83 protein-coding genes, 1 tRNA gene and 2 pseudogenes (1 of these 86 cut by a window edge) are annotated in these 83892 nt (G+C 67.6%); 66 read left to right on the top strand and 20 right to left on the bottom strand.

What is annotated here, in order from left to right:
- The first annotated feature begins 418 nt into the window (after positions 1-418).
- Together ACZ4WS_RS39640 and ACZ4WS_RS39635 are read left to right on the top strand one after the other, a co-directional pair.
- Positions 419-658: a hypothetical protein gene (locus ACZ4WS_RS39640; RefSeq protein ID WP_467987966.1), complete on the top strand. Its 240-nt coding sequence runs from the start codon at positions 419-421 to the stop codon at positions 656-658.
- A 216-nt stretch (positions 659-874) separates the two neighbouring features.
- Positions 875-1549 carry a P-loop nucleotide/nucleoside kinase family protein gene (locus ACZ4WS_RS39635; RefSeq protein WP_467987964.1) on the top strand — a complete coding sequence of 225 codons (675 nt, stop codon included), beginning with the start codon at positions 875-877 and terminating at the stop codon, positions 1547-1549.
- Between the two features lie 157 nt (positions 1550-1706).
- Here ACZ4WS_RS39635 and ACZ4WS_RS39630 read toward each other — a convergent pair whose 3' ends face one another.
- From ACZ4WS_RS39630 to ACZ4WS_RS39610, 5 genes and pseudogenes are all read right to left on the bottom strand, one after another.
- Complete coding sequence (locus ACZ4WS_RS39630) at positions 1707-1982, bottom strand: DUF7660 family protein (RefSeq protein ID WP_467987963.1); 276 nt, start codon at positions 1980-1982, stop codon at positions 1707-1709.
- The gene (locus ACZ4WS_RS39625) at positions 1954-2283 is read right to left on the bottom strand and encodes a hypothetical protein (protein ID WP_467987962.1); all 330 of its coding nucleotides are present in this window, start codon (positions 2281-2283) and stop codon (positions 1954-1956) included. Before ACZ4WS_RS39625 ends, ACZ4WS_RS39630 begins: the two co-directional genes overlap by 29 nt.
- Before the next feature lie 46 nt (positions 2284-2329).
- Entirely contained in the window at positions 2330-2536 is a 207-nt protein-coding gene (locus ACZ4WS_RS39620; RefSeq protein ID WP_467987960.1) for an Imm32 family immunity protein, read from the bottom strand.
- Between the two features lie 60 nt (positions 2537-2596).
- A pseudogene (locus ACZ4WS_RS39615) lies at positions 2597-2878 on the bottom strand (IS110 family transposase); the annotation flags it as partial.
- A gap of 88 nt (positions 2879-2966) precedes the next feature.
- A complete protein-coding gene (locus ACZ4WS_RS39610; RefSeq protein ID WP_467987959.1) occupies positions 2967-3536 on the bottom strand; it encodes a hypothetical protein in 570 nt (189 codons plus the stop codon).
- 456 nt (positions 3537-3992) lie between these two features.
- Here ACZ4WS_RS39610 and ACZ4WS_RS39605 point away from each other — a divergent pair, with 456 nt between their 5' ends.
- Positions 3993-4922 (top strand): aminoglycoside phosphotransferase family protein, encoded by a 930-nt coding sequence (locus ACZ4WS_RS39605; protein ID WP_467987958.1) that lies wholly within the window; start codon positions 3993-3995, stop codon positions 4920-4922.
- Between the two features lie 18 nt (positions 4923-4940).
- On the opposite strand, the gene ACZ4WS_RS39600 is transcribed toward ACZ4WS_RS39605, so the two are convergent.
- Positions 4941-6314 carry a hypothetical protein gene (locus ACZ4WS_RS39600; RefSeq protein ID WP_467987957.1) on the bottom strand — a complete coding sequence of 458 codons (1374 nt, stop codon included), beginning with the start codon at positions 6312-6314 and terminating at the stop codon, positions 4941-4943.
- 287 nt (positions 6315-6601) lie between these two features.
- Here ACZ4WS_RS39600 and ACZ4WS_RS39595 point away from each other — a divergent pair, with 287 nt between their 5' ends.
- The 6 genes from ACZ4WS_RS39595 (at position 6602) to ACZ4WS_RS39570 (ending at position 11296) form a co-directional block, all read left to right on the top strand.
- Complete coding sequence (locus tag ACZ4WS_RS39595; protein WP_467987956.1) at positions 6602-7153, top strand: bifunctional DNA primase/polymerase; 552 nt, start codon at positions 6602-6604, stop codon at positions 7151-7153.
- On the top strand, positions 7143-7454 hold the full coding sequence (locus tag ACZ4WS_RS39590; RefSeq protein ID WP_467987954.1) for a hypothetical protein: 312 nt from the start codon (positions 7143-7145) through the stop codon (positions 7452-7454). Before ACZ4WS_RS39595 ends, ACZ4WS_RS39590 begins: the two co-directional genes overlap by 11 nt.
- 4 nt (positions 7455-7458) lie before the next feature.
- Complete coding sequence (locus tag ACZ4WS_RS39585; RefSeq protein ID WP_467987953.1) at positions 7459-7791, top strand: hypothetical protein; 333 nt, start codon at positions 7459-7461, stop codon at positions 7789-7791.
- 509 nt (positions 7792-8300) lie between these two features.
- A complete protein-coding gene (locus ACZ4WS_RS39580; protein ID WP_467987976.1) occupies positions 8301-8978 on the top strand; it encodes an SAV_6107 family HEPN domain-containing protein in 678 nt (225 codons plus the stop codon).
- Complete coding sequence (locus ACZ4WS_RS39575; protein WP_467987952.1) at positions 8975-9427, top strand: hypothetical protein; 453 nt, start codon at positions 8975-8977, stop codon at positions 9425-9427. Before ACZ4WS_RS39580 ends, ACZ4WS_RS39575 begins: the two co-directional genes overlap by 4 nt.
- Before the next feature lie 570 nt (positions 9428-9997).
- A complete protein-coding gene (locus tag ACZ4WS_RS39570; RefSeq protein WP_467987950.1) occupies positions 9998-11296 on the top strand; it encodes an AlbA family DNA-binding domain-containing protein in 1299 nt (432 codons plus the stop codon).
- A 91-nt stretch (positions 11297-11387) separates the two neighbouring features.
- On the opposite strand, the gene ACZ4WS_RS39565 is transcribed toward ACZ4WS_RS39570, so the two are convergent.
- The 3 genes from ACZ4WS_RS39565 to ACZ4WS_RS39555 form a co-directional block, all read right to left on the bottom strand.
- Positions 11388-12452 carry an IS110 family RNA-guided transposase gene (locus tag ACZ4WS_RS39565; protein ID WP_467987949.1) on the bottom strand — a complete coding sequence of 355 codons (1065 nt, stop codon included), beginning with the start codon at positions 12450-12452 and terminating at the stop codon, positions 11388-11390.
- A gap of 492 nt (positions 12453-12944) precedes the next feature.
- Positions 12945-15911 (bottom strand): tetratricopeptide repeat protein, encoded by a 2967-nt coding sequence (locus ACZ4WS_RS39560; RefSeq protein WP_467987947.1) that lies wholly within the window; start codon positions 15909-15911, stop codon positions 12945-12947.
- Between the two features lie 354 nt (positions 15912-16265).
- Positions 16266-16799, bottom strand: a complete 534-nt coding sequence (locus tag ACZ4WS_RS39555) for a hypothetical protein (RefSeq protein ID WP_467987946.1) — start codon at positions 16797-16799, stop codon at positions 16266-16268.
- Between the two features lie 120 nt (positions 16800-16919).
- Here ACZ4WS_RS39555 and ACZ4WS_RS39550 point away from each other — a divergent pair, with 120 nt between their 5' ends.
- Positions 16920-17909: a toll/interleukin-1 receptor domain-containing protein gene (locus ACZ4WS_RS39550; RefSeq protein ID WP_467987945.1), complete on the top strand. Its 990-nt coding sequence runs from the start codon at positions 16920-16922 to the stop codon at positions 17907-17909.
- A 289-nt stretch (positions 17910-18198) separates the two neighbouring features.
- Here ACZ4WS_RS39550 and ACZ4WS_RS39545 read toward each other — a convergent pair whose 3' ends face one another.
- Positions 18199-18939 (bottom strand): GntR family transcriptional regulator, encoded by a 741-nt coding sequence (locus tag ACZ4WS_RS39545; protein WP_467987944.1) that lies wholly within the window; start codon positions 18937-18939, stop codon positions 18199-18201.
- A 182-nt stretch (positions 18940-19121) separates the two neighbouring features.
- Between ACZ4WS_RS39545 and ACZ4WS_RS39540 the strand changes: the two genes are divergently transcribed.
- The 7 genes from ACZ4WS_RS39540 to ACZ4WS_RS39510 all read left to right on the top strand — a co-directional run bounded on the left by ACZ4WS_RS39540 (position 19122) and on the right by ACZ4WS_RS39510 (position 24329).
- Positions 19122-19472, top strand: a complete 351-nt coding sequence (locus ACZ4WS_RS39540) for an SCO3933 family regulatory protein (RefSeq protein ID WP_467987943.1) — start codon at positions 19122-19124, stop codon at positions 19470-19472.
- Positions 19469-20785 carry an FtsK/SpoIIIE domain-containing protein gene (locus ACZ4WS_RS39535; protein ID WP_467987941.1) on the top strand — a complete coding sequence of 439 codons (1317 nt, stop codon included), beginning with the start codon at positions 19469-19471 and terminating at the stop codon, positions 20783-20785. Before ACZ4WS_RS39540 ends, ACZ4WS_RS39535 begins: the two co-directional genes overlap by 4 nt.
- 12 nt (positions 20786-20797) lie before the next feature.
- Positions 20798-20992, top strand: a complete 195-nt coding sequence (locus tag ACZ4WS_RS39530; protein ID WP_467987940.1) for a hypothetical protein — start codon at positions 20798-20800, stop codon at positions 20990-20992.
- Positions 20993-21123: 131 nt separating this feature from the next.
- Complete coding sequence (locus ACZ4WS_RS39525; protein ID WP_369484117.1) at positions 21124-21375, top strand: hypothetical protein; 252 nt, start codon at positions 21124-21126, stop codon at positions 21373-21375.
- A complete protein-coding gene (locus ACZ4WS_RS39520) occupies positions 21372-22742 on the top strand; it encodes a replication initiator (RefSeq protein WP_467987939.1) in 1371 nt (456 codons plus the stop codon). The genes ACZ4WS_RS39525 and ACZ4WS_RS39520 overlap by 4 nt, the downstream gene beginning before the upstream one ends.
- Complete coding sequence (locus ACZ4WS_RS39515) at positions 22732-22944, top strand: helix-turn-helix transcriptional regulator (RefSeq protein ID WP_356052680.1); 213 nt, start codon at positions 22732-22734, stop codon at positions 22942-22944. The genes ACZ4WS_RS39520 and ACZ4WS_RS39515 overlap by 11 nt, the downstream gene beginning before the upstream one ends.
- Entirely contained in the window at positions 22941-24329 is a 1389-nt protein-coding gene (locus ACZ4WS_RS39510) for a tyrosine-type recombinase/integrase (RefSeq protein ID WP_467987938.1), read from the top strand. Before ACZ4WS_RS39515 ends, ACZ4WS_RS39510 begins: the two co-directional genes overlap by 4 nt.
- A gap of 697 nt (positions 24330-25026) precedes the next feature.
- Here ACZ4WS_RS39510 and ACZ4WS_RS39505 read toward each other — a convergent pair.
- A complete protein-coding gene (locus tag ACZ4WS_RS39505; RefSeq protein WP_467987937.1) occupies positions 25027-26517 on the bottom strand; it encodes an MFS transporter in 1491 nt (496 codons plus the stop codon).
- 168 nt (positions 26518-26685) lie between these two features.
- On the opposite strand from ACZ4WS_RS39505, the gene ACZ4WS_RS39500 reads away from it, so the two are divergent.
- From ACZ4WS_RS39500 to ACZ4WS_RS39475, 6 genes are all read left to right on the top strand, one after another.
- A complete protein-coding gene (locus ACZ4WS_RS39500; RefSeq protein WP_467710611.1) occupies positions 26686-27588 on the top strand; it encodes a LysR family transcriptional regulator in 903 nt (300 codons plus the stop codon).
- 276 nt (positions 27589-27864) lie between these two features.
- The gene (locus ACZ4WS_RS39495) at positions 27865-28761 is read left to right on the top strand and encodes an alpha/beta fold hydrolase (RefSeq protein WP_227291706.1); all 897 of its coding nucleotides are present in this window, start codon (positions 27865-27867) and stop codon (positions 28759-28761) included.
- A gap of 444 nt (positions 28762-29205) precedes the next feature.
- Complete coding sequence (locus ACZ4WS_RS39490; protein WP_467987936.1) at positions 29206-29970, top strand: IS5 family transposase; 765 nt, start codon at positions 29206-29208, stop codon at positions 29968-29970.
- Positions 29971-30083: 113 nt separating this feature from the next.
- A complete protein-coding gene (locus tag ACZ4WS_RS39485) occupies positions 30084-32681 on the top strand; it encodes a tetratricopeptide repeat protein (protein ID WP_467987934.1) in 2598 nt (865 codons plus the stop codon).
- A gap of 99 nt (positions 32682-32780) precedes the next feature.
- Complete coding sequence (locus ACZ4WS_RS39480; RefSeq protein ID WP_467987933.1) at positions 32781-33227, top strand: GntR family transcriptional regulator; 447 nt, start codon at positions 32781-32783, stop codon at positions 33225-33227.
- An 11-nt stretch (positions 33228-33238) separates the two neighbouring features.
- Complete coding sequence (locus ACZ4WS_RS39475) at positions 33239-33808, top strand: HD domain-containing protein (RefSeq protein WP_467987931.1); 570 nt, start codon at positions 33239-33241, stop codon at positions 33806-33808.
- On the opposite strand, the gene ACZ4WS_RS39470 is transcribed toward ACZ4WS_RS39475, so the two are convergent.
- Positions 33796-34269 (bottom strand): NUDIX domain-containing protein, encoded by a 474-nt coding sequence (locus ACZ4WS_RS39470; protein WP_467987930.1) that lies wholly within the window; start codon positions 34267-34269, stop codon positions 33796-33798. The two genes, ACZ4WS_RS39475 and ACZ4WS_RS39470, sit on opposite strands and share 13 nt — an antisense overlap.
- Positions 34269-35036, bottom strand: a complete 768-nt coding sequence (locus tag ACZ4WS_RS39465; RefSeq protein WP_467987929.1) for a helix-turn-helix domain-containing protein — start codon at positions 35034-35036, stop codon at positions 34269-34271. Before ACZ4WS_RS39465 ends, ACZ4WS_RS39470 begins: the two co-directional genes overlap by 1 nt.
- Before the next feature lie 505 nt (positions 35037-35541).
- Here ACZ4WS_RS39465 and ACZ4WS_RS39460 point away from each other — a divergent pair.
- The 16 genes and pseudogenes from ACZ4WS_RS39460 (at position 35542) to ACZ4WS_RS39385 (ending at position 48702) form a co-directional block, all read left to right on the top strand.
- The gene (locus tag ACZ4WS_RS39460; protein WP_467987927.1) at positions 35542-35925 is read left to right on the top strand and encodes a RapZ C-terminal domain-containing protein; all 384 of its coding nucleotides are present in this window, start codon (positions 35542-35544) and stop codon (positions 35923-35925) included.
- Between the two features lie 178 nt (positions 35926-36103).
- On the top strand, positions 36104-36877 hold the full coding sequence (locus tag ACZ4WS_RS39455; RefSeq protein ID WP_467987926.1) for a DUF4097 family beta strand repeat-containing protein: 774 nt from the start codon (positions 36104-36106) through the stop codon (positions 36875-36877).
- 41 nt (positions 36878-36918) lie between these two features.
- A pseudogene (locus ACZ4WS_RS39450) lies at positions 36919-37367 on the top strand (transcriptional regulator).
- A gap of 114 nt (positions 37368-37481) precedes the next feature.
- Positions 37482-37799 (top strand): hypothetical protein, encoded by a 318-nt coding sequence (locus ACZ4WS_RS39445; RefSeq protein ID WP_467987925.1) that lies wholly within the window; start codon positions 37482-37484, stop codon positions 37797-37799.
- A complete protein-coding gene (locus ACZ4WS_RS39440) occupies positions 37796-38890 on the top strand; it encodes a conjugal transfer protein (RefSeq protein ID WP_467987924.1) in 1095 nt (364 codons plus the stop codon). Before ACZ4WS_RS39445 ends, ACZ4WS_RS39440 begins: the two co-directional genes overlap by 4 nt.
- Positions 38890-39270, top strand: coding sequence for an RRQRL motif-containing zinc-binding protein (locus ACZ4WS_RS39435; RefSeq protein ID WP_467987923.1), 381 nt, complete (start codon positions 38890-38892; stop codon positions 39268-39270). The genes ACZ4WS_RS39440 and ACZ4WS_RS39435 overlap by 1 nt, the downstream gene beginning before the upstream one ends.
- An 81-nt stretch (positions 39271-39351) precedes the next feature.
- Positions 39352-41577 (top strand): cell division protein FtsK, encoded by a 2226-nt coding sequence (locus ACZ4WS_RS39430; RefSeq protein WP_467987922.1) that lies wholly within the window; start codon positions 39352-39354, stop codon positions 41575-41577.
- Positions 41578-41719: 142 nt separating this feature from the next.
- Positions 41720-41971: a hypothetical protein gene (locus ACZ4WS_RS39425; protein WP_467987920.1), complete on the top strand. Its 252-nt coding sequence runs from the start codon at positions 41720-41722 to the stop codon at positions 41969-41971.
- Positions 41972-41988: 17 nt separating this feature from the next.
- Positions 41989-42183: a hypothetical protein gene (locus tag ACZ4WS_RS39420; RefSeq protein WP_467987919.1), complete on the top strand. Its 195-nt coding sequence runs from the start codon at positions 41989-41991 to the stop codon at positions 42181-42183.
- 15 nt (positions 42184-42198) lie between these two features.
- Positions 42199-42678, top strand: a complete 480-nt coding sequence (locus tag ACZ4WS_RS39415) for a hypothetical protein (protein ID WP_467987918.1) — start codon at positions 42199-42201, stop codon at positions 42676-42678.
- Positions 42679-42762: 84 nt separating this feature from the next.
- The gene (locus ACZ4WS_RS39410) at positions 42763-43446 is read left to right on the top strand and encodes an SAM-dependent methyltransferase (RefSeq protein ID WP_467987917.1); all 684 of its coding nucleotides are present in this window, start codon (positions 42763-42765) and stop codon (positions 43444-43446) included.
- A complete protein-coding gene (locus ACZ4WS_RS39405) occupies positions 43443-44321 on the top strand; it encodes a bifunctional DNA primase/polymerase (RefSeq protein ID WP_467987915.1) in 879 nt (292 codons plus the stop codon). Before ACZ4WS_RS39410 ends, ACZ4WS_RS39405 begins: the two co-directional genes overlap by 4 nt.
- 157 nt (positions 44322-44478) lie before the next feature.
- A complete protein-coding gene (locus ACZ4WS_RS39400; protein ID WP_467987914.1) occupies positions 44479-46023 on the top strand; it encodes a YfjI family protein in 1545 nt (514 codons plus the stop codon).
- Between the two features lie 316 nt (positions 46024-46339).
- Positions 46340-46531, top strand: coding sequence for a helix-turn-helix transcriptional regulator (locus tag ACZ4WS_RS39395; protein ID WP_101400676.1), 192 nt, complete (start codon positions 46340-46342; stop codon positions 46529-46531).
- A complete protein-coding gene (locus ACZ4WS_RS39390; protein WP_467987913.1) occupies positions 46528-47979 on the top strand; it encodes a tyrosine-type recombinase/integrase in 1452 nt (483 codons plus the stop codon). Before ACZ4WS_RS39395 ends, ACZ4WS_RS39390 begins: the two co-directional genes overlap by 4 nt.
- Positions 47980-48252: 273 nt before the next feature.
- On the top strand, positions 48253-48702 hold the full coding sequence (locus tag ACZ4WS_RS39385) for a hypothetical protein (protein ID WP_467987912.1): 450 nt from the start codon (positions 48253-48255) through the stop codon (positions 48700-48702).
- Positions 48703-48844: 142 nt separating this feature from the next.
- On the opposite strand, the gene ACZ4WS_RS39380 is transcribed toward ACZ4WS_RS39385, so the two are convergent.
- Positions 48845-48916: transfer RNA gene (locus tag ACZ4WS_RS39380), tRNA-Arg, on the bottom strand.
- A 240-nt stretch (positions 48917-49156) separates the two neighbouring features.
- On the opposite strand from ACZ4WS_RS39380, the gene ACZ4WS_RS39375 reads away from it, so the two are divergent.
- The 26 genes from ACZ4WS_RS39375 (at position 49157) to ACZ4WS_RS39250 (ending at position 77363) form a co-directional block, all read left to right on the top strand.
- Positions 49157-49648 (top strand): response regulator, encoded by a 492-nt coding sequence (locus ACZ4WS_RS39375; RefSeq protein ID WP_467987975.1) that lies wholly within the window; start codon positions 49157-49159, stop codon positions 49646-49648.
- Between the two features lie 323 nt (positions 49649-49971).
- A complete protein-coding gene (gene nrtL, locus ACZ4WS_RS39370) occupies positions 49972-51015 on the top strand; it encodes an ArgS-related anticodon-binding protein NrtL (RefSeq protein ID WP_467987911.1) in 1044 nt (347 codons plus the stop codon).
- A gap of 7 nt (positions 51016-51022) precedes the next feature.
- Positions 51023-52414, top strand: coding sequence for a diaminopimelate decarboxylase (gene lysA / locus ACZ4WS_RS39365; protein WP_467987909.1), 1392 nt, complete (start codon positions 51023-51025; stop codon positions 52412-52414).
- Between the two features lie 208 nt (positions 52415-52622).
- Positions 52623-53912 carry a homoserine dehydrogenase gene (locus tag ACZ4WS_RS39360; RefSeq protein ID WP_467987973.1) on the top strand — a complete coding sequence of 430 codons (1290 nt, stop codon included), beginning with the start codon at positions 52623-52625 and terminating at the stop codon, positions 53910-53912.
- 6 nt (positions 53913-53918) lie between these two features.
- Positions 53919-54977 carry a threonine synthase gene (gene thrC / locus ACZ4WS_RS39355; protein WP_467987908.1) on the top strand — a complete coding sequence of 353 codons (1059 nt, stop codon included), beginning with the start codon at positions 53919-53921 and terminating at the stop codon, positions 54975-54977.
- Between the two features lie 290 nt (positions 54978-55267).
- Positions 55268-56197 carry a homoserine kinase gene (thrB, locus tag ACZ4WS_RS39350; protein ID WP_467987906.1) on the top strand — a complete coding sequence of 310 codons (930 nt, stop codon included), beginning with the start codon at positions 55268-55270 and terminating at the stop codon, positions 56195-56197.
- A gap of 388 nt (positions 56198-56585) precedes the next feature.
- On the top strand, positions 56586-58637 hold the full coding sequence (gene rho, locus ACZ4WS_RS39345) for a transcription termination factor Rho (protein ID WP_467987905.1): 2052 nt from the start codon (positions 56586-56588) through the stop codon (positions 58635-58637).
- A gap of 167 nt (positions 58638-58804) precedes the next feature.
- Positions 58805-60604: a trypsin-like serine protease gene (locus ACZ4WS_RS39340; protein WP_467987903.1), complete on the top strand. Its 1800-nt coding sequence runs from the start codon at positions 58805-58807 to the stop codon at positions 60602-60604.
- 207 nt (positions 60605-60811) lie between these two features.
- Positions 60812-61951 carry an LCP family protein gene (locus ACZ4WS_RS39335; RefSeq protein WP_467987902.1) on the top strand — a complete coding sequence of 380 codons (1140 nt, stop codon included), beginning with the start codon at positions 60812-60814 and terminating at the stop codon, positions 61949-61951.
- Between the two features lie 194 nt (positions 61952-62145).
- Positions 62146-62367: a 50S ribosomal protein L31 gene (gene rpmE, locus ACZ4WS_RS39330; RefSeq protein ID WP_030574381.1), complete on the top strand. Its 222-nt coding sequence runs from the start codon at positions 62146-62148 to the stop codon at positions 62365-62367.
- A gap of 135 nt (positions 62368-62502) precedes the next feature.
- Complete coding sequence (prfA, locus tag ACZ4WS_RS39325) at positions 62503-63579, top strand: peptide chain release factor 1 (RefSeq protein ID WP_467987901.1); 1077 nt, start codon at positions 62503-62505, stop codon at positions 63577-63579.
- 65 nt (positions 63580-63644) lie between these two features.
- Positions 63645-64490, top strand: coding sequence for a peptide chain release factor N(5)-glutamine methyltransferase (prmC, locus tag ACZ4WS_RS39320; protein WP_467987899.1), 846 nt, complete (start codon positions 63645-63647; stop codon positions 64488-64490).
- A 53-nt stretch (positions 64491-64543) separates the two neighbouring features.
- A complete protein-coding gene (locus ACZ4WS_RS39315) occupies positions 64544-65191 on the top strand; it encodes an L-threonylcarbamoyladenylate synthase (RefSeq protein ID WP_467987897.1) in 648 nt (215 codons plus the stop codon).
- On the top strand, positions 65188-65853 hold the full coding sequence (locus ACZ4WS_RS39310) for an arsenate reductase/protein-tyrosine-phosphatase family protein (protein WP_467987896.1): 666 nt from the start codon (positions 65188-65190) through the stop codon (positions 65851-65853). The genes ACZ4WS_RS39315 and ACZ4WS_RS39310 overlap by 4 nt, the downstream gene beginning before the upstream one ends.
- Positions 65854-65973: 120 nt before the next feature.
- Complete coding sequence (locus ACZ4WS_RS39305) at positions 65974-67212, top strand: serine hydroxymethyltransferase (RefSeq protein ID WP_467987895.1); 1239 nt, start codon at positions 65974-65976, stop codon at positions 67210-67212.
- A gap of 129 nt (positions 67213-67341) precedes the next feature.
- On the top strand, positions 67342-68709 hold the full coding sequence (locus ACZ4WS_RS39300) for an MraY family glycosyltransferase (protein WP_467987894.1): 1368 nt from the start codon (positions 67342-67344) through the stop codon (positions 68707-68709).
- Positions 68710-69002: 293 nt separating this feature from the next.
- Entirely contained in the window at positions 69003-69440 is a 438-nt protein-coding gene (locus ACZ4WS_RS39295; RefSeq protein WP_467987893.1) for a hypothetical protein, read from the top strand.
- A gap of 225 nt (positions 69441-69665) precedes the next feature.
- Positions 69666-70487: a F0F1 ATP synthase subunit A gene (atpB, locus tag ACZ4WS_RS39290; protein ID WP_467987892.1), complete on the top strand. Its 822-nt coding sequence runs from the start codon at positions 69666-69668 to the stop codon at positions 70485-70487.
- 74 nt (positions 70488-70561) lie between these two features.
- Positions 70562-70789 carry an ATP synthase F0 subunit C gene (gene atpE, locus ACZ4WS_RS39285; RefSeq protein WP_355844370.1) on the top strand — a complete coding sequence of 76 codons (228 nt, stop codon included), beginning with the start codon at positions 70562-70564 and terminating at the stop codon, positions 70787-70789.
- Between the two features lie 41 nt (positions 70790-70830).
- On the top strand, positions 70831-71373 hold the full coding sequence (locus ACZ4WS_RS39280) for a F0F1 ATP synthase subunit B (protein WP_467987891.1): 543 nt from the start codon (positions 70831-70833) through the stop codon (positions 71371-71373).
- A complete protein-coding gene (locus tag ACZ4WS_RS39275; protein WP_467987889.1) occupies positions 71370-72185 on the top strand; it encodes a F0F1 ATP synthase subunit delta in 816 nt (271 codons plus the stop codon). The genes ACZ4WS_RS39280 and ACZ4WS_RS39275 overlap by 4 nt, the downstream gene beginning before the upstream one ends.
- Before the next feature lie 130 nt (positions 72186-72315).
- On the top strand, positions 72316-73905 hold the full coding sequence (gene atpA, locus ACZ4WS_RS39270; protein ID WP_467987888.1) for a F0F1 ATP synthase subunit alpha: 1590 nt from the start codon (positions 72316-72318) through the stop codon (positions 73903-73905).
- Between the two features lie 21 nt (positions 73906-73926).
- On the top strand, positions 73927-74844 hold the full coding sequence (locus ACZ4WS_RS39265; RefSeq protein ID WP_467987886.1) for a F0F1 ATP synthase subunit gamma: 918 nt from the start codon (positions 73927-73929) through the stop codon (positions 74842-74844).
- Complete coding sequence (atpD, locus tag ACZ4WS_RS39260) at positions 74844-76280, top strand: F0F1 ATP synthase subunit beta (protein WP_467987885.1); 1437 nt, start codon at positions 74844-74846, stop codon at positions 76278-76280. Before ACZ4WS_RS39265 ends, atpD begins: the two co-directional genes overlap by 1 nt.
- Before the next feature lie 132 nt (positions 76281-76412).
- Entirely contained in the window at positions 76413-76787 is a 375-nt protein-coding gene (locus ACZ4WS_RS39255) for a F0F1 ATP synthase subunit epsilon (protein ID WP_467987884.1), read from the top strand.
- Between the two features lie 129 nt (positions 76788-76916).
- Positions 76917-77363 carry a DUF2550 domain-containing protein gene (locus ACZ4WS_RS39250; RefSeq protein WP_467987883.1) on the top strand — a complete coding sequence of 149 codons (447 nt, stop codon included), beginning with the start codon at positions 76917-76919 and terminating at the stop codon, positions 77361-77363.
- A 52-nt stretch (positions 77364-77415) separates the two neighbouring features.
- On the opposite strand, the gene ACZ4WS_RS39245 is transcribed toward ACZ4WS_RS39250, so the two are convergent.
- The 3 genes from ACZ4WS_RS39245 to ACZ4WS_RS39235 form a co-directional block, all read right to left on the bottom strand.
- Entirely contained in the window at positions 77416-79254 is a 1839-nt protein-coding gene (locus tag ACZ4WS_RS39245; RefSeq protein WP_467987882.1) for a glycosyl hydrolase family 18 protein, read from the bottom strand.
- 127 nt (positions 79255-79381) lie between these two features.
- Positions 79382-80023, bottom strand: a complete 642-nt coding sequence (locus ACZ4WS_RS39240; RefSeq protein WP_467987880.1) for a response regulator — start codon at positions 80021-80023, stop codon at positions 79382-79384.
- Positions 80020-81207, bottom strand: coding sequence for a sensor histidine kinase (locus ACZ4WS_RS39235; RefSeq protein WP_467987879.1), 1188 nt, complete (start codon positions 81205-81207; stop codon positions 80020-80022). The genes ACZ4WS_RS39240 and ACZ4WS_RS39235 overlap by 4 nt, the downstream gene beginning before the upstream one ends.
- Positions 81208-81359: 152 nt before the next feature.
- On the opposite strand from ACZ4WS_RS39235, the gene ACZ4WS_RS39230 reads away from it, so the two are divergent.
- Positions 81360-81929 carry a hypothetical protein gene (locus ACZ4WS_RS39230; protein ID WP_467987877.1) on the top strand — a complete coding sequence of 190 codons (570 nt, stop codon included), beginning with the start codon at positions 81360-81362 and terminating at the stop codon, positions 81927-81929.
- 166 nt (positions 81930-82095) lie between these two features.
- On the opposite strand, the gene ACZ4WS_RS39225 is transcribed toward ACZ4WS_RS39230, so the two are convergent.
- The 3 genes in view from ACZ4WS_RS39225 to ACZ4WS_RS39215 are tightly spaced (at most 13 nt apart) and all read right to left on the bottom strand, a layout consistent with a single transcriptional unit that may run on beyond the window.
- Positions 82096-82668 carry a cob(I)yrinic acid a,c-diamide adenosyltransferase gene (locus tag ACZ4WS_RS39225; RefSeq protein WP_467987876.1) on the bottom strand — a complete coding sequence of 191 codons (573 nt, stop codon included), beginning with the start codon at positions 82666-82668 and terminating at the stop codon, positions 82096-82098.
- 13 nt (positions 82669-82681) lie between these two features.
- A complete protein-coding gene (locus ACZ4WS_RS39220; protein ID WP_467987875.1) occupies positions 82682-83431 on the bottom strand; it encodes an ABC transporter permease in 750 nt (249 codons plus the stop codon).
- 13 nt (positions 83432-83444) lie between these two features.
- Positions 83445-83892: the 3' portion of an ABC transporter ATP-binding protein gene (locus tag ACZ4WS_RS39215; protein ID WP_467987874.1), read on the bottom strand. 335 nt of this gene lie beyond the right edge of the window; only the last 448 of its 783 coding nucleotides appear in the window; its start codon lies beyond the right edge, outside the window; its stop codon occupies positions 83445-83447.

Genomic DNA, 83892 nt, shown 5'->3' with positions numbered 1-83892 from the left:
GCTCCACACCTACAATCACCACCGCGGACACACCGCGCTCAAGGGCCAACCACCCGCCAGCCGCGTCCCCAACCTCACGGGTCAGTACACCTAGGCGCTCGGCACGACCGGCATCCCCGTCGTGATGTTCCCCCGAGTCAACGCAGCTCATGCAAGACATCCGGCATGGCAGGGGCACATCGAGACACTGCGGAAGGCGGACGTAGATCTTGTCTACGGCCCTGACGTCTGGCCACTGTACGAACCTCGCGAGGGCCCAGAAGTTCGAGAGCTGCCCTGGCCCACGATCATGAAGTCCATCCAGAAGGTAGCGACCGATGCTTCTCGCCGGTTTGCCTTGTGATCGTGCCGTGCAGGTACGGCGAGCGCTTGCCAGGGCCTGCTGAGCAGTCGAAGCCGGTGAAGACAGAAGGTACTGATGGTTATCGCGCTCGTTCTATGGCTACTGCTGCCCGTCGCCTGGGCCGCGCTGCCCTGGCTGCCTCCGAACCAGACGTTCGGCTGCTTCGTGGCAGCGGTGCAGCTGATGCTGTCCGTAGCGGCCCTCTCCGTCGGGATGCCAGCGGAGAATCTGCCGCCATGGTTCCTCATTCCAGGGCTGGTCTCCTCTGTGGCGCGACTGGCGTCCGTGCCCTTGATGCGCCCGAGGAAAGGATGAGAGACGCCGTCAGGCGGTGATCTCGACCGGGGAGAAACCGAACTGCGACCCCCGCTTTAGGAGCGAGGTTGGGCGATCACGCGCGTGACCTGCGGATTCCGTACCGTGGGCAGAGTCCGGCCGAGCTCACCCCTGGGGACCCCGGTTCCCCGTGAGTCCCCATCCGTTCTGGCACGAGAGTGACACGGCCACAGGACCGTTCCTTGGGCTCCCGCGATGCGAACTGCGGGCGGTGCGGTCGCTGAGGGCTACTCGGCTGACCATGATCGGCTCGTAGACAGCACGGTCAAGATTCGGCAGGATCGGCGGATGTTGAGGTGGGAACGGCCGGTGGTGGTCGCCGTATGCGGGTCCCCGGGGGCCGGGAAGACCACCGTTGCCTGCGCAACGGCGCGTCGCCTCGGTGTGCCGTTCCTGACCCGGGATGAGATCAAGGTCGGGCTCGGGCTGTCCTCGGCTTCCGTCGGCAAGGGCGGCGGTGTTCAGCTCAACCCGGACTTCCACATCGCCGGTGGTCCTTTGAGCCTCCGCGCTGAGGCCGTGATGGTCAACGCAGCCCGGCTCCTCGCCTCCTCAGGGGTGAGCTTCGTCGTGGAGTCCTCCGTGTTGTCGCACAAGCTGCTAGATGCGCTACTCGCATCTGACGCCCGAGTGCTCGCTGTTCACGTCGTCGCCCAGGAATCGGTCATCGGCGAGCGCCTCCGCGCCCGAGCGGCCGAAGGCGGGGCAGCCGACCGACAGCTCTCATCTCAGTTCCAGCGAGGCGAGATGAAGCGGTCGATTTTCGATCCGCCGGGTGGAGTCGATGCCGTCGTTGAAGTCGACACCTCAGATGATGGTGATCCGGACATCGAACCCATCGAGGCAGCCGTCGTCGCCCTGATTCGGTGACCGAGCGCCGCTCAAAGGTCCCCAGTTTGGAAGATCGCGTACGTGTACCCGGCCTGATCAGGCGAGACGCTGACCTGCGGGTTCCCGGGACGCTCACCGGGACTCCCCGTTGTTCCCTGTTGGCCGCTCCCTCATCGGGCACACAGGGGGCACGAGATCACTCGTAGTTCCGTGCCGTGCTCAACGCCCTGGCGATGAACGTCCAATCGCCGTCGACCGGCAGCTCTTGCCCATGGTTCGCGGACCACCCCGGCGCATCCGACACCCAGGCTTCCAGAGCCTCTAGGAAGCCGTCCAGGGTCCGGTTCTCCCACCCTGCGCCGTTCTGTTCTCCTCGAAGTCGACCCGAAGGTGCCGCAGGAAGCCGCTCAGGGCTTCCCGGTCGCCAAGGTGATCGTTGGGTATCAGGAATGCGGCCATTCGTCTGTTTCACCCCACTCGCTGAGCCTGATCTTGACTTGGCAGTTGTGCTCCGCGTGCGCGACCACTCGTCCACTGATCTGAGACCTCAGAGGGGGAAGGATTGTCTCCGGCGGGGTGAAAAGGATCTCGGCCAAGCCGATCGCATCGGGCACGCCATCGATTCGAACAAAGATGCCGAAGGGCTGCCGACCGATGACCTTGCCGGTGACCGGAGTACCAATGGGAAGCGCGGACACTGTCACCGGCCAGGCGTGTCTGATGTCCCCTGGTGTCGGATCACCAACAGCTCCCGGCCACGTGTATTCCGTCATGAGCCGGATCCTGCCAGGTGTCGACCTGTCGAGGTCGGTGGAGTGACTACAGCTTGTCGTCTCGCTCCAGGATCAAGCTGATCGAGCCGTCCTCAAGGTTGATGCCGCCGTCAAGATGCTCGTGATACCCGTTCCGGAGCTCAGGATCAGCGAGACCGATCAGTCGCTCGGCGAGGTCCCGCAGCCCGGCCGCGTTGGCCGCAATGGTGATCTCGGCGCCTGAGCCGTACACCTTGATCCGAGGTTCATTCATGGCGGCACGCTATAGCGGAGGTCGGCGGAGTCTGATTCGAAAATCCAACCTTCCCGCAGATCACCCCGCTTCCGCTGATTGGAGGGTCACTTGATAACCGAGCATGTTGAGCTGGCTGACCAGGCGCCGTGTCTGCCGCGTCCTGCCGGTTCGCTGGAGGAAGTAGTCCGCTCCGAGGTCGGCGTACTGGGCGTCGTTGGTGAGCATGTGCCAGATCGAGGTCAGGATCGTGTGGCCGACCGCGACCAGGGCGCGCTTCTTCCCGCGGCGGATCGCGATCCGCTTGTAGCGGGACGCGAGGTAGGTGTCCTTGCTCCGGGCCGCGGCTGTGGCGGTAAGGCCGAACTCGACCGGCCGGAAGAGGGTCACAGCAGGAGGTAGCGAAAGGGGTCTGGAGCCGGTCTCGGGTTCAGACCCCTCTGGCACGCCGCTAAGACGCTGGCGCTGGAAGATGGAGACCGGGGCAGATGCCCGCCTTGTGCAGGCGGGAAACGAAGGGGTCTCCATAGCTGTCCTGGTTTCTGATCAATATGCGACAGACCAGCGAGCCGTCAGCAAAGTTGTCATTCAGGGCGTTACTCCAGGCTTTGAAAGAGTAAGAGTATTTACTGCCGGAAGTGGACTTGCCGATTTCCGGATATCCTGCGGCTGGGTATTGCTCGAAAATGTAATCGTAAAAGTCAATTATGTAGGTGACGAGCGCTTCGGCTTTCGCCTGTCGTGTGCTGTCGGCCTCCGTTATGTACTTGGTCTCCGGCTCGCCTTCCTGTGCTGTTACCGCTTTGTAGAGCTCCGGCTCCGTCAGCATCATCTGGTCAAATTCGAGAGTTTTTTGGAAGAGATCATGGTTGTCTGCCTGAGCGATGGTCGTCCTGAGTTCGTCATTCTGTTCGCTCATTTGGTGCGACTGAACCCAGAGAAAAATCAGCGCAATCACTGCAGCGGGGGCTGCGACGATTTCAACCCACTTTTTTGTGGTGTCCAAATCGAACGTCGGCACAATGAGCCCCCTATTCTACTGAAAGAGCGTGGGTCGCTATTGTGCCGATCGGTGAACGCAAGGTCTAGGGCGCACGGGAGCGAATCCGTGGTGCGCTCATGTCGTTTGGGCGCCCTCGCGCTGTCTGGGCACCTGTGAGACGCCCGGGCTGCCCTATCGCAGGTCTCGCGATCAACGCGCACCAACGACAAAGAGCGGGACCCAGTGAGACTGGTTCCCGCTCTTCATGCTTGGCATCTGCGCTGGTCAACCGCATGATCGTGCTGGTTGAGGCGAGGTGCCCCCGGCAGGATTCGAACCTGCGCACACGGCTCCGGAGGCCAGGTGAGACCGCAGGGCCTTTGCTGCCCTGACCTGCGGCGGAGGCTCCGATCGGGCGAGCGCCGAGCAAGGTCATCACGCCCCTATTACGCGGGTGGCCTGTCGGGCGGTCGGCGCGGGCCGTATCGTCGAAGCATGATCTCGGGCAGCGGCGAGGGAACGGGCAGCGGCGGCACGGAGTTCACGGCGGAGGGCCTGGAGCCTGTCCTCCGGGAGGCATGCGCGACCGCCGGACTGGACCGCCGCGGCGCCGAGTTGCTGCGACTTGGATCGAACGCGGTCTACCGCCTCACGTCGTTACCCGTCATCGTCCGCATCGCGCGTGATCCGGCGGTTCTTGCAGAGATGGAACGGGTTGTGGGTGTGGCCCGGTGGCTTGAGGAACAGGACTTCCCGGCCACGCGCGTGCCGGCATCGATCGCTCAACCGCTCGTCGCCAGCGGCTTGGTGGCCACCTTCTGGGAGAGCGTCCAGGACAACGAGGAGTACGCGACGGTCGGTGAGCTGGCCGACCTCCTGCGCCGCTTGCACTGGCTCGAAGAACCTGAGTTCCTGGGCCTGCCGTACTTCGATCCGCTGGCCAAGCTGGCGGCGTCGCTCGAAGGGCTGGACGGTATCTCGGGGGAGGACCGGACGTTCCTGGAGGAGCGAGCGGCGAGGCTCGCCAAGGATTACGACCGACTGGACTTCGTCCTTCCCTTCGGCCTGATCCACGGTGACGCCAGTATCGGGAACATCCTCCGCCATCGGGACGGGCACGCTGTGCTCATCGACCTGGACGGCTTCGCCCTCGCTCCACGTGAGTGGGACTTGGTTCAGACGGCGATGTTCTACGACAGGTACGGCTGGCACGCCAAGGCGGAGTACGCCGGGTTCGTGCACCGGTACGGCTTCGACCTGATGAACTGGCCGGGCTACGAAACGCTGGCTGACCTACGTGAGCTGATGATGGTTGCCTGGCTCGGCCACCAGGTCGCGACGAGTGAGCGGTCTGCCGCCGAATTCGCTCGGCGTGTGCGGTCTCTCCGCACGGGGGAGGGCCGAGACGAGTGGGGCCCGTTCTGAACGCGCGGCGACCTGCACTCAGCCATCGACATGATTGCCCGAGGCAATCCAAAGCCTGTGCTCTCTGACCTGCTCGGTGAACGTCTGTACGTCCGCACTGGCGCCGGTCGCTGCGAGGTTCTGCCGGAACTCGGCGAGGTAACTGACGCATCGTGCCGACTTGAGTTGCTCGCCCAGGTCAAGCGCATCGAGTGCCACGCGACAAGCCTCCTCGATGTCTCCGGCGTGTAGGTGGGCGTCGGCAAGAATCATGGTCGCGAAGAAGTCACTCCGTACGTGGCTGCCGCTCATGGCGTTCTCTGCATGCGCGACGGCCTGCCGGGCGCTGTTGACGTCGCGGAAGCAGTGGGCGGCCTCTGCGGCAAGCTCGGCTTCGTCGAAGTAGCTGATCCATTCGGGCTCGTCGTCGTTGTTCCGGCTCTCCAGCGCTTTAGTGGCGGCGCTCAAGGCGGCTTCGCAGGCCCGGACGTCTCCGGTCCGGGCAAGAGCGCGGGCCTCCATGGCGTGGAACTGAGCGCGAAGCGTGGGTGTGGCCACCGGAGAGATACCCATGAGAGCCGCGCGGGCGAGCGTCGCAGCCTGGGTGTAGCGGCCGAGGAACGTCGCCTGATGGCTCATGGCCGACAGGATGCTTCCGGCGAGCCGACGGTCGTTGGCGTCCTGAGCCAGTCGGAGAGCCTGGAGGAAATACCTCTGTGCCAAGCCGTGTCGGCAGGCGTCGTATGACATCCAACCGGCAAGGAGTGTTGCTTCCGCGGTGGTGGAGAGCAGCGCTCGGCCGACCTGCTCGGTGTACTGACCGCGCAGGAGTGGCGTGACTTCGGTGCTGAGGTACTGGATCGCCGCGTGACGTGCGTGGTCACCGCCGAACCGGTCGTCCAATTCGGCGAACATGTCCGCCGTGGTCTTGATGGCGGCTACGTCTCCGAGACCGACGCGGATTCCATCCCGGCGCTGCCGGGGAACGGCCGGCTCGGGCGCCACCAGCCAACGAAGGGACGCTTCGTTCCAAGCGGGCTCGGACGGCTCAGCCTGTAACAGGGGCTCGTACCGATTGAGATCCGCACGCCACAGTTGGCCGACTGCTTCGATCGCGTCGTCGGGGCTCGCTGGATAACTGACGTCCAGGAGCGACGCATCCTGTCCGCTCTCGTGGTTCAGCCCGAGTTCGGCCGCGCTCAGATCGTACGCATCGCAGAGAAGCGGCCCATAGAAGTCGTCCGGAACGCTGTGGCCGTTCTCCCAACTGGCGATACGCCGCTTGACGCTGGCGTCTGCCGGGAGCTGATGGCCACGGCGCGCCGCAGCGTGACGCAGCTCGCGCACCAATCGCGGCTGACTCCACCCGCGATCCGTACGGGCCTGCCGTAAGCGAACGCTGGTCGATTCCATCGAAGACGTGACCGTCCTCTCCCGGTGAGTGAACTCGTGCGACCACTGGGGCGCACGACTCTGAGGCCGCACGTCCGAATGTACGCGCGGTTCATGGCCCGATGCTCCAAGTAGTCGCAGATCGGCGGTGATTGACCCGCGACGGGGGATGACACGTCCACGCGCAACGCGTCATCCCCCGTCACCCCTCGTCATCTGCCCTGACCAGGGTGGCGAACGTGAGTCTGGAGGCGGAGCGGCATTGCGGCCGCGAATGAGACTGACCGAGGTGAGATGACGTGCAGAGGATGACCACCAGAGGCGTCGAATGGCTCTCTGCGGCGGCCGACGATCCGGCCGACTGCCGGGCGACCTGGGCGGACGACCCACGCGCACCGTACGCGCTGGCGGCTGGCCGCTTCTTCGACGTGGTGACGGTCGAACAGCGGGTCGGCATGGAGACCTTCGATCAACTTCTGCACCGGGGGCTTCCGTTCGGCCCGGTGGTACTCGACTACAAGGCCCGGCGAGTGGGCTTCCTCCTCGGCTCGCGGAGTCAGGAGACTTTCGTTCACTACCTCGCCCAGGAAGACGGCACGTCCCCCACGTACCGCTACCTGGGTCACGGCTCGGTGGTCGTCGTCCCGGGACCGATGCCCATGACCGGCGACCGATACCAGTGGCTCCGGGCACCGACTCGACGCCCCATCGCCAACCCGCTGCGTCCGGTCGCTTTGGCCACCATGCTGGTTGCTTCCGCCGAACTGCTCACCCGCGTGGACCGGTACGGCGAGCGCTACCCGTCTGCGGCTGCCCTCGCCCTCCCCGCCTTCGAGGGGACTCCGACCGATGCGGGATGACGCCACCCACCGGCATGACGCTGCCACCTGGTCGCCCCTGGACACCGACGACTGGTACGCCGCGCGTAACGCCACGACTGCCCTCCGGGACGCTCTGCTCCATGCCGGTCTGGAGAAGGACTTCCCTTACCTGCGAGCCGATTTGAACGCGTTCGGGCATGGCCTGGTCGACTTGGGCCGCGTCTCACCGGCCACCGCGGAACGCCTGGCGGAACTGCTGCGGCTGGCGCTTGCCGCAGGGCTACGCCGACTTGAAGAGAGCGGCGACGGAGCATCCGAACACCACGCAGGAGAGGACTGACGTGATGACCGACCGACGGGGAATCGTCGCCAAGCGCGCTGAAAACCTGATGCCTGGCGTGCCCTACGTTCGGGGCTGGACGCAGGCTCGACGTGGTGCTGACGAGCTGGCCGCGCAGCTGACCGTCCTGGGCCTGGAGCCGGACTTCCCCGGCCTCACGGCCGACGTGAACGTCTCGGGCGACGGCCTGGTGCGCCTCGGCGCCGTACGGCCTGTAGCGGCCCTGATGCTGGCGGAGTTGATCGTGTCGGGCCTCGCGGCGGAGCTGCCGATGCATGATGCCGAGACGTTGACGCGAGAAGCGGGGAGTCTCCGTCACAACCCGTCGGCTGCCTGACGGCTTCGACCCGAGAAACCTCGGCCCGTCGCGGTTTGAGCGTGCTCCCGCGACCGGCCGGACTGGCCCCGTGCGTCACCGTTCCCGTCGGATGATGCGCGGGGCCTTCTGCTGTCCGAGAGTCCCGTTGCCTGTGGTCTGCCGCTCGGCCGGGACCGGCGCCCCAGCGCCGCAGCCCGGACGAACGGCAGACCCATCGCACTCCGGACCGAGGCAGGGTCAACGCGGCGCTTGGAACTGACTGAACTGCTGTCATATGTCGATCAAGTTGGTAGCGTGTCGCCCGATTCACTTGGGGGTGGGGCATGGAATGGGTGATAGGACCTCTCGCCGCGGTGCTCGCGACGCTGTCCGCATACGGGGCGTTTCAACTCTTTGGTGGCGGGCGCTCCGGGCTCAGACTCCGTGGTGTGGAGCCCCGAGATCAACCTCCCGAGGAACTTCTCAAGGACGCCTATCGCGAGGCGCTGCGTTCCGTTGGCGACAGGGCCTGGCTGGCCGCTGAAGATATCGCGACCGGTACTCTTTCAGAGCTCCATGCGCGCTGGGAGTTGATCAGCCGCCGAACATCACCGACGCCTTCGGACCAAATTCAGACTCACCACACGGCAGAGAAGCCTCGGTTCATCGGCCGAGTAACAACTCCGCCGCCGGCACTTGATTTGCTGGCACAAGCCCAGGCTGGTCTTCATGAGGCCACCACGTTGGACAACCCCAACGAACGATATGCCACAGCACATCTGGCGGCCTTGCGTGCTGCTGCTGCTGTGCTCGCTGCACGTGGGCGTCCCGCAAGCTCCATGAGCGGAGTTCGGAGGCGTCGCATCCGGTCCGCGTGGGAGGTGCTCCCAGAGGTCGCTCCTGAACTGACTGAGTGGAGTGCGCTGTTTGCAGCCGCCGCTGGACGCAGGGCGCGAGCGGAGGCTGGGGTCGAAGGGGCAGCCAGCCGGCGCGATGCCGATGATCTTCTTCGGGATGTAAGTATGTTTATCCGTCTCGTGGGGCGAATCCTTCCTCAGCTTCCTGCCCCTGATCTGATGGAGATGACCGAGAACCAGGACACCGGCGAAGCCGTGCGCCACCTCTCTCACGGCTTCGATGAATTGTTCAGGGCACTCGGGCCCCCACCACCAGGTCTTAGGCAACGGCAACCAATAGCAGGTGGGGGAGGGGGGACAGCGGCATGACGCGAGAAGCAGCGGATACGCCACAGCACGAGCGCACTGGCCTGGAAATTGCGATGCAGTGGGCGGACTTGCCCGCTGAACACCTACAGGTTGCGCTGAAGGCGCTTGAACCTCAACTGCGGCGTGAACACGAGCTACGCATGGCACAGCAGGCTGCCCTCGAACAGCTTGAACTTGAAAGTCTCCGCCTTCAGACTCGGGAGAAGGCCGCCAGCAGATCTCATCTGCTGCTGGTCACTGGCCTGATCGCCGGGTTCCTGCTTAGCGCCGGCATGCTTGCAGGAGCCGTTTTGGTCGGCATGAAAGGGCATGTGGGTCTAGCCTCCATGCTCTCGGGGCCAAGCGTTCTGGCCCTCGCGTCCCTCTTCGTCCTCCGCCGCACCGATGCAACGCAGACCCGAGCGGTAGCTCGCACCCAGGCTGCCGCATCGCAGGCCCCTCCTCCATGAAGGAGAGGCCGCCGCTTCGGAGGGTCGGCTTCCAAGCGGCCTGGCTGGTCATGGGGGTGTGTGGAGATTTGGTGGGGCGTTCAGCAGCGTGCCGCAGGCGAAGTCTTGCTGGGTGAATCGACCTGTCTTCTTGCCCTGGGTCTTGCCGGGGATCTTGGTGACCTGCGTTTTCGCTGATCAGGTGCAGTGAGCTCGTGCGCCTGGTGGTCGTCGTTGGTCGTCCTTGGCCGCTGTTGAGCAACTTCGGACGGCCCAGAGACGGCCCAGCTATGCCGCGCTCGACCGACAGTCGGCACATTCGATGCGCCCCCGGTTGAGCTTCAGCCGACGACAGTCAGCCACGACGGTGGGTGATCAGAAAGATCAGGCGCGCGTATGCCTCGCTCCGCCCCACAGACATCAGCCACGCTATCGGTGCCGCCGTCGACCGGGGCAAGTTGCGACGGCGGAACCGCAATCACGAGGCACCAAGGAGAGACCTGCCAGCGCAGGTCGCGCGCTACTACTTGAGTGGCTGTGATGGTCGCAAATCATGTGCAACGACCAGCGGGGCCCGTCATGCTGAGCGGCATGCCGAACCTTGCACATCCGCTCTTCAGCACCCCTGTTGCGGCGATCGACACCGAGGTGCTCCGTGAATTCCTGGCGCTGAAGCTGGAAGAGAGTTTCACCGTCGACTACAAGCGCGGATTCGAGGCGGCGGCCGAGACTGTTGCCGCGATGGCGAACTCCTACGGTGGCGTCATCCTCATCGGTGTCGACGCCGATCCTCAAGACAAAAACCTGCCTGGGGATCTGGTCGGAGTCAAGGTGATCGACAAAGACCGGCTGGTCAGCAAGATGGCTACTACCTTCGATCCACCTGGCTGGACACCCGATGTCATCCCAGTCAGTGTGGACGACAAGTTGCTCTTGGTAGTCCGTATCGACCCGGACAGCGTGCCGCGGCCGCTGTTCCACCAGGGAGCCGTCCGGATCCGACTGGACGGCCGCAACGCGACTGCCGACCGTCGGCTTGTGCAGCTTCTGTTCCAACAAGCCGCCGCGACAACACCTTTCGTCTACACCAGCGACCCCCGCTTTGCTCCTGACCAACATGGGGCACCCCACTTCCGATCCGCGTACCAGGCGATGCCGCCGGACCTGGTCGTCCGCGCCGCAGCGTGCCGACCGCTGCGCCAGGACCTGGGCCGGCTTCGGCTGCACGGCTCGACAGTCGACGCGCTAATGCGGTCCCTGAGCGCACCCAGCGCTACCGATCTCCACGCACTGCCGGAACGGCTTCGCGCCTTTGCCCGGCGGGTGAACTTCCAGCAGTTCCAGGAGCCATGGGCGATTGATACCGAGCACGGCCACGCGTTGTTCGTCCGGCTCGCGGCTGGCCACGCTCCGCCGGAGAGACCTGCGCGTCCTGGCAGTGAGGCGCGTGTACGTCTGGAGTGCACGGTTTCGTTGACCAGCAGTGGGACCACCTTGGAGGTGTTTTCGGATCTGCTGTTGTGGACCAACGGTCAGAAGGTCAACGATGACCTGTGGATCCAGGCCTGCTATGAGGCCGTGCGCGCGTTGGTCCACGACGCCCTGCCCACCCTCAGCCTGGAACTGCTGGGCACAGCCGCCTTGCCCACTCCGCCCATCGAGCTGCACATCTCCCCAGGCGGGAAGGACGTGTCTTCGCTACAAGACATCCTCAACCCGGATTTCCTCGGCCAGCGAACGGGTACCGGGGACATGCGGCGGGGCAGCGACTTCCTACCCGAGGAGCTCGTGGCTGCCGGTGACCTGGGGCCCGCAGTCACCGCAGCCCTACGCAACATCGCACTGGACTGGCGTTACCTTCACCCTCAGTTGCCTCCACTGCACGATTGACCAGGCTGCACGATGCTGCGTGAGCTCCCGCATCGCAGGCTCAGGAAGCACCGTCAGTGACGCTGTTCGTTGATGAAGCTCCTATAGACCGTCAAGTGGTCTGCAGGAGTGGCTTGGGCGTGGGATTGTGACGGGTGAGGTGTTGGTAGACCTCGCGGGCGATGAAGCGTTTGAGGCAGCGCAGGATGTCCTTCTTCGACATCCCTTCGGCGGTGCGGCGGGCGACGTATTTCTTGGTTCGGGTGTCGTAGCGCATGCGGACCAGGGCGATGATGTGGAGGGCGTGGTTAGCCCGTCGGTCGCCGCCGCGGTTGAGGCGGTGCCGGTGGGTGCGGCCCGAGCTGGCGGGGACGGGGGCAGCCGCGCACAGGTGCGCGAAGGACGCCTCCGATTTCAGCCGGTCGGGGTTGTCGCCTGCGGTGATCAGGAGCTGGGCGGCGGTCTCGGTGCCCACGCCGGGCAGGGCGACCAGCGTGGGGGCGGCCTGGGCGACCAAGGGCTCCAATTCGGTGTCGGCTTCAGTGATTTCCTCGGTGAGGTGCTGGTAGCGGCGGGCCAGGCGTCGCAAGGCGGTGCGAGCCGCGCAGGCCGGGTCGCTGGGGTCCGGTCCCGGGCGGGAGCGGGCCAGGTGCCTGATCAGCTCGGCGGTGTGCAGGGTGCGCAGTCGCTCGCGGACCTGGTCGGGTGCGGTGACGATCAGGGTGCGGATCTGGTTGAGGGTCTGGGTGCGGGCCTTGACCGCGGAGCGGCGGACGACCCGCAGGGTGCGGATGGCCTCCACGATGCCGTCGCGGTTCTTGGGTGTGGCGCTGGCCCGGCCGGAGAGCACGGCGGTGGCGGCGGCGTAGGCGTCGAGGGGGTCGGACTTGCCGTTGGCTCTGCGGGCCCGCCGGTCGGGCCGGTCCACCTCGACGACGGTGACCTGGTGGGTTCGCAGGACGCGGGTGAGTTGCGAGCCGTAGGCGCCGGTGCCCTCGACTCCGACGGCGATGACCTCGCCGTGCGAGCGCAGCCAGTTGAGCAGCCGGCGGTAGCCGTCGGGGGTGGTGGGGAAAGCCTGGGTGGCCAGGTGCCGGCCGATCGAGTCGATCACGGCGGCCTGGTGAAAGTCGGTGTGGGTGTCGACGCCGCCGACCACCGCTATTTGGTCTGCCATGCTGGTTGCTGCTGTCCTTCCGTGCGCTGCGTGAGGGACGGCGCGTGCCGGTCGGGCGGCAGGACAAGACTGTGATGGGACCTTTGGCCGGGCTCCTATGAGGTCACAGACGCCCGGCCGGCCGCGCGCGGAGCGGCACCGCCCGGGACGGCCGACAAATCATCAACAGGACAGCCGGATGGCGTCGGTCAGACGGAGAGTCAGGCCCCCAGGGCAGCACCACCGGCATCCTCACAGTCAGGAGTGAAAGTCGAAGGCCCCGGACCATGATCGGTCCGGGGCCTCTGCATTTGAACCTTCGATACCCGCTTTAGGAGTTCGATCCGAGCACGCTTCGACTGGGGCTGTCGCCTGATGCGACGGCCGGACAGAGTCGCTAGTGTGTGCCCTCGTCCGGCGCCGTTGATGTCACCCATGGATGTCAGAAGCCTTCTGATCCAGAGCTCTAAACGGATCGGTCAACGCCAGCCATAGAGGTCGCGTTGAGGTCCCTCAGGGGGACGGTTGGTCATGGTCAGTCGCTATGGCTGCTGTACTCGGATGCTGTACAGCATTAGCGGCACTGCGCGCGGTAGCGAGAGCGTTGAGAGAGGCCAGGGTGTCAGGGTGGTCAACGCCCAGAAGCCGCACACGGTCGGCGTGCGTCTGCTCGAAGAGTGGGACAGCCCGGTCCAGATCCTCCGCCGCGAAGAAGGCGGTGGCTAGGTTGCTGCGAACCGCCAGGGTGATGGGGTGGCCATTGCCCAGCACTCGCATGCAGTCAGTAAGCGTCTGCTCAAGGAGTGGTATGGCCTGGTCCAGATTGCCACTAAGAGCGTATGCGTATGCGGAGTTGCTGCGTGTGGTCAGGGTAGTCGGGTGGTCCGAGCCAAGCACTCGCATGCAGTCAGTGAGCGTCTGCTCGAAGAGCGGGATGGCCCGCCCCAGATCCCCTGCTGCCTGGTAGGCACTGGCCAGATTGCTGCGGTAGATGAGGGTGTCAGGGTGGTTGTCGCCCAGCACTCGCTCATGTTCGGTAAGCGTCTGCTTGAAGAGTGGGATGGCCTGCCGCAGATCGCCCGCTAGCTGGTAAGCGCTGGCGAGGTTGTTGCGTGACGTCAGGGTGGTGGGGTGATCCGGGCCCAACACCCGCTCACGGTCGGCGAGCGTCTGCTCGAAGAGTGGGATGGCCCGGTCCAGATCCCGTGCCGCGAAGTGGGCGGTGGCGAGGTTGTTACGAACGGCCAGAGTGTCAGGGTGGTCGGGGCCCAACACCCGTTCACGGTCGGCGAGTGTCTGCTCGAAGAGCGGGATGGCCCGCCCCAGATCGCCAGCTTCCCTATAGGCCGTGGCGAGGTTGTTGCACGAGGTCAGGGTGTCAGGGTGGTCGGGGCCCAACACCCGTTCACGGTCGGCGAGTGTCTGCTCGGAGAGTGGGATGGCCCGCCCCAGATCCCCCGCTGCCTTATAGGCGTAAGCCAGGTTGTTGCGGGAGCTGAGGGTGGCAGGGTGGTCGGGGCCCAATACCCGTTCACGATCGGCGAGTGTCTGCTCGTACAGCGGTATGGCACGCCTCAGATCTCCTGCTGACTCGTAGGAGCTAGCGAGATTGCTGCGGGAGTTTAGGGTGCCAGGATGGTCGGGGCCTGAGCTGATGGTGTGTGCCTCGCTGAGGCGCTGGTAATGGTGGGCTGCGCTGAGGGGTTGTCCGCTTTCGTAGTCAAAGCGGGCCACACTATCCAGGAGTTCCAGGGTCTCGGTGATGTCGAGGGTTTCGACGAGGACGCGTGCGTGGGGCGCGACGTCGGCCAGGTCTAGTCGGCCCGGGGTGTAGACAGGCTGCATGAGGCGTGTGGTTGCAGTAATAGCAGCCATCCGCAGAGCCGGTCTGATGCCCATAGGGCCGGGTTGCAGATTGAGGGTGCGGCTGACCAGGGCGTGGACGAACCAGGTCGGCGGCTCTGTGCCGGTCTGGCGGATGAGGGAGCGTCGCTGGGCGGCTGACAGGGCACGCCGGTTGGCGCGAAGTGCGGCGTGCCCGTCTTCTGGGCGCACGATGGAGCTGATGGCGGCAAGGAGGTGCTCTGGCAGGGGCGCGGGGGCAAGAGTAGCGGCGATCCGCAGGAGCCTCAGCGCGTGGTCGTCGAGGTGTTGCAGACTGCGGGTGAAGGTAGCGGCGATGTCGCTGGTGTGGTCGGTGGGGACCTGCATGAACAGGTCGTCGACCAGGTGCTGGAACGCGTCGCCGTTCTGGGTATCGGTGAGTTCATCGAGGAGTTGGCAATAGGTGAGGCCGGGCTGATCAGCGAGGCAGCCGCGGGCCAAGTCGATGGCCAGTGCATGGAATCCAAGACGTTCTGCCAAAGTCCGCGCGGCTGTCTCCTCGGCTGGGCCGGCTGGCACACGGGCAGTGGCGAGCAGGTGATATGCCTCTTCAGCATGGAGAACATCCACGTCGACAACAGGGAGTTGATAGCCGCGCCAGCGACTGGTCATGACCGTGCGGCCCAACGGATGCGGTGCAGCCAGCTCGCGCACCAGGCTTGGCAGGAGTTGCCCGGGCAGGTCGTCGACGATCCACAGACAGGGCCTGCCCACTTCTTCGATGTGACGGCGGGCAGCTTCACGAACCTGCACGGGATCCAATCGAGCAGGGTCAAGGCCGATTGCCGCTGCGACCTGTTGGTAGTGCTGGGCGCGCACGTCGTCCTGCAGACTCTCGGCACCGGGCGCGTCGGGGGTGTGGCTGGCGGCGGTGGTGAACCAGAAGATGCCGCCAGGGTAGAAGGAGGCGAACCGACGCGCGTACTGCTCAACCAGTAGCGTCTTGCCCACACCCCCCAGGCCGATGACCACGGCCTGACCGGCGGCGGCCCCCTCGTGGGTGGCGGGGTACTCGAATGAGTGCAGAGCGTGGTGCAACTGCCAGAACTCGTTCACTCGCCCGACAAATTGTTCCGAGCCTAGATGCTCCACCGGACGCCAAATCGGTCGCCGCGCCTCGATCGCATCACCGAGACACCCTGGAGATGCCTTGACACGATCAACAATACGCTCTAAAAGTCGAGGCATATCATTCGGCCCGGTGGTGCAATAGCGGGCGTCTCGCAACTGCACGGGTTGAATGTGAGCTGGTCCGGGCTCAGGGTTGATAACCAGAATTCGCTCGCTCGCCTGGCCCAGTGCGGTGGCTGCGCGAAAAGCGGTGAGTAATTCCCACTGACAGGCTGGGCGCGTGGGGTAGGCCACCGAGTAGTACGCCACGAATAGTCGAGCCCCAGACAGGGCAGTACGGATTTTCTCGGTGATGCCCTCGAACTCGTCGATCTCGGACTCGTCCAGGAAGACGCTTACCCCCGCCTCACGCAACGCCTTGACTAACGGTAGTACAGCGGCCCGATCCGCTCTCGGATAGCTGAGGAACAATGCATACGGGTCGGCGTGCGTCGAGCTGATGGTGCTGTTGTCCGTCGCGTGCATAGAGGCCCCCATCCTCCCGGGCGCAACCTGATATCGGTCGTGCCACAGCACCACCAGGCTAGCCAGTCCAGATCTGCAGAGGGTTAAGAACAGCAGACCTACTAGCGCGATCCCCGCCGCGCGCCATAGGTAATCACACGCTTGGCTCCCCACCCCACCGACGACCTGTCCGCCGGCTTCGATGGCCGCCTACGCTTCGGCTCTGGGCAGGACAGAGGCGGGACCGTCGTTGGTGAGGGACACCTTGTCAGCGGGCGCAAATCTGGCCGCTGCTCTTCTAGTTGACTGTGAGTGACCCCCGCATTTTGCACGGCTGTGGCACGCGCCGCCCAGCGAGACCCGGCTCACTGGTATCTATTGATCATCGGTGGGTACGGCTGCGAGAAGGTTGGGGACCCCACATGCGCTGGCGAGGAGGCCAGCGTAGGCGGTGAGGACGCCGCGGGTATCGCGCAGCGCGGACCTCAGTTGGTCAGCGCGGTCCCAGGCTTGTTCGTGTTCGCGTCGAGAGCGGTCGGCGGGGCGACGGGTCTCCCAATCCTCCAGGGCCGGGTGCCAGCTGGCGAGCATGGGGCGGAGGCCGTAGTTGAGAATGGCGATGGCCAGGTAGCCGAAGTTGTACTGGCCGTTCTTCTTTGGCTCAGCGACCTCGGGTCCGTATTTGCGCAGGACCTCCCGTGTCGTGGTGAACAGGGAGTACAGGCTGCTCAGGGCTTCATGCAGCAGTCCGTCATCTTCACGTAGTGGTACCACCGAGACGCGGGTCACCAGCTCGACGTACAGCTCCCAAGCGGCTCGTCGCTCAGCGTCGTTTGGCTCCCAGGTGCCAGAAATCTCCAGTACGCGCAAATTGAGCTTCACATCTACGCTCTTCGGTGCCCGCACCATCTCATGCCCCCTTGCGTGAACTGCTGCCATCTGACGATTCGTACCCTGTGCCCACCGTATACGGGGGATCATGGGTGCGGCGTCGTGTCAGGGGCGACGTGCAGTGGAGTGGGGGCAGGGATGACCGCAGCAGCGGAATCGGTGTTCATCAGTTACGCCGGACCGGACCTGGCTTGGGCGGAATGGGCGGCATGGCACCTGCAACAGGCGGGCCACCGCGTGGTTCTGGATACGTGGGACTGGAGGACCGGCGACCACGTCACCGAACGGATGTCTGAGGCGTTGGGCCGTGCCACCGTGGTGGTGGCGTTGTTCTCTAAGCACTACTTCGAGCGCACTCGATGGACCCACGAGGAGTGGACGGCGGTCGTGGCTCGACGGGGGCGGCTAATCCCACTGGCTGTCGAACCCCTTGCCAGTACCGATATTCCCAAGATTTTGGCGCCCATTATCCGAAAAGATCTGCACGGCTTGGACGAGTATGCGGCCATCACCGCCTTGCTGGACGCAATCAGCGGACCCCGCAGCCCGCTTACGAAGCCTGTCTTTCCAGGTGTACCAGCATCGGTGTATCCAACCGCACTCGCGGCCGCAAACGGCCAGCGTCCGCCACTGCCCACTAGCGCGGACTCATCGAACCTCGGAAATTTCCGGGACTATAGCCTCAAATCGACGTCGATTGAGGCCGGCTCAACTGGGCGATTTGATACATTCCTGTGTCATAATTCGCGAGATAAGCCAGAAGTGAGGAACCTGGCCAGGAACCTTCGTAAATTGAACGTCAATCCATGGTTCGATGAAGAGCAGTTGCCGCCAGGTCGCCCTTGGCAGGACCTTCTAGAGGATCAGATCGATCAGGTAAGAAGCGCTGTGATTTGTGTCGGTGAAAGCGGTCGGGGGCCATGGCAGGACATGGAGCTGCGAGGGTTTTTGATGGCTTTTACTGAGCGTGGATGTCCCGTGATCCCGGTGATACTCCCAGGCGCGAGGGGTGTTCCTAGTTTGCCAACCTTTCTGCGTGCTTTTACGTTTGTCGATTTTCGAGTAAGCGAACCAGATCCCCTTAAGAGGCTGATTTGGGGAATTACGGGAACTAGGCCCGAAGATTAGGCCAGCTACAGGATCAGCGCGGCGCCGAGCCGCTGCAGATAAGTGGCACAAGGAGCCACTGAGCGCCTGTGGTTTCAGAACTGAGGTCCGCGTAGCCGACCGCCCCAGCCACGACGTACCTCTTCTCAGGCATCAAGTGGCTGATTGCTGTGCGCGTGGCACGGGCGCCGGCAGGGCTGGAGCGGGACGGAGGCAGGAGCGCAGGCCCGGCCGGGGGCCGGGCCGCGCGCGGGGAGCGGAGCGAGCCGCCTTGAACCAGTAGAGAAAGTCTGAGCCAACCGGGCGTCTGCTACAGCCTGAAGGACAACTCCAAGTCGTCGCCCGGAAGGTGGAACTCCTCCAGGGCGAGCGGCTTCTCTGCCGCGGTGAGTGTCACGCGGATGATGTGGAGGAGCGGGACGCCTTCGGGGAGTCGGAGGGCCTGGGCCTGGTCCGGGAGTGGCATGCGGGTGCGGATGTACTCCGTGAAGTGGAGTTCGTGGCCTAGATCGGCGAGTGCCGCGTAGAGCTCCGGGGCCGGCGGGGGAGCTTCCTCTTCGTACTTGGTGTCGATCAGTACGGAGAACGGCACGTACGTGCGATGGAGTTGGCGGAGACGGCCGTTGTCGGCGGTCTGCAACGCGTCGTACGTGAACATCGGCTCGCCCGGCGGGATACGCAACAGGTCGGCAAGCGCGAGCGGGGCATCCGTGCGGGTGGCTACGGGAGGTTCGGCGTTAGCCCATCGGATGCCGTCGGCCTCGACGTAGCCTCCGTCCGGAGTGCGGCGGATGCCGCGCGGGCGCGTGTGGCTGGGACGGCTCTGGGGTGAGCGGGCGAAGGTACCCCGCCCCATGATGACTTCGACGAGACCGGATGCCCGCAGCTCAGTGAGGCCCTGACGCACCGTGGGGCGCGTCACGCCGAACTGCTTGGCCAATGTCTCCTCGGAGGGAAGCGGCTGGCCGGCCGGGTAGGTGCCGTTCAGGATGCCTTCGCGCAGATAGTCGGCGATCTGCCGGTACTTCGGCTGCGTGTTCTGTGGCGGCATGTAGGCCCTCCGTGGCCGTGATTCTGGACAGCTTGCCCAACTTCTTGGACAGCGTCCCCCATCCCAAGACGGTTGACAACCCGTACTACGGGTGGCCATTCTGGACTCCCGGCCCGTACTACGGGTTGTAAAGCAGCCCGAAGGATCGCCCTTCGGGTGCGATGGATGAGGAGTCCAAACAAGTGGCAAGCCTTCCGATCGACACCGCGAAGTTCACGGGGATCATCTGTGCCGTTCCCCCCGCTCCGCGGATCGCGAACCGTGAGACCGGTCAGCTCCGCGTTGACCGCGACACGGGCAAGACCGTGTACCAGGTCGGCCTGTGCCTGATGTCGGGCGGGTCCGCCGACGTCGTGACCGTGAACGTCCCCGGTGAGCCCAGCGGCGTGCAGCTCGGCATGCCCGTGGCTGTACGGGACTTGGTGGCCACGCCGTGGGAGAACGACGGCCGGCACGGCGTCGCCTTCCGCGCGGCGGAGATCCGGCCCCTGAGCGCTCCGGCTCCGGCCGGGAAGGGGGCCGCGCAGTCATGATCCTGGCCTCCACCGCTTCGGCCGGGACGACCTGGCCGAGCTCGTTCCTGGTGGTGGCCGCAGTGCTGGTGTCGGGCCTGCTTCTCGCAGGCCCGACCCTGCACCGCCGCTACCCCGTTGCCTGGTGGCTCTTATTCGGGCTCCCGGTCGCATGCTGCCGCGTCATCCGTACGTGGCGGCCGTTGATGGCCGGGTGCGGTCTGGCTGTGAGTCGTCGTCCTGCTCTGACGGTCGTGTCCGGGCTCGTCGGCAAGGGGGCGCCGCCTCCTCAGCCGTTGGTGCCCCGGTTCGGGTTCGTGCGGCCGACTGCCGGCGGCTTCTGGCTGCTGGCGCGTCTTCTTCCGGGCCAAGTGCCCGACGACTTCGTCAAGGCGGCGCCCGCCATGGCTGAAGCCTGGGGGATGCACGCCGTCCGGGTCGCTCCCCAGAAGCCGGGAACGGTCCGCGTCACGGCCTCCGTTACTGACCCGCTGGCGTACCCGCGCATACCGAAGCAGCGTGGGCCCGTGCACCTTCTCCGCGTTGCGGTCGGGGCACTGGAGACCGGCGCCGCCTGGGTGATCGACCTGCGCCGCATACCGCACTGGCTGATCGTCGGCGCCACCCGCTCCGGGAAGTCCACGCTGATCAACGCGCTCGTAGCGGGCCTGGCTCCGCAACCCGTCGCCCTAGTCGGTGTCGACTGCAAGGGCGGCATGGAACTGTCCCTGTACGAACCGCGGTTATCGGCGCTCGCGACCAACCGTGAGCAAGCCGTCAGGCTCCTGGCCGCGCTGGTCGATCTCACCCTCGACCGCATGACCGTCTGCCGTGCGGCTCGCGTACGGAACATCTGGGGCCTCCCGGAACAGGAGCGGCCGGTCCCCGTGGTCGTCATCGTCGACGAGATCGCGGAACTGTTCCTCATCGCGAGCAGGAACGAGAAAGACGAAGCGCACGCGGCCGGTACGGCGCTGATCCGGCTCGCCCAACTCGGCGCGGCACTCGGCGTCTTCCTCGTCGTCGCCGGCCAACGCGTCGGTTCCGACCTGGGGCCCGGAGTCACGGCCCTACGCGCCCAGCTCGGCGGGCGAGTCTGCCACCGCGTCGCCGACCCCGGCACAGCAGAGATGGCCCTCGGTGACCTCAACCCGGACGCGCTCAAAGCAGCGCAGGCGATCACGCCGGAACAAGCCGGTACCGCGGTGCTTGCCTCCGGCGACGGCTGGGAACGCGCCCGCTCCCACCTGATCACCGAAGGGGACGCGGAAGCCATCGCGGCCGAGTACGCGCACCTCACCCCGCACCTTCCCGAACTGCTGGACGCGAAGTGAAAGGGGTCCACCGTGCTCGTGTCCGTCTCGGCGGTGCTGCTGCTCGGATTGCTCATCTGGTTCCTGCTGCGCATCCGCTACCTGCGCTGGGCCGACCTGCTGCTCTGCTCGGCCTTCGGCTTCCTGCTCGCCCGGACGATGGCCGCGCCCCTCGTGGCCACGGTTCTCGCCGGCCTGGGCGCCTTCCTCGGAGGGCTCCACTTCTGACACATCCGGCACGGCCTCAGTTGAACAACACCCGAACGACGGGCTCCCGACGGGGCGCGAAGTCGCCAAACCCGACCCCGTCAGGAACCCACTCCATCCGCCACGTGAGCAGTGAAAGGAGCACCCTCACTTTGTCCACCGCGCATCGTCCGCGCAAATCCCCTCCGCTCGAATGCGAGCTGCGGGACAGAGAACAGCCGACCTGTGTCGGACGGGAACAGGTCGTTCTCGTCGGACTCGACGGCTTCGAACGCTGGCTCTGCCCGGCGCACGCTGCCGCCCTCTGGCTCACCGATCCGACGCTCCGCTTCAGTGCCAAGACTCGGCCACAAGGGATCTCTGCCGTCATGTGGCAGGCGTTCGGCGGCGGTGGTCGTCAATGACCACGTCTTTCCTGACCCTCCCGAAGGACGTCTCCGCGCTGATCGGCAGAGCCGGAGAACCGGGCTTCGAGGCCTGGCGACGCCAGATCATCCGCCTCGGGGGCTGCGCCAACCCGATTCACCTCGTCGGTACCGCCACGGTCGTCGACTCGTCGACCGGCGAGGCCCGGCTCTCGTACGGCTCGGACGTCTACGGCGGCCGACTGCTCACCGCGTGCGGCAACCGCCGGGCTACGGTCTGCCCGACCTGCGCCCGCATCTACCAGGCGGACACGTACCAACTGATCCGTGCCGGACTGATCGGCGGCAAGAACGTGGGGGAGGAAGTCGGCGGCCATCCCCGGGTGTTCGCGACACTCACCGCTCCTGGCTTCGGCCCGGTCCACACTCGGCGGGAGCACGACGGCCGCGTACGGGCCTGCCGACCCCGCAAAGCTGGGGCGAGCTGTCCGCATGGATCGCTGGCCGGGTGCCACACGCGGCACGCGGACGACGATCCGAGGCTAGGGGAGCCTCTCTGCCCGCGCTGCTACGACTACGCCGGAGCCGTGCTCTGGCAGGCACAATCAGGCGGACTCTGGCACCGCTTCGCCCTGGAATTGCGCCGCGAGATCGCCCGGAAAATCGGGCTCTCCCGTGGCGAGTTCGGCGAGAGCGTCCGTCTGTCGTACGCCAAGGTTGCCGAGTACCAGAGGCGCGGGCTGGTCCACTTCCATGCCGTCATCCGCCTCGACGGTCCGGAGGGGGCCAACTCGACTCCGCCGGGCTGGGCCACGACTGCGCTGCTCTCGGCGGCTGTCCGCGCTGCTGCCGAGAGAGTGCGGCTCCTGGCTCCCGGGCGGGACGTCGTCGGCCCGCGTGCGCTGCGGTTCGGGGAGCAGATCGACGTACGTCCTATCTCCGCTTTCGGAGCGGGGGAGCGGCTGACCTCGTCGGCCGTGGCCGGTTACATCGCCAAGTACGCAACGAAGGGGGCCGAGACAGCCGGCGCGATGGATGGCCGTATCCATGGGCCGCGGGATTTGGTCCTGTTGCCCGTACGTGCCCACGTGCTCCGCATGATCGGTACGTGCTGGTGGCTCGGCGGTCTGCCCGACTTCGAGCCGCTCGGCTTACGGCGCTGGGCCCACATGCTCGGCTACGGAGGCCACTTCTCCAGCAAGTCGCGCCGCTACTCCACCACCCTGACCGCACTCCGGCAGGCCCGCGCAGAACATCGCGCGGAGGAACAGCGAACCGCCCTCGGCATCGACTTGAGGTCAACCGTCACGGTTGGTCATTGGCGCTATGCCGGGCGCGGCTACTCGCCGGAGGCGGCGCTCCTGGCTGCCTCCGTGAGGGAAGGCGGTGCTTCCCATGGCGCGTGACACCCGTGCGAGGCCGGCCGAACTCCTCACCGTGCGGCAGGTACTCGACGAGCTGGGAGGCATCTCCAGGCGCACCTTCTATCGCTGGCGGGAGCTCCGCATCGCCCCGGCCTGCATACGGCTACCGAATGGTGAGCTGCGAGTCCGGCGAGACGTGCTCAACAACTGGCTGGAGGAGCGGGCAGAGGGGGTGGCCTCGTGAAGTCTTACAAGGCTTCCGTCTGGAAGCTCTCGGTCAACAAGACCACGAAGAAGCCGACTTACCTCGTGCGCTGGGTGGTCGACGGTCAGCCGTTCAGCGAGTCGCACAAGACCAAGGCACTGGCCGACCGCTTCCGCGCCAAGCTGGTGCGGGCGCTCGACAAGGGCGAGCCATTCGACACGGTGACGGGCCTGCCCGACTCGCTACGTGGCGGCAGAGCGGCCCTGTCCTTCCTCGACCTGGCGATCAAGTACGTCGATGCCCGGTGGCCGGAGGCATCGGCCAAGCACCGGGACAGCATGACCGATGCCCTGGCAACCGTCGTTCCCGTCCTCGTCAAACCGGGACGGGGGCGTCCGGCTCCGGAGATGCTGCGTCGGGCGCTGCGCTCGTACGTCCTGCCCGTGCCGCGCAGAGAGCGGGAACGGCCGGACGAGATTGCCACTGCGGTGCGATGGATCGAGAAGACATCGCTGCCTGTGGGGGAGCTGCAAGAGATCACCCGTGTCCATGAACTGATCGACAGGTTGGGGCGGAAGCTGGACGGCAAGCCTGCGGCCACTCAGACCTACCGGCGGCGCCGGGCCGTCGTCTTCAACGCGCTTGAATTCGCAGTGGAGTTGGAACACCTCACCTCCAACCCTCTGAGCCGGGTGCGGCGCAAGCGGGGCAAGCGGGCGGTGCAGGAGGTTGACCGCCGGGTGGTGGTCAACCCTCGGCAGGCTCGGGAGCTGCTGACGGCACTCACGTACGTGGGCGGCTACGAGCGTGCGAGTGGTCGGCGACTGCGGGCGTTCTTCGGATGCCTGTACTACGCGGCCATGCGGCCGGGGGAGGCACTCGGACTTCGCCGCTCCGACTGCACGCTTCCGGCGTCCGGCTGGGGCCGAATCGAGCTGGCGGAGACTCGTCCTGCGGCCGGGAAGGCGTGGACCGACTCCGGTGAAGCGCACGATCGGCGGGGGCTGAAGCAGCGGGCCCAAGGGGAGGTGCGCATCGTGCCGATTCCGCACCCGCTCGTGCGGCTGCTCCGCGACCACCTGGAGGAGTTCGGCACGGCGTTGGACGGCCGGCTCTTCTCCAGCGAACGGGGCAACGTGATCGCGGCCTCCTCGTACTCGCGTGCGTGGAAGCAGGCTCGGGAACTCGCCCTCGTCCCGGATCAGGTGTCCTCGGTCCTCGCCTTCCGGCCGTACGACCTCCGTCACGCGGGAGTCTCCCAGTGGCTCAACTCCGGTGTCCCGGCCCCGGAGGTCGCCGCTCGCGCGGGCCACTCGGTGGACGTCCTTCTGAAGATCTACGCCAAGTGCATCGACGGCCAGGAGCAGGAGATGAACGACCGGATCATGCAAGGTCTGGGGGAGGAGGACGACACCGCGGACTGATTAACCGCAGGACTGGCGAATGCGAGCCTCGGACTCGAAAGGGTCCGGGGCTCGCGCCCGTCCACGTATGGTCCACAGAGCCACGTTCGGAGCAAGGGCGCAGCCCTTCTGACCTGGCGCGAAGGGCTACAAGATCAACACGCTATTACAGCGTGATCACTGGCAAACGGCTGCTTTCGGCGGCATCTGCCTGCACAGGGCTGTAGATACGCGAAGACCCCGTTCTCAGCGAAACCGCTGATGGCGGGGTCTTTGGGCACCGTATGAAGGGTGCCCCCGGCAGGATTCGAACCTGCGCACACGGCTCCGGAGGGCATTCTCATTGCTAGTGTCAGGTACCCCCTGAGCTGGGTGTTCTCTTGAGCGCGCGGTAGCTGGAGCCGGTGTCTATCGCACATCATGCGCATCGGTCGGCGTGCGCCCCCGACCACGGACTGGGAACCCCTCTTGGCTCAGGCCTGTCGAGCCATGAGGGGACGAGCATCGAGGGACCGACGACCTCCCAGCAACGCCAGCGAGGTCTGAGACGCAGTCGCTGCTGGAGGGCAGCACAGTCCGTGAGCCTTTTCCATCATCGGCCTGAGCTGGTCAGACGCAGGGCGGCGGAAACCCGCGTCTCGCCCTGAATCGCGGCGCGCCCCCGGCCTGGCGACGGCCGGCCGGGGGCGACGCTGCCGGCCGGCCCCCGTCGGTCCTGTCACCTCTCGTCGAGCTGCGCCGCGGTCCGCGCATTGGGCGTTCCGTCGGGGCCGGGCTGCCGGCGCTGGGGTTCGACGCGGCGGGGTGTCGAGCCGAGCTGGAGCGCGACGATGATCGTGGCGAGGACCGCGAGAGCGGTCGCGATGAGGAACGACAGGCGGTAGCCGTCCACCGGGGAGCCGCTGTGGCCGGTGGCGGCCGCGGCGGCGGTGGCGAGGACCGCAAGGCCGACCGCGGCGCCGGTCTGCTGGCTGGTGGTGAACAGCGCCCCGGCCAGCCCCTGCTCGCTGGCCCGGACACCGTTGGTGATCGCGATCGAGGCGGTCGGCAGGGCGAGCCCGACCCCTACCGCGGTCAGCACCATGCCGGGCAGTACGGCCGCCGGGTAGCCGGCCCCGGCGGTGATCTGGGCGAGCCACAGCTGCCCGGCGCCCATGCAGGCCAGCCCGGCGAGCAGCATAGCCTTGACGCTGAACCGGGCCGTCAGCCAGCGTGTGCCGAAGGTGGAGACCAGCACGACGGTGCCGGTCGACGGGACCAGTGCCAGTCCGGTCGTCACCGGGCTGAATTCCAGCACCCTCTGCAGGTAGAGCGACGCGAAGTAGACGTAGCCGGCCAGGATGGCGCCGATCAGCAGCATGGCAGCGATCGCGGCCCGCCGGGCCGGCTCCGCCAGGATCGGCAGGGGCAGCATCGGGGCCGCCGACCGCTTTTCGGCGACCACGAAGCCCGTAGTCAGCAGCACCGCGAGGGTGAGAGCGACGAGGGTGGCGGGCGTGGTGAAGCCGTGCTGCTGCCCGCTGCTGAGGCCGAAGATCAGCGCCGCGATGCCCGTGGTCACCAGCAGTGCCCCGCGCACGTCGAGGCTGCCGCCGCCGGACCGCTTCCCGGCCGGCAGGCGCGGGACCAGCGCGAGGATGACGGCGATGACCGGCAGGTTGATCAGGAAGACAGCCCGCCAGCCGAAGTACTGGGTGAGCAGCCCGCCCGCCACGATCCCGGCGGTCGCGCCCGCCGCGGTGGTGGCCTGCCAGATCGCCAGCGCCCGGTGGCGCGCTGCCCCTTCCGCACTGATCGTCGTCAGCAGCGACAGCGCGGCCGGGGAGACCATCGCCCCGGCCGCGCCCTGCACGATCCGGGCGGCGATCAGCATGATCGGCCACTGCGCCAGACCGCAGGCCAGCGAAGCGATCCCGAACAGGGCCAGGCCGACGGTCAGCACCTGCCGTCGGCCGAGCAGGTCCGCCAGGCGGCCGCCCGCCAGCAGCAACGACCCGAAGGACAGCGCGTAACCGGTGACGATCCACTGCAACTGCGCTGCGGGCATGTCCAGCTCCCGCTGAACCGACGGCAGCGCCACGTTCACGATGCTGAAGTCCAGTTGCAGCACGAACTGGGCGGCGCAGATCAGTGCGATGACGAACGCGGCCCGCTGCGATCCGCTTCCGGCGGGCTGAGGCGCGGCGTGCTTCGCCGAGTGGTCCGGCATGGGCGAATCCCCTGTCCTTGATGGTGTTCCTTACTGGTTCGTCGGCGTCAACCACGCCGGTCGGAACGTCGATGGCGATCCGGCGGCAGCGTGCGGAGATAGGCTGCATCTGTCCCACAGATGGAACTGTCCGGATGCACTGCAACGCAGTCCTGGAGGCGGCGGCCGATGGAACTCCGACAGCTACGGCACTTTCTGGCGCTGGTCGATGAGCGCAGCGTCACCCGCGCCGCAAAGCGGGAGCTCATCGTGCAGTCGGGCCTGTCGAACTCGCTCCAGGCCCTCGAACGCGAACTCGGCACGCCCCTCTATGTCCGCGGGACCCGGCCGGTCCGGCTCACCGCGGCCGGCGAAGCCCTGGTCGGCCCGGCACGCCGGACCGTGATCAGCGCCGCGCAGGCGGAAGAGGCCGTGCACCACACCCGTGACGTGCTCATCGGCACCCTGCGTCTGGGCGTCGGGCTCTCCGCCCAGCATCTGGTGCCGTTCGCCTCCTACCTCGGCGAGTTCACCCGCGATCACCCCGGTATCGACCTGCGCCTCCAGTACGGGCCCGCGCTGACGATGATCTCGATGGTCGGGACCGGAGAGGTGGACTGTGTGATCGGACCCGCGGTCGGCCGGGTCCCCGGCATCCGGATGACCGGCCTCGCGCGGGAGCCGCTGCGCCTCGTCTGCCGTGCCGATCACCGCCTGGCGGAGCGGTCCGACGTCACCATCGCGGAACTGGCCGACGAGCGGTTCGTCGAGGTGCCCCCGCGGTGGACGGCCCGCCTGCTCAGTGACGCCGCGTTCGCCACCGAGGGGATCCAGCGCCGGGTCGTCTGTGAGGTCGGCGACTGGGAACTGTTCCTCGAACTGGTCGGCGCGGGCGTCGGCATCGGCTTCGCTCCGACCGGCCTGCAGTACCCGGTGCTGACCGCCCCGGACAGCGTCCTGCGGTTCGTCGAGGTCGAGGGCGTGCGTCTGGAGCGGCACATCCACCTGATGCTGCCCCCGGCGGGCGAGACCAGCCCGGCAGCGGCGCGGTTCGCCGATCAACTGCTGCGCGTCCGCTCGGCGGGCGGCTGACCCGCCGCCCGTCGGCGACCGCGGCCCTGCCGACCCGGGAGCGGCGCGGCTGTGGAGGCGCCCGCGCTGCCACCATCTGATCGTCAGATGGACTCCATCTGGGGCAAGCGCGACGCACGCGACATCAGCGGCGATGGAGGCGCGGTTGTAAGGGGGTGAAGCTTTCACGCCGACCGCGGACACCGGCTGGACGGCGGCGAAGAAACGCCGCTCCGGACGATCCGCCACACGGTCTGCGCCTGCACAGCCCATGAGAAGAAGAAGGAGGTCACTGAGGTGAACCTCACTGACCACGCCGGAGTCCGGCTCACACACGGCAAGCCCAAGGTCAACGGTGTGGAGATCCACTACGCGATCGGCGGCACCGGCGAGCCGGTGTTCCTGGTGCACGGCGTGCCGAAGACCATGGCCTACTGGCGTCACGTTGTACCGCTGCTGACCCCGCACTACACCGTCATCGTGCTCGACAACCGGGGTGCCGGCGGCTCCCAGCGCCCCCTGTGCGGCTACGACACCTCCACGATGGCCGCCGACGTCGCCGCACTCGCCACCCACCTCGGCTTCGACCGGTTCCGCGTCGCCGGCGAAGACTGGGGCGCGGCCATCGCCTATGCCGTCGCCGCCTTCCACCGGCCCCGGGTGCGGCAACTGGTCTTCCAGGAAACGCTCCTGCCGGGACTTCCGGTCGGCCCGGGAATGCCGGGCGGCGGCCCCGACCCCTCACTCGCCCCCGACGACGGCCGCACCGGCTGGCACTTCAGCTTCTTCAGCCTGCCGCACATCCCCGAACTGCTGCTGGCCGGACGGGAACGGCCCTTCTGGACGTACTACGCCCGCCGCCAGATGTGGGACCCCAGCGCGCTGGCCGAGGAAGACGTCAACGAGATCGTGCACTCGGCCGAGCAGCCGGGCGGCACCAGGGCCATCCTGGAGATGTACCGCGCCCGGCAGACCGACGCCGAACAGAACCGCCCGCATTACGCCGACCCGCTCAGCTGCCCGGTCCTGGCCGTCGGAGCCGAGGAATACCTCGGGGACGCGGTAGCACAGCAGATGGCGCAAGTGGCCGACGACGTCCACGGCGTCGTCATCCCCGCGGCCGGTCACAACGTCGCGCTGGAGAACCCGACCGCTCTGGCCCAGGCCTACCTCGACTTCTTCGCAGCCGGCTGAGGTCCGGCACCGTCCCGTGCGGCGACGTCCGGACATGAGCAGGCCGAAGGTGGCGTAACGAGAGGGCCGGGCGCGGCGCCGCACGGACGTTCCCCGGCGTCACCGCGGCCTGCAGTGTCGCCGCACCCGGTGAGGCGGCCCGGCGTCACGGGGATTCGTGACTGGAGACCGTGCTCCGCAGAACGTTAGACATGAGGCGTCCACTCAGTCAGCCTTCCCAACCTGCTTACCCTGTCTCGGAGTTGGCCTGACACAAGGGCGAAGCCCCTGGTAGACCGGTTGTCGACCAAGAGAACCGTGTTCACCAGAGGCTTCGCATGCTTGATCGGTTTCCAACTTGGGTGACTGGACAGCCAGTTGGCGTGCGGGTGGCGTCCGGGAACGGGTGAAGCTCCTGGTAGACGGGTTGTCGACCAAGAGCAACCTGTCCGCCCGGAGCTTCACGTGCTTGTCTACCCATCGGGGATCGATCTGTCCACCTCGACCCTGCGGTACCTCTCCCGCCTGCTGGCCACCCGACGCCGGGAGCGGGGCACGCGGTGGCGCCGGCTCCCCGCGGACCGGCAGGCCCTGCTGGTCCTGGCCCATCTGCGGTGCGGGCACACCTACGCCCAGCTCGCGGCCGGGTTCGGTGTCGGGATCGCCACCGTCTACCGCTACGTCACCGAGGCGGTGGAGGTCCTGGCCGCCGTCGCCCCCGACCTTGCCACGGCCGCCCGCACCGCCGCACGCAAGGCGTTCGTCATCCTCGACGGCACCCTGCTGTCCATCGACCGCATCGCCGCCGACCGCCCGTACTACTCCGGGAAGCACAAGAAGCACGGCATGAACGTGCAGGTCATCACCGACCCGTTCGGGCGCCTGCTGTGGGCCTCACCCGCCTTGCCCGGCGCGGTCCACGACATCAAAGCCGCCCGCACCCACGGCGTCATCGACGCCCTGGTCGAGGCCGACGTCCGGTGCTGGGCGGACAAGGGGTACCAGGGCGCCGGCGGCACCGTGCGTGTCCCCTACCGCGGCCGTTGGGAGAAGCTCTCCGCAGGCCAAAGAACCGTCAACGTCACCCACGCCAAGATCCGCGCGGTCGGCGAGCAGGCGATGGCCACCCTGAAGTCCTGGTGGCTGCTGCGCAAGCTCCGGTGCAGCACCACCCGCGTCACTGACCTGGTCAAGGCCGTACTCGCCCTTCACCTGGCAACGTCAAGCTGAGGTTGGAAAAGCCTCCGTGTCCTGCGATCCCATGCTCCACCGCCGGCTCGGTCGCACTAGGCTGTCTTGCGGTTCAGGCAGGTGGTTGCAGGCGATGGATCGGGGGCTGAGCGTTGCGAGTCACTCAGACGAGGAGGATTGAGCGAGCGGGTGTAAATGCCCTCCGAGCACTGCTTGAAGAGCATGATCAAATTGTGCAGGAGATCGACGGGGGTAACGACTACGGCGAAGACCTGTTCGTGATGTTCACCAAGGACGGTCAACGAACCGGTGTGAGCGTTGCAATTCAAGTAAAGAGTGGCGCCAAGTATAAGCGGTCTAATGGCTACTCGATTCCAATTGATGGACATGCGGATGATTGGAAGAATAGCCTCCTTCCAGTTCTAGGCGTTGTCTTTGATGTCGATACCCGGCGGCTATTCTGGGTGAATTTGAGTGCTGCTCTCAATGAATCGAACGAGCCTCCTGCGTGGGTTAGTGTTAAGACGGAGAACGAACTCAAAGATGACACGATCGCTCGATTCATAGAGCTGGCACACGAGTATGCAGAAGGCTCCAAGGCGCCAGGTCGTCGAGAGACGAGCCTTCAAATCTATCCCGTGCCTGAACCTAGTGATGGCGTGCTTGATTGGTTCGTAGGTCGCACGCTTCAGGTTGACTGGATTCGGAACAAGCTTGTCGGAGACCCGGAGAGAAAGATCCTCATATCCGGCATGGCCGGAGTCGGTAAGACGTCGCTCGTCAATAAGGTGGTCAGAGACGCGGCTGTGCGTGCGTCATTCCCCGGTGGCGTCATCTTTGCAGACATGTACGGCTTCTCGGGGGATCGCCGACGCATGGGCCATCCTGGTGCAGCCTACGCGCCCCTGCTTAACGCTCTTGGAGCTCCGGCGTCCGATATTCCAGCTGACAGTGGCAGTCAAGCTGCGGCCTATCACAGATTTCTCGAAAGCTGTGCCTCTGCCGGGAGCCGCATTCTTTTCGTCTTCGACAATGTCGCGGAAGTCTCGCAGGTTGCAGAACTGCTGCCGAAGTCGGAGGCTCATGGGGTCATCATTACCTCTCGCGTTCGTTTGGGCATTCTTGACGGCGTCGAGAGTCTCCATCTCGATTGCCTGACAGGGGATGAATCCGAAAGCCTATTGCGGACGGCGCTCAAGTCTCGGGCGAGTGCACTTCAGGTGGGCACGTCGATTCGGGATTTGTGTGAACTGTGTGGGCACCTTCCTCTTGCTCTGCAGATTGCCGCAGCAGTGATAAAGGAAGACCCTTTATTCAGTGTGAGCGACCTCCTTGGAGAGCTGGAGGAGGCGAAAACGCGCTTGGACGTTCTCCAGTATGGAGACACTGCGGTCCGAGCTGCCTTGGAAGTTTCCTTCCGGCATCTCGATGATGACCTTCGAGTTCCTTTCTGCAGTATCTCGATCAACCCAGGGAGTCAAATTTCCGAGGAGATTGCCGGAGTGCTGATGGAGACCTCCGCGCCGCGAGTGCGTACGGTTCTCCGACGTCTTAGTCAGGCTAGTTTGATATCACGCAACCCGTCAACGCATCAATGGCGCATGCATGACCTCGTCTATCTGTTTAGCTCTGAAAAATCCAAAGACGTACTGGATGAGGAAAAGCGAACCAAATGCTTTGCGCGTATGGTTGAACGGTACTACCTCATTTCGGACGAGGCTGATTCAATGTTGCGCGGCATTACTCCTGGCGCCGAGGCAAGGTTCACCAATACCACTGATGCGCTGCAGTGGTTCGATGCCGAATATATGAATCTTCGCGGCGCAGCTCAGCGTGCGCGCGAGGTGACGCTGCATGAAGATGCTTACTTTCTGTCCATGAATCTTGTGCTCTACTTTGATATGCGCAGCCGAGTCGAGGATGCCCTTCAGTGTTCACTCGCGGCCTACGATTCAGCCCGAGCAGATAAGGATGTTGAGCGACAGGTTCGGGCACTAAACAACATCGGACTGGTTCTCACTACACAGCGCAAATTTAAGGACGCTATCCAAAAGCTGACTAAGGCCGTTGCTATCGCGGAGAGGATCGGTTTCCTGGAGGGTGAGTCTGATTCGATAACCAGCCTCGGGGCGGCAGTGCGCCAGCACAATGGCCCCCATGCGGCAGTTCCGATACTCGTCAAGGCGGTGCAGATCGCCAAGAAGACGAGGGATGCTGGCAGTATCGGATCTTCTCTGACTAATCTAGGATCCGCGTATAGAGAGTCTGGTCAATTGGGCTCTGCAGCCAAGGTCCTGGCGGAATCTATCACCTTCCATCGCAGGTCTGGTGACCTCAGGAAGGAGGCTTCGGCTCATGGGGGGCTGGCGCTTACGCTCTCTCAAATGGGTCAATTTGATGCCGCTTTGAAGTCTTTTCAGAGGTCCTTTTCTGGATACGAAGCGGTTCAGGATGAGTTCGGAATCCACCTCGGCTACGCGAATCTCGGCGGTACCTATATTTCTATGGGGAGGATCGCTGAGGCAAAAGAAACTCTGGAACGCGCCCGGCTGTACTTTCATCAGGTGGGAAACGTCTATTACGAGGCCGGTGCTCTGGTCAATCTAGGTGAAGCGGAACTGGCTTCCGGAGATGCTGCACGCGCTCGTGAGCTATATGAGGAGGCGCGCACAAAGTATGAGGAAATTGGCGCCTCAAGGAACGCCCGAATCGTTGACATGAATATACGCAATCTGGGTGTTGACCAGTAGGCTTCCAAGTCCTGGTCTGATTCCACAACCGCATCGGCTGAGGTCCCGTGCCCGTGGGACCCTTGGTGTCGAGCGAAGGACGACGTGAGAGGAGCCGAAGTGCCGGAGGCCAGTCCGCGCGGAACGTATCTGGTCATTGCGGAAGCGCTGCGAAACGAGATCGCGGAGGGAGAGGGTATCGACACCCTGCCTTCGGAGGGGGACCTGATGCGCTTGCACGGCGTCGGTCGGAACACGATCCGTCGTGCCCTCAAGGTTCTTGAAGCCGATGGCCTTGTTGAGTCTGCCCCTGGGATCGGGTGGCGTGTCGCTCGGGGCGACGATCGTCGGACCCTTGCTGAGCGGATGGCTGCCGTGATCGTGGAGGATGCGCTCTCAGTGGGCGACCCATACCCGTCCGAAGCGAAGCTCTGCGAGAGGTTCGAAGCTTCCCGTACGGCCGTGCGACGTGTCCTTGCCCAAATGGAGGGAAACGGCTTGCTCGCCACCGTTCACGGCAAGGGGCGAACCGTACGCGCTCTCCCGGCTCCCACCGCCCGGCCGTAGCCTTGGCAGCCATGGGACTGACTGAGTGGGCGTACTCGCTCTCCGAATCGCTGCTGTCCGATCCGCTCCCGCGTCGGTGGGCGCACTCGTTGGGGGTCGCCAAGCGCGCTCGCTCCTTGGGCCCGATCATGGGCGACGATGCCGAGTTGCTGGAAGCTGCCGCGGTGCTGCATGACATCGGGTACTCGCCGACGATCGCGACCACCGGCTTTCACCCGCTGGACGGCGCGCGGTTCCTCCGGGACCAGGAAAAGGCAGACGAGCGGGTCGTTTGTCTCGTGGCTCACCACTCTTGCGCCCTGCTGGAAGCCGAAGAGCGCGGACTGAGGCAAGAGCTTGAGGGGGAGTTCGAGCTAGAGCGTCCGGACCTGGTCGACGCCCTGCTGTACTGCGACATGACGACCACGCCCGACGGGACGCAGACCACGCCGGCCGAGCGGCTGGACGAGATCGTGCAGCGATACGGTCCGGACACGATCGTCGGGCGGTTCATTCAGCGCGCGGCCCCCGAGATCCACGCAGCGTCGAAGCGTGTTGAGGGTCGGTTGGCGCAGGTCTCTGCCGACGATCAGCCGATGTAGGGCTCTCGCCGCGAGTCGTCGAGACCGTGGCGGATGCGCAGCATCATCGACGGGTGGATCTCCAGTCCGTCAAGGTCCGCTGGGTCAACCCAGCGGACCTCTTTTGACTCGCTGCTCGTACGCAGAGAGCCGCCGATGGGGTGGGCTCGGAAGCAGATGGAGAACTGTTGCCGGACCTCTCCGTCGTCGTACGCCAGCACATGTTCAGGGTCGGTGTAGAGACCGACGATGCTGTCTACCTCAACGTCGATGCCGGTCTCTTCCGAGACTTCACGGACGACGGTGTCAGCGATGCGTTCGCCGATGTCGTGGCCACCGCCGGGCAGTGCCCACAGGTCGTTGTCGGTCTTGTGGATGAGCAGCAATCGCCCCGAGTCGTCCCGGACGACGGCCGTGACCGAGGGGACTACCGAGTTGGCCTTAGGAGCGTTCGGGTCGCGGAAGTAGTCGATCCGGCTCATCAGTGCGCGCCTTCCCATTCGGTGGGTGAGGAGATCGGGCGGGCTGATTCCCAGACCCGTTCCACGCTCTCAGCGTAGGCGTCGAAGAGTTCACCGCCGGGCACGCGTCGCAGGTGCAGCACGGGGGCCATGTAGGCGCCGACGCCGTAGATGTGGCCGTTGGCCAGCATCTCGTCATCGGCTCGATAGATCGAGTTGTAGAGGGTTGTGTTGTGCAGCCGGAACTCAACGCCAGGAAGGCCGAAGAGCGGACCGTAGTTGACCAGGGCGTTCCGGATCTTCGCTGCCATGGCCGCGCCGATCCCCTCGTCGTCCCCGCGCGCGGCCACCGCTTGCGACGTGGGCTCTCCCATCAGGAAGCGGATGGACACGCCTTCGGCTGACTTTTCCTTCACGATGCGGTGGAACGTCGCATCTTCGGTCAGCCAGAAGCCGGAGTACACCAACACATCGAACTGGCGCCGGGCCTTGGAGTAGAGGTCTGTCCAAAGGGTCTGCATCACCACGGAGCGGTGTGGATAGAGCCTGACCAACTCCGCGTTGCCGGAGGCGGTGACCTCTGCTGACGTGCGTTCGTCGGGCCACAGGTAGGACACCTCACACTTCAACAGCGATGCCGTCGCGTACTGGAAGCGGCGATATGGCTTGCGCTCAGGCTCGTTGATCCACCGTTCGACCGTCTTGGACGCGACCCCGAGCCGTTGAGCGACCTCATCGAGCGTCAGGCCCAAGTCCACTATCGCGCCGCGCAGCCGCTCGTTCGCCACGTCCAACCTCCGCCTTCTTGGGACGACTTGGTTCGACTTCACGTTAGCCAAGGACGACTCAGGTCGTACACCTGCGAAGTCGATCGTCGTCGGCGCCGAGGCCAGTCTGTAGGTACATCGAGCGCGAGGGGCTCGCAGAACTCCAACAGCCGAAGGGCTTGACGGGGTGAACTCCCCTCTGCAAGATGAGGAACACGTAATACATGTTCCTCTCGGCGGATCGCTTCGACGAACCGAACGAGCGCACGGAAAGGGCCCCGAGAGGGGTCATGAGGCCCCGCTTCGGCGGGGGCGAGGGACCCGGACCCCTTGGCAGTCCGGAGGGCTTAGACCGAAAGGTCACGTCTCCATACGCCTGTAACGGGAGCTCGTGTTCCCGAAGGAGACAGCGCACCACCTCACCTCGCCGCCGCGCTTCTTGCGGCGGCCGGTTGCCTCCTCCGCTCGTCTCGTACGAGCGGGGCTGAGGGGAGCCGGAACACCTCTTCGCTTCCCGGGAGTACTCATGAGCGCTGCTGTTGAGATCGTCTCGTTCGGCTACCTGCACGACGAGCCGCCCGCGGCACACCTGACCATCGACCTGCGCCACCACTTCCGCGACCCGCACGTGTCGCCGGAGCTCCGGTACATGACCGCCGACGACGAGCCGGTCCGCACGGCCGTGCTGAACACGCCCGGCATCAAGGACCTGGTTGAGGCGACCGCCGCGGCGGTCGCCGCGTTCGCCTCTGGCCCGAGCGCCGGAACGGTCACCGTCGCCGACGGATGCGCCGGCGGCCGTCACCGTGCTCCCACCTTCGCTCGCGCACTCGCTGAGCGGCTGGCCGCGGCCGGGCACTCCGTGACCGTTCACCACCGCGACTTGGACAAGCCCGTCGTCCAGCGCTGACGCCCGGTTCCTTCAACAGCCCCGATGGCCAAGCCGGGTTCGACTCCCGGACGGGGCGCTACCCCGCCGCAAGCGCGGCTCGGGGTGCTCATCCGGGGCGGTCGCCTCTCGCCAAGGACCGCGACCACCCCGGCACTTCGCACGCGTCAACGTCCCATCGACTTCCTGGAGTTCATCCATGACCGAGCGCGTTTTCGTCTCCGAGACCTCCGGTCCGATCGTCCTGGGTATCTCGCTGCCGGTCGGCAGCATCCGCGTCCAGGTGCTCGACAGCCTGACCGCCGCTCGCGTGGTCCTGCGCACCGACGACGCCACGGGGCCGGCGGCCGACGCCGTGAACCGCGCACGCAGCACGCAGAACGGGCAGGCGTTCGGCATCGAGGTGCCGGAGATGCCCGGCAACGTGATGGTGCAGAGCCGTCGCGGCAACCGCATCGTGCAGAACGTCGGCACGGTCTACGGCTCGGTGACGGGCATGACCATCATCAACGGCCGCGTCGTCTCCGGCGGCATGAACACCATGCAGACCGTCAGCCCGATCGAGGCCACGGTGTGCCTGCCCCCGCACTCCTCCCTCGCGGTCGTCTCGCAGTCCGCCGACGCCGAGGTCTTCGGCTACGTCGACCGGATGGAGTTCCGCTCCGTCTCCGGCGACCTGGACGCCGATGGCGTTCGGGAGCTCCGCGCCAACACCACCTCCGGCGACATCCACGCCGGCCGCGTCACCGAGCAGATCACCGCACAGTCGGTCTCCGGGGACATCGACATCGACCTGTACGACGGCCGCAGCGCCACCCTGGGCACCACCTCCGGGGACATTGAGGTGCAGGCCACCAACGGCGCGTCCGGGCACGTCAGCGCCAACAGCGTCTCCGGTGACGTCCGCCTGTCCGGTGCCCGGCACCTGAGCGTGTCCGCCAACACCGTCTCCGGCCGCGTCCGCAACGGCTGAACCATCGCCCGGCCCTTCCACCTCGACTAGGAGTCGCCCCGATGGCTGCTGCCGTCTTCGCCGCCGTGTTCATCGCCCTGTACGTCGCCCACAGCGTGGGCGACCACTGGGTGCAGACCTCGCACCAGTCCGCGCACAAGGGCCGTCCCGGCTGGGTCGGCCGCCTCGCGGACGCCCGGCACGTCGCCACCCTGACCGCCACCAAGGTCGCCGTCCTGCTGCCGGTCGCCTGGCTGCTGGACCTGCACCTGTCCGCGCTCGGCACTGTGGCCGCCTCGCCATCGACGCGGCCTCGCACTGGTGGGCCGACCGGCGCACCACGCTCGCGTGGCTGGCCAAGGTGACCGGCAAGGGCGAGTTCTACCGGCTCGGTGCCCCGCGCGCCGGCCGCGACGACAACCCGCACATCGGTACCGGCGCCTACGCGCTTGACCAGTCCTTCCACCACCTGTGGCTGCTGGTCGCCGCGCTCGTCATCGCCGCGGCCTAGCCGCGCCTCACCTCCGGCCCCCACCCGCGGGCCGGTTCTCGTCTTCCCGGGGTGGTCGCCTCTCGCCAAAGACCGCGATCGCCCCGGCATCCCTTCGATGCCAGGAGTTCCGTCATGCGTAGCTACATCGGCACCCACCAGGTCGTGAACCAGGCCGAGTTCGAAGAGCTGGCGTTCGGCTTCGACGAGCGGCCGGCCGGTCTGGACGTCGACCTGTTCCGCGGCCCCCTCCGGCCCGAGACGGCCGACGAACGGCAGGCCCGCGCGGACGCGGCCCGCGACATCCTCGCGGACCTGCGCGCGATGGGCGAGGACGGCGACGAGATCGCCGCCTGGGACGCCCTGTACGCCGACGCCCTCACCCACACCGTGCCCCTCCTGCGCTCCGTCGACCGCGCCGGCCGTTCCGGCGGGACGGGGGAAGCGGCATGAACACACCCCAGATCCGCAAGCCGTTGACCAAGACCCAAAAGGTCGTCCTGACTGCCGCGTTCGTCCCCATGCTGCTCACCGGTGTGGCCGGCGGCATCGGCACGTTCAGCAACATCGGTCACGCCTACGGCGAGGGCACCGCGCTCGGTGCGGTCGCGGCCGGTGAGGGCGCGACCGCCGTTCTCGGGCTGGTCCTGCTGGGGCTGACCATGCTGGGACAGTCCTCGCCGTGGCCCATCCGGGTCGGACTGTGGGCGTTGCCCGCCGCTGCCTCGGTCATGGCCGCGATGGCGGGACCCGACGCCGGCCGGACGGTCATCTACGCCGTGACCCCGATGGGCATGTGCGTGTCGGCCGAGGGCATGGCGTTCCTCGCGCGGCGCATCGTCGTCCACACCGACGGCCGCGACGCGGAGACCGAGCGCAAGGCCGCCGCGATCGTGCAGGCCCTCGCCTACCACCGCGCCCGCGCCGCCAACCACCCCGACGAGAAGATCCGGGGCCGGTCGGAGCGCAAGTCGTGGCGCCTCGCCCGCAAGGTCGGCGTCGGTGACGTGGCGCTCGGATCGAGGCTGCTGGACGTCCAGCGCGATCGGGTCACGGACGGTGCAGACGCCGCCCTGTCGGCCATGTTCGCCGGGATCGCAAATATGGAGGAATCTACCGAGACCAAGAGGAATCGGTCTACGGCTGACCTGCCGGAATCGACCCCGGCGCCGGTCGTCCTGACGCGTCTGCCGATGCCCGATCCGGTCTCGGTCGACTATGTGAAGTCGACTCTTCCCCTCAAGCCAGTACCGGCCATCGCCGCACCGATCGACCCGGCGCCGATCGAGTCGACCGAGCGGCGGGCGGTGGCGGCCGATTCCCCCCGACCTCGACGGGCGACCGGCCGGGTTCCCGAGGTGGCCCGATCGCCCCGATCCAAGCGCACGCCCGATCAGTTGCTTGCTGAGGCACGGACCGCGACGGCCGATTGGCCGGACGCGCAGATCACTGCCGAGGGCATCCGCCGCACCATCCGCACCTCGCCGGTGAACGCCCGGACGCTGCGGGACACGATCCTTGCCGAGCGCTCTAAGGCCGCGTGATGGCGGGGGCGTTCGGCAAGTGCTTCGACCCGAACGGTACCCGGTTCGGCGTCCCCACCTACCCGTGGCGGTACGCCCCCGACGGCCTCGCGACCCGCCGTCAACTCCGTGCCCGTGGCTTACGGCCGGGAGGTCAGCCGATCGCGGCTCAGGTGCTGCGCCCGCGCTACCGGCGTGGCCCGCTGGTCGCCTACCTCTACCGCGTCGACCGCGCCAAGTCGGTACGGCCGATGACCCCGGCCAAGTGGGCCGCGCTCGCCAAGGCCAACCTGGCGCGCCGCACCTGCCCGGCCTGCCGCGCAGACGCCGGTTACGTCATCCCCACCTCGCTCGGAACCTGCGTGACCTGCGCCTATCCCGAGGAACAGCGCGCTGCCTGAACCACCGAAACCCGGGACCGGCCGCCCACCTTCCACAGCAAGCCGGCCGGACCCTTCGACTCCCGAAGGAGCCCGTACATCGTGACGGAAAACCCCGTGTTCCCGCCCCCGGACGAGCCGGAGGGCACCGACGAGCGGACGGCCGCCGTGCTGCCGTTCCCGCTCAAGAAGGACACCGCCCCGTCCACCGCGCCTGGCGAGGGCGAGGCCAAGCCGGGCGAGTGGGAGGCCGAACTCCCCGACGCCGACGACCCCGAGGGCGACGGCCTGACCGAAGGCGCTCCGGTCGACCCGCCGCGCGAGGTCTACCCGCCCTCGGTCAGTGAGTGGATGGAGGCCAAGGACAAGGCCCGCATGCCGGTCCTGCCGGACTGGGTCAAGCTCCCTGACCAGCGCACGGCCGTCCGCAAGTGGGCCGTCCGGCACTACTCGACTGTGATCGGCTACCACGCCGTTCGTCTGCCGTGCATCTACACGCCCAAGGTGCTGTTCTACTCGCCGCGCGGGGCATGGCGCTGGTCGGCCGCGATCGGCCGGTGGGTGTTCGACGCGGAAGGCAAGTCCCTGCGCCTCGCCTCGGTGGCCAACGAGGACGCTGCCGAATACCTGAAGCTCTCGCGGCAGCGCAACGACCGCGTCAGGCTCCGGGGTATCGTCGCCACGATCGCCGGGTTCATCGGCCTCGCCGCCGCCCTGACCTTGTACGTCATGGCTCCGTCATGGCTGTTGCTGCTGTCCATCGCCACCCTGACGACCACGCTCGGGGCGGTCGGGGCGCCGGCGGACCGGCCGCTGATCGACATGGCCAAGGTGACGTTCCGCAAGCGCAAGTTGTCCTCGGACATCGTCATCCGTGCGCACGACGCGTCCGGGTTGACCACCAAGGATCAGTCGATTGCCTTCCCGCGGCCGATCGGCAGGGACGGCGACGGCTGGCGCGTAGTCGTCGACCTGCCGTATGGCAAGACGTTCGAGGACGCGGTGAAAGCTCACGCCCGGCTTGCCTCCGGCATGGACATCGCTCCCACTCAGCTCTTCCTGGACAAGGACGAGACGAGCGGGCGGCGGGTGTCGTACTGGATTGCCGACCGTGACCCGCTCGCCGTGCCGTCGGGCAAGTCCCCGCTGTTGGGGGCGACGCGGGTGGACTTCTGGAAGCCATTCCCGTGGGGTGTCGACGAGCGGGGCAACCCGGTCATGGCCACCATGCTGTGGCTGTCGCTGCTGGTCGGCGCCGTCCCGAGGCAGGGCAAGACGTTCTCTGCCCGGACCATCGCGCTCGCCGCCGCGCTGGATCCGTACGTGCGCCTGTACGTGTTCGACGGCAAGGCTTCGCCGGACTGGCGCAAGTTCACCAAGGTCGCCCACCGCATCGGGTTCGGCATCGTCCCGAAGAACGGGTTCGATCCTGTGGTGCATCTGCTGACCTCGCTGCGGGAGTTGAAGGCGGACGTCGAAGACCGCTACCACCGGCTCTCGGAACTGCCGCTGCACATCTGCCCGGAGGGCAAGCTCACCCCGGAGATCAGCCGGGACAAGAAGCTGAACATGCCCCTGACCCTGTTCGTGGTCGACGAGGTGCAGGAGTACTTGACTCACCCCGAGCACGGCAAGGAGATCCTGTCTCTGCTGGTCTACCTCGCCCGGGTCGCCCCGGCGGTCGGCGTGAGCGTGATGACGTCCACGCAGAAGCCGGACGACAAGGCGTGCCCCTCGGAGCTGCGCGACCAGCACCAGGCCCGGTTCGCCCTGCGGGTCGGCGCCTACCAGGTCTCTGACGTCATCCTCGGTGCGGGCTCGTACTCCGAGGGTCTGGATGCGTCCAAGCTGCTCAAGTCCCACAAGGGTGTGGGCCTGCTCAAGGGCATGTCGGACGACTCCGGCATCGTGCGCACCTACCTCGCCGACGGCCGCGACGCGGAACGCATCCTGACCAGGGCTGCCGCGCTGCGGGAGGCCGAGGGCACGCTGACCGGCGACGCGGCCGGCGAGGCCCCGGCCCCGGAGGTGTCCGCGACGATCCTGGACGACGTGGCGGCCGTGCTCGGCAAGGGCGAGGCCAAGGTGTGGTCCGAGACCATCGTCGACCGCCTCGCCGACCTGCGCCCCGACGTCTACGGCGCATGGGCCGAACTGGAGCCCAAGCCCAAGGCCGAAGCGCTCACCGCAGCGCTCAAGCCGTTCGGTGTGGCCACCGACCAGATCGGCCGCCGCATCGACGGCAAGACGGTCAACAAGCGCGGCATCAAGCGCGACGACCTCGCCGCCGCGATTACGCAGCGCAACGAAAAGCGCGCCGCCGGATAGCCCCGAAAGGTCGCTAACGCTAGCGGTAACCGTCGCTAGCGTTAGCGACCCTGCTAGCGACCAAAACCACGTCTGATCAGGTCGCTAGCGGCTAGCGGCCGACCTGCGGAAACCCCCAAAACCCCGCCTGAGAGGCCACCTGATGAGCCTTCCCCTCCTTGCTATCGCCTGCCTACTCACCGTCACTCTCGGTTACAGCGTCAAGTGCTGGCTGAGCCCGTTCGGCGACTGCCGCAAATGCGACGGCATGGGCCACGCCCTCAAGTCCGACCGCAAGGGACGCCTCAAGCGCGGCAAGGACTGCCGCCGCTGCCACGCCACCGGCAAGCGCATACGCGTTGGCCGCTGGATCTACAACCGCGCCGCGCGCACCTACCGCGCCGGCACCCGCTGACCCGCCCCGGAGGACCCATGGTCATCACCATCCCGCTCGTGCTGCTGCTCGCCGGTGGCCTTGCCCTGCTGCTGCGCTTCAAGGCGCTCGGCTTCGGCGCGGCCGTCGTCGCCGCGCTCTTCGGCTTCTACCTCGCCGCCACCGACGCGAGCGACACCGTCAACCAGCTCCTCACCGCCGTGACCGGCGCCCTCGCCGACATCGGCCGCTAGAAGGGAGACCAGGACGTGAACGAACCCACCACGCCCTACGACTGGCACCGTCCCGCCGGGCACGAGGTGACGGCCGTGGAGGTCCACCACCCCACACCGCTCGCCCCGGTACAGCACGCCGCGCCGTGCGTACCCGTGCAGCCGGGCAGCATCCCGGCCGTGGCGAGCGTCGTCCTGCCGGACGGCCGCGTCGTCACCGGCTACGCCATCGAGCCCGCCAAGCCCGAACCGGTCGCGACCAAGCCGGCCGTCTCGCGCACGGCGGTGAACGTCGCCCTCGGGGGCATCGGGTTCGGCGCCGTGTGCGGCGGCCTGGTCCTGCTGACCACGTTCATCGCCGCGCTCGCCGCGCTGGTCCATCAGCTCATCATCCTCGCCGCCGTCATCTTCGGCGGCTGGATCGCCGTGCAGGTCTTCAGCGCGAGCGGCCACCGCGGCGGCAACACCTTCCACATCCGCAAGGCCGTCATCAAGCGCAACCACTTCCACGGCTAGACGTGGCTGGGGCGGTCGCCTCTCGCCAAAGACCGCGACCGCCCCGGTTCTCCGTCCCTTCGACAGAAACAGGAGACCCCCAGCATGACCCAACCCACCCCGATCCGGCGAGGCCGTCTCAGGCCGCGTCTGCTGGACCTGTACTGCTGCCAGGGCGGTGCCGCCAAGGGCTACGCCGACGCCGGGTTCGACGTGACCGGCGTCGACCTCGCCCCGCAGCCGCGCTACCCGTACCGGTTCGTGCAGGCGGACGCGATCGCGTTCGTCCTCGAACACGGCGCACAGTTCGACTTCATCCACGCTTCCCCGCCGTGCCAGTTCTACAGCGACACCCAGCGGCTCATGGGCAACACCCACCCCGACCTGATCGCACCCACCCGGGCCGCCCTGGACGCTACGGGCCGCCTGTACGTCATCGAGAACGTGCGCGGGGCTGTGCCGCACCTGCGCGCTCCGGTGCTGCTGTGCGGGGCCATGTTCGGCCTGGCCACCTACCGGCACCGCTACTTCGAGACCGGCCGGTGGACGCTGACCGCTCCGCCTCATCCGGCCCACACCGCACCGGTCGCCAAGATGGGCCGCCCCATCCCGCCCGGCCATTACGGCCAGTTCGTCGGCAACTTCTCCGGCGTCGACCACGCCCGCCGCGTCATGGGCGTGCCCTGGATGAACCGCGAAGGCATCCGCGAGTGCATCCCGCCCGCCTACACCGAATGGATCGGGCGCGCCTACCTCGCCGCCATGGGAAGGCTGGGGGCGGTCGCGTGAGCACCAAGAACAACTACCTGCGGACCACGCTGTACCTGGCCACGGCCGGTGTGCCCGTACTGCCTCTGCGGGATGGGAAGGTGCCTTTCGGGAACTGCCGTGCGTGCGCGGGCAACGCGTGCGGTGGACGGCCGAACATGAAGCGCGCGGGTACCTGCCAGTGCCCCGCCCCCTGCCACGCGTGGGCTGCTGCCACCACCGACCCGAACGTGATCGCCTCCCCGCTGTGGGTGGCGGCATGGGAACAGGCGGTCTGCGTCGGCTACCACCCCGGCGGGGCGCGGCTGACCGTCGTCGACCTCGACAACGCGGCGGCCGTCGCATGGGCCCGTGAGACCCTGCCGGTCACCCGGATCGTGCCGACGACGCGCGGTGAGCACTGGATCTACCGGGGCGTCATGCGCTCGCACAACGCGGTCCGTCCGGGCGTCGACATCAAATCCCTGATGGCCTACGCCCGTTGGCTCGGTCCCGGCACCGGTCGCATGGCCGACCTGCCGTCGGCCGTCCGAGACCTGGTGGTAAAGGAAGAGGCCACCCCCGCGCCCGGGGAGGTGGTCTCTTCCCCCTCCAGCCGCGCCACGTGGGACCGGACGGTCGCCACCGGATGCCGCCACACCGAGCGCTACGTACGCACCGGCCTCGAACGCGGCCTCGCCAAGGTACGCAGCCACACTGAATCGGGCGCCGGATCACAGGCGTTCGGGGTCGCTCGGTTCCTCGCCGCCCAGCACGCGCACTGCCCCGGCCCGTGCGGACTGGACGCCATCGGCGAAGAGATCGTGGCCGCCGCCGTCTCCGTCGGCGTCCCCGGACCCTACGCCCGCCGCGCGGTCGCCAACGGTCTTGAGACGGACTCGGAGCGTGCGGCATGAACAAACCGTCCCAAACCCCTGTAGACGGCCCGCAGGGCGCCGTACAGCCCCCGCCGTGGGCGGCCGTAGGCGCCCGAAGGGACGTCGCCCGTCAGGGCGTCCTTTCTGCTCTTCGTCCTGACCCGCTACCGAACGCCTCCGGAGGGAGGACAGCCTCATGACCACACAGCCTGTGGACAGCCCCGACCTGTGGGCCGGACTGCCCACCCTCGACGAACCACCCGCCCCCGTGTGGGAGGACCCCGTTCCCCTCGCTGGACGCCGCACGCTCGCCGACTTCCCCGTCGGCGCGCTGCCGGACTGGTTGCGGGAGTTCGTGGCCGCGGTCGCCGAGGAGACCCAAACCCCCGTCGACCTTGCCGGATGCATCGCCCTGTCTGTGCTCGCCACCGCGGCTGGCGGTCGGTCCGTCGTTGAGGTGCGCGGGAACTGGCGCGAGCCGACCAACCTCTACGTCGTCGTCTCGCTCCCGCCCGCCAACCGCAAATCCGCGGTGTTCGCACTGCTCACGGACCCGCTGTACGACGCGGAGAAGCAACTCCGCACGCTCACCCAACCGGCCATCGTGGAAGCCGAGATGACCGCCCGGCTCGCCAAGGAAGCGGCCGACAAGGCCGCGTCCAAGGCAGCCACGGCCGGCGCGGACGAACGGGATGAGCTGGTCGCCACCGCGATCGCGCTGGCGCAGACCGCGGACAGCGTCACCGTCCCCGCCAAACCGCAGCTCCTCGCCGACGACACGACGGCCGAGACGGTCACCTCACGGATGGCCGAACAGGGCGGCCGGATCTCCGTCATGTCCGCTGAGGGCGACATCTTCGACATCATCGCCGGCCGCTACTCCGGCAAGCCCAACATGGGTGTCTTCCTCAAGGGCCACGCCGGAGACCGGCTCAAGGTCGACCGGCAGACGCGAGAGGAGTACATCGAGCACCCCGCCCTGACCATGGGCTTGTGTGTGCAGCCTCAGGTACTGGACGACATCGGCCGACAGGAAGGCTTCAAGGGCCGCGGCCTGCTCGGCAGGTTCCTCTACTCGGTCCCCGAATCCATGGTCGGCCACCGCAAGATCGAGCCCGACCCGATCCCGGACCAGGTCAAGGAGACCTACCGGCGTCACGTCCTTGACCTGACGCTCTTCCTTGCCGAGTGGACCGACCCCGCCGTCATCCAGCTCAGCCCCGAGGCGAACGCCGAACTCAAGGCGTTTCAGCGGCGGTTGGAGCCCATCTTGGAACCCCGCAGCGGCGCCCTGGGGCACATCAACGACTGGGGCGGCAAGTTGGCCGGCGCCACCGCCCGCATCGCCGCGCTCCTCCACCTTGCCCAGCACCTCACCAACGGGCACACGGTGCCCGTGGCCGAAGCCACCATGCGCGACGCGATCGCGCTGGCCGACTACTTCACCAGCCACGGACTCGCCGCGTTCGACGCCATGGGAGCCGACCACGCCACCGCACGCGCCCAAAGCGTCCTGGAAGCGCTGCGCACGCACAGGTGGACCGAGGTGAGCAAGCGGGACCTCATGGTCAAGCTCTCCCGCTCGGAGTTCCCCACCGCCGCGGACCTGGACCCGGCACTGAGCCTGCTCGAAGACCACGGCTACGTGCGCGCCCAACCCGTCGTCCGCACCGGAGGCCGGGGCCGGCCGCCCTCCCCGCGCTACGTGGTCCACCCCCGGCTGACCGACCCGACCAACTGAGCCCGCTCACAGAAACCACAGAATCACAGAAATGCCCGTCGTGAGCCCCTGACCTGCGCAGACAGCCAAGTCGGGGGCTCACGACGCCCCACCACAGAAACCCGCAGAGAAGCCACAGAAATAGACCGACCCCGGCCGCGCTGGACCGGCCCTCTTATTTCTGTGGAACCTTCGGCGATTTCTGTGGCAGCACCCACCGCGCGGCATCACCGCAGGTCAGGCATGCAATCCCGGGTTTCTGTGTATTTCGTGGTTTCTGTGGCGGCTCTCGGTCGGTTCCACCAACTTCCCTTGCTCTCTCGCCCGAGGAGGAGTCGTGGCCAAGCCCCGCGACGAGATGCTGACCATCCCTGAAGTGATCGAAGAGATAGGCGTACCGCGAGCGACGTTCTACCGCTGGCGGCAGTACAAGAAGGGCCCGAAGTCCATCAAGCTCCCGAACGGCGCAGTGCGCATCCGCCGGTCCGAACTGAGTCGGTGGCTCCAGACGCTGGAGGAGAGCGCGTGACGAAAGACGCCGACAACGGGGCTGAGCAGAACAACCGCCCGGCCCCGGACGGGTTTTCGCTCGATGTGCGCCTATGGAAGGTGACCAAGGCACAGAGCAAGACCCGTCCCCACCAACTCCGTTGGAAAGTCGGAGGAAAGGTCAGTAGCGCCACCTTCGCTACGGTGGCTCTCGCGGAGAGCCGTAGATCTGAACTGTGGCAGGCAATGCGCCGTGGCGAGGCATTCCGCATCACCGACGGACTGCCTGAATCCGAGGTACGGGCCGAGGCCACTGCGGAGCAAGCCCGTGAGGAACTTCCCTGGTTCGCGTTCTGTCGCGAGTACATGGCGATGCGTTGGCCAACCGCCGCGGCCAAGACCCGTGAGGGCATCGCCGACGGGCTCGCCGCGGTGACGCTGGCTCTGGTGGAGCAGGAACAGAAAATGCCGTCACCAGAAGAACTGCGTCTCGCCTTTCGGTGGGCGGTCATTCCCAAGAACGCTGAACTTGACCCGCCGGAGGAACTTGAAGACGCCTACGGCTGGATCTCCAAGAAATCGCTTCTCGTCTCCTCGCTGGAAGACCCGAAGATTCTTCGCGATGTTCAGTATCGGATCTCCTTCAAGCTGGACGGAACCCGTGCGGCGGGGGAGACCTCCCGTCGTCGTCGGCGCGCGCTCAACACGGCGGTTGAATACGCCATTGAGCGCAGGCTTCTGACGGAGAACCCACTCACCGCCATCAAGAAGGTGAAGAGTTCCTCATCAGACCGCGTGGATCCCCGTGTTCTCGTGAACAAGACGCAGGCTGCTCAACTCCTCGCCGCGGTCTCCTACGTCGGGACATGGGACCGCAAGAAGGGCCGACGCCTGGTGGGCTTCTACGCGGTCATGTATTTCGCCGGGCTCCGTCCGAGTGAGGCTGTGGGCCTCAAGAAGGCTGATTGCTTCCTCCCGGAGAAGGGGTGGGGCGTTCTGACGCTCCACGACACGCACCCCGTGTCGGGCAAGCAGTGGACAGACAGCGGAGAGCGCCACGACAAGCGCGGCCTGAAGTCGAGGGAGGCCAAGGAAGACCGGCCTGTCCCGATCCCCCCGCCGCTCGTGGCCATGCTCCGTGCTCACCTGAAGGAGTTCGGCATGGCCAAGGATGGGCGGCTCTTCACGAACGAGCGGGGCGGTCTCGTGGGCAGCAGCACCTATTGGCGCGTATGGCGGGACGCTCGGGAGTATGCGCTCCCGCCGGACCTTCAGGCGTCCATCCTCGGGGGGCGGCCGTACGACCTGCGGCATACCTGCATCACGACGTGGCTGAACGCTGGCGTGCCCGTGGCCGAGGTTGCCCGTCGGGTCGGCAACTCGCCTGAGGTGATCCACCGCGTCTACGAGGGGTGCATCTACGGCCAGGAGGAGGCCATGAACAAGAAGATCGAGGCGGAACTCGATTGGCCAGACGACCCCGCGTGACTTCATATGGCGGAGCGTGAGCCGCTCGCTGTACCTTGCACTGCGTCATTCAGGGGAAGCACTGGAAGGGGAGAAGTGCAGTCGGCAGTGGACATATTGGAGGGCAAGGGGTTCAACCTAGTCACAATCGGGCTTGCGGTCCTCGCCTTGGCTCTGGGTGCGGTCTCTGTCTACTACGCCAGAAGAGCCCTCTTCCCCCCAAAGCGTCAGCTTTCGTACGTCCTTGAAAGTGCCTCACCCCTGGTAGATCAGGCTGGCCTCCAGTCCGGGAGCATGACGATCGAGGTCCTCTGCAACGGTGTAGCTCTGGCAGACCCGTATGTCGCGGTAGTCCGCTTGAAGAATTCGGGACGTCACGCGATCGCCAGTGAGCAGTTTGATCGGCAACGAGCCCTTGAGATCGATCTGAACGTCTCAATTGTGGAGCTTCTGAGTGCTGACGCTGGCCACCACGGGGCGGTCATCAGCGCCTGTGCGGTTTCAGGTACAACCATTTCGTTCGGACCCGAGCTGATTAGGAAGGGGCAAGCGATCACCTTGACCGCACTCGTTGAAGGCGCGCCGATGCTCGACGTTCGCGATCACTTCGTCGACGTGCAGCTCAAGCGTGCGAGCGTAGGCGGGGCTCCTGTGGCTGCCTTCACGGATCGGGTGGCGACGGCGGCGGCCGCATCGGGCGCCGCATCTGCGCTGGTCGCTGGAGTCACGAGTTTGTTCTCGTAGGGCCGTCGGGTATCTCTATCGCAGGTCTATCGCGACCAGTGCGCAGCAGTGACAAAGGGCGGGACTCAGTGAGACTGAGTCCCGCCCTTTGGCGTCGGCATCCGCCCTGGTCAGCGCTAGATTTCTGCTGTTCCTAGGCGAGTGCCCCCGGCAGGATTCGAACCTGCGCACACGGCTCCGGAGGCCGTTGCTCTATCCCCTGAGCTACGGGGGCGTGTCGGGCGCGGTGTTCGCGGCGACGGGTAGAACCCTACCAGCTCTTTCGGGGGTGTCCGGCATGGGTTTCGGTGGGGGAGGAGTGGGGTTCTGGGAGGGGGATGTGGGGCGTTCTTGGGGAGGGGTGGGGCCGGTCCGGGGTGGAAGCGGGGCGTCCGCAGGGGTGGAAGTCGGGAAAACCCGGACGCGGTGGTGGGCGCCGACCTACTCTCGAGTTGTGCCAGGCGCGTCCGGTCGGGTGCTTGTTGTGGACGACAACAAGGTCATCCGGCAACTGATCAGGGTCAACCTCGAGCTGGAGGGTCTCGAGGTGGTGACCGCGGCCGATGGTGCCGAATGCCTGGACGTCGTGCATCAGGTGCGGCCCGATGTCGTGACGCTGGATGTGGTCATGCCCAGGCTGGACGGGCTGCGCACCGCCGCTCGGCTTCGGGCCGATCCCCGGACCCGGAATCTTCCCCTCGCCATCGTCAGTGCCTGCACTCAGTACGAGGTCGAGAGCGGGCTTGATGTGGGTGTTGACGCGTTCCTCGCCAAGCCCTTCGAGCCTGCCGAACTCGTGCGGCTCGTAAGGCAGTTGATGGAGCGTCGGGGGCGTGAGGGTAGCGCGGGTGGTGGGGGCGACGGCGGGTCGCCGTTCGAGAGTGCCTTCGGGGCTGAGCAGGCCTTCGGGACTGAGGAAGCCTTCGGGGCCGAGGAGACCGAGCGCGCCGGACGCGCCGGACACTGAGGTGCGGACACGCCGGTCACTGGAGTGCGGACACGCCGGTCACTGAGGTGTGGGCGGCGGTCACTGAGGTGTGGGCGGCGGTCACTGAGGTGTGGCTGGGCGGTTGCTGGCGGGCGGTCCTGCCGGTCACCGAGGGGTGCGCCAGTCGTCGAGGTTCCCGCTGGTCACGCAGGGGCGTGGCGATCACGAGGCTCCGGTGGTCACTCAGAGCGAGTCTCCCTTCCGCCGCCCGACCTACGCCCGCGGCCGACCCCCGTCCACATCCCGGACCCTCCCCTAAACCAAGTCGCCTACCCACCCCCCTCCTCCCCTACGCTTGTCCCGTGACCCCCGTCGAGCTCTCCCGTACCGTTCTGTGCGCGGTGCGTCGTGCTGTCGACGAGGGGGAGCTGAGTGTCGCTGTGCCCGCACGGACCGTGGTTGTGCCGCCGGGGCCCGGTGGCTGCGGGGACTACGCCACGAACATCGCGTTGCAGCTGGCGCGGTCGGCCGGGCGGCCGCCGATGCAGGTCGCCGAGATCCTGCGCCCGCACATCAGCGGCGCGGCCGGTGTCGCCGGTGTCGCGATCACCGGACCCGGCTTTCTGAACATCAGCCTCGACGACCTCGATGGCGCAGCCCGGGCGCTCGTCTCCGAGATCCTTGGGCAAGGCAGCCGGTACGGGCACGGCGGCGGCCTCGCCGGGCAGGTCATTGAACTGCGTGTGCCGTACGACACCCGTGCCGAAGTCGTCGCGGACGCGCTCGTACGGATCGTCGCCACCCAGGGTGGCCGCGCCGAGGTCGAGCATGCCGGGCCGGTGAATCTCCGGCCCGTCCCGGCGCCGGAGGACCCCGCCCCGCTCGGCCCCGACGCCGCCCGCTGGGCCCTGCTCCATCCCGCACCCCACGACCGGCCCCGGATCACCGCCGACCACCTCGTCCAGCGCGAGAGCAACCCTCTCTTCCGCGTCCGGTACGCCCACGCCCGCACCCGGGCCCTCAGCCGCAACGCCGCCGCACTCGGCTACACCAGCGCCCCCGGCGGCGTACATGACGACCTACACGACGGCGTACACGGCGATGTACACGACGGCGTATGCGACGACCTACACGACCTGGGCCAGGCCGAACCCCTCCTCGGTGCCCTCGCCGCGTACCCCCACGCCCTGCGCCTCGCCGCAACCCACCGCGCCCCCGACCGCCTCGCCCGGCACCTCATCACCACCGCCGACGCCCTGCTTGCCTTTCAGCACACCGTGCTGCCGCTCGGCGACGAGAAACCCTCGGCCGCCCACCGCGCCCGGCTCGCGCTCGCCGAAGCCGCCGGGACGGTGCTGGCCGGCGGCCTGTCCCTGCTCGGCATCAGTGCCCCTGACTATCTGTGAGAGAAGAATGAGCCGTTCCGCACACCCCGCCGGGCCCCGTCACGCCGACGTTCTGCACGAGGGCCACTACACCGCCCCGCCCGCCGACCTCAATGCCCTCGACCCGAAGGTCTGGGCCCACACCGTCACCCGTACGGACAGCGGTGCGCTCAGCGTCGGCGGTCTTGAAGTCACGCGGCTCGCCGAGGAGTTCGGCACCCCCGCCTACTTCCTCGACGAGGCCGACTTCCGGGCCCGCGCGCGTGCCTGGCGCACCGCCTTCGGGCACGACGCCGACGTCTTCTACGCCGGCAAGGCGTTCCTGTCCCGGGCCATCGTGCGCTGGCTGCACGAGGAAGGGCTCAACCTGGATGTGTGCTCCGGTGGCGAGCTCTCCACCGCCCTCTCCGCCGGCATGCCCGCCGACCGCATCGCCTTCCACGGCAACAACAAGTCGGAAACCGAAATTCGTACGGCCATCGAGGTCGGCGTCGGGCGTATCGTCCTCGACTCCTTCCAGGAGATCGTGCGCGTCGCCCACATCGCGCAGTCCCTCGGCAAGCGGCAGCGCGTGCAGATCCGGGTGACGGTCGGCGTCGAGGCGCACACCCACGAGTTCATCGCCACCGCGCACGAGGACCAGAAGTTCGGGATCGCGCTGGCTGACGGGCAGGCCGCGGAGGCCGTGCGACGGGCGCTCGCCCTCGACGGGCTCGAACTCGTCGGGATTCACTCGCACATCGGGTCGCAGATCTTCGACATGGCGGGCTTTGAAGTCGCCGCCCGGCGCGTTGTGTCGCTGCTCGCCGCCGTCCGCGACGAGCACGGTGTCGAGCTGCCCGAGATCGACCTCGGCGGCGGTCTCGGCATCGCGTACACCAGCGAGGACGACCCGCGTGAGCCGCACGAGATCGCCAAGGCGCTCGGCGAGATCGTCACGCGGGAGTGCGAGGCCGCCAGGCTGCGGACGCCCCGTATCTCCGTCGAGCCCGGGCGGGCCATCGTCGGGCCGACCGCGTTCACGCTCTACGAGGTCGGCACCATCAAGCCGCTCGACGGGCTGCGGACGTACGTCTCCGTCGACGGGGGCATGTCCGACAACATCCGGACCGCGTTGTACGACGCCGAGTACAGCGTCGCTCTCGTCTCGCGCACCTCCGACGCCGAGCCCATGCTCGTCCGCGTCGTCGGCAAGCACTGTGAGAGTGGCGACATCGTGGTCAAGGACGCCTTTCTGCCCTCCGACCTGGCCCCCGGCGACCTCATCGCCGTGCCTGCCACGGGTGCTTACTGCCGGTCCATGGCCAGCAACTACAACCACGCCCTGCGCCCGCCGGTCGTCGCCGTGAACGACGGCGAGGCCCGGGTGATCGTCCGCCGTGAGACGGAGGAGGACCTCCTGCGCCTCGATGTCGGATGACCCGGGCGAGATGGCTCGGGTGAAGTGACTCAGGTGAGGTGACTCGGGTGGGATAACCGAGGCGAGCTGACCAGGGTGGAAGATCTCCTGCGTCCACCTGCCAGAAAAATGAAATAGACGTCTCACGATCCGGACGAGGGATAGAAACTCCCGTCCGGTGAGTGAGACTGGTGCAACCGTAGACGGTAAGAGGAAACGAGGTCGGATGATGCGTACGCGTCCGCTGAAGGTGGCGCTGCTGGGCTGTGGGGTTGTCGGCTCAGAGGTGGCGCGCATCATGACGACGCACGCCGACGACCTGGCGGCCAGGATCGGGGCTCCCGTCGAGCTCGCCGGAGTCGCCGTCCGCCGCCCCTCCAAGGTCCGCGCGGGCATCGACCCCGCCCTCGTCACCACCGACGCCACCGCCCTCGTCAAACGCGGGGACATCGACGTCGTCGTCGAGGTCATCGGCGGTATCGAGCCCGCTCGTACGCTCATCACCACCGCCTTCGAGCACGGCGCCTCCGTCGTCTCCGCCAACAAGGCGCTGCTCGCCCAGGACGGCGCCGCGCTGCACGCCGCCGCCGAGGAGCAGGGACGGGACCTCTACTACGAGGCCGCCGTCGCCGGCGCCATCCCGCTCATCCGGCCGCTGCGCGAGTCCCTCGCCGGCGACAAGATCAACCGCGTGATGGGCATCGTCAACGGCACCACCAACTTCATCCTCGACAAGATGGACTCCACGGGCGCCGGGTACCAGGAGGCGCTCGACGAGGCCACCGCGCTCGGGTACGCCGAGGCAGACCCGACCGCCGACGTCGAAGGCTTCGACGCCGCCGCCAAGGCCGCCATCCTCGCCGGAATCTCCTTCCACACGCGGGTCCGCCTCGACGACGTGTACCGCGAGGGCATGGCCGAGGTCACCGCCGCCGACTTCGCCTCGGCGAAGGAGATGGGCTGCACCATCAAGCTGCTCGCCATCTGTGAGCGGGCGGCGGACGGCGGGTCGGTCACCGCGCGCGTGCACCCGGCCATGATTCCGCTGAGCCACCCGCTCGCCTCCGTGCGCGGCGCGTACAACGCCGTGTTCGTGGAATCGGATGCCGCCGGGCAACTCATGTTCTACGGGCCGGGCGCCGGTGGTGCGCCCACCGCTTCCGCCGTCCTCGGAGACCTCGTCGCCGTCTGCCGCAACAAGCTCAGCGGCGCGACCGGGCCCGGCGACTCGGCGTACACCCAGCTGCCCGTCTCGCCCATGGGCGAGGTCGTCACGCGCTACCACATCAGCCTCGACGTGGCCGACAAACCGGGTGTTCTCGCCCAGGTGGCCACCGTCTTCGCCGAGCACGGCGTCTCGATCGATACGGTTCGCCAGCAGGGGAAGGACGGCGAGGCCTCTCTCGTCGTCGTCACCCACCGTGCGTCCGACGCGTCCCTGAACGGGACCGTCGAGGCGCTGCGCAGCCTCGACACCGTGCGGGGTGTCGCCAGCATCATGCGGGTTGAAGGAGAGTAACCAGCAATGACCCACCAGTGGCGCGGAATCATCGAGGAGTACCGGGATCGGCTGCCGGTATCCGACAGCACGCCGGTCGTGACGCTCCGTGAGGGCGGCACGCCGCTCGTGCCCGCGCAGGTGCTCTCCGAGCGCACGGGCTGCGAGGTCCACCTCAAGGTGGAGGGCGCGAACCCGACCGGGTCCTTCAAGGACCGCGGTATGACCATGGCCATCTCGAAGGCCAAGGAGGAGGGCGCGAAGGCCGTCATCTGCGCCTCCACCGGCAACACGTCCGCCTCCGCGGCCGCCTATGCCGTACGGGCCGGAATGGTCTCCGCCGTTCTCGTCCCGCAGGGCAAGATCGCGCTCGGCAAGATGGGCCAGGCGCTCATTCACGGCGCGAAGATCCTCCAGGTCGACGGCAACTTCGACGACTGTCTGACGCTGGCGCGCGCGCTGTCCGACAACTACCCGGTGGCGCTGGTCAATTCGGTCAACCCGGTGCGCATCGAGGGCCAGAAGACCGCCGCCTTCGAGATCGTGGACATGCTCGGCGACGCGCCCGACATCCACGTCCTGCCGGTGGGCAACGCGGGCAACATCACCGCGTACTGGAAGGGCTACACGGAGTACGCCGCCGACGGAATCGCGAAGCGGACCCCGCGCATGTGGGGCTTCCAGGCCTCCGGTTCCGCGCCCATCGTGCGCGGCGAGGTCGTCAAGGACCCGTCGACCATCGCCACCGCGATCCGCATCGGCAACCCGGCCTCGTGGAAGTTCGCGCTGGCCGCGCGGGACGAATCGGGTGGTCTCATCGATGAGGTGACGGACCGTGAGATTCTGCGCGCCTACCGGCTGTTGGCCGCGCAAGAGGGCGTCTTCGTCGAGCCCGCGTCCGCCGCGTCCGTCGCCGGTCTCCTCAAGGCCGCCGAGCAGGGCAAGGTCGACCCGGGTCAGACGATTGTCTGCACAGTCACCGGAAACGGGCTCAAGGACCCCGACTGGGCCGTCGCGGGCGCCCCGCAGCCGGTCACGGTTCCGGTGGACGCGGTGACCGCGGCCGAGCGCCTCGGCCTGGCATAACGCCACCGGCGGCGCCTCACGGAGCCGCCACCCCTTCGGCAACCCGACAGGGGGTGCACAGGGGGCTTACGACACGCATCGTGCGCCTCCTGTGCGCCCTATGTCGCCACAGAACCTTCCTTCGATAAGCTGTACTGAACCCGCCCGCCGCATATGCCGCGGTGCCGCGCCGTCATTGCGGCCTCCGGGTCTTCCGTAGGTATCGCGGTCCATCAGCAGTCATTCGGCAGTTCCTCAGCAGTTCTTCGGAAATCTTGCACATCACGCAGCTCAAGGAGAGTCATCGAGCGATGGCCGGTCCAGCTTTCCGCGCCGCCGCCGTCCGGGTGCGCGTCCCCGCCACCAGCGCCAACCTCGGGCCGGGCTTCGACGCCTTCGGCCTGTCACTGGGGCTGTACGACGACGTGGTCGTCCGGGTGGCCGACTCCGGGCTGCACATTGACATCGCGGGTGAGGGCAGCGAGACGCTGCCGCGCGACGAGAGTCATCTCCTCGTACGTTCCCTGCGCACCGCCTTCGATCTGCTGGGCGGACAGCCGCGCGGCCTCGAGATCGTCTGCGCCAACCGCATTCCGCACGGGCGGGGCCTCGGCTCCTCGTCGGCCGCCATCTGCGCCGGCATCGTCGCCGCGCGCGCCGTGACCATAGGCGGCGACACCAAGCTCGACGACACCGCGCTCCTGGAGCTCGCCACCGAGATCGAGGGACACCCCGACAACGTCGCGGCCTGTCTGCTCGGCGGCTTCACGCTCTCCTGGATGGAAGCCGGTGCCGCGCGGGCGATCAGGATGGATCCCGCCGATTCCATCGTTCCGGTGGTTTTCGTACCGGGAAAGCCGGTCCTCACCGAGACCGCGCGCGGACTGCTGCCGCGCACCGTGCCGCATGTCGACGCCGCCGCCAACGCGGGCCGCGCCGCACTGCTCGTCGAGGCCCTCACCCGGCGCCCCGAGCTGCTGCTGGCCGCCACCGAGGACCGGCTGCACCAGGAGTACCGCGCGCCGGCCATGCCGGAGAGCGCGGCACTGGTGGAGCGGCTGCGGGCCGACGGCATCCCCGCGGTGATCTCCGGCGCGGGCCCCACGGTGCTGGCCATGGCGGACCCGGAGTCGGCCGACAAGGTCGCCGATCTCGCAGGTCAGGGGTGGGCCGCCAACCGGCTGGACCTCGACGCCGCGGGCGCGAGCCTGCTGCCACTGGCCCCGGCCGGTGTCAATTAAAAGCGTGCGGTTGCCGGATTTGGAGAGGGGGAATGTTTGTTGGATCCGGTAGTGTTAACCTCAAGTCTGCACCCGACCCATCCATGGCGAGGTGCTTCGTGTCCCCGTCCGGGACAACCATTCTTCCGGGAGCCTCCCAAACTGCTTTGTGCCATGCATTGGGTGCTATGCGCTGAGCAGTGCTGAGCACGCTCCGGAACCGGCGTGACCGTGCCGATGACACCGCAATTCAGTGCCACGGCTCCGGAATCGTCATCACCAGATATTTCTTCCGCCGCTTTGGCGGACCACCGCCCCGGCACGGTCCACACAGCAAGGACCTAAGCCGGACAGCACAACCGGTCGCCGAGCCAGACAGGCCGACGTCCGCTCCAGGGAAGGACCCTTCGTGAGCGACACCACCGATCTGATGGGCGCACGTGTCGAGGAGACCGCTGCAGCGCCCGCCACGGACGCCTCAGCCGCGCCTGCCTCCGGTGCCGGCTCCCGGCGGCGCCGCGGTACCGGCCTCGAGGGCATGGTGCTGGCCGAGCTTCAGCAGGTCGCGTCCGGCCTCGGTATCAGGGGCACCGCGCGGATGCGCAAGAGCCAGCTGATCGAGGTCATCAAGGAGGCGCAGGCGGGCGGGGGCGTCCCGGCCAAGACGGCTGAGACCGCCACCGAGACCAAGCCGAAGCGCCGGGCGACCTCGAAGGCCCGTACCGGCGACGACGCCGCTCCGGCCGCCGAGAAGAAGGCCGAGAAGGCCGCCGAGAAGGCCGTGGCCCAGCAGCAGATCGAGATCCCCGGCCAGCCGGCTGGGGGCCCCTCCCGCGCGAGCGAAGCCGAGCGTGGGGGAGAGGACTCCCCCGCGGGCGAGCGCCGCCGTCGCCGGGCCACCGCCGAGGCGGGCAGCCCCGAGACGGTCGCCGCCGAGGCGAAGAACGAGCCGAAGGCCGAGGTCTCCGTCGAGGCCAAGGCCGACGCCGGTGACGGCGCCGACGGCCGTCAGGGCCGCCGTGACCGCCGTGACCGCGGCGATCGTGAGCGCAGCGGCCGTGACCGCGACCGCCGCGGTGGCAAGGGCGACGAGCAGCAGGGCGGCCAGGGTGGCGGCCAGCAGCGCCAGGACCGCCAGGACCGTCAGCAGCAGGGCGGCCGCCAGGACCGTCAGGACCGCCAGCAGCGCGACAACGGCCCGCAGGACGACGACGACTTCGAGGGCGGCCGTCGCGGCCGTCGTGGGCGCTACCGGGACCGCCGTGGCCGTCGTGGCCGCGACGAGTTCGCCGCGGGCGAGCCGCAGGTCGCCGACGACGACGTCCTGATCCCCGTCGCGGGCATCCTGGACATCCTCGACAACTACGCCTTCATCCGTACGTCGGGCTACCTGCCGGGTCCCAACGACGTGTACGTCTCCCTCGCCCAGGTCCGCAAGAACGGTCTGCGCAAGGGTGACCACGTCACCGGTGCGGTCCGCCAGCCGAAGGAGGGCGAGCGCCGCGAGAAGTTCAACGCGCTCGTGCGCCTCGACTCCGTCAACGGCATGGCGCCCGAATCCGGGCGCGGGCGCCCGGAGTTCAACAAGCTGACGCCGCTGTACCCGCAGGACCGGCTCCGTCTGGAGACCGACCCGGGCGTGCTGACCACCCGCATCATCGACCTCGTCGCGCCGATCGGTAAGGGCCAGCGCGGTCTGATCGTGGCCCCGCCGAAGACCGGCAAGACCATGATCATGCAGGCGATCGCCAACGCGATCACGCACAACAACCCCGAGTGCCACCTGATGGTCGTCCTGGTCGACGAGCGTCCGGAAGAGGTCACCGACATGCAGCGGTCGGTCAAGGGCGAGGTCATCTCCTCGACCTTCGACCGCCCGGCCGAGGACCACACCACGGTCGCCGAGCTCGCCATCGAGCGCGCCAAGCGCCTGGTGGAGCTGGGCCACGACGTCGTCGTGCTGCTCGACTCGATCACGCGTCTGGGCCGTGCGTACAACCTCGCCGCCCCGGCCTCCGGCCGCATCCTGTCGGGTGGTGTCGACTCGACCGCGCTGTACCCGCCGAAGCGCTTCTTCGGTGCCGCGCGCAACATCGAGGACGGCGGCTCGCTGACCATCCTCGCGACCGCGCTCGTCGACACCGGGTCCCGCATGGACGAGGTGATCTTCGAGGAGTTCAAGGGCACCGGCAACGCGGAGCTCAAGCTCGACCGCAAGCTCGCCGACAAGCGCGTCTTCCCGGCGGTGGACGTCGACGCGTCCGGCACCCGTAAGGAAGAGCTTCTGCTCGGCAGCGACGAGCTCGCCATCACCTGGAAGCTGCGTCGCGTGCTGCACGCGCTCGACCAGCAGCAGGCGATCGAGCTGCTGCTCGACAAGATGAAGCAGACGAAGTCGAACGCGGAGTTCCTGCTCCAGATCCAGAAGACGACGCCGATGCCGGGCAACGGCAACGACTGAGGTCAGCAGGGTCAGTAACGCCAAGGGCCGCCCCCGTCACGCAAGTGACGGGGGCGGCCCTTTGTGCGGTCCTGGACAGGTGTACGATCGCGATTCTTTGAACTCGTCTCATCGAGTTCGTCTCGTCTAACTCGCATATCCCTGGGGGGACTTGAGTGGATACATCCATGTCCGGGCGCGGTCGTCACAGACGCCGGATACGTGTAGCTGTGCCCGTTGTGGCGGCAGGCCTCGCGGCCGCGGTCGCCGGTGCGCTGCTGATGTCGTCCGCGAACGCCGCCACCGCGCTGCCGACGCCGACCGTCAAGCCCAGCACCTCTTCGCCCACCCTGGCCGAGCTGCAGAAGCGGGTCGCGGCGGCCGTCGCCAGTGACGGCACCGCGGGCGAGACGTCCAAGAAGTCGTCGCTGAGCGCCAGTACGGACTCGGCGAGTGTCGATCCGAAGATCATCGGCGGCACCGACACCACCATCAGCACGGCCCCGTGGATGGCCCAGCTCTGGTACTCCGACGACAACGGCACCTCCGACACGAGCGACGACTTCGGCTTCTTCTGCGGTGGCGCCGTCGTGTCGCCGACGAAGATCCTCACCGCCGCGCACTGCGTCAAGGGCTACGACTGGCACGCCAACGGCGCCATCGTGACCGGCACCGCCCAGCTGCCGACCTCCGACTCCGCGGGCAACACCGACCTGCACGGCGGCACCGTCTCCGGCGTCTGGCGGCAGTGGAACCACCCCTCGTACAGCTCGACGACCATCGACAACGACATCGCGGTCCTCACGCTGCCGAACCCCATCACGGCCAAGCCGATCCGCATGACGACGTCCGGTGACACCGCCTCGTACGCCTCCGGCACCGAGGCGACGCTCTACGGCTGGGGCCGCACCACCTCCACCACCGAGGACATCTCCGAGACCCTGAAGACGGCCACGCTGCCCATCAACTCCGACAGCACCTGCACCGGTGCCTACGGCAGCGACTTCATCAAGGGCCACATGGTCTGCGCGGGCACCCCGGCGACCGGCAGCGACACCGGCACCACCTCGGCGTGCAACGGCGACTCCGGCGGCCCGCTGATCGTGGGCGGCCGCATCGTCGGCGTCGTCTCCTGGGGTGTGAAGGACTGCGTCGAGAAGGGCGCGTACAGCGTCTTCTCGAAGGTCAGCACGTACGTCGGTGCCGCCTACCCGCGCGTCGACGACACGAACCTGAGCGGTGACCACAAGGCCGACCTGTTCGTGCGCAACTCCTCCACCAAGACGCTGTACGAGAAGGACTCCAAGGGCACCTCGTTCGCCGCGCGCCAGTCGTGGGGCAACTGGGACGGCGTCAACGTCCTCCTGCAGACCGACCTGAACCGGGACGGCTACCAGGACATCGTGGTCCGCGACAGCGCCAGCGGCAACGTCTACTGGTCGCACTACGTGCCGGCGACCGGAAGCTGGTCCACCGACCAGATCTTCAGCAACTGGAAGACCCGCACCCGCATCGTCACCCCGGGCGACGTCACCGGCGACGCCCTGCCCGACCTGCTCTCCGTCGACTCCGCAGGCATCCTGTGGATCTACCCGGGCAAGGGCAACGGCACCTTCTCGGCGCGCGTCCAGGTCGGCTCGGGCTGGAACCAGTACAACTCCGTGCGCGGCCACGGCGACTTCACCGGCGACGGCAAGGCCGACCTGATCGCGCGCAGCAAGACCGGCTCGTACCTCTACCTGTACAAGGGCACCGGCAAGTCGGGTACCGGAGCCTTCTCCACCCGCATCAAGGTGCGCACCTGGTCCGGGTACAACGCCTTCGACGCCCCCGGTGACGTGACCGGCGACGGCAAGGCCGACTTCCTGGCCCGTACGCCCGGCGGCACGCTCTACCTGTACAAGGGCACCGGCAAGGCGACAAGCGAGATCTTTGCCACACGGATCTCCGTCGGTACCGATTTCAAGCAGTACGACATCTTCGGCTGAAGTCGCAGGTGAGCGGGGTTTCCCCGAGTTCACCGGTGACGCAGTGTGCCCATCGCTCCACGCGATGGGCACATTGCGTTGTGCAACCCTTTCCCGAGCTTCCCCGTCTGACCGTACGGAGTGACCATGGAGCGGTACGTGTCACGACCAGACGGGGCTTGGCCCTGAAAGCAGGGGGTAACCGACCGCACAAGGACTGAGGAACACATGCCTGCCGAGAGCACGCCGGAACCCGGCATACCGGGTGACGCCGCAGCCGGCGCCCCGCGCCACCGCGTGAAGGGCCGCCGCCGAAAGACGCGCAGCACGCGCCGCAAGGCCCTCCTCATCACCGCCTGGACCGCCGCGGGCATCGTCGTGCTGGGGGGCACGGGCGCCGGGTACCTGTACTTCAAGCTCAACAGCAACCTCAAGAGCGTCGACATCAACCAGGCGCTCGGCACCGACCGGCCCACGAAGGTCGACAACGGCTCCGAGAACATCCTGGTCCTGGGCTCGGACACCCGTTCCGGCAGCAACAAGTCGCTCGGCGGCGGCACCGACGACGGCAGCGCCCGCTCCGACACGGCGATGGTCGTGCACGTGTACCAGGGCCACAAGAAGGCCAGCGTGGTCTCCATACCCCGCGACACCCTCGTCGAGCGCCCCTCCTGCACCGACACCCAGGGCGTCACCCACGACGCCGCCTCGGGCGTGATGTTCAACTCCGCGTACTCCACCGGCGGCGCCGCCTGCGCGGTGAAGACCGTCGAGTCCATGTCCGGTATCCGCATGGACCACTACGTCGAGGTCGACTTCGCCGGCTTCCAGAAGCTCATCGACGACCTGGGTGGCGTGCAGATCACCACCACCAAGAACATCTCGGACTCCGACAGCCACCTCAACCTGAAGGCCGGCACCCACACGCTCAACGGCGAGCAGGCGCTCGGCCTGGTCCGCACCCGGCACGGTGTCGGCGACGGCTCCGACCTCGGCCGCATCCAGCTCCAGCAGGCGTTCATCAAGGCCCTGGTCAACCAGGTCAAGCACATCGGTGTCCTGTCCGACCCGACGAAGCTGTACAAGCTCGCGAACACCGCGACCAAGGCCGTCACCACCGACTCCGACATCGGCTCGGTCAAGGACCTCGCGTCCTTCGCCAACGGCCTCAAGGGCATCAGCTCGTCGAAGATGAACATGGTGACGATGCCGGTCCAGTACGACAGCGCGAACGCCAACCGCGTCCTCGTCGACACGGCCAAGGCGAAGCTGGTCTGGAAGGCCCTGAAGAACGACCAGGCGATCCCGGCGAGCGCCACCAAGGGCACGGCGACGGGTACTGCCAAGGGTGTGGTCAGCGCCTCGTAGGGGCGCGAGGCTGTGACCTCTGCGGCTCCGCCGCGTGGGTGCGATCAGCCACGAACGGCCCGCAGGGAATAGATCACGCGGACCCCCGGTTTTGGGGGATGGCGCCAGTCCTGGCAGACTGGTACGTCGGCTCCGGTTCACGCACCCGCATCCAGCGGCGGCGACCCGGCGCCCTCCCGAAACTAGGAGACACCTTGAAGCGCGACATCCACCCCGAGTACGTCGAGACGCAGGTCAGCTGCACCTGTGGCGCGTCGTTCACCACCCGTAGCACGATCTCCAGCGGCACCATCCGTGCCGAGGTCTGCTCCGAGTGCCACCCGTTCTACACGGGCAAGCAGAAGATCCTCGACACCGGTGGCCGCGTGGCCCGCTTCGAGGCCCGCTTCGGCAAGGCTGCCGCTGCCAAGAAGTAGCGAGCCCACAGCGCCGGTCTCCGGTGCCCCCGCGCTGGGGGCATCGGGACCGGCGCTTTGCGGTGCAGCCCCCATTCGTCTTACCTACGTCCCCGAGCCCATGATGGAGCGGGGGACAGTCCATTGGAGCCGGAGATGTTCGAGGCGGTCGAGGAACTCATCGGCGAGCACGCCGATCTGGAGAAGAAGCTCGCTGACCCGTCGGTCCACGCCGACCAGGCCAACGCGCGCAAGCTCAACAAGCGCTACGCCGAGCTGACCCCGATCGTCGCGACGTACCGCTCCTGGAAGCAGACCGGGGACGACATCGAGACCGCGAAGGAGTTCGCGGCCGACGACCCCGACTTCGTCGCCGAGGTCAAGGAGCTGGAGAAGCAGCGCGAGGAGCTCACCGAGAAGCTCCGGCTGCTGCTGGTCCCGCGCGACCCCAGCGACGACAAGGACGTCATTCTCGAGATCAAGGCGGGCGCCGGCGGCGACGAGTCCGCCCTGTTCGCGGGCGACCTGCTGCGCATGTACCTGCGCTACGCCGAGCGCGTCGGGTGGAAGACCGAGATCATCGACTCCACCGAGTCCGAGCTCGGCGGCTACAAGGACGTCCAGGTCGCCGTGAAGACCAAGGGCGGCCAGGGTGCCACCGAGCCCGGCCAGGGCGTCTGGGCGCGCCTGAAGTACGAGGGCGGCGTGCACCGCGTACAGCGCGTGCCGTCGACCGAGTCGCAGGGCCGCATCCACACCTCCGCCGCCGGTGTGCTGGTCACGCCCGAGGCCGAGGAGGTCGACGTCGAGATCCACGCGAACGATCTGCGCATCGACGTCTACCGTTCCTCCGGGCCCGGCGGCCAGTCCGTCAACACGACCGACTCCGCGGTGCGCATCACGCACATTCCCACCGGAGTCGTCGCCTCCTGCCAGAACGAGAAGAGCCAGCTGCAGAACAAGGAGCAGGCGATGCGTATCCTGCGCTCCAGGCTCCTTGCCGCGGCACAGGAGGAAGCGGAGCGGGAGGCCGCGGACGCCCGCCGCAGCCAGGTCCGCACCGTCGACCGCTCCGAGAAGATCCGTACGTACAACTTCCCGGAGAATCGCATCTCGGACCACCGCGTCGGCTTCAAGGCGTACAACTTGGACCAGGTGCTCGACGGTGACCTCGGCGCGATGATCCAGGCGTGCGTCGACGCGGACTCGGCCGCGAAGCTCGCCGCCGCGTAAAGCCGAACAGAGCCTGGTAGGCCGCACCACCGCATACGACAACAGCTCAGCCCCGGAGGACCAGCGTGAACCTGCTGCTCGCGGAAGTGGCCCAGGCCACCCAGCGGCTGGCCGACGCCGGCGTGCCCTCGCCGCGCAACGACGCGGAGGAGCTCGCCGCCTTCGTGCACGGCGTGAAGCGGGGCGAGCTGCACACCGTCAAGGACGCCGACTTCGACGCCCGCTACTGGGAGGTGACCGCGCGCCGCGAGGCGCGCGAGCCGCTCCAGCACATCACCGGACACGCCTACTTCCGCTACCTGGAACTCCAGGTGGGGCCGGGGGTGTTCGTCCCGCGCCCGGAGACCGAGTCCGTGGTGGGCTGGGCCATAGACGCCGTCCGCGCGATGGACGTCGTGGAGCCGCTGATCGTCGATCTCTGCACGGGATCCGGCGCCATCGCGCTCGCCCTCGCGCAGGAGGTCCCGCGCTCCCGCGTACACGCCGTGGAGCTGTCCGAGGACGCCCTCCGGTGGACGCGCAAGAACGTCGAGGGGTCCAGGGTCGACCTGCGCCAGGGAGACGCCCTGGAGGCCTTCCCGGACCTCGACGGGCAGGTGGACCTGGTGATCTCCAACCCGCCGTACATCCCGCTCACGGAATGGGAGTACGTCGCACCGGAGGCCCGGGACTACGATCCCGAACTCGCCCTGTTCTCGGGCGAGGACGGACTCGATCTCATCCGCGGCATCGAGCGCACCGCGCACCGGCTGCTGCGCCCCGGCGGCGTCGTCGTCATCGAGCACGCCGACACCCAGGGCGGGCAGGTGCCGTGGATCTTCACCGAGGAGCGGGGCTGGGCCGACGCGGCCGACCACCCGGACCTCAACAACCGGCCGCGGTTCGCGACCGCCCGCAAGGCGATGCCGTGAGCACGCGCATCCAGATCCCCAGCCAGCAGTACGTGTACGAGGAGGCCCGCTAAATGGCACGGCGATACGACACCAACGACGCGACCGACCGCACCACCGGTCTGCGTGAGGCCGCGTCCGCCGTCCGCCGTGGCGAGCTGGTCGTCCTCCCGACGGACACGGTGTACGGCCTGGGCGCCGACGCGTTCTCCTCCGAGGCCGTCTCCGACCTCCTCGACGCCAAGGGCCGGGGCCGCAACATGCCCACCCCTGTCCTCATCGGCTCCCCGAACACGCTGCACGGCCTCGTCACGGACTTCTCCGAGATGGCCTGGGAGCTCGTCGACGCCTTCTGGCCGGGCGCGCTCACGCTCGTCGCCAAGCACCAGCCGTCCCTCCAGTGGGACCTGGGGGACACCCGTGGCACCGTCGCCGTGCGCATGCCGCTGCACCCGGTCGCCATCGAACTGCTCACCGAGGTCGGCCCCATGGCCGTGTCCTCCGCGAACCTCACGGGCCACCCGGCACCGGAGGACTGTGACGCCGCGCAGCAGATGCTCGGCGACTCGGTCTCGGTCTACCTGGACGGCGGCCCGACCCCCGGCAACGTCCCGTCCTCGATCGTCGACGTCACCGGCAAGGTGCCCGTGCTGCTGCGCGAGGGCGCCGTGTCGGCCGAGGAGCTGCGGAAGGTCGTACCCGACCTCGAGGTGGCGAATTGACAGCCCCTGACGCGGGGCGTGGCATAGGCACGGGGATCACGGGGGCCAACGGGTCCCCCGGGGGGTCCTTCCGCATCCTCCACGTCAGCACCGGCAACGTGTGCCGCTCGCCGATCACCGAGCGGCTGACCCGGCATGCCCTCGCGGACCGGCTCGGCGACCCGCTGTGGGGCGGGCTGATCGTGGAGAGCGCGGGCACCTGGGGCCACGAGGGCGCGCCCATGGAGGCCAACGCCGAGACGGTCCTCACGGACTTCGGCGCGGACCCCTCCGGCTTCGTCGGCCGCGAACTCCTCGACGACCACGTCATCCGCGCCGACCTGGTCCTGACGGCCACCCGCGACCACCGGGCCCAGGTCATCTCCATGGGCCACTCGGCGGGCCTGCGCACCTTCACCCTGAAGGAGTTCACGCGCCTCGTCCGCGCCATAGACCCCGCGACTCTCCCGCCCCTGGACGAGGGCGTGATCGAACGCGCCCGCGCCCTCGTACGGGCTGCCGCCGCGCTACGCGGGTGGCTCCTGGCACCCACCGCCGAGGCGGACGAGGTGTACGACCCGTACGGCGCTCCGCTGCCGTTCTTCCGGTCGATCGGGGACGAGATCAATGAGGCGCTGGATCCCGTGGTGACGGCGTTGACGGGTGTGCGGGCGCGGGCTTGATCCGTTCGTGCGCGTCGGGGAATGGGCCGGGGGTACCTGAGCGGACGTAACACCGGGCGACCCACCGGTCTCGGTTCTACATTGGACGTAGCGCACCCCCGCCGAGGTCCGGAGTCCACCATGCCGGTCACACAAACGATGGAAGCGGATGTCCTGCGGCGTCAGGATCCTGAGCTCGCCGAGATTCTGATCGGGGAGCTGGACCGGCAGTCGACGACCCTGCAGCTGATCGCGGCCGAGAACTTCACCTCGCCGGCCGTGCTGGCCGCGCTCGGGTCGCCGCTGGCGAACAAGTACGCCGAGGGATATCCCGGCGCCCGCCACCACGGCGGCTGCGAGATCGTCGACGTCGCCGAGCGGGTCGCGATCGACCGGGCGAGGTCGCTCTTCGGCGCCGATCACGCCAACGTCCAGTCGCACTCCGGGTCTTCGGCCGTCCTCGCCGCGTACGCCGCCCTGCTGCGCCCCGGTGACACCGTCCTCGCGATGGGCCTGCCCTTCGGCGGTCATCTGACCCACGGGTCGCCCGCGAACTTCTCCGGACGCTGGTTCGACTTCGTCGGGTACGGGGTGGAGGCGGAGACCGGGCTGATCGACTACGAGCAGGTGCGCACCCTTGCCCGTACGCACCGCCCGAAAGCCATCGTCTGCGGGTCCATCTCCTATCCCCGGCACATCGACTACGCGCTGTTCAAGGAGATCGCCGACGAGGTGGGCGCCTATCTCATCGCCGACGCCGCCCATCCCATCGGGCTCGTCGCCGGGGGAGCGGCGCCCAATCCGGTGCCGTACGCCGATGTGGTCTGCGCCACCACCCACAAGGTGCTGCGCGGCCCCCGCGGTGGCATGATCCTGTGCGGGAGCGAACTGGCCGAGCGCGTCGACCGGGCCGTCTTCCCGTTCACACAGGGCGGCGCGCAGATGCACACCATCGCGGCCAAGGCCGTCGCGTTCGGCGAGGCGGCGACACCGGCCTTCGCGGCGTACGCGCATCAGGTGGTCGCCAATGCCCGGATGCTCGCGGAGGGGCTGGGCGCGGAGGGGCTCGCCATCACCACGGGAGGGACCGACACCCACCTGCTGACCGCCGATCCCGCACCGCTCGGCGTCGACGGACGCACCGCCCGAGGGCGTCTGGCCGGCGCCGGAATGGTCCTCGACACCTGTGCGCTGCCGCACGGGGACGTCCGTGGCCTGCGGCTCGGTACGGCGGCCCTGACCACCCAGGGCATGGGCGCGGCCGAGATGGCGCGGATCGCCGTACTGTTCGCCGGGGTGCTGCGCGACGACGTCGACGGCAAGGAAGCGCGTGAAGAAGTGCGGGAGCTGGCCGGTAGATTTCCGCCCTATCCCGGCTGAGAGGGGGGAGGCGGACCCCCGTGCACAGCCACTCGTGCAACCATCGTCGCTACCCGAAAGTCCCCAACCATATGCGCGCATCGATAGGGTGTGGGGCTGAGATGGCCAGCGAGACCTGTGGGGAAGCCCGTGCGTGAATACCTGCTGACGCTCTGCATCACGGCCGCGGTGACGTATCTGCTGACAGGGCCGGTACGGAAATTCGCGATCGTGGCCGGAGCCATGCCGGAGATCCGTGCGCGCGATGTGCACCGGGAACCCACTCCGCGGCTCGGCGGCATCGCGATGTTCTTCGGGCTGTGCGCGGGCCTGCTGGTCGCCGACCACCTGCAGAACCTCAACGAGGTCTTCTCGAACTCGAACGAGCCGCGGGCGCTGCTCTCCGGAGCGGCGCTGATCTGGCTGATCGGCGTCCTGGACGACAAGTTCGAGATCGACGCCCTGATCAAGCTGGGCGGCCAGATGATCGCCGCGGGCGTCATGGTCATGCAGGGTCTGACGATCCTGTGGCTGCCCATCCCCGGCGTCGGGCTGGTCGCGCTCACCCAGTGGCAGGGCACCCTGCTGACGGTGGCGCTCGTCGTCATCACGATCAACGCGGTGAACTTCGTCGACGGCCTCGACGGTCTCGCCGCGGGCATGGTGTGCATCGCGGCTGCCGCGTCCTTCCTGTACGCGTACCGCATCTGGTACAGCTACGGAATCGAGGCCGCCGCCCCGGCGACGCTCTTCGCGGCGATCCTCATGGGCATGTGTCTGGGCTTCCTGCCGCACAACATGCACCCCGCGCGGATCTTCATGGGCGACTCCGGCTCGATGCTCATCGGGCTGGTCCTCGCCGCCGGTGCGATCTCCATCACCGGGCAGGTCGACCCCGACTCGATGAACCTGTTCTCCGGTTCGGAGCGCAACACCGTGCACCAAATGGTGCCCGTCTACATCCCGCTGCTGCTTCCGCTGACGATCATCGCCGTCCCGGCCGCCGACCTCGTGCTGGCCATCGTGCGGCGCACCTGGCGCGGGCAGTCCCCGTTCGCCGCCGACCGCGGACACCTGCACCACCGTCTGCTGGAGGTCGGCCACTCGCACAGCCGCGCGGTGCTGATCATGTACTTCTGGTGCGCGCTGATCGCCTTCGGCGCTCTCGCGTTCTCGGTCAACGCGGCGTCCATGTGGATCGTGCTCGGCGTCGCGGCGCTGAGCGCGGTCGGTCTCGTGCTGCTCCTGCTGCCGCGCTTCACGCCGCGCGCCCCGCGCTGGGCCGAGCACCTCGTGCCGCCGCGCTACCGCCGCCGCAGGGCGGCCGCTTCCCCGAAGCAGGCCGTGCCGTCCGTCGCGCACGAGACAGGGACGACGGAGGAGCCGGAGGAAGGCGTCCGCGAGCACCGCACCCCGGTCGCCGCAGGTGTCTCGGGTGTCTCAGGAGTCAACGGGGCAACGGCGATTGGCACCCGTGCGCGCTTCCTGGATCGGCGCAAAGCCGGATCGTCGCGCTGACGCAAGGTAAGAATCTGACTAACGCGTGACCAATTCCTGGGGGTGCAAAGCGCCCCAATATCAGACAACTTGGCTCCGTGGGCGCACAGACGCGCAGCTTCACTCTCATGTGTGACAGTCAGCACACCAGCCAGGTAAAGACCTCATCAAATAGTTTGTGATACGGTTCACGAGAACCCGGGACAGAGCCGAAGGACCCTAGTGCGACGGTCCCTTGGCGTGAGGTTCCCTCTCAGCCCGGGACTACGCTCGTCCATGACGACACGCCCCCCTTAGCAAGCGGAGTTGCCGCCATGCCGTCCAATGACGCCCGGATTCTCCTTCAGGCCGCTGTGCCCACAGCTGCCGTCGGCGCGATTGCCGCCGTCGTCAGTGGCGTGGTCGCCGGTGGCAAGGGAGTGATCGGGGCACTCGTTGCGACGCTGGTCGTGACCCTCTTCATGGGGATCGGGCTCTACGTTCTGCAGCGCACCGCCAAATCGCTTCCGCACCTGTTCCAGGCGATGGGCCTCATGCTCTACGCGGCACAGATTCTTCTGCTGTTCATCTTTGTCGCCGCGTTCAAGAACACCTCGCTGTTCAACCCCAAGGCCTTCGCGCTCACGCTGGTCGCCACCACACTCGTGTGGATCGGCGCACAGGCGCGTGCCCAGCTGAAGGCCAAGGTCCTTTACGTCGAACCCGACTCCTCGAAGGGCGACAAGCCCGAAAAGACGGGGCACTCGTCGTGAGGGGTAGGGCCGGGATAAGTGCGCGTGAGAGATCCTGCTATCGTCCGGTGCCAACTGCGGCATCGCGGGCGCGGGCATCTGAGCTGACGCCTGCTCAATCGCGAGGCTTGATGCCCCACAGCCGCCCCCACATCCGTAACACCAGTCCAGTGCCGAACCGCGGCTGCGCGCCGCGCCGACACAACGAGGTTGCCGTACCTATGCGCCACGCTGAAGGAGCCCGCGGTGAGTGCTGACCCGACGCAGGTGCTCGCCTTCGAGACCGATTGCCACATCTTCGACGGCTGTGGCTTCCCGGCTCCCGGCCTGCACTCGTTCCTGTTCCAGCCCCTCTGGGGCGACGGTGACAGCAACGTGTACTTCAACAAGACGATGCTGCTGGCGCTGCTCGGCTCGATCATCGTTGTCGGCTTTTTCTGGGCCGCCTTCCGTAAGCCGAAGGTCGTCCCGGGCAAGCTGCAGATGGTCGCCGAGTCGGGCTACGACTTCATTCGCCGCGGAGTCGTCTACGAGACGATCGGCAAGAAGGAAGGCGAGAAGTACGTCCCGCTGGTCGTCTCGCTGTTCTTCTTCATCTGGATGATGAACCTCTGGTCGATCATTCCGGTCGCCCAGTTCCCGGTCACGGCGATCATCGCCTATCCCGCGGTTCTCGCGGCGATCGTGTACGTCCTGTGGGTCTCGCTGACCTTCAAGCGGCACGGATTCGTCGGTGGGTTCAAGAACATCACCGGCTACGACAAGTCGCTGGGCCCGGTTCTCCCGCTGGCCATGTTCATCGAGTTCCTCTCGAACCTGATCGTCCGGCCCTTCACGCACGCCGTGCGACTCTTCGCGAACATGTTCGCGGGCCACACCCTGCTGCTGCTCTTCACGATCGCCAGCTGGTACCTGCTCAACGGCATCGGGATCGCCTACGCGGGCGTCTCGTTCATCATGGTGATCGTCATGACGGCCTTCGAGCTGTTCATCCAGGCCCTGCAGGCGTACGTGTTCGTGCTGCTGACCTGCACCTTCATCCAGGGCGCGCTGGCCGAGCACCACTGAGCGCCTTCCCTCTCGACCCCGCAGTCGTCCGGTGGCCAACCCCCACCGGTCCGTAAAGAAAAGGAATAACTGGCATGCAGACCCTTGCCGCTGTCTCCGGCTCGCTCGGTTCGATCGGTTACGGCCTCGCGGCCATCGGTCCCGGTGTGGGCGTGGGCATCATCTTCGGTAACGGCACCCAGGCTCTTGCCCGTCAGCCCGAGGCTGCCGGCCTGATCCGCGCCAACCAGATCCTCGGCTTCGCCTTCTGTGAGGCGCTCGCCCTCATCGGTCTGGTCATGCCGTTCGTCTACGGCGTCTGATCGACCGATCAGCGACAGCCCACTAGACGAAAGGCACTGAAATGAGCCAGCTGCTCATTCTGGCGGCCGAGAAGGAAAACCCCCTTCTCCCGCCGATCCCCGAGCTTGTCATCGGCCTGATCGCCTTCGTCATCGTCTTCGGCTTCCTCGCCAAGAAGCTCCTTCCGAACATCAACAAGGTTCTGGAGCAGCGCCGCGAGGCCATCGAGGGCGGTATCGAGAAGGCCGAGGCCCTTCAGACCGAGGCCCAGAGCGTTCTTGAGCAGTACAAGGCTCAGCTCGCCGAGGCCCGTCACGAGGCCGCGCGACTGCGCCAGGAGGCGCAGGAGCAGGGCGCCACGCTCATCGCCGAGATGCGCGCGGAAGGCCAGCGGCAGCGTGAGGAAATCATCACCGCCGGTCACTCGCAGATCGACGCCGACCGCAAGGCCGCCGCGCAGGCGCTGCGCCAGGACGTCGGCCACCTGGCCACCGACCTGGCCGGCAAGCTCGTCGGCGAGTCCCTCGAGGACCACGCCCGGCAGAGCCGCGTCATCGACCGTTTCCTCGATGAACTCGAGGAGAAGGCCGAGGCCGCGCGATGAACGGAGCGAGCCGCGAGGCCCTGGCAGCCGCACGTGAGCGTCTCGACGCGCTGACGGACAACACGTCCGTGGACGCGGCGCAGCTCGCCGACGAGCTGGCCGCCGTCACCGCGCTGCTCGACCGCGAGGTGTCGCTGCGTCGGGTCCTGACCGACCCGGCGCAGCCCGGCGAGGCCAAGGCCGAACTGGCCCAGCGCCTCTTCGGTGCCCAGGTCAGCGGGTCGACCGCCGACCTGGTGACAGGCCTGGTGCGCTCCCGCTGGTCGCGCTCGCGTGACCTGGTGGACTCCATCGAGGAGCTGGCCGCCACCGCCGACCTCACGGCGGCGCAGCGGTCCGGCGCACTCGACGACGTCGAGGACGAGCTGTTCCGGTTCGGCCGGATCGTCTCTTCGAACACCGAGCTGCGCGCCGCGCTGACCGACCGCACCGCCTCCAAGGCGGCCAAGAGCGAGCTGCTGCGCAGCCTGCTCGGCGGCAGGGCCAACGTGACGACCGAGCGTCTGGTGACGCGCCTGGTGACCGCGCCGCGTGGACGTAGCCTGGAAGCGGGACTCGAGTCCCTGTCCAAGCTCGCCGCCGCGCGCCGGGACCGCATGGTCGCCGTCGTCACCTCGGCAGTCCCGCTGAGCGACGGACAGAAGCAGCGCCTCGGTGCCGCTCTGGCGAAGCTCTACGGCCGCCCGATGCACCTCAATCTCGATGTGGACCCCGATGTCCTCGGCGGGATCCGGGTGCTGGTCGGCGACGAGGTCATCAACGGCTCCATCGCGGACCGACTCGAGGACGCCGCCCGCCGCATGGCGAGCTAGCAACTCCATAAGCAAGCAGTACGTACTTACGGCCCTGGTTGGGCCGTGCAGAGGATTCACCTCATTCAGGGGGGAGTCCCCATCCCCCCAAGTGAAACTTCGGGCCCAACAAGGAGAGCAGGGAACCCAGATGGCGGAGCTCACGATCCGGCCGGAGGAGATCCGGGACGCGCTGGAGAACTTTGTCCAGTCGTACAAGCCGGACGCGGCCTCGCGCGAGGAGGTCGGCACGGTCACCGTCGCCGGCGACGGTATCGCCAAGATCGAGGGTCTCCCCTCGGCCATGGCGAACGAGCTGCTGAAGTTCGAGGACGGAACCCTCGGTCTCGCGCTGAACCTGGAAGAGCGCGAGATCGGTGCGGTCGTCCTCGGCGAGTTCAGCGGCATCGAGGAGGGCCAGCCGGTGCAGCGCACCGGTGAGGTGCTGTCCGTCGCCGTGGGCGAGGGCTACCTCGGCCGCGTCGTCGACCCGCTCGGCAACCCGATCGACGGCCTCGGCGAGATCGAGACCACCGGCCGCCGCGCCCTCGAGCTGCAGGCCCCGGGCGTCATGGTCCGCAAGTCGGTGCACGAGCCGATGGAGACCGGCTACAAGGCCGTCGACGCGATGACCCCGATCGGCCGTGGCCAGCGTCAGCTGATCATCGGCGACCGTCAGACCGGCAAGACCGCGCTGGCCGTCGACACGATCATCAACCAGCGCGAGAACTGGCGCTCGGGCGACCCGAAGAAGCAGGTCCGCTGCATCTACGTCGCCATCGGTCAGAAGGGTTCGACCATCGCCTCCGTGCGTGGCGCCCTCGAAGAGGCCGGCGCGCTGGAGTACACGACCATCGTCGCCGCCCCGGCGTCCGACCCGGCCGGCTTCAAGTACCTTGCGCCGTACACCGGTTCGGCCATCGGCCAGCAGTGGATGTACGAGGGCAAGCACGTCCTCATCATCTTCGACGACCTCTCGAAGCAGGCCGACGCCTACCGCGCCGTGTCCCTGCTGCTGCGCCGCCCGCCGGGCCGCGAGGCCTACCCCGGTGACGTCTTCTACCTGCACTCCCGTCTGCTGGAGCGCTGCGCGAAGCTCTCCGACGACCTGGGCGCCGGTTCGATGACGGGTCTGCCGATCGTCGAGACCAAGGCGAACGACGTGTCGGCGTTCATCCCGACCAACGTCATCTCCATCACCGACGGCCAGTGCTTCCTGGAGTCCGACCTGTTCAACGCCGGCCAGCGTCCGGCCCTGAACGTCGGTATCTCGGTCTCCCGCGTCGGTGGCTCCGCCCAGCACAAGGCGATGAAGCAGGTCTCCGGCCGCCTCCGCCTCGACCTCGCCCAGTACCGTGAGCTGGAGGCGTTCGCCGCCTTCGGTTCCGACCTGGACGCCGCGTCGAAGTCCCAGCTGGAGCGCGGTCAGCGGCTGGTCGAGCTGCTCAAGCAGGCTCAGTACCAGCCGATGTCGACCGAGGACCAGGTCGTCTCCGTGTGGGCCGGTACCACCGGCAAGATGGACGACGTACCGGTCTCCGACGTCCGCCGCTTCGAGACGGAGCTCCTGGAGTACCTGCACCGCAAGGAGCAGGGCCTCATGACCTCCATCAAGGAGGGCGGCAAGATGTCGGACGACACCCTCACCGCCATCGCGGACGCCATCGCGGACTTCAAGAAGCAGTTCGAGACCTCGGACGGCAAGCTTCTCGGCGAAGACGTTCCGGCCGCGGCCAAGTGACGTAAGGAAGGGACCTGACTCATGGGAGCCCAGCTCCGGGTCTACAAGCGTCGCATCCGATCCGTCACCGCGACCAAGAAGATCACCAAGGCGATGGAGATGATCGCCGCCTCGCGCGTCGTCAAGGCGCAGCGCAAGGTGGCGGCCTCCGCGCCGTACGCGACCGAGCTCACCCGCGCGGTCACGGCGGTCGGCACCGGCTCGAACACCAAGCACCCGCTGACCACGGAGGCGGAGACGGCGACCCGTTCCGCGGTGCTGCTCCTCACGAGCGACCGCGGACTGGCCGGCGCCTTCAACTCCAACGCCATCAAGGCGGCGGAGCTGCTGACCGCCCGTCTTGAGGCCGAGGGCAAGGAGGTCGACACGTACATCGTCGGCCGCCGCGGTCTGGCCCACTACAACTTCCGCGAGCGCAAGGTCGCGGAGTCGTGGTCGGGCTTCACCGACGAGCCCAGCTACGCGGACGCGAAGAAGGTCGCGAGTCCGCTGATCGAGGCCATCGAGAAGGACACTGCTGAGGGCGGCGTGGACGAACTCCACATCGTCTACACCGAGTTCGTCTCGATGATGACGCAGACGGCGGTCGACGGCCGCCTGCTGCCGCTGCGCCTCGAAGAGGTTGCGGAGGAGTCGTCCACCAAGGGCGAGATCCTTCCGCTGTTCGAGTTCGAGCCGTCGGCGGAGGACGTCCTTGACGCCCTGCTGCCGCGGTACGTCGAGAGCCGTATCTACAATGCGCTGCTCCAGTCGGCTGCCTCCAAGCACGCCGCCACGCGCCGCGCGATGAAGTCGGCGACCGACAACGCGGGAGACCTGATCACCTCGCTCTCCCGCCTTGCCAATGCGGCCCGCCAGGCCGAAATCACCCAGGAAATCAGCGAGATCGTCGGTGGCTCCGCAGCCCTTGCCGACGCGACCGCGGGGAGTGACAAGTAATGACGACGACTTCTGAGACGGCCGTTGCCACGGGCCGCGTCGCCCGGGTCATCGGCCCGGTCGTCGACGTGGAGTTCCCCGTCGACGCGATGCCGGACATCTACAACGCCCTTCACGTCGAGGTGGCCGACCCGGCCAACGCCGGCGAGAAGAAGACGCTGACCCTGGAGGTCGCCCAGCACCTGGGTGACGGCCTGGTCCGCACGATCTCCATGCAGCCCACCGACGGTCTGGTCCGTCAGGCCGCGGTCACCGACACCGGCACGGGCATCTCCGTCCCGGTCGGTGACTTCACCAAGGGCAAGGTGTTCAACACCCTCGGTGAGGTGCTGAACTCCGACGAGAAGTACTCGGGCGAGCGCTGGTCCATCCACCGCAAGGCCCCGCGCTTCGACGAGCTCGAGTCGAAGACCGAGATGTTCGAGACCGGCGTCAAGGTCATCGACCTTCTCACCCCGTACGTCAAGGGTGGAAAGATCGGTCTGTTCGGTGGTGCCGGTGTCGGCAAGACGGTGCTCATCCAGGAGATGATCTACCGCGTCGCCAACAACCACGACGGTGTCTCCGTGTTCGCCGGCGTCGGTGAGCGCACCCGTGAGGGCAACGACCTCATCGAGGAGATGTCGGACTCGGGCGTCATCGACAAGACCGCCCTTGTCTTCGGCCAGATGGACGAGCCCCCGGGCACCCGTCTGCGCGTGGCCCTCGCGGGTCTGACCATGGCGGAGTACTTCCGCGATGTGCAGAAGCAGGACGTGCTGTTCTTCATCGACAACATCTTCCGCTTCACGCAGGCCGGTTCCGAGGTCTCGACCCTGCTCGGCCGTATGCCCTCCGCGGTGGGCTACCAGCCGAACCTGGCCGACGAGATGGGTCTCCTCCAGGAGCGCATCACCTCGACCCGTGGTCACTCGATCACCTCGATGCAGGCGATCTACGTCCCCGCGGACGACCTGACCGACCCGGCCCCGGCCACCACGTTCGCCCACCTCGACGCGACGACGGTTCTCTCCCGTCCGATCTCCGAGAAGGGCATCTACCCGGCCGTGGACCCGCTGGACTCCACGTCCCGCATCCTGGACCCCCGCTACATCGCGGCGGACCACTACGCGGCCGCGATGCGCGTCAAGTCGGTCCTGCAGAAGTACAAGGACCTTCAGGACATCATCGCGATCCTCGGTATCGACGAGCTGGGCGAGGAGGACAAGCTCACCGTCCACCGTGCCCGTCGCGTGGAGCGCTTCCTGTCCCAGAACACCCACGTCGCCAAGCAGTTCACCGGCGTCGACGGGTCGGACGTCCCGCTGGAAGAGTCGATCGCGGCCTTCAACGCGATCATCGACGGCGAGTACGACCACTTCCCGGAGCAGGCGTTCTTCCTGTGCGGTGGCATTGAGGACCTCAAGGCCAACGCCAAGGAGCTCGGCGTTTCCTGACGCCGGCCCCGTCTCGTGCTGAGGGGGGCGGGGCCGCACCTCGCGGGGTGCGTCCCGTCCCCCTCCGTACGCCTACTAGACTTTGACCCAACACCCGGCAGCAACGCCGGGTGGTGACCCGAGGAGCCCACCTTGGCTGCTGAGCTGCACGTCGAGCTCGTCGCCGCGGACCGCAGTGTCTGGTCCGGCGAGGCCACCCTGGTCGTCGCGCGTACCGCGTCCGGCGACATCGGCGTCATGCCCGGTCACCAGCCGCTGCTCGGTGTGCTGGAGTCGGGCCCGGTGACCATCCGTACGAGTGATGGTGGAACGGTCGTCGCCGCGGTGCACGGCGGTTTCATCTCATTCGCGGACAACAAGCTGTCGCTGCTGGCCGAGATCGCCGAGCTGTCGGACGAGATCGACGTCCAGCGCACGGAGCGGGAGCTCGAGCGCGCGAAGGCGGAGGGCGACGCCGCCGCCGAGCGTCGCGCGGACGTCCGACTGCGTGCGGTGTCGGCGCGCTGACACAGCGCACTGTGTGATGCTTTGCCTCAGCCGCGGCTGGGACCGGATGACTCCGGCCCCTGCCGCGGCTGAGGCAAATGCGGAGGTTTTTTCTTTTCCGTTACCTAGGAGACGAGGAGGTCGGTGTCGATGGTCCTCGCTCTGACTGTGTGCGGGTTGGTAGTGGCGCTCGTAGTAGTGGGGCTGTTCGTCTTCGGCCTCCGCCGCCGGCTGATCCAGCGCTCCGGCGGTACCTTCGACTGCAGCCTGCGCTGGGACGTTCCCGAGAAAGGGGACCCCAGCGGCAAAGGGTGGAGCTACGGAGTCGCCCGCTACAACGGTGACCGCATCGAGTGGTACCGCGTCTTCTCCTACGCCCCCCGCCCGCGCCGCGTCCTGGAGCGCTCGGCCATCGAGGTGGCGGGCCGCCGCGCCCCCGAGGGCGAGGAGGAGCTGGCACTGCTCTCCGACGCGACCGTCCTCACCTGTCTCCATCGCGGGACGCGCCTCGAACTGGCGATGAGCGAAGACGCGCTGACCGGATTTCTCGCGTGGCTGGAAGCAGCCCCGCCCGGTCAGCGCGTCAATGTGGCTTAACGCTTAACGCTTAACGCTTAACGCTTAACGCTTAACGCTTAACTCTTGGCTCTTAGCTCAGTCCGCTGTTGATGGCGCTCACCAGCTCGCCATCGCTGGTGTCACCGCTGAACTCCCAGAAGAACGCGCCGCCCAGACCCTGGCTCTTGGCCCAGGTCATCTTCGTACCGATGGTGGCCGGGGTGTCGTAGCTCCACCAGTTGCTGCCGCAGTGCGCGTACGCCGTACCGGCGATCGTGCCGGTGGACGGGCAGGACGTCTTGAGGACCTTGTAGTCCTCGATGCCCTGCTCGTACGTGCCTGCCGCGGGCCCGGTCGCCGTGCCGCCCGGCGCGTCCTGCGTGACGCCGGTCCAGCCGCGCCCGTAGAAGCCGATGCCGATCAGCAGCTTGCTCGCGGGCACGCCCTTCGCCTTGTACTTGGCGATCGCGTCGGCCGTGGTGAAGCCGGCCGTCGGGATGCCGCTGTAGGAGGTGAGCGGGGAGTGCGGGGCGGTCGGGCCGTCCGCGTCCCAGGCGCCGAAGAAGTCGTACGTCATCACGTTGTACCAGTCGACGTACTGGGCCGCGCCCGCGTAGTCGGCCGCGTCGATCTTGCCGCCGGAGGAGCCGTCGGCGGTGACGGCGGAGGTGACGAGGTTGCCGCTGCCGAACTTCGAACGCAGCGCGGACATCAGGTTCTTGTACGCGGCCGCGCCGCTGGTGTCGCAGGACAGACCGCAGGCGTTCGGGTACTCCCAGTCGATGTCGATGCCGTCGAAGACATCGGCCCAGCGCGGGTCCTCGACCAGGTCGTAGCAGGACTGGGCGAAGGCGGCCGGGTTGGCGGCGGCCTCGGTGAAGCCGCCGGACCAGGTCCAGCCGCCGAAGGACCAGATGACCTTGAGGTTCGGGTACTTGGCCTTCAGCTCGCGCAGCTGGTTGAAGTTACCGCGCAGAGGCTGGTCCCAGGTGTCGGCCACGCCGCTCACCGACTGGTCGGCGGTGAACGCCTTGTCGTAGTCGGCGTAGGAGTCGCCGATCGCGCACTTGCCGCCGGTGACGTTGCCGAAGGCGTAGTTGATGTGCGTGATCTTGGCGGCCGAGCCGGACGTCACCAGGTTCTTGACGTTGTAGTTGCGGCCGTAGATGCCCCACTCGGTGAAGTAGCCGAGCTTGACGGCGGAGCCGGAGGCCGGCGGGTCGGTGGTGCCGCCCGTGGTGTGCACGGCGACCGCGCCGCTCACCGGACCGGTCTGGTCGGCGGTGTCGCGGGCCTGGACGGTGTACGAGTAGTCGGTGCCGGCGGTCAGGCCGGTGTCCGTGTACGAGGTCGTCGTCACGGTGGCGACCTTGGTGCCGCCGCGCAGGACGTCGTAGTTCTTGATGCCGTTGTCGTCGGTGGCCGCGCTCCAGTCGAGCTTCACCGAGGTGTCGGTGATCGAGGACGCGGTCGGAGTACCGGGCGCGGAGGGCGCGCTGTCGCCGGGGACGGTGGTGCCGCCGTCACAACTGCCGCCGTTCAGCAGACAGTTGGAGGGCGATCCGGTGCCGGCGCCGTTGAAGCCGAAGGAGACGGAGGCGCCCGCGGCGAGGGTGCCGTTGTAGGACTTGTTCTTGGCGGTCCAGTGGGTGCCGGAGGACGTGACGTCCGCGTCCCAGGCCGACGTCACCGACGTACCGGAGGGGAAGTCCCACTCGATCGTCCACGAACTGATGCTGGTGGACCCGGTGTTGGTGACGGTCCACTTGCCTTCGAAGCCGGTACCCCAGTCTGAGCTCTTGGTGTACGTGGCGGTGGCGGTGGTGGCCGCGTGGGCGGGGCTCGCGAGGCCGACCAGCGCGGCGAGCGGGAGGAGCAGGGTGGTGAGTCCTGCCACGGTTCGTTGTCTGGCTCTCTGCCGGAAGCGCATGGATGCCTCTCCTCGGGAGTCGGGGGTGTCGTGGGCATGGCTAAGCGCAGTGCGGCGAGAATAGAAAGGTCTGGACCATAGGTCAATAGGTCTGGACCAGTGGGCGGATGCCTGTGCTCCGGCTGTGCTAAACGCCCAACTCCTGTGCGAGAACGGCCGCTTGGACCCGGCTGCGCAGCTCCAGCTTCCCCAGCAGGCGGCTGACGTGGGTCTTCACCGTCGCCTCCGCCATGTCCAGACGGCCCGCGATCTCCGCGTTCGAGAGCCCCTCCCCGAGGCAGGACAGCACCTCCCGCTCCCGGCGGGTCAGCGCTTCCAGAACGGCCGGGTCGGCCGTCGGCCCCCGTACGGGCTTCGCCGCGAACTCGGCGATCAGCCGGCGCGTGACCGCCGGAGCGATCAGCCCCTCGCCGCGCGCCACCGTCCGCACCGCCTCCAGCAGGTCCTTCGCGTCGGTGTTCTTCAGCAGAAAGCCGGAGGCGCCCGCGCGCAGCGCCCCGAACACGTACTCGTCGAGGTCGAAGGTGGTGAGCACCAGGACGTCGGCGAGCTGCTCGGCGACGACCTGGCGGGTGGCGGAGACCCCGTCGAGCCGGGGCATCTGAACGTCCATCAGGACGAGATCCGGCCGGAGTTCACGGGCGAGCGCGACCGCCCGCTCCCCGTCCGCCGCCTCCCCGACCACCTCGATGTCGGGTGCGCTGCGCAGGATGAGGACGAGCCCGGCCCGTACGGCAGACTGGTCCTCGGCGACGAGCACGCGGATCATGCGTCTTCTCCTTGGAACAGGGGCAGGGCGGCGCGTACGGTCCAGACCTTGCCGGTGGGGGAGTCCTCGGGACCGGCCTCGAAGGTGCCGCGCAGGAGGGCGACCCGCTCCCGCATGCCGACCAGCCCGGCGCCCGATCCCGGAGCCCGCGGCCCGTCCCGGTCGCCGTACGGACTGCTCACCCGCACCGTGAGCGAGCCGTCCGGCTGGGCGAGCGTCACGGTGACCTGGCCCGGTAAGGCGTGCTTGAGGGCGTTGGTCAGGGACTCCTGGACGATGCGGTACGCGGCGAGCTCGACCGGAGCGGGCAGCCGGTCCTCGTGCGCAGCGTCGAGGGCGACGTCGAGTCCGTTGGTGCGGGCGCCCGCCAGGAGCGCTTCGAGGCCGTCGAGGGTGGGCGCCGCGGCGGGCTCCTTGTCGCCGCTGTCGTCGCGCAGGATGCCGATGAGCCGGCGCATCTCGGCGAGGCCCTCGACGCTGTTCTCGCGGATGACGGCGAGGGCGTCCTGGGACGTCTTCGGGTCGTCGAGCGAGAGCGCGGCGGTCGAGTGGATGGCGATCGCGGACAGGTGGTTGGCGACCATGTCGTGCAACTCCCGTGCCATGCGTGCCCGTTCGGACGTGACCGCCTGGGCGCGGTCGACCTCGGCGAGCAGGGCGGTCTGTTCGGCACGCAGGCGCTCGGCGACGGCGGTGTCGCGATGGTTGCGGACGATCCAGCCGGAGGCGGCCGGAGTGAAGGTCACCAGGCCAGTGAACGCTCCGATCAGCAGTCCCTCCGGCTTGTGCCAGGCCGCGACGGGCCACACCGTGGCGATCACCGTGATCAGACCGGTGATCCAGGGGATGCGCCGGGCCGCACCGGGCGAGCCGTACAGGACGGCCGCGTACACGAGGTCCGTGAACATCACGACGGTGGCCAGGCTGCCGCGGGTGAGCAGGTCGGCGGTGAGGGCGGCGGTGCCGATGAGCAGGGCGGTGCGCGGCCGCGTACGGCGCATCAGCTCACAGCCGGCCGTGACGACCAGCGGAACGAGGACCACCCAGGTCTGGTCGACGAGGGAGACCGGGTCGTCCGGCGTACGGCTGTAGAGCCCGACGCCCCACAGGGTGAGCCCGCCGAGCAGGCCCCCGACGGCGATGCGCACGTCGTCGCGGTGCGGGCGGGGGAGTCGGTCGGCCATGACTCCATCCAACATGGCGTACGGGCGGCTCGCCTTCTCCTCTGGAACGGTCCGCGACTACATCGAAGGATGCAGTCCCGCTTCGTCACCGCCGACGACGCATCGCGCCCGTGCGCACATGAGCCTGGAAAGGCGACCGAGAGGAGCGAACCATGATCGTCGCACTGATCATCGCCTGCGAGGTCGGCTTCTGGGTACTGCTGGCCGCCGGCCTCGCCGTCCGCTACCTGCTGAAGCTGCGCCGCACCAGCGTGGTCCTGCTGCTGTGCGAGCCCGTGCTGGAAGTGGTCCTCTTCGTGGTGACGGCGATCGACCTGAAGAACGGCGCCGAGCCGAGCTGGGAACACGGCCTCGCCGCGCTCTACATCGGCTTCACGGTCGCGTACGGCCACTGCACGATCCGCCGGCTCGACGGCCACGCGGCCCACCGCCTCGCGGGCGCCCCGCCCCCGCCGAAGCCGCCCCGCTACGGGATGGCGAGGGCGGGGCACGAAGGGAAGATCTGGCTCCGTACGCTCCTGGCGGCCGCGGTCGCCTGTGCTCTTCTCCAGGCCGCGATCTGGTACGTCGGCGACGGCAGCACGGAGTCCCTGCGGGCCTTCCAGCGGGTGGCGCTGCGCGCGGCCGTGATCCACGGGTTGATCGCGCTGACCTATCTGATCTGGCCGAAGAAGGGGCCGACGGTGGGCCCCGAGCGGTCCCGGACGCTCACGAAACTCTGAGTGCGCAGGAGAAATACGACCGGGGTGCGCCGGGCAGTGGGCGAGGGGACCCTCTTCGCCGACTGGGCCCGCCTCACCGCGCAAGCCGCCGTCGCCTCTTACGGCGAAGGCGGCGAGGAGCACCGAGCGTCCTCGCCGCCTGGGGATCCGTCGGCCTGCCGGGCGGCTAGCGCTCGCCCCCCGGTACCCACAGCACGTCCCCGACCTCACCGTTCGCCGTGCGGGCCAGGATGAACAACAGGTCCGACAGGCGGTTGAGGTACGTCGCGGTGAGGGGGTTCATCACCTCGCCGTGCGCCTCCATCGCCGCCCAGGTGGACCGCTCGGCCCGGCGGACCACCGTGCACGCCTGGTGCAGCAGCGCCGCGCCGGGGGTGCCGCCGGGGAGGATGAAGGAGCGGAGCTTCTCCAGGCGTTCGTTGAAGCGGTCGCAGTCCGCCTCCAGCTTGTCGATGTAGAACTGCTCCACCCGCAGCGGGGGGAACTGCGGGTTCTCGACGACCGGCGTCGACAGGTCCGCGCCCACGTCGAACAGGTCGTTCTGCACACGGGTGAGGACCGTGACGATCTCCTCGTCGAGCCCGCCCAGCGCGACCGCCGTCCCGATCACCGCGTTCGCCTCGTTGGCGTCCGCGTACGCCGAGATCCGCAGGTCGGTCTTGGCGACCCGGCTCATGTCGCCGAGGGCGGTGGTGCCCTGGTCCCCGGTCCTGGTGTAGATGCGCGTCAGATTGACCATGAGGCCAGCGTAGTTACGCTCCGGCCTTCCGGAAGACCCCTGTGCCCACCGTCACGGCCAGCGCGGCGAAGCCGAGGGCGACGAGGACGCCGTACAGCATGGCGGCGGTCGCGTACTGGCCGACGTACGCGTCCCGGATCGCGTCCACCAGATAGCGCAGCGGCATGAAGCGGGACAGGAAGTCCAGCCATCCGGGGGCCAGCGTCATCGGGAGCATCAGGCCCGACAGCAGCATCGACGGCATGGAGACCGAGTTGACGATCGGGCCGAACTCCGACGGCCTGTCGACCTTCAGCGCCACCGCGTACGACAGGGAGCCGAGGGAGACCGTCAGCAGCGCGACGAACGCGAACCCGATGAGCACCCCGGCGAACGGCGCGCGCAGGCCCATGAGCAGCGCGGCGAGCACCAGCAGCACCGCCTGGAAGACGAACAGGGCGGCGTCGCGCAGCACCCGGCCCAGGAGCAGGGCGAGACGGCTGACGGGTGTGACGCGCATCCGCTCCATGACCCCGTAGTTCTTCTCGATGATGATCGAGAAGCCCGCGAACAGGGAGCCGAACAGGCCGAGTTGAAGCAGCAGCCCGGGCACCAGCACCTGCCAGGAACTGCCCCGCGATCCCAGCGGGAGATGGGTCAGCAGCGGTCCGAAGAGAAAGAGGTAGAGCAGCGGCATCAGTACGCCGAAGAGGATCTGGAACTTGGAGCGCAGGGTCTGGCGGGCGTAACGCCCGAAGACCAGCGCGGTGTCGTGCAGCAGCATGTCGTGGTACGTCCTATACGGCTACGGGGGCGGAGTCGGCCGGCGCCGGGCCGCGGCCGGTGATCGCGAGGAACGTGTCCTGGAGGGTGGCGTCGATCGAGCCGCCGTGCGCCAGTTTCAGCGCGCCCGGGGTGCCCTCGGCCACCACGACGCCCTTGTCGACGATCACCAGCCGGTCGGAGAGGGCGTCCGCCTCGTCGAGGTAGTGCGTGGTCAGGAACACCGTGGTGCCGTGTTCGTCGCGCAGGCGGCGGACCAGGTTCCACAGATCGGCCCGGCTGCCGGGGTCGAGACCCGTTGTCGGCTCGTCGAGGAACAGGACCCGGGGGCGGTGCGTGAGCCCCATCGCGATGTCGAGGCGGCGTCGCTGACCGCCGGAGAGTGCCGCCGTACTGCGGTCCAGCAGATCGACGAGATCCAGGTCGCGGGCCAGCTCGTCGGCGCGCTCGACCGCCTGGGAC

The organism is Streptomyces sp. NPDC029292, from assembly GCF_055569295.1.
Note: the sequence above shows the minus strand (reverse complement) of the source record. Positions and strands in the feature narration are given on the sequence as shown.

Coding starts and splice junctions, on each gene's coding strand:
- ACZ4WS_RS39640 (WP_467987966.1), top strand. CDS start 419: ATGGTTATCGCGCTCGTTCTATGGCTACTGCTGCCCGTCGCCTGGGCC.
- ACZ4WS_RS39635 (WP_467987964.1), top strand. CDS start 875: ATGCGAACTGCGGGCGGTGCGGTCGCTGAGGGCTACTCGGCTGACCAT.
- ACZ4WS_RS39625 (WP_467987962.1), bottom strand. CDS start 2,283: ATGACGGAATACACGTGGCCGGGAGCTGTTGGTGATCCGACACCAGGG.
- ACZ4WS_RS39620 (WP_467987960.1), bottom strand. CDS start 2,536: ATGAATGAACCTCGGATCAAGGTGTACGGCTCAGGCGCCGAGATCACC.
- ACZ4WS_RS39605 (WP_467987958.1), top strand. CDS start 3,993: ATGATCTCGGGCAGCGGCGAGGGAACGGGCAGCGGCGGCACGGAGTTC.
- ACZ4WS_RS39600 (WP_467987957.1), bottom strand. CDS start 6,314: ATGGAATCGACCAGCGTTCGCTTACGGCAGGCCCGTACGGATCGCGGG.
- ACZ4WS_RS39595 (WP_467987956.1), top strand. CDS start 6,602: ATGACCACCAGAGGCGTCGAATGGCTCTCTGCGGCGGCCGACGATCCG.
- ACZ4WS_RS39590 (WP_467987954.1), top strand. CDS start 7,143: ATGCGGGATGACGCCACCCACCGGCATGACGCTGCCACCTGGTCGCCC.
- ACZ4WS_RS39585 (WP_467987953.1), top strand. CDS start 7,459: ATGACCGACCGACGGGGAATCGTCGCCAAGCGCGCTGAAAACCTGATG.
- ACZ4WS_RS39575 (WP_467987952.1), top strand. CDS start 8,975: ATGACGCGAGAAGCAGCGGATACGCCACAGCACGAGCGCACTGGCCTG.
- ACZ4WS_RS39570 (WP_467987950.1), top strand. CDS start 9,998: ATGCCGAACCTTGCACATCCGCTCTTCAGCACCCCTGTTGCGGCGATC.
- ACZ4WS_RS39565 (WP_467987949.1), bottom strand. CDS start 12,452: ATGGCAGACCAAATAGCGGTGGTCGGCGGCGTCGACACCCACACCGAC.
- ACZ4WS_RS39560 (WP_467987947.1), bottom strand. CDS start 15,911: ATGCACGCGACGGACAACAGCACCATCAGCTCGACGCACGCCGACCCG.
- ACZ4WS_RS39555 (WP_467987946.1), bottom strand. CDS start 16,799: ATGGTGCGGGCACCGAAGAGCGTAGATGTGAAGCTCAATTTGCGCGTA.
- ACZ4WS_RS39550 (WP_467987945.1), top strand. CDS start 16,920: ATGACCGCAGCAGCGGAATCGGTGTTCATCAGTTACGCCGGACCGGAC.
- ACZ4WS_RS39545 (WP_467987944.1), bottom strand. CDS start 18,939: ATGCCGCCACAGAACACGCAGCCGAAGTACCGGCAGATCGCCGACTAT.
- ACZ4WS_RS39535 (WP_467987941.1), top strand. CDS start 19,469: ATGATCCTGGCCTCCACCGCTTCGGCCGGGACGACCTGGCCGAGCTCG.
- ACZ4WS_RS39520 (WP_467987939.1), top strand. CDS start 21,372: ATGACCACGTCTTTCCTGACCCTCCCGAAGGACGTCTCCGCGCTGATC.
- ACZ4WS_RS39515 (WP_356052680.1), top strand. CDS start 22,732: ATGGCGCGTGACACCCGTGCGAGGCCGGCCGAACTCCTCACCGTGCGG.
- ACZ4WS_RS39505 (WP_467987937.1), bottom strand. CDS start 26,517: ATGCCGGACCACTCGGCGAAGCACGCCGCGCCTCAGCCCGCCGGAAGC.
- ACZ4WS_RS39500 (WP_467710611.1), top strand. CDS start 26,686: ATGGAACTCCGACAGCTACGGCACTTTCTGGCGCTGGTCGATGAGCGC.
- ACZ4WS_RS39475 (WP_467987931.1), top strand. CDS start 33,239: ATGGGACTGACTGAGTGGGCGTACTCGCTCTCCGAATCGCTGCTGTCC.
- ACZ4WS_RS39470 (WP_467987930.1), bottom strand. CDS start 34,269: ATGAGCCGGATCGACTACTTCCGCGACCCGAACGCTCCTAAGGCCAAC.
- ACZ4WS_RS39460 (WP_467987927.1), top strand. CDS start 35,542: ATGAGCGCTGCTGTTGAGATCGTCTCGTTCGGCTACCTGCACGACGAG.
- ACZ4WS_RS39455 (WP_467987926.1), top strand. CDS start 36,104: ATGACCGAGCGCGTTTTCGTCTCCGAGACCTCCGGTCCGATCGTCCTG.
- ACZ4WS_RS39445 (WP_467987925.1), top strand. CDS start 37,482: ATGCGTAGCTACATCGGCACCCACCAGGTCGTGAACCAGGCCGAGTTC.
- ACZ4WS_RS39440 (WP_467987924.1), top strand. CDS start 37,796: ATGAACACACCCCAGATCCGCAAGCCGTTGACCAAGACCCAAAAGGTC.
- ACZ4WS_RS39435 (WP_467987923.1), top strand. CDS start 38,890: ATGGCGGGGGCGTTCGGCAAGTGCTTCGACCCGAACGGTACCCGGTTC.
- ACZ4WS_RS39425 (WP_467987920.1), top strand. CDS start 41,720: ATGAGCCTTCCCCTCCTTGCTATCGCCTGCCTACTCACCGTCACTCTC.
- ACZ4WS_RS39420 (WP_467987919.1), top strand. CDS start 41,989: ATGGTCATCACCATCCCGCTCGTGCTGCTGCTCGCCGGTGGCCTTGCC.
- ACZ4WS_RS39410 (WP_467987917.1), top strand. CDS start 42,763: ATGACCCAACCCACCCCGATCCGGCGAGGCCGTCTCAGGCCGCGTCTG.
- ACZ4WS_RS39400 (WP_467987914.1), top strand. CDS start 44,479: ATGACCACACAGCCTGTGGACAGCCCCGACCTGTGGGCCGGACTGCCC.
- ACZ4WS_RS39385 (WP_467987912.1), top strand. CDS start 48,253: ATGACGATCGAGGTCCTCTGCAACGGTGTAGCTCTGGCAGACCCGTAT.
- lysA (WP_467987909.1), top strand. CDS start 51,023: ATGAGCCGTTCCGCACACCCCGCCGGGCCCCGTCACGCCGACGTTCTG.
- ACZ4WS_RS39360 (WP_467987973.1), top strand. CDS start 52,623: ATGCGTACGCGTCCGCTGAAGGTGGCGCTGCTGGGCTGTGGGGTTGTC.
- thrC (WP_467987908.1), top strand. CDS start 53,919: ATGACCCACCAGTGGCGCGGAATCATCGAGGAGTACCGGGATCGGCTG.
- thrB (WP_467987906.1), top strand. CDS start 55,268: ATGGCCGGTCCAGCTTTCCGCGCCGCCGCCGTCCGGGTGCGCGTCCCC.
- ACZ4WS_RS39340 (WP_467987903.1), top strand. CDS start 58,805: ATGTCCGGGCGCGGTCGTCACAGACGCCGGATACGTGTAGCTGTGCCC.
- ACZ4WS_RS39335 (WP_467987902.1), top strand. CDS start 60,812: ATGCCTGCCGAGAGCACGCCGGAACCCGGCATACCGGGTGACGCCGCA.
- prfA (WP_467987901.1), top strand. CDS start 62,503: ATGTTCGAGGCGGTCGAGGAACTCATCGGCGAGCACGCCGATCTGGAG.
- ACZ4WS_RS39315 (WP_467987897.1), top strand. CDS start 64,544: ATGGCACGGCGATACGACACCAACGACGCGACCGACCGCACCACCGGT.
- ACZ4WS_RS39305 (WP_467987895.1), top strand. CDS start 65,974: ATGCCGGTCACACAAACGATGGAAGCGGATGTCCTGCGGCGTCAGGAT.
- ACZ4WS_RS39295 (WP_467987893.1), top strand. CDS start 69,003: ATGCCGTCCAATGACGCCCGGATTCTCCTTCAGGCCGCTGTGCCCACA.
- atpE (WP_355844370.1), top strand. CDS start 70,562: ATGCAGACCCTTGCCGCTGTCTCCGGCTCGCTCGGTTCGATCGGTTAC.
- ACZ4WS_RS39280 (WP_467987891.1), top strand. CDS start 70,831: ATGAGCCAGCTGCTCATTCTGGCGGCCGAGAAGGAAAACCCCCTTCTC.
- ACZ4WS_RS39275 (WP_467987889.1), top strand. CDS start 71,370: ATGAACGGAGCGAGCCGCGAGGCCCTGGCAGCCGCACGTGAGCGTCTC.
- atpA (WP_467987888.1), top strand. CDS start 72,316: ATGGCGGAGCTCACGATCCGGCCGGAGGAGATCCGGGACGCGCTGGAG.
- ACZ4WS_RS39265 (WP_467987886.1), top strand. CDS start 73,927: ATGGGAGCCCAGCTCCGGGTCTACAAGCGTCGCATCCGATCCGTCACC.
- atpD (WP_467987885.1), top strand. CDS start 74,844: ATGACGACGACTTCTGAGACGGCCGTTGCCACGGGCCGCGTCGCCCGG.
- ACZ4WS_RS39250 (WP_467987883.1), top strand. CDS start 76,917: ATGGTCCTCGCTCTGACTGTGTGCGGGTTGGTAGTGGCGCTCGTAGTA.
- ACZ4WS_RS39245 (WP_467987882.1), bottom strand. CDS start 79,254: ATGCGCTTCCGGCAGAGAGCCAGACAACGAACCGTGGCAGGACTCACC.
- ACZ4WS_RS39240 (WP_467987880.1), bottom strand. CDS start 80,023: ATGATCCGCGTGCTCGTCGCCGAGGACCAGTCTGCCGTACGGGCCGGG.
- ACZ4WS_RS39235 (WP_467987879.1), bottom strand. CDS start 81,207: ATGGCCGACCGACTCCCCCGCCCGCACCGCGACGACGTGCGCATCGCC.
- ACZ4WS_RS39230 (WP_467987877.1), top strand. CDS start 81,360: ATGATCGTCGCACTGATCATCGCCTGCGAGGTCGGCTTCTGGGTACTG.
- ACZ4WS_RS39225 (WP_467987876.1), bottom strand. CDS start 82,668: ATGGTCAATCTGACGCGCATCTACACCAGGACCGGGGACCAGGGCACC.
- ACZ4WS_RS39220 (WP_467987875.1), bottom strand. CDS start 83,431: ATGCTGCTGCACGACACCGCGCTGGTCTTCGGGCGTTACGCCCGCCAG.